This window comes from Pseudomonas sp. TE3-3-F2023 (assembly GCF_036784815.1).
In the GTDB taxonomy this organism is placed as follows: Bacteria; Pseudomonadota; Gammaproteobacteria; order Pseudomonadales; family Pseudomonadaceae; genus Aquipseudomonas; species Aquipseudomonas pudica.
The window spans coordinates 4,602,521-4,717,863 of record NZ_CP145113.1; the positions used below are offsets into that span (position 1 = coordinate 4,602,521).

Consider the following 115,343-nt stretch of genomic DNA (forward strand, 5'->3'; position numbering starts at 1 on the left):
GCAAATGCCACCCGTTGGAGCACAGCGGTTCCGTGCGGGCGGAAGGGCATCACTTGGTTCGCCATGGGGACCTGTTCTGCATGAATGGGAGCTGATGCTATGAGCGAGCAGCCCATTCAACTGGACACACTTGTCGTTCGGGTTCGCGAAATACCACTGCGTAAGATTCGAGGCGGACCGGACAGGATGTTCGTGCAAACCGATGGCACCGGCAAAGTTCTGGTCGACTTTGCCGACGGTGTGGACGTTTGGGGCAAAGCCCTGGAGTTGAATGAAGCGCAGTACGAGGCCATTCGTCAGGAAGCGTTTCAGATGGAACTGGCTGGCCTGGAGGACATCCCCACCTACACTGAGCTTTATTCATCATCGAGAAACAGCGGCGCCACCACCACCCCGAATGGCAATACCTTGGGCCGGGTCAATGGGGAAACGCCCGCTTCCGGTAAAGCCGCCAATGACGCCAACGCGGAGGTCGAGAACGAAACACCGACAGAAGGCATTGCAGGCGATGAGATACTGGATGGTGTTCAGCTAGGGCTGGATATAGTTGGCCTGATACCGGTGGTGGGCGAGATCGCCGACATTGCCAACGCAGGTATCAGCCTTGCCCGAGGGGACTATGCGGGGGCAGCCCTGTCGTTGGTTTCGGCCATTCCCTTTGCGGGATATGTCGGCACCGCGGGCAAAATCGTACAACATGCGACGAAGACAACGGCGGAGGCCTCGGCCAAAGCCTCCAAAGAGGTGGCGAAGGCGCCTTCAAAGGCGACCAAAGCAACAGCAGAAGGGGGCGGAAAGGTCTTACAGAAAAAGTTGGAGCCAGGAACACTCGAGCACAAAGCAGACCGCTGGCAAAAATATCAAGGGCGGGGAGGCAAGAAAGACTATAATCGCTGGAGCAAGCAGTATGACACTAATATGCGGAACTACAAATATGGTGCCGCGCGCGAGGCTGCGTACCGCAATGCCATGGGCGCGACTGAGGGCACATTGAAAACGCCGCTAACAATGCGCCAAATTGACATTCTAAAAAAGGAAGAAATGTATGCCGGACAATTAAAAACCGGCCCAGTCAGCCTAACAAAAGACAATCTATTAGCAATTGCAAAAGATGCTGAATTAGTAAAGCGTACCTGGACGGTTGAACACATACTTGAAAAAGGCGCATCAAAACCTTATCTTGAAGCACTAGAAAAAGCCGGGATCAAATATAAACTCACCCCTCAAACCCCTAAACCGAAAGGCAAAAAATGACATTCAACAAAGAAAAAGCACTGGAAGATTTTGATGACTTTCTATTCATCATGGATGATCAACTCGAATGGCTTGAGTTAGAGGCAGCAAGGCGAGATATTACCTTGAACCTAAACACGACTTGCTTCCCCAAACTTGAAAACCTTTTTGACTTACTTTCAAAAGATGAAACCAAGGATATGACCTCTCGACTTATAGTCACCTTTGCACGCTACCTTGGTGAAGCTGTGAGGGTTAGATATGGCGGCAAATGGACTCTCCCACTAGACGACCCTCACAACGTCAACTTCAACACCCCTGTTATTACTGGGCATTCCCCTATAGAAGGCCTTGAATTTTCACCCATTTTCGTTATGCGTGGATATTCGCTTAAGCGCATCAAAGGAATGTTGAAACGAGCAGTCGATGCTGACATCACTCCAACCCCAATAGATCTCGATAATCTGATCGAGAAGGACCCTACCAGGAATGACTTGAATTAGCTCTCAATTTTCAGCTTCCAAGAGTGGCCTAGCTCCATTCAAGCCACGCGACGATGTCATTGTCGTCGGCCATTCCTATGCATGCCGGCTGGCCAACCTGCAACTTCGTGGGAAGCCGGTGTCCGTGTTACATCAACCCGTCCCAAGCAAGTACTCCCTGATCCGCCACCGCCGAAGCGGGCGCCAAATGTTTATCTCAACGCCGATGAATTGCAGGCGCATAAACCATTTGCCCACCTAGCAAAAAAGGAAAATGAGAAATGCGAGATGAAGATTTTTCGCAATTTATAGAGTGCTTTGGCGAGGCCACTCATCGAACTCCGGTCCCAGCTAGCACCCTCACAAAATGGGGAGATATTTTACCTCCCGTGCTAATTGACTACTGGAGGCATGAAGGATGGGCTGGCTATGGAAATGGACTACTTTGGACGGTAAACCCAGATGACTTTGAGCACCTTAAAGACAGCTGGCTAAAAGGCACCTCACTTGAGAATTTTGATAAATTCCATGTAATAGCTAGAAGTGCATTTGGCAATCTTTATCTGTGTGGAGAGAGAACCGGGCGCAGCGTATCAATAATTTGCAACCACAATGAAATACTCGCCTTAAAAAATCGGCTAAAGCCCAAAACCCTAACCGCTCAAAACATTACAATCCAATCATTATTTGGCGCTAGCGATCCAGATGACTTTGACAATTCAAACCCTAATGGAAAATTGCTTTTCAATCGGGCACTGAAAAGATGTGGACCTCTAAGCCCAGATGAAATGTACGGCTTCGAACCCGCACTTATTCTCGGCGGAAACCCCATCTTGGAAAATTTACGCCGTTTGAGGATGGACCCGCACTTACTTATCCTTCGCAACTTCGACACACCCAAATTCCCAATTCTCTAGCGTCGACCTCGAAAATCTAAGGATGATCTGAATTAGTCCCAACTTTCCGAGTCCGATATCCCAGTCACTTCAAAAAACGACCTGCCGAGCTAGCAATATCAAGAGCTCCGACCAAGCCAAGGTTAGCCGGACATTCGAGCTGCTTGGGAACTTTGTCACACGGATACGAAAACCACACAGCACGGAGTTCCAGATGATTGTTCTGGAACACGTTCCGGTCGAGCTCTTTCAGCACGTGGCGCCATCAAGGCCGAAGATGAAGACGAGGATTTCTACGATGACGGCGAGCCTGTAGACCCTAACAATGTGCTGTACCAAGCCAACAGCGGTGGCGATCAAGCCAGACCCTGCCTTGTACGCCTGCGCTACAGCGAGCAGGTGCGCACCGCTCGCCAGGTTCAGCGTGACTACACCTTTACCAACCCGGCCTACCGCCAGGAGCACAGAGCGGCTGGGCCCTTCCTGGAGCATCAGTCCAAAGAATACGAATACTTCGATTACCCAGGCCGCTACAAGCGCGATGCCGTGGGCAAGCCGTTCACCGAAAACCGCATCACCGCGCTGCGCCATGATGTCCGTATTGCGCAGGTTGAGGGTGACGATGTTCGCCTGCAACCGGGCCTGAGCTTCACCCTGACAGGTCACCCACGTGACGACCTCAATGCGCATTGGCGGGTGAACACGGTTATCCATAAAGGCAGCCAGTTCACCAGCCTGCAGGAGGAAGCCGCTGGCGTCGATCAGAGCACGCGCTACGAGCAGACCGCCGTGCTGGTCCCCGGTCGGACCGAATGGCGCCCTGCCCCACTGGCAAAACCGCGAATCGACGGCCCGCACATGGCTACCGTGGTCGGCCCGAAGGGAGAAGAGATCTATTGCGATGAGTGGGGCCGAGTAAAGGTCAGCTTTCCCTGGGACCGTGAAAGCCAGAACAACGAGTTCAGCTCCTGTTGGGGCGGGTATCCTAAGGCTAGGCCGGTAGCTGCTGGGGCTTGATGAAGAGCTCGGAGACCACACCCCACACCTCGTCCGAGTATTCGTAACGCCTAGCCATCACAGAATGCCTTTCCGTCGATGCGGGGGGACTCTGCAAAGTTTCAGCGTTCGAGGGGCGGTGATTGGGTTTCTTGGGATTTCGTACAAAGCCTGGAAAGGCCCGAATGCCATGGATCCTGATGGATCTGACTGAAACGAAAAAAGACGCCGAAGCGTCTTTTTTCAATGACTTACAGATTTCCATGGAACCCTGTAAATCTATATTTGGAGCGGGAAACGAGACTCGAACTCGCGACCCCGACCTTGGCAAGGTCGTGCTCTACCAACTGAGCTATTCCCGCGTCGTGATGGGTGCCATTCTAGCGATTTCTAAAACAGCGTCAACCCCTTGATTCAAAAAACTTTTATTTCTGCTCAGAGCCTTCGCGCAGGTGCGGCCAGGCGGCCAGCAGGTAGTGCACCATCGACCACAGGGTCAGCCCCGCCGCCACCAGCAGCAGCGCGTAGCCAAGAATTACCCAGAAGGTCACCGCCGGCGGGTTGGCCAGCAGGATCACCAGCGCCAGCATCTGCGCCGCGGTTTTCCACTTGCCAAGGTTGGACACCGCTACATGCGCCCGGGCGCCCAGCTCGGCCATCCACTCGCGCAGCGCCGACACCACGATCTCGCGGCCGATGATCACCGCGGCCGGCAGGGTCAGCCAGAAGTTGGCGTGGGTCTGCACCAGCAGCACCAGGGCCACCGCCACCATCAGCTTGTCGGCCACAGGGTCGAGGAAGGCACCGAACGGCGTGCTCTGCTGCAGTCGACGCGCCAGGTAGCCGTCCAGCCAGTCGGTGGCGGCGGCAACGGCGAACACACTGCTGGCGGCCATGTAGCTCCAGTGGTACGGCATATAGAACAGCAGTATGAAGATCGGGATGAGCAGGACGCGTAGAACGGTGAGCAGGTTTGGAATATTCATCGGTACGACTGGCCGCAAGTTGAGCCCGCATTCTACTCGCTATGCAGGCTGGCATAAATCGACTCGGCAAGCTTTTTACTGATGCCGGGTGCTTTGGCGATTTCATCGACACTGGCGCGGTTGAGCTCCTGCAGGCCGCCGAAATGTTTCAGCAGGTCGCGCCGGCGCTTGGGCCCTACCCCGGCCACATCCTCCAGGCTGGACACCCGGCGGGCCTTGCCACGGCGGGCGCGGTGGCCGGTGATGGCGAAACGATGGGCCTCGTCGCGGATCTGCTGGATCAGGTGCAAGGCCGGTGAGTCGCCCTTGAGGGTGAACTCGTGGTGCACGTCGTTCAGGTACAGGGTTTCGAAACCGGCCTTGCGCGTCACGCCCTTGGCCACGCCAAGCAGGGTCAGGTCGCTGAAGCCCAGCTCCTGCATCACGTCACGGGCCATGTTCAGCTGGCCTTTGCCGCCGTCCACCAGCAGCACGTCGGGCAGCTTGCCCTCGCCATCCTTGATGCGCCCGTAGCGGCGGGTCAGGGCCTGGTGCATGGCGGCGTAGTCGTCACCAGCGGTGATGCCTTCGATGTTGAAGCGGCGGTAGTCGGACTTGAGCGGGCCTTCGGGGCCGAACACCACGCAGCTGGCCACGGTGGCTTCGCCGCTGGAATGGCTGATGTCGTAACACTCCAGGCGCTGCGGCACCTCGTCCAGGCCCAGCACCTCGGCCAGGGCCTCGAAACGTGCGGCCATGTGCTGGCGGTTGGCCAGGCGGGCATTGAGCGCCTGCTCGGCGTTGGTCACCGCCAGTTGCTGCCAGCGGGCGCGGGTACCGCGTACCCGGTGGCTGATGGTCAGCTCGCGGCCGCGCAGGGTCTGCAGGGCCTCGCTGATGGCTGCGAAGTCTTCGTGCACCACGTTGACGATCAGTTCGCCCGGCAATTCGCGCTCGGCATTGCCCAGGTAGTACTGGGAGAGGAACGCGGCCATCACTTCGGCTACCTCCTCCTCGATGCCCACCTGCGGAAAGAAATTCTTGCTGCCCAGCACCCGCCCGCCACGCACGCTGATCAGGTGCACGCAGGCGCCACCGGGGTTGACGAAGGCGGCGATAACGTCGACGTCGCCGCTGCCGCCTTCGATGTACTGCTGGTCCTGGACGCGGCGCAGCAAGGCGATCTGGTCACGCAACTCGGCGGCCTTCTCGAAATTGAGGGCCATGGCGGCCTTCTCCATTTCGGCATTGAGCTCATTGCCCAGTTGCTGGCTACGCCCTTCGAGGAACATCACCGAGTGGCGCACGTCCTCGGCATATTCCTCGGCGGTCACCAGGCCCGTGCAGGGCCCTTTGCAGCGCTTGATCTGGTATTGCAGGCATGGCCGGGTGCGGTTGGCGTAGTAGCTGTCTTCACACTGGCGCACCGAAAAGGCCTTTTGCAGCAGGCTGAGGCTTTCACGAATGGCCCCGGCGCTGGGGTACGGGCCAAAGTAGCGGCCCTTGGCCTTCTTCGCCCCACGGTGAATACCCAGCCGCGGGAACTCGCCGTCGGAAAGGAACACGTAGGGGTAGGATTTGTCGTCGCGCAGCAGGATGTTGTACGGCGGCCGCCATTCCTTGATCAGGTTCTGCTCCAGCAGCAGCGCCTCGGTTTCATTGGCGGTGATGGTGGTTTCGACCTGGGCGATGCGCGCCACCAGCGCGGCGGTCTTGGGCGCCAGGCCGGTCTTGCGAAAATAGCTGGCCAGGCGTTTCTTGAGGTTCTTGGCCTTGCCCACGTAAAGCAACCGGGCTTCGCCATCGAACATCCGGTAGACGCCCGGGCGACCACTGCAGGTCGCCAGGAATGCGCTGGCATCGAAAACTTGAGACATGAGGTTTACAGGCTTGCGTCGACCATACCGTGGCGAACGGCCAGCAAGGTCAGTTCGACGTCGCTGGTGACCGAGAGTTTTTCAAAGATCCGATAACGGTAAGTATTGACGGTCTTGGGCGAGAGGCACAACTTGTCGGAAATGATCTGCACTTTCTGGCAGCCGACGATCATCAGGGCAATCTGGATTTCCCGCTCCGACAAGGCATCGAACGGCGAGCCCTGTGGCTGGAATGGCTTCAGCGCCATCTGCTGGGCAATCTGCGGGCTGATGTAGCGCTGGCCGGCGAAGGCCAGGCGGATGGCCTGGACCATTTCGTCAAGGCCGGCGCCCTTGGTAAGGTAGCCAGCAGCGCCGGCCTGCAGCAGGCGCGTGGGGAACGGGTCTTCCTCGCACACGGTCACGGCAACCACCTTGATGTCCGGGTGGCTGCGCAGCAGCTTGCGGGTGGCCTCCAGGCCGCCGATGCCGGGCATTTTCACGTCCATCAGCACCACATCCGGCTTCAGTTCACGGGCCAGCCTGAGTGCCGACTCGCCCGAATCGCCCTCACCCACCACCTGCAGGCCATCGATGTCGGCCAGCATGCGTGTAATACCGGTTCGTACCAGATCGTGATCGTCGACCACTAAGACCCTAATCAAGCACACACCTCGTCAGCAGGGCGATTGGATCCTGCCACCTTAACAAAATTTTTCACGGCGGACCTAACGCATTCCTTCCGTAAGAAACGCCTGACGTTAAACCGTAAGCGGCCTCACTGTTTGCCGGGATTTGTCGTTGTTGGTCAACCGCCGCAACAAATGCCACAGTGCCGCCCGATCGTCGCACGACAACTGCCGGAAAGCCCCCAGCAAACAGGACTCATCGGCGCTCAGCCCCTCGAGCGGTACCGGGGTGCGGATACCGCTGAGCACATATAGCGCATCTACACCTCGGGTTGCCAATGCCGCCAGGTAATCAACCCGTGGCGTGCGTTCACCACTCTCGTATTTGCCCTGGGCATTGGGTTCGACCCCGCCGATATCGCCAAACACGCGTTGGGTCATCCCCAGACGTTCTCGCTCTTCCCGCAGCCGCGGACCGATTCCATTCATGGGGGGTCTCCTTATCCCTGATCACAGTCATGTACGGCCTACCTACCTGCAGGCGGCCGTGAACGCCTGGGCACTATGCCGATGCTCACCAGTCGCGACAAGCCATCATTGAGCTATTAGTCGATCATGCGCTGCATGCGCACAAAGCATTCGTCCTCACCCATTTCGACGAAACCATGGCGCTGGTAGAGCACACGCGCCGGGTTGCTGCGAAACACCATCAGCCGCAGCAGCGGCAGGTGCCGCTGGCGGGCCCACAATGCCAGCTGCTCCAGCACCCAGCTGCCGACCCCACGTCGACGGTGCTCGGGTAGCAGGTGCAACTCGCGGATGAACAGCGCCTGGCGGTCCTGGCTGAGGCTGCAGAAACCGAGCACGGCGTCGCCTTCAGTCACCAGCCACTGCTCGCGCCAGCCCCAGGCTTCGTCGAAGGCTTCCTCTAGCCAAAGCAGGTCGTATTCGCGGTAGTACGGCAGCATGGCGCGGCGCGTGAGGTCACGGGCGAAGGTGCGGTGAGTGTCATTGGCGGGGGTCAGTTTCAGAGACATCACATTTCGGACTCTTCGGTTTGCCAGGCCCGGCCCTATCGCCGGCAAGCCAGCTCCCACAGGTACAGCGATAGCCTTGAAGGCAGCGCCGTACCTGTGGAGCAACTGTCTTGTATTGCCTGTTTTGGCCCTATCGCCGGCAAGCCAGCTCCCACAGGTACAGCGATAGTCTTGAAGGCAGCGCCGTACCTGTGGAGCAACTGTCTTGTGTTGCCTGTTTTGGCCCTATCGCCGGCAAGCCAGCTCCCAGAGTTACAACGATAGTCTTGAAGGCAGCGCCGTACCTGTGGGAGCTGGCTTGCCGGCGATAGGGCCAGCACAACGAATAACAATCATGGGGCATAGCACACGGGCGAACTGCCGGGCCCACGCCGGTCCAGTTCGTCCTCCAGCCATTCAGCCAACACCCGGGCATTGTTGTACTCGGTATCCTTGCCCGCATAAAGCAATGTCAGCGTGCCCTTTCCGGCCTGGTCCAGCAGCGGGTACCAATACTCGGGGTGGGCCGCCAGCTCTTGCTGGTAACGCTGAGTGAAGCCGGCGAAATCCACTTCACCCTGGTGAAACGCCTTGCGCAACTCATCCGAGGGTGCAACTTCGCGCAACCACTGCCCGTGCAGGTCTTCCTTGCGCTTGTTGCGCGGCCACAGGCGATCGACCAGTACGCGCAGGCCGTCGTCCTGCTCAACCGCATCGTAGACACGCTTGCAGCGAATCATGGGTCTCTCCTGCCATTACCGTCCGTCTTGAGCCTAGATAAATCATTGATCGAGGTCACGGCCGGGTTACGAATTGTTTCTATGCTCAAGGCCTTCGGCACCCTTGCCCACCCCGACCGGAGCCACCATGGCAACCCCCTCACTGGCCAGCTTGCCGCAACTGGCCCAACGCGATGCCCGCCCGCAACTTGCCCACAAGCCCGGGCGAGCCACCCTGGTGTTGTTCTTCGGCCTGCTGCTGGCCGGTATCGCCTACACCGCCTGGAGCCTGAAGCAGGATGTGACGGCCAGCGGCACGGTAATCACCACGGTCACGCCATTCCTGCTGCTGGGCCTGGCGTTGCTGATTGCCCTGGGCTTCGAGTTCGTCAATGGCTTCCACGACACCGCCAACGCGGTGGCCACCGTCATCTACACCCACTCGTTGCCGGCCCCCGTCGCCGTGGTCTGGTCCGGGCTGTGCAATTTCCTCGGCGTGCTGCTTTCCAGTGGCGCGGTGGCGTTCGGCATCATCGCCCTGCTGCCGGTGGAGCTGATTCTGCAGGTCGGCTCCTCGGCCGGTTTCGCCATGGTCTTCGCCCTGCTGTTGGCAGCGATCATCTGGAACCTCGGCACCTGGTGGCTGGGCCTGCCGGCATCATCCTCGCACACCCTGATCGGTTCGATCATCGGTGTGGGCGTGGCCAATGCCCTGATGCACGGGCGCGACGGTACCAGCGGCGTGGACTGGGCCCAGGCCAGCAAGGTCGGTTATGCCCTGCTGTTCTCGCCACTGATCGGCTTTGCCTGTGCCGCCCTGTTGCTGCTGGCCCTGCGCGCGCTGGTCAAGCGCAAGGCGCTGTACCAGGCGCCGGAAGGCCAGACACCACCACCGTGGTGGATTCGCGGTGTACTGATCCTGACCTGCACCGGGGTGTCCTTTGCCCACGGCTCCAACGACGGCCAGAAAGGCATGGGCCTGATCATGCTGATTCTGGTTGGCACCCTGCCGATGGCTTATGCATTGAACAAGACCATGCCCAATGAACAGGCCTTGCAGTTTTCCGCAGTCGCCGAGGTTACCCGCCAGGCACTGGTGCGCGACGCCCCGCAAGCAGCACCGGCCGACCCACGCCAGGTGCTGACCACGTTCATTGCCGAGCCCAGGGCCAACCCCCAACTGATACCGGCGCTGGCGGCACTGACCGGTATGATCGGCGAAGAGGTCAAAGGTTATGGCTCGATCAAGCGGGTACCGGCAGAAGCCATGGCCAACGTGCGCAACGACATGTACCTGACCAGCGAAGCCATCCGCCTGATCGAGAAGAATCAGCTGGTGATGTTCGATGCAGACACGCGCAGTAAGGTGCTGCTATTCAAGACCCAGCTGGACGATGCCACCCGCTACATCCCGCTGTGGGTGAAAGTGGCCGTGGCCATCGCACTGGGGCTGGGCACCATGGTCGGCTGGCGGCGCATCGTGGTGACGGTAGGCGAGAAGATCGGCAAGACCCACCTCAGCTATGCCCAAGGGGCTTCGGCCGAAGTGGTGGCAATGTGCACCATTGGTGCGGCGGACATGTTCGGGCTGCCGGTGTCGACAACCCACGTGCTGAGTTCCGGGGTGGCCGGGACCATGGTGGCCAACGGGTCGGGGATACAGAAGCGTACGCTGGTCAACCTGTTGATGGCCTGGGTGCTGACCCTGCCGGCAGCGATGCTGTTGGCAGGCAGCCTGTACTGGCTGCTGCACCACATCTTCTGAGCCTGAAAACAGTTTCGCCTTCACTGGCCCTATCGCCGGCAAGCCAGCTCCCACAGGAACACCACAGACCTTAAGCCCTGTGCATTACCTGTGGGAGCCGGCTTGCCGGCGATAGGGCCCTTACAGCCAACCTCAACCTGGAATTTTCAGCCCGCGTTGCACGGCCGGCCGCTCGAGGAACGCCGCCAGCACCCGCTGCACTTCCTTGAACTGATCGAAGCCGACCAGGTCTCGGGCGTTGTAACGCTCAACCAGGTTACGCACCCACGGGAAGATCGCGATATCGGCAATGCTGTACTCGTCGACCATCCATTCCCGGCCGTTCAGATGCCGGTCCAGAACACCGAGCAGGCGCTTGGACTCGTTGACATAACGGTCCCGCGGGCGCTTGTCCTCGTATTCCTTGCCAGCGAAGAAATGGAAGAACCCGACCTGGCCGAACATCGGCCCGATGCCACCCATCTGGAACATCAGCCACTGCAAGGTCTGGTAACGCTGGGCCGGGTCCTGGCTGAGCAACTGGCCGCTCTTCTCCGCCAGGTACTGCAGGATCGCCCCGGACTCGAACAACGGCAGCGGCTGGCCGCCAGGGCCATTGGGGTCGAGGATGGCCGGGATCTTGTTGTTGGCACTGAGCGAGATGAACTCAGGGCTCAGCTGGTCATCATTGTCGAAGCTAACCTTGTGCGGCTCATAGGCCAGGCCAATCTCTTCGAGCATGATCGACACCTTGACGCCGTTGGGCGTCGGCAGCGAGTAAAGCTGCAGGCGCTCGGGGTGTCTGGCGGGCCATTTGCGGGTAATGGGGAAAGCACTGAGATCGGTCATGATCAACCTTGCCTGGGGAATGAAGCTCTCACTCTAGAGACATCCCCGGCCGCTGACCATCACCGACCACTCATCAGCACTGGCACCTCACGCCTGGCCGTGGGCCTTGAGCTTGAGCTTTTCGGTATCGACGCGAACGAATACCGAGTCGGCAGTCACTGTCAGCACATCATCGGCCCAGACTTCGCAGATCACCCGGGTCTTGCGCCCGACTTCACCTTCCACACGCGCCTTGAGCAACAGTTCGACGCCCATGGGCGTGGGCTTGAGGTAGTTCAGGCCAAGGCTGCCAGTGACGCAGTCGATGCGCGGCAGGCTGCCCGCTTCGCGACCTTCGTTGCGGTAGTGGTAAGCCATTGCCGTCCAGTTGGAGTGGCAGTCGACCAGCATCGCCAGCAGCCCGCCGTAGACCAGGCCGGGCCAGCCGATGAAGGTGCTGTCGGGCGCGTGCCGGCACACCAGGTGGATGCCGTCGGCGTCCCAGTGGCTTTGCAGGTGCAGGCCGCTGGGGTGGGAGCAACCGCAGCCGTAGCAAGTGCCGTCAGGTGCGGCGAGGGCCTGGAGGGAAAGGGGGTGGTCGTTCATACGCTTCCTGTGCTTATTGATATGGGGGGCGCGCAACGCCCCCACATTAAAGCAGAAACATCAGGCCGCCTGGGCAACCACCCTGGCGCGCCGCTGGGTCAGCGAAACCAGCAGGATGAACGCGGTCACCCCGGCGGTCATCAGCGTCTCGTAGCGGTAGGCATCGCTGAACAGCATGTAGCCCAGCACCATGACGATGGTGCCGATCACCAGCCAGGTCAGCCATGGGAACAGCCACATCTTCAGCTCCAGCGGCCGCCCTTCACGCTCGGCACGGGCCCGCATGCGCAGCTGCGAGACGGCAATCACCAGGTACACCAGCAAGGCGATGGCGCCGGTGGTGGACAGCAGGAAGCCGAATACCTTGCCCGGGAACACATAGTTGACAAAGCATCCGGCAAAGCCGGCCAGGGTCGAGAAGATGACCGCCACGGTCGGTACGCCAGAGCCGGAGATACGCTTGGTAACGCTCAGTGCCTGGCCGCGGGCCCCCAACGAATAGAGCATGCGCGACGCAGTGTACAGGCCCGAGTTCATGCAACTGGTAACAGCCACCAGCACCACGATATCCACCAGCAGCTTGGCGCCCGGCACGTTCAGCACTTCCAGCACGCGCTGGAACGACCCCACGGCTTTCAAGCCCGGGTCGTTCCACGCCACCAGCGACACCACCAGGAAGATCGACGCCAGGTAGAAGATGGCGATGCGGTATACCACCAGGTTGGTGGCGCGGCGGATCTTGTCTTTCGGGTTGGCGGTTTCGTCAGCCGCAATGGTGACGATTTCGGCACCGAAGAACGAGAAGATGGTGATCAGCACACCACCGAGCACAGTGCCGAAACCGTTGGGCATGAAGCCGCCGTTGTCCCACAATCGGCTGACCCCCGACACCTCGGCCAGCGGCCAGACGCCGAACACCGCCAGGCTGCAGACCACGATGAAGGCGATGATCGCCACCACCTTGACCAGTGCGAACCAGTACTCGAAGGCACCGAAGTTCTTCACGCTGATCAGGTTGGTACCCGACAGCACCAGCATGATCAGGAAGGCGAACAGCCACGACGGCACGCCAGGGAAGTAGGCATGCAGGATGTCGGCACCGGCAATGGCCTCGACCGGAATGATCAGTACCCAGAACCACCAGTACAGCCAGCCGATGGTAAAGCCCGCCCAAGGGCCGATGGCTTCGGAGGCATAGGTGGAAAACGAGCCACTGTTGGGGTTGGCGATGGCCATTTCGCCCAGCATGCGCATCACCAGCAGGACCAGCAGCCCGGTCATGGCGTAGGAGATGAGGATGGCCGGGCCGGCGGTGGCGATGGCGTTGGAGGAACCGATGAACAGGCCGGCGCCGATGATGCCGGCGATGGAGATCATGGATACCTGACGGGACGTCAGGCCGTGCTGCAGGGAGCGCTGTTTGTTGTTGTGTAGCGAAGCCATGAAGAACCCTCGAATGGGTCGGCCGCAGCAAGGCGGCTGAAGACTGGAGCAGAATTCTTATAAATTTCTGATGTTCGTTGTTGTTGTTTTGCAGATGCCGGAAGCGGGTACTGACCTCCTCTTCGCACGACCGGTTGTAATCGTTGATCCAGGTCAGTATTAATCTATAGGGCGGGGTCAACAAACGACCTTTTCGAAACACATGATTCCGTTATGGAATGAACTCCTTCCTTTTTTGCTCGGTATTTGCCCGTCATGTCCAAACGCCTGATGCCTTCGACCACCGCCCTTCAGTGCTTCGAAGCGGCCGCCCGCCACCTGAGTTTCACCCGCGCGGCCCAGGAACTGCACCTGACCCAGAGCGCCGTCAGCAAGCAGGTAGCGCAGCTCGAAGACATGCTGTCGCACTCGCTGTTCCAGCGCATTCGCCGGCGCCTGCACCTGACCCCGGCAGGCGCGCTGTACCTCACCGAAGTGAACAAGATCCTCACCCAGATCGACATTTCCAGCCGCTACATCCTCAGCTACGGCGACGAGACCGAAGTGCTGCGCATCGCCACCCAGCCCACCTTCGGCGCGCGCTGGCTGGTGCCCCGGCTGAAGGGTTTTGGCGACCGCTACCCGCGCATTCACCTGGATATCCGCAACGAGCTGGAGCCGTTCGATCTGGTGCAGGCCAAGGCCGACATTGCGTTTTTCTTCGGCCAGGGCACCTGGCCCGGGGCAACCTGCATCGAGTTGTTCAGCGAGGAAGTGGTGCCGGTGTGCAGCCCGCAACTGCTGGCCAATTACCGTTTCGACAGTGCCCAGGCGCTGACCGAACACCGCCTGTTGCAGTGCGTGTCGCGCCCGGAGGCCTGGCACGAATGGTTCCTGGGGCTGGGGCTGCACAGCCAGAACAGCTACCACGGGCCCCGCTTCGACACGTTCTACCTGTGCATCCGCGCGGCCATTGCCGGCTGCGGCATCGCCCTGATTCCGCGCTACCTGGTGGCCGAAGAGCTGAGCGAGGGCAAGCTGGTGGTGGCCTGGGACCACCCGGTGGCGAGCAATGGCCGGCACTTCATCGCCCATGCCGAGCATGCGGCCGAAGTGCCCAAGGTCAGGGCCTTCGTGCAGTGGATTCGGGAGCGGGTGGCCGAGGGGGATTGATGCTGCCTGCACCGGCCTCTTCGCGGGCTTGCCCGCTCCCACAGGATCGCTGCAGGTTTGAACACTGTGCAGTACCTGTGGGAGCGGGCAAGCCCGCGAAGAGGCCGGCACAGGCAACAAAAAAAATGGCGAGATCACGAATCCATGGAATGATCGCAATCGAATAATTCGTTTGCGGAATAACCTGCCAACACGCTTGGATAATAAGAAATTCGAACAAAGGTCCGCGTGCCCATGAACCAGGAAAGTATCAGCCAGTCCATTGCCATCGTTCATCCGATCACACTTTCCCATGGCCGCAATGCCGAAGTCTGGGACACCGACGGCAAACGTTACATCGACTTCGTCGGCGGTATCGGTGTACTCAACCTGGGCCACTGCAACCCGGCCGTGGTCGAGGCTATCCAGACCCAGGCCGCTCGCCTGACCCACTACGCCTTCAACGCAGCCCCCCACGGCCCATACCTGGCGCTGATGGAACAACTGAGCCAATTCGTACCAGTCAGCTACCCATTGGCCGGCATGCTCACCAACAGTGGCGCGGAAGCTGCGGAAAACGCCCTGAAAGTGGCCCGTGGTGCCACCGGCAAACGCGCCATCATTGCCTTCGACGGCGGCTTCCACGGTCGCACCCTGGCCACCCTGAACCTCAACGGCAAGGTCGCCCCGTACAAGCAGCGGGTCGGTGAACTGCCGGGGCCGGTGTATCACCTGCCCTACCCCAGCGCCGACACTGGGGTTACCTGCGAACAGGCCCTCAAGGCCATGGACCGCCTGTTCAGCGTCGAGCTGGCAGTGGAGGACGTGGCGGCGTTCATCTTCGAGCCGGTGCAGGGCGAAGGCGGCTTCCTCGCCCTTGACCCAGCTTTCGCCCAGGCCCTGCGCCGCTTCTGCGACGAGCGCGGCATCCTGATCATCATCGACGAGATCCAGTCGGGCTTCGGCCGCACCGGCCAGCGCTTCGCCTTCCCGCGCTTAGGGCTCGAGCCCGACCTGCTGCTATTGGCCAAGAGCATTGCCGGCGGCATGCCGCTGGGTGCAGTGGTCGGGCGCAAGGAGTTGATGGCAGCGCTGCCCAAAGGCGGCCTGGGTGGCACCTACTCTGGCAACCCGATCGCCTGCGCAGCGGCCCTGGCCAGCCTGGCGCAGATGACCGACGAGAACATCGCTACCTGGGGTGAGCGCCAGGAGCAGGCAATCGTGCGCCGCTTCGAGCACTGGAAGGCCTCGGGCCTGAGCCCGTTCATCGGCCGCCTGACCGGCGTCGGCGCCATGCGCGGGATCGAATTCGTCAATGCCGACGGCAGCCCGGCACCGGCGCAACTGGCCAAGGTGATGGAAGCGGCGCGGGCCAAGGGCCTGTTGCTGATGCCGAGCGGCAAGGCGCGGCACATCATCCGCCTGCTGGCACCGCTGACCATCGAGGCCGAAGTGCTCGAGGAGGGCCTGGATATCCTCGAGCAGTGCCTGACCGAGCTGAACTGATACTTACAAGCCCAGTTCTGCCGGAGTGAGCATGTCGGACTCGAAGGCAATCCAGCCGCCTTCGAGTTCGGCGTGGCCGTTTACGATCGGGCCGTAGTAGGTCAGGCCGTTCTCCAGGGTCACGCAGATGTGCGTGGCGTTCTTTTCGGGGGCTGCGAGCGTACCGACGAAATGCACCTTCTTCAGCGTTTCGGTCACCGCTTCCAGGCCAACGCGCATGTTGGGGTTTTCCGAGGCCTCGGCGTCGCCGCCACGGTCTTCGGCGCTGACGGTGATGGTGGCGATGTACGGGTACTTGTTGCTCAAGCGGGTTACCTCTGTGGGTGTGTAGGCATATGGGCGCGTAGAGTACGGCAGGTGATCTCTATTGTCTCTACTGGCCTCTTCGCGGGTAAACCCGCTCCCACAGGGACCGCACATTGCCCAAGGCGTGCGCAGTACCTCTGGGAGCGGGTTTACCCGCGAAGAGGCCGGGCCTGCAAAAGGTGATCTGAAGGGCCCGATCTGTTAGGGTGCCCGCCGATGCATGCCACACCACACGAGGATACCGAGTGAGCGCCGAAGAACCCCTGATCGCCGACCTGTTCGAAGTCGACAAACGCCTGTCCCTCAAGCCCGTGGTGGACTTCAACAGCTACCTGCGCAACGCCTTCGGCGAAGGCGCGTGCCGTTGCCATCGCTGCACCGAAGGTGGCGACCAAGGCACCTACAGCCACGCCCACACCTTCACGTTCGACGGCAGCCAATGGCACCGCCGCTTTGCCAGCACCTCCGGCAGCGACGTCGCCCAGGCCCTGAAAAAGGCCTGGCTGTCATACACCAAGGCCGATCTCAACCTGGTCGGCGCACTGGACCTGGCCACCCTCAAGACCTTCACAGAGGCTGCCCTGCACGCGCGCCTGCTGGCCCTGCTGCCTGCCAGCGGCCTGGCCCGCGAAGTGGATGGCCAGTGGCTGCTGCAAGCCCAGGCCGACTGACGGCCCGGCGGTAAAGCAGGATTCTCCCGTTCTGCTACCGTGGGAGAATCCGTTCATCCGCAGGTAGTCCGCCATGGCCCGTACAACGCCCATCGAGCTGTACCGCAATATCGGTATCGTCGCCCACGTGGACGCCGGCAAGACCACGACCACCGAGCGGATCCTGTTCTACACCGGGGTCAATCACAAGATGGGCGAAGTGCACGATGGTGCCGCGACCATGGACTGGATGGCCCAGGAGCAGGAGCGCGGCATCACCATCACTTCGGCGGCGACCACTGCCTTCTGGCAGGGCTCGACCAAGCAGTTCGCCCACAAGTACCGCTTCAACATCATCGACACCCCGGGCCACGTCGACTTCACCATCGAGGTGGAACGCTCGCTGCGCGTGCTCGATGGCGCGGTGGTGGTGTTCAGCGGCGCGGACGGGGTCGAACCTCAGTCCGAGACCGTATGGCGCCAGGCCAACAAGTACCACGTGCCCCGCCTTGCCTACATCAACAAGATGGACCGCCAGGGCGCCGACTTCCTGCGCGTGGTCAGGCAGATCGGTCAGCGCCTGGGCCACCACCCGGTGCCGATCCAGCTGGCGATCGGCAGCGAAGAGAACTTCATTGGCCAGATCGACCTGGTGAAGATGAAGGCGATCTACTGGAACGATGCCGACCAGGGCACCAGCTACCGCGAAGAAGACATCCCCGCCGAACTGCAGGCACTGGCCGACGAGTGGCGCGCGCACATGGTCGAGGCAGCGGCCGAGGCCGATGACGAACTGCTCACCAAGTTTCTCGAAGGCGAAGCGTTAAGCATCGAAGAGATCAAGGCCGGCCTGCGCAAACGCACCCTGAACAACGAGATCGTGCCGACCATCCTCGGCTCGTCGTTCAAGAACAAGGGCGTGCCGCTGATGCTCGACGCGGTCATCGACTACCTGCCCGCCCCGTCGGAGATCCCGGCCATCAAGGGCACCGACCCGGATGATGAAGAAAAGCACCTGGAGCGACACGCCGACGACAGCGAGCCGTTCTCGGCCCTGGCATTCAAGATCGCCACCGACCCGTTCGTCGGCACCCTGACCTTCGCCCGGGTCTACTCCGGCGTGCTCAGCTCCGGCAACGCGGTGCTCAACTCGGTAAAGGGCAAGAAGGAACGCATCGGCCGCATGGTGCAGATGCATGCCAACCAGCGCGCCGAAATCAAGGATGTGTGCGCCGGCGACATCGCCGCGCTCATCGGCATGAAGGACGTGACCACCGGCGACACCCTGTGCGACATGGACAAGCCGATCATCCTCGAACGCATGGACTTCCCCGACCCGGTAATTTCCGTGGCGGTGGAGCCCAAGACCAAGGCCGACCAGGAAAAAATGGGCATCGCCCTGGGCAAGCTGGCCCAGGAAGACCCGTCATTCCGCGTGCGCACCGACGAGGAGACCGGCCAGACCATTATCTCGGGCATGGGCGAGTTGCACCTGGACATCATCGTCGACCGCATGCGCCGCGAGTTCAACGTCGAGGCCAACATCGGCAAGCCGCAGGTGGCCTACCGCGAGAAAATCCGCAACACCTGCGAGATCGAGGGCCGCTTTGTCCGCCAGTCCGGTGGCCGAGGGCAGTACGGTCACTGCTGGATCCGCTTCGCCCCCGGCGACGAGGGCAAGGAAGGCCTGGAGTTCATCAACGAGATCGTTGGCGGCGTGGTACCACGCGAGTACATCCCGGCGATCCAGAAAGGCATCGAGGAGCAGATGAAGAACGGCGTGCTGGCCGGCTACCCGCTGATCAACCTGAAGGCGGCGGTGTACGACGGCTCGTACCACGATGTCGACTCGAACGAAATGGCCTACAAGATCGCCGCCTCGATGGCCACCAAGCAGCTGTCGCAGAAAGGTGGTGCGGTGTTGCTGGAGCCGGTGATGAAGGTGGAAGTGGTGACCCCGGAGGAGTACCAGGGTGACATCCTTGGCGACCTGAGCCGGCGCCGCGGGATGATCCAGGATGGTGATGAAACGCCGGCCGGCAAGGTGATCCGTGCCGAGGTACCGCTGGGCGAGATGTTCGGCTACGCCACCTCGATGCGCTCCATGACCCAGGGCCGGGCCAGCTTCTCGATGGAGTTCACCCGTTATGCCGAGGCACCGGCGAGCATTGCCGATGCCATCGTCAAGAAGAACCGCGGGGAATAAATCCTTCTCCTGCACCGGCCTCTTCGCGGGCATGCCCGCTCCCACAAGGGTTATGCGATCCCTGTGGGAGCGGGCGCGCCCGCGAAGAGGCCAGCACAGGCAACAACCCTTCTCAGTGCTGCTCCCCAGCCCGCTTCAACAGCTTCTTGCATCGCTCGGACAGATGCACCACCCGCAACTGCTTGCCCGCCCTCGCATACCGCTCCCGCAAGGTCTTCAACGCCGCAATCGCCGAATAATCGACAAAGCTCAAATGCTGGCAGTCCAGGGTCACCTTGGCCGGGTCGTTAGCCGGGTCGAACTGGTTCAGGAACACCGTAGTCGAGGCAAAGAACAGTGTGCCGTGCACCTGGTAACGCTTGCCGCCCTCCCCATCCTCACGGCTGTCGGCATATAGCTCCCGCGCATGCTGCCAGGCAAAGTTCACCGCCGCGATGACGATGCCGAACAGCACCGCCACCGCCAGGTCGGTGAACACCGTGACCACGGTCACCGCGATGATCGCCAACACATCGCTGACCGGCACCTTGTGCAGCACCCGCAAAGACGCCCAGGCAAACGTCTGCTGCGCCACAACGAACATCACCCCGACCAGCGCCGCCAGCGGAATGCGCTCGATAAGCGGCGACAGGAACAACACGAACAGCAGGACCATCACCCCGGCCACCACGCCCGACAGCCGGCCGCGGCCATTGGAACTGAGGTTGATTACCGTCTGGCCGATCATCGCGCAGCCCCCCATGCCACCGCACAGGCCGGAAACCATGTTGGCCGCGCCCAGTGCCACGCACTCGCGGTCCGGGTAGCCACGGCTCTCGGTGATTTCATCGGTCAGGTTGAGCGTCAGCAGGGTTTCCAGCAGGCCGACCATGGCCATCAGCACCGCGTAGGGGGCGATGATCTTCAGGGTCTCGAGGTTCCACGGCACGTCTGGCAGGGCCAGCTGTGGCAGGCCACCGGCGATGCGCGCCATGTCGCCCAGGGTGCGGGTAGGCAGATCTAGCAGGTACACCAGCAAACCAACACCCAGGATCGCTACCAGCGCTGGCGGCACCGCACGGGTCAACTTCGGCAGCACATAGACCACCGTCATGGTCAGCGCCACCAGGCCGATCATCAGGTACAGCGGTACACCGCCTAGCCAGTGCCCGCCCTCCTTGAAGTGCTCCAGCTGGGCCATGGCGATGACGATAGCCAGGCCGTTGACGAAGCCGAGCATCACCGGGTATGGCACCAACCGCACCAGCTTGCCCAGGCGCAGCAAGCCGAACAGGATCATCACCACGCCGCCCAGCAAGACCGTGGCCAGCAGGTACTGCGCACCGTGCTGCACCACCAGCGCAACGATCACCACCGCCATCGAGCCGGCGGCACCGGAAATCATCCCCGGCCGACCACCGAACAGCGCCGTCAGGGTGCAGATGATGAAGGCGCCATACAGGCCCATCAGCGGGTTGAGGTGAGCCACCAGGGCAAAGGCGATGCACTCGGGCACCAGGGCGAACGAGGTGGTCAGGCCGGCGAGCACGTCGGCACGGAGTCGGGCGGGTTTCATGGATATCCTGTGGTGCAGTCCGGATGGACGGATCGAAAACAAGCGGGCGCGATGTTACGGAATTTGTCCAGCAGCGGCCACCGTTCAGCGCACCCGCTCCCGGCTTTGCACCGCCAGGTCCAGGGCGCGCTGCATGTCCAGGCGCGCCGAACGCCCCAGGTCGGGGTGGTTCAGTTGGCCGCCACGCTCAGACGGCAGGATCGGCGCCGTCAGGTCCTCGGCGTCCATCGCTTCGAAATCCTGCTCGGCGCCCAGGGTCAAGGCGCTGCGTCGCAACAGCATGCGCACCTGTTCGGGGGTCAGGGCCGGGTTGATCGACAGCATCGTCGCCACGGTTGCAGTCACCAGCGGTGTTGCGTACGACGTGCCACAATGCGCAGCGCCCGCACCCGGGCGAATGCAGGCCGCCGCACTGACATCCACGCGCATGTCGATGTTGGAGCTATGACGCTTGCGCACATGGCCAGGGTGTTCGACCGCCACTGACTTGTCACTGCGCTGGTGCCCGCCCACCACCAGCAATTGTTCGGTGATGAACGACGATGGCAGGCGATATTCATCCTTACCCGACCAGGACGCACCATTACCCGCCGAGTTGACCACCACCACATCAGGGTGCTCGGCGCGCAGCCACAGGAAGAACTCCTCGAGAAGTTCCTCATAGCCACTCATGGCCAGCCCGGAACGCACCAGCGAATCGACTTCGTCACCTTTGACGTCGCGCGCCCCTACCCGATGGATGCCCCAGCTCCAGTTCAACACCCGCACCCCATCCTCGACCAGGTTCACCGATGCAGCGATGTTGGCGGTGATACCGGCATCCGTGTTGCGCTCGACAATCACCTCGAAGCCAGGACTGTGCTTGCCCAGCCTTGGCAAAAAGCCTTCATCCTGGTTCGCCAGGATACCGGCCACATGGCTGCCGTGACTGCCTGGGCGGTCACCGTCGCGCGCATACAGGCACGTCTGCGCCTGCTCGCAGCGCCCTCGATAATGACTGAAGCCTGGCGCGTCGAAATCCACCTCTCGCTCGATCACCCCGACCCGCACCGGTTGCACCGGCAAGCTGGAAGCGGCAATTCGCCGCTGGTAGTAATACAGCGCGTCCATGAAGCGGTTGGCGGCCCATTCATCCGCCTGATCGATGGCCAGGGCATCGCGTCCGCTGCCTTCCTCGCCACGCTCCGGGGCAGACTCCTCGACAATCACTGCATCCACGCTGACTTCACTGCCCATGCGCAGGATCATCGCGTCGCGCTGCACCAGGTCGCCCACTGGCAAGCGCAACTGGTAGACATTCAGCGGCGGTATGGCACCCACGACCTGGGCGCCGTACTTCGCGGCGATCCGTCGGGCTTCGCCGTAGCCATCATGTTTTTCCTCGATCAAAAGGCTTACCAGGTCCACATAGGTGGTGAGGCCATCCATGTTCTTCGCCACTTCATCAGGCCCGGCGGCCACAACATGGCTGCGCTGGCGGGTGAGCCAAACCGGGTTGCTGGTGCGCTCGCCGTCTTCCAGCCACAGCGGAGCACTGCGCAGGGCTTGTTCCGCCAATTTGAGCGTAAGCCGGTCACCGTGCCGCTCGAAATCGGCTATCGGCAACCGCGCACCACCAAGCCAGACCGTCGGCAACTGCGCCCCGAGCCCCTCGGCGCGCAGGCACCATTGCTGCTGGCCATCGCCAAGCAGCTCGCCGCAACGCTGCAGCTGCTTGATGCGCAACGAATCAGCTGCAGCCTGGGCACCAAGGCTGCAAAGCCACAACAACAGGATCAGACCACGCTTCATGCCATCAGCCCCACTCACTCCCTGTGAATGCGACTGACGGGAAAGATCAAAGGTTCAGCTATGGCGGACAGCCGTCTCGCCCCAGGTGCTTTGGTAGCCACTTCCCCATCATCGACATGATCCAGACCCGGCAGGAAGTCAGTAAATTTGCCATCATGTCCATTCCACCTGCGGAGATCATGGACATGCCGCTACGCCCCCTATTCGCCGCCTTGCTGCTGGCCGCCAGCCTCACCGCCCAGGCCGCCACCGAGGTATTGCCGCTACAACACCGCAGCAGCGCCGAACTGCTGCCCGCCGCCCAGGCGTTCATTGGCAAGGATGGCACGGTCAGCGCCTTCGAGAACAAGCTGATCGTCAACGCCAGCCCCGAGCGCATCGACGACCTGCGCACCCTGCTGCAACAGCTGGACACCGCACCCAAGCGCCTGCTGATCAGCGTCGACAACAACGACAGCAACTTCCAGGACAACCGTGGCAATGCACGTGTCATCCACTACGGCACCAGCAACCGTGACGGCGGCCTGCAGCAGATTCAGGCCAGCGAAGGCCAGCCGGCGCTGATCCAGGTTGGCCAGAGCATCCCGATCACCAGCACCAGCACCGACGGCTACGGGCGCATCCAGAGCAACACCGAATACCGCAACGTGACCCAGGGTTTCTATGTCACCCCCAGCTTGAGTGGTGACACGGTTCGTCTGCAAATAAGCACCAATAATGATCGCATCAGCCAGGAACGTGCTGATGTAGTGAAAGTGCAAAGTACCGACACGACAATCACCGGCAAGCTCGGAGAATGGATCACCCTGGCGGGCTACAACCAGCAGAGTCAAGCCGACCGTAGCGCGTCAAGCCATAGTTACAGCACCCAACGGGGTGAAAACATGACTTTGCGTGTCAAAGTCGACCTTCTCGACTGATCCCAGGCAATTCAAGGCCTCGACCAAAGGCCTTGAAACTGACTGCCAAGTCGCATTAGACCAAAGATGTAGTAAGTGAAAAAAACCACTACAAAACATTTGACAGGGTCTTTTTCCCAAGGGCATGATGGCCTCGCTCCCGCTAATCAGGGGCCCTGGCAAGGGCCTTCGAGGCGCGCTCCTCCCACCCCTGGAGGCGTCTCGTGTCTATACGGCCCACAAGGCGGTTCGACGGGATTGCGACTGCAACGAAGAAGTTGTCCCGAGGGACGGAAGCGCATCACCGCAGTAACGGCAATCGCGTAGCACCGCAGCAAGGCAACCACGAGCCGACCTGCCGGAGCACTCTTTCGCCCGGCCTGCACACCCTTCCCCTTCGAGCCTTCGCGTTCGCCGCCGCACTCCTGCGAACAGGACAGCCGCCAGCTCCTGATCTGCTCCGAGCATCAGCACAATTACCCCAAGATCGATGCGACGAGGTTTATTTCCATGGCACTGACACGCGAACAGCAAATTGCAGCCCTCGAGAAAGACTGGGCCGAGAACCCGCGCTGGAAAGGCGTGACCCGTACCTACACCGCCGCTGATGTCGTTCGCCTGCGTGGCTCCCTGCAGCCGGAGCACACCCTGGCCCGCCTGGGTGCAGAAAAACTGTGGAAGCTGGTCACCGAAGGTGCCCACCCGTCCTTCCGCCCAGAAAAAGATTTCGTCAACTGCATGGGCGCCCTGACCGGCGGCCAGGCAGTGCAGCAGGTAAAGGCCGGCATCCAGGCCATCTACCTGTCCGGCTGGCAGGTTGCCGCCGACAACAACTCGGCCGAGTCCATGTACCCTGACCAGTCGCTGTACCCGGTCGACTCGGTACCGACCGTGGTCAAGCGCATCAACAACGCCTTCCGCCGCGCCGACCAGATCCAGTGGAAAGCCGGCAAGAACCCGGGCGACGATGGCTACATCGACTACTTCGCACCGATCGTGGCCGACGCCGAAGCCGGTTTCGGTGGCGTACTCAACGCCTATGAGCTGATGAAGAACATGATCGAAGCAGGCGCCGCCGGCGTGCACTTCGAAGACCAGCTGGCCTCGGTGAAAAAATGCGGCCACATGGGTGGCAAGGTGCTGGTACCGACCCAGGAAGCCGTGCAAAAGCTGGTGGCCGCGCGCCTGGCAGCTGACGTATCGGGCGTGCCGACCATCATTTTGGCCCGTACCGACGCCAACGCCGCCGACCTGCTGACCAGCGACTGCGACCCGTACGACCAGCCGTTCGTGATTGGCGAGCGCACCCGTGAAGGCTTCTACAAGGTACGCGCCGGCCTCGACCAGGCTATCGCTCGTGGCCTGGCCTACGCACCGTACGCCGACCTGATCTGGTGCGAAACCGCCAAGCCGGACCTGGACGAAGCCCGCCGCTTCGCCGAAGCGATCAAGAAGGAGTATCCGGACCAGATCCTGTCGTACAACTGCTCGCCTTCCTTCAACTGGAAGAAGAACCTGGACGACGCGACCATCGCCAAGTTCCAGCGCGAGCTGTCGGCAATGGGCTACAAGCACCAGTTCATCACCCTGGCCGGCATCCACAACATGTGGCACGGCATGTTCAACCTGGCGCACGACTACGCCCGCAACGACATGACCGCCTACGTGAAGCTGCAGGAGCAGGAATTCGCTGACGCCAACAAAGGCTACACCTTCGTGGCGCACCAGCAGGAAGTGGGCACTGGCTATTTCGACGACATGACCACCGTGATCCAGGGTGGCGCATCGTCGGTGACTGCACTGACCGGTTCGACCGAGGAAGAGCAGTTCCACTGATAGTGGGTTGCTGTTGAAGAAAGGCCCCGGGGCTTGCTGAAGCCCCGGGCCTTTCTTTTTGGTCTGTACCACACCTATCAGGAATACACCGAACCTGTAGGAGCGGCCTTGTGTCGCGAAAGGGCTGCAAAGCAGCCCCAGCATTTTTTGCCTCGATGCTTAAATCCCGGGGCCGCTCTGCGGCCCTTTCGCGACACAAGGCCGCTCCTACAAAGCAATTCAGTTCGCGAACGTAACCCTTCAATTCCACAGAGACTGTGCAAGTGTTGAAGACTGTGGTGATCCTGTGGGAGCGGGTTTACCCGCGAAGAGGCCCGCCCAGACAACACCTCATTCAAGCCTCAGTGCAATGTCCGAGGCTCAGCAGGCATCTGCACCTGAATCAATGCAGACTCAAGCAAAGCCCGCAGTACCTCAAGCTCATGCATCGAGATCATCATCAGGATCACAATCAGGTCTATGCTTGTGGCAGCCCAGCAGCAAGGACCGTCCATGCCCCGTCCAAGCCACCTGACCACAATCGCCCTGGTCGCCGCGGCCTTCTATATATATGCACTGGCCAGCGACAACCCCCTGCTCGCCCTGCTGGCCAAACCGATCCCGGTACTGGCCCTGATCGCCTGGCTGCGCAGTGCTCCCGACAAACCTTATCGCCGCTGGATCACCCTAGGCCTGGCATTCTCGGTACTCGGCGACATCCTGCTGGCCATCCCCGCTGACCTGTTCGTGTTTGGCCTGGCCGCCTTCCTCTGCGCCCACCTGGCTTACCTGCGCGCCTATTGCAGCCAGACCCTGCGCCCAGCCCTGCCCGCACTGCTGCTGAGCGCCATCACCGGCATCACTCTGCTCGGCGTGCTGGTCAGCCACGGCCTCGGCCCGCTACTGATCCCGGTCGTGCTCTATGCCTTGGCCATCAGCGCCATGCTCTGGCGCGCCCTGGCCTGTGGCGGGCTCGCCGCGCTCGGCGCCTGCCTGTTCGTGCTCTCCGACAGCCTGATCGGTATCGACCGCTTCGTCAGCCCGTTCGCCGCCGCGCCGTACCTGATCATCCTCACCTACTGGCTCGGCCAGTGGGCGATCGCTTCATCAGCCAGTCATCGCTCAATCGATAAAGAATTGACCCAGAGCGGTACGAGCGGTGTCGAACGGTGCTAGAACAGACGTTTTTCACATTTGCAAGTAGAGGGAATCGCCAGATGAACTTTACAAGGCGCAGAACAGAAGAAATATCAGGCCTCAGGCCAAATGATATTAATTATCATTACGAAACTTGCAATTCGTTACCCGCCGCAAGAAACATAATTAACAAAAACGCGCGCAATGCCCGAATATCAAGGCTTTCAGCCAGTTAGACGCAGGTTTTGTACTTAATCCTACGAATAATTTTGCGACAGAAATTTTACTTGCACGGGGTTTACCCATAAAATCAGCGCGATTGATTCAGCTGCGACATTTGGTCACTGCATGTGCGACACCAGGTCGCCGCTCTACACTTATTTCAGACTGCAGAGCTGGGTCTCTGTATAAGGATCTCTAGCATGTCCGATTCGGCAGGACTCATCGCCCACAACTGGGGCTTTGCCATCTTCCTCCTGGGTGTCGTCGGCCTGTGCGCCTTCATGCTCGGCCTGTCCAGCCTGCTCGGTAGCAAGGCCTGGGGGCGCGCCAAGAACGAACCCTTCGAATCCGGCATGCTGCCCGTCGGCAGCGCCCGCCTGCGCCTATCCGCCAAATTCTATCTGGTCGCGATGCTGTTCGTGATCTTCGATATCGAAGCCCTCTTTCTCTTTGCATGGTCTGTGTCCGTCCGCGAAAGCGGCTGGACCGGATTCGTCGAAGCACTCGTTTTCATAGCAATTCTGTTGGCTGGTCTTGTCTACCTATGGCGCGTCGGGGCACTTGATTGGGCTCCCGAAGGTCGCCGCAAGCGGCAAGCGAAGCTGAAACAATGAGGCTTTGGCATGCAATACAATCTCACCAGAATCGATCCGGATGCGCCCAACGAGCAGTACCCGGTCGGTGAACGGGAAACCGTCACCGACCAACTGCTGGAGGACCAGGTCCACAAGAACATCTTCATGGGCAAGCTTGAAGATGTGCTGCGTGGCGCGGTCAACTGGGGTCGCAAGAACTCCCTCTGGCCGTACAACTTCGGCCTGTCCTGCTGCTACGTGGAAATGACCACGGCCTTCACGGCACCCCACGACATCGCCCGCTTCGGCGCCGAAGTCATCCGGGCCTCGCCGCGTCAGGCCGACTTCATGGTCATCGCCGGTACCTGCTTCGTCAAAATGGCGCCGATCATCCAGCGCCTGTACGAGCAGATGCTCGAACCGAAATGGGTCATCTCCATGGGTTCGTGCGCCAACTCCGGCGGCATGTACGACATCTACTCGGTCGTTCAGGGGGTCGACAAGTTCCTCCCCGTGGACGTCTATGTGCCTGGCTGCCCGCCACGCCCTGAGGCTTTCCTGCAAGGCTTGATGCTGCTGCAGGAGTCGATCGGCCAAGAACGACGCCCGCTTTCCTGGGTTGTTGGTGATCAAGGTATTTACCGTGCCGAGATGCCAGCCCAGAAAGACCTGCGTCGTGAGCAGCGCATTGCAGTAACCAACCTGCGCAGCCCCGACGAAGTCTGATCCAGCGACCTGCCGCCCGCTCCCCTGGAGCCGGCGGCCTGGCTTCATTCTTAACGTTGACCCAAAGCGACCGAGACCATGACAGCGGACAACGCTATTTTCATTCCGCCCTACAAGGCTGACGACCAGGATGTGGTCGTCGAACTGCATAACCGTTTTGGCGCCGAAGCATTCGTCGCCCAGGAAACCCGCACCGGCATGCCCGTGCTGTGGGTCAAGCGCGAGCAGCTCAAGGAAGTGCTCAGCTTCCTGCGCGGCGTGGCCAAACCGTACAGCATGCTGTACGACCTGCACGGCGTCGACGAGCGCCTGCGCACCCAGCGTCGCGGCCTGCCAGCCGCCGACTTCAGCGTGTTCTACCACCTGCTGTCGATCGAGCGTAACAGCGATGTGATGATCAAGGTGTCGCTCAGCGAAGGCGATCTGAACCTGCCGACCGTGACCGGTATCTGGCCGAACGCCAACTGGTACGAGCGCGAAGTCTGGGACATGTTCGGCATCGACTTTGCCGGCCACCCGCACCTCAGCCGCATCATGATGCCGCCCACCTGGGAAGGCCACCCTCTGCGCAAGGACTACCCGGCCCGCGCCACCGAGTTCGATCCCTACAGCCTGACCCTGGCCAAGCAGCAGCTTGAAGAGGAATCGGCACGCTTCAACCCGGAAGCCTGGGGCATGAAGCGCCAGGGCGCGAACGAGGACTACATGTTCCTCAACCTCGGCCCCAACCACCCTTCCGCGCACGGTGCCTTCCGTATTGTCCTGCAGCTGGACGGCGAAGAGATCGTCGACTGCGTACCGGACATCGGCTACCACCACCGTGGCGCCGAGAAAATGGCCGAACGCCAATCCTGGCACAGCTTCATCCCCTACACCGACCGTATCGACTATCTCGGCGGGGTGATGAACAACCTGCCGTACGTGCTCGCGGTCGAGAAGCTGGCCGGCATCAAGGTGCCACAGAAGGTCGACACCATCCGCGTGATGCTGGCCGAGTTCTTCCGTATCACCAGCCACCTGCTGTTCCTGGGTACCTACATCCAGGACGTCGGCGCCATGACCCCGGTGTTCTTCACCTTCACCGACCGCCAGCGCGCCTACACCGTGATCGAAGCGATTACCGGTTTCCGCCTGCACCCGGCCTGGTACCGCATCGGTGGCGTCGCCCACGACCTGCCGCGCGGCTGGGACAAGCTGGTCAAGGACTTCGTCGAATGGCTGCCCAAGCGCCTCGACGAGTACGAAAAGGCCGCCCTGCAGAACAGCATCCTCAAGGGCCGTACCATCGGCGTTGCCGCGTACAACACCAAGGAAGCGCTGGCCTGGGGTACCACCGGTGCCGGCCTGCGTGCCACCGGTTGCGACTTCGACCTGCGCAAAGCCCGCCCCTACTCCGGCTACGAGAACTTCGAGTTCGAAGTACCGCTGGCCCACAACGGCGATGCCTACGATCGCTGCATGGTCCGTGTCGAGGAGATGCGCCAGAGTATCCGCATCATCGACCAGTGCCTGCGCAACATGCCGGAAGGCCCGTACAAGGCGGATCATCCGCTGACCACGCCGCCGCCGAAAGAGCGCACCCTGCAGCACATCGAAACCCTGATCACGCACTTCCTGCAAGTCTCGTGGGGCCCGGTCATGCCGGCCAACGAGTCGTTCCAGATGATCGAGGCGACCAAGGGCATCAACAGTTACTACCTGACGAGCGATGGCGGCACCATGAGCTACCGCACCCGGATCCGTACCCCGAGCTACCCGCACCTGCAGCAGATCCCTTCGGTGATCAAAGGCAGCATGGTCGCCGACCTCATTGCGTACCTGGGCAGTATCGACTTCGTTATGGCTGACGTGGACCGCTAAGCATGAACAGCACGCTTATCCAGACAGACCGTTTCGCCCTGAGCGAAACCGAGCGCTCGGCCATCGAGCACGAAATGCATCACTACGAGGACCCGCGCGCGGCGTCCATCGAAGCCCTGAAGATCGTCCAGAAGGAACGTGGCTGGGTGCCGGACGGCGCCATTCACGCCATCGGCGAAGTACTGGGTATCCCGGCCAGCGACGTCGAAGGTGTCGCCACCTTCTACAGCCAGATCTTCCGTCAGCCGGTCGGCCGCCACATCATCCGCGTGTGCGACAGCATGGTCTGCTACATCGGCGGCCATGAATCCGTGGTCAGCCAGATCCAGAGCGAACTGGGCATCGGCCTGGGCCAGACCACCGCCGACGGGCGCTTCACCCTGCTGCCGGTATGCTGCCTGGGCAACTGCGACAAGGCCCCGGCGCTGATGATCGACGACGACACTTTCGGTGACGTGCAGCCGGCTGGCGTTTCCAAACTGCTGGAGGGTTACGTATGACCATTACTTCCTTCGGCCCGGCCAACCGCATCGCGCGCACGGCCGAAACCCACCCGCTGACCTGGCGCCTGCGTGACGACGGCGAGCCGGTCTGGCTTGCCGAGTACGAATCGAAGAACGGCTACGCTGCCGCCCGCAAGGCGCTGGCGCAAATGTCGGCCGACGACATCGTGCAAAGCGTCAAGGACTCCGGCCTCAAGGGTCGCGGTGGTGCAGGCTTCCCCACTGGCGTGAAGTGGGGCCTGATGCCCAAAGACGAATCCATGAACATCCGCTACCTGCTGTGCAATGCGGACGAAATGGAGCCGAACACCTGGAAGGACCGCATGCTGATGGAGCAACAGCCCCATCTGCTGGTCGAGGGCATGCTGATCAGCGCCCGCGCCCTGAAGGCCTACCGTGGCTACATCTTCCTGCGTGGCGAATACACCACCGCAGCGAAGAACCTCAACCGCGCCATCGAGGAAGCCAAGGCCGCCGGCCTGCTGGGCAAGAACATCCTCGGCAGCGGTTTCGATTTCGAGCTGTTCGTGCACACCGGTGCCGGCCGCTACATCTGCGGTGAAGAAACCGCACTGATCAACTCGCTGGAAGGCCGTCGCGCCAACCCGCGCTCCAAGCCGCCCTTCCCTGCCGCCGTTGGCGTGTGGGGCAAGCCGACTTGCGTGAACAACGTCGAAACCCTGTGCAACGTCCCGGCCATCGTCGCCAACGGCAACGACTGGTACAAGTCGCTGGCCCGCGAAGGCAGCGAAGACCACGGCACCAAGCTTATGGGCTTCTCTGGCAAGGTGAAGAACCCGGGCCTGTGGGAATTGCCGTTCGGCGTGACCGCCCGCGAACTGTTCGAGGATTATGCCGGCGGCATGCGCGACGGCTTCAAGCTCAAGTGCTGGCAGCCAGGCGGCGCCGGTACCGGCTTCCTGCTGCCCGAGCACCTCGACGCGCAGATGTACGCCGGCGGCATCGCCAAGGTCGGCACCCGCATGGGTACCGGTCTGGCCATGGCGGTGGACGACAGCATCAACATGGTTTCGCTGCTGCGCAACATGGAAGAGTTCTTTGCCCGCGAGTCGTGCGGCTGGTGCACCCCATGCCGTGACGGCCTGCCGTGGAGCGTGAAGATGCTGCGCGCACTGGAAAAAGGTCAGGGCCGCGCCGAAGACATCGAGACGCTGCTGGGCCTGGTCAACTTCCTCGGCCCTGGCCGTACCTTCTGTGCTCATGCACCGGGTGCCGTCGAGCCGCTGGGCAGTGCCATCAAATACTTCCGGTCCGAGTTCGAGGCCGGTGTCGCTCCCGCTGCGGCTGGCGATGCCCTGCGCCCCAACCTGGCCAAGCCGATCGTGGTCGGCGCATAACAAGATGATTGAGGCGGGTGGTCCGTGCCACTCGCCAGCTTGCCGGCAGGCCCGAGAAATCGTGGCGTGTCGCAAGCTCACCGATTTCCATTAGCCACGCCCGCTCACGCGGGCCAACGAAGAACTTTGAACAATGGCCACTATCCACGTAGACGGCAAAGCGCTCGAAGTCAACGGTGCAGACAACCTGTTACAGGCCTGTCTGTCGCTCGGCCTCGACATCCCTTATTTCTGCTGGCACCCGGCGCTTGGTAGCGTTGGTGCCTGCCGGCAGTGCGCGGTCAAGCAGTACACCGACGAGAACGACACCCGCGGTCGTATCGTCATGTCCTGCATGACCCCTGCCTCCGACGGCACCTGGATCTCCATCGACGATGAAGAGTCCAAGGCGTTCCGCGCCAGCGTCGTCGAATGGCTGATGACCAACCACCCGCACGACTGCCCGGTGTGCGAGGAAGGCGGTCACTGCCACCTGCAGGACATGACGGTAATGACCGGCCACAACGAGCGCCGCTACCGTTTCACCAAGCGTACCCACCAGAACCAGGACCTCGGCCCGTTCATCGCCCATGAGATGAACCGCTGCATCGCCTGTTACCGCTGCGTGCGTTACTACAAGGACTATGCCGGTGGCACCGACCTGGGCGTTTACGGCGCCCACGACAACGTGTACTTCGGCCGCGTCGAAGACGGCGTGCTGGAAAGCGAATTCTCCGGCAACCTGACCGAGGTCTGCCCGACCGGCGTGTTCACCGACAAGACCCACTCCGAGCGCTACAACCGCAAGTGGGACATGCAGTTTGCCCCGAGCATCTGCCACGGCTGCTCCAGCGGCTGCAACATCAGCCCGGGCGAGCGCTACGGCGAACTGCGTCGGGTGGAAAACCGTTTCAACGGTTCGGTCAACCAGTACTTCCTGTGCGACCGCGGCCGCTTCGGCTATGGCTACGTCAACCGCAAGGATCGCCCACGCCAGCCACACCTGGCCGACGGCACCAAGCTGGGCCTGGACGCCGCCCTGGACAAGGCTGCCGACCTGCTGCGCGGCCGTACCATCGTCGGTATCGGCTCGCCACGCGCCAGCCTGGAAAGCAACTACGGCCTGCGTGAACTGGTCGGTGCCGAGTACTTCTACTCGGGCATGGAAGCCGGCGAACTGGCCCGCGTGCGCCTGGCCCTGAACGTGCTGAACAACAGCCCGCTGCCGGTCCCGACCCTGCGCGACATCGAAGATCACGACGCCGTGTTCGTGCTTGGTGAAGACCTGACCCAGACCGCTGCCCGCGTTGCCCTGGCCGTGCGCCAGGCCACCAAGGGCAAGGCCGAGGCCATGGCCGAAGCAATGAAGGTGCAACCGTGGCTCGACGCCGCCGTGAAGAACATCGGCCAGCACGCGCTGTACCCGCTGTTCATCGCTTCGCTGGCTGAAACCAAGCTGGACGACGTCGCCGAAGAATGCGTGCACGCCGCCCCGGCCGACCTGGCCCGTATCGGTTTCGCCGTGGCCCACGCCATCGACCCGAGCGCCCCTGCCGTCGAAGGCCTGGACGCCGAAGCGAAAGCCCTGGCCCAGCGCATCGCCGACGCCCTGGTCGCAGCCAAGCGCCCACTGGTCGTAGCCGGTACCTCGCTGGCCGACCCGGCGCTGATCGAAGCCGCCGCCAACATCGCCAAAGCGCTGAAACTGCGCGAGAAGAACGGCTCGCTGAGCCTGGTGGTGCCTGAAGCCAACAGCCTCGGCTTGGCCATGCTCGGTGGCGAGTCGGTCGATGCCGCGCTGGACGCGGTCATCAGCGGCAAGGCCGATGCCATCGTCGTACTGGAAAACGACCTGTACACCCGCGTACCAGCCGCCAAGGTCGATGCAGCCCTGGCCGCAGCCAAGGTAGTGATCGTTGCCGACCACTCGAAAACCCCGACTGTCGACCGCGCCCACCTGGTGCTGCCGGCTGCCTCGTTCGCGGAAGGCGACGGTACCCTGGTCAGTCAGGAAGGCCGTGCCCAGCGCTTCTTCCAGGTCTTCGACCCGCAGTACCTGGACAGCAGCATCCAGATCCACGAAGGCTGGCGCTGGATGCACGCCCTGCGTGCCACCCTGCTGAACAAGCCAGTCGACTGGACCCAGCTGGACCACGTCACCAGCGCCTGCGCCGAAGCCGTCCCGCAACTGGCCGGCATCGTCAACGCCGCACCAGGCGCCGCATTCCGCATCAAGGGCTTGAAACTGGCCCGTGAGCCGCTGCGCTACTCCGGCCGTACCGCCATGCGCGCCAACATCAGCGTGCACGAGCCACGCACCCCGCAAGACAAGGACACTGCGTTCGCCTTCTCCATGGAAGGCTACTCGGGTTCGGCCGAACCGCGCCAGCAGGTTCCGTTCGCCTGGTCGCCGGGCTGGAACTCGCCGCAGGCCTGGAACAAGTTCCAGGACGAGGTCGGCGGTCACCTGCGTGCCGGTGACCCGGGCGTGCGCCTGATCGAATCGCAAGGCGACCGTCTGCACTGGTTCAACGCCATTCCGGGCGCCTTCAACCCAGCCCGTGGCACCTGGACTGCCGTGCCGTTCTTCCACCTGTTCGGCAGCGAAGAGAGCTCCTCGCGCGCCGCCCCGGTGCAAGAACGCATCCCGGCAGCCTATGTGGCCTTGGCCAAGTCCGAAGCCGACCGTCTGGGCGTCAACGACGGTGCCCTGCTGAGCCTGAACGTGGGCGGTGTGGCCCTGCGCCTGCCGCTGCGCATCAATGAAGAGCTGGGCGCTGGCCTGGTCGCGTTGCCGAAAGGCCTGGCCGGCATTCCGCCTGCCATCTTCGGTGCATCCGTCGAAGGTCTGCAGGAGGCAGCACAATGAGCTGGTTCACCCCCGAAGTGATCGATGTGATCCTCTCCGTGCTGCGGGCCATCGTGGTCCTGCTGGCGGTGGTGGTCTGCGGCGCGCTGCTCAGCTTCGTCGAGCGCCGTCTGCTGGGCTGGTGGCAGGACCGTTACGGTCCGAACCGCGTCGGCCCGTTCGGCATGTTCCAGATCGCTGCCGACATGCTGAAGATGTTCTTCAAGGAAGACTGGAACCCGCCCTTCGTCGACCGCGTGATCTTTACCCTGGCACCGGTAGTGGCCATGAGCGCACTGCTGATCGCCTTCGTGGTCATCCCGATCACCCCGACCTGGGGCGTCGCCGACCTGAACATCGGCCTGCTGTTCTTCTTCGCCATGGCCGGCCTGTCGGTCTACGCGGTGCTGTTCGCCGGCTGGTCGTCGAACAACAAGTACGCCCTGCTGGGCAGCTTGCGTGCCTCGGCACAGACCGTGTCGTACGAAGTGTTCCTGGGCCTGGCGCTGATGGGCGTGGTGGTGCAGGTGGGTTCGTTCAACATGCGCGACATCGTTGAATACCAGGCCCAGAACCTGTGGTTCATCATTCCGCAGTTCTTCGGCTTCTGCACCTTCTTCATCGCTGGCGTCGCCGTGACTCACCGTCACCCGTTCGACCAGCCAGAAGCGGAGCAGGAACTGGCCGACGGCTACCACATCGAGTATGCCGGCATGAAATGGGGCATGTTCTTCGTCGGTGAATACATCGGCATCATCCTCATCTCGGCGCTGCTGGTAACCCTGTTCTTCGGTGGCTGGCACGGCCCGTTCGGCATCCTGCCGCAACTGTCGTTCCTGTGGTTCGCGCTGAAGACCGCGTTCTTCATCATGCTGTTCATCCTGCTGCGCGCCTCGATCCCGCGCCCACGCTATGACCAGGTGATGGACTTCAGCTGGAAGTTCTGCCTGCCGCTGACCCTGATCAATTTGCTGGTGACCGCTGCGATCGTGCTCTACAACACGCCAGCCGTCGCGGCCCAGTGAGGATTTGACCCATGTTCAAGTATATCGGCGACATCGTTAAGGGCACCGGCACCCAGCTGCGCAGCCTGGCAATGGTGTTCTCCCACGGGTTCCGCAAGCGCGACACCCTGCAGTATCCCGAAGAACCCGTGTACCTGCCGCCGCGCTACCGCGGCCGCATCGTCCTCACCCGCGACCCCGACGGCGAGGAGCGCTGCGTAGCGTGCAACCTCTGCGCGGTGGCCTGCCCGGTCGGCTGCATCTCGCTGCAGAAGGCCGAGACCGAGGACGGCCGCTGGTACCCGGAGTTCTTCCGCATCAACTTCTCGCGCTGCATCTTCTGCGGCCTGTGTGAAGAAGCGTGCCCGACCACCGCGATCCAGCTGACTCCGGATTTCGAAATGGCCGAGTTCAAGCGTCAGGACCTGGTGTACGAGAAAGAAGATCTGCTGATCTCCGGCCCCGGCAAGAACCCTGACTACAACTTCTACCGTGTTGCGGGTATGGCAATCGCTGGCAAGCCGAAGGGCGCTGCGCAGAACGAAGCCGAGCCGATCAACGTGAAGAGCTTGCTCCCATAAGGACAGAAAGATGGAATTCGCTTTCTACTTCGCATCCGGGATCGCCGTGGTCTCCACCCTTCGGGTGGTGACCGGCACCAACCCTGTGCACGCCTTGCTTTACCTGATCATTTCGCTGATTTCCGTGGCCATGATCTTCTTCGCCCTGGGTGCGCCGTTCGCCGGCGCCCTGGAAGTGATCGCCTACGCCGGCGCCATCATGGTGCTGTTCGTGTTCGTGGTGATGATGCTCAACCTCGGGCCGGCTTCGGTCGCCCAGGAACGGGGCTGGCTCAAGCCCGGCATCTGGGCCGGGCCGGTGATCCTCGCCGCCCTGCTGCTGCTGGAGCTGCTGTACGTGCTGTTCGTCACCCCGAGCGGCGCCGGCATCAGCGGTACCACCGTGGGCCCGAAAGAAGTCGGCATCAGCCTGTTCGGCCCTTACCTGCTGGTGGTCGAACTGGCTTCGATGCTGCTGCTGGCCGCGGCCGTCACCGCCTTCCACCTGGGCCGCAACGAGGCGAAGGAGTAAATCATGGGTGCTATCCCTCTCGAGCATGGTCTGGCGGTCGCCGGCATCCTGTTCTGCTTAGGTCTGGTTGGCCTGATGGTCCGCCGCAACATCCTCTTCGTGCTCATGAGCCTGGAAGTCATGATGAACGCCTCTGCCCTGGCGTTCGTCGTCGCCGGTGCCCGTTGGGTCCAGCCCGACGGCCAGGTGATGTTCATTCTGGTGATCAGCCTGGCAGCCGCCGAAGCCAGTATTGGCTTGGCCATCCTGCTGCAGCTGTATCGCCGCTTCCACACTCTCGACATCGATGCTGCCAGTGAGATGCGCGGATGAACCTTCTCTTCCTGACTTTCGTCTTCCCCCTCGTCGGCTTCCTGCTGCTGTCGTTCTCGCGCGGGCGGTTCTCGGAGAACCTTTCCGCCCTGATCGGCGTCGGCTCGGTAGGCCTTTCGGCCGCCGTTGCCGCCTACGTCATCTGGCAATTCAACGTCGCCCCGCCTGAAGGCGGCACGTACAGCCAGCTGCTGTGGCAGTGGATGTCGGTGGACGGCTTCGCGCCGAACTTCACCCTGTACCTGGACGGCCTGTCGGTCACCATGCTCGGCGTGGTCACCGGTGTCGGCTTCCTGATCCACCTGTTCGCCTCCTGGTACATGCGTGGCGAAGCCGGCTACTCGCGTTTCTTCGCGTACACCAACCTGTTCATCGCCAGCATGCTGTTCCTGGTGCTGGGCGACAACCTGCTGTTCATCTACTTTGGCTGGGAAGGCGTGGGCCTGTGCTCGTACCTGTTGATCGGTTTCTACTACAGCAACCGCAACAACGGTAACGCGGCACTCAAGGCATTCATCGTCACCCGTATCGGCGACGTGTTCATGGCCATCGGCCTGTTCATCCTGTTCGTCCAGCTGGGTACCCTGAACGTGCAGGAACTGCTGGTGCTGGCACCGCAGAAGTTCCAGGCTGGCGACACCTGGATGGTGCTGGCAACCCTGATGCTGCTGGGTGGTGCGGTCGGTAAATCGGCCCAGCTGCCACTGCAGACCTGGCTGGCCGACGCGATGGCCGGCCCAACTCCGGTCTCCGCACTGATCCACGCGGCAACCATGGTGACCGCGGGCGTGTACCTGATCGCTCGTACCAACGGCCTGTTCCTGCTGGCACCGGACATCCTGCACCTGGTAGGCGTGGTCGGTGGCGTGACCCTGGTACTGGCCGGCTTCGCCGCGCTGGTGCAGACCGACATCAAGCGTATCCTCGCCTACTCGACAATGAGCCAGATCGGCTACATGTTCCTGGCCCTGGGCGTTGGCGCCTGGGACGCGGCGATCTTCCACCTGATGACCCACGCCTTCTTCAAGGCCCTGCTGTTCCTTGCCTCCGGTGCGGTGATCGTTGCCTGCCACCACGAGCAAGACATCTTCAAGATGGGTGGCCTGTGGAAGAAATTGCCGCTGGCCTACGCCAGCTTCGTGGTCGGTGGCGCTGCCCTGGCTGCCCTGCCGATCGTGACCGTGGGCTTCTACTCCAAGGACGAGATCCTCTGGGAAGCCTTCGCCAGTGGCAACACCGGCCTGCTGTATGCCGGCCTGGTCGGTGCGTTCATGACCTCGCTGTACACCTTCCGCCTGATCTTCATCGCCTTCCACGGCGAAGCCAAGACCGAAGCCCACGCTGGCCACGGCATCAGCCACTGGCTGCCGCTGGGCGTGCTGATCGTGCTGTCGACTTTCGTCGGCGCCTGGATCACCCCGCCGCTGGCAGGTGTGTTGCCTGAAAGCGCCGGCCACGCTGGTGGCGAAGCCAAGCACGCGCTGGAGCTCACTTCGGGCGCCATCGCCATCGCCGGTATCCTGCTGTCGGCCCTGCTGTTCCTGGGCAAGCGCCGCTTCGTCAGCGCCATCGCCAACAGCGGTATCGGCCGTGTCCTGTCGGCCTGGTGGTTCGCCGCCTGGGGCTTCGACTGGATCTACGACAAGCTGTTCGTCAAACCTTACCTGCTGATCAGCCACATCCTGCGCAAGGACCCGGTTGACCGCAGCATCGGCCTGATCCCTCGCCTGGCTCGCGGCGGCCACGTCGCCATGAGCAAGACCGAGACCGGCCAGCTGCGCTGGTACACCGCTTCGATAGCCGTTGGCGCAGTGCTGGTACTCGGCGCTGTGGTAGTGGCCGCGGTATGACCATGAACCTTGCGAACCTTGCGACCCTGCAAAAGGAAACGAACCCGTCATGATTTTGCCTTGGCTGATCCTGATCCCCTTCATCGGCGGCTTCCTGTGCTGGCTGGGTGAGCGCTTCGGCGCCACCCTGCCGCGCTGGATCGCGCTGCTGACCATGTCCCTGCTGCTCGGCATCGGCCTGTGGCTGTGGGGTAACGGCGACTACACCCTGGCCCCCGCTCCGGGCGCCGAGCCTGCCTGGGCCCTGGAATACAAAGTCCAGTGGATCCAGCGCTTCGGCATCAGCATCCACCTGGCCCTCGACGGCCTGTCGCTGCTGATGATCCTGCTCACCGGCCTGCTCGGTGTGCTGTCAGTACTGTGCTCCTGGAAAGAGATCCAGCGTCACGTCGGCTTCTTCCACCTCAACCTGATGTGGATTCTCGGCGGCGTGGTCGGTGTGTTCCTTGCCCTGGACCTGTTCCTGTTCTTCTTCTTCTGGGAAATGATGCTGGTGCCGATGTACTTCCTCATCGCGCTCTGGGGTCACAGCTCCGCGGACGGCAAGAAGACCCGGATCTACGCGGCGACCAAGTTCTTCATCTTCACCCAGGCCAGCGGCCTGATCATGTTGGTGGCGATTCTCGGCCTGGTGCTGGTCAACTACACCAACACCGGCGTGATCACCTTCAACTACAGCGACCTGCTCAAGGCCGAGCTGCCAGCCGGTACCGAATACCTGCTGATGCTGGGCTTCTTCATCGCCTTCGCGGTGAAGCTGCCGGTGGTGCCGTTCCACTCCTGGCTGCCTGACGCTCACGCCCAGGCGCCGACCGCAGGCTCCGTGGACTTGGCCGGTATCTTGTTGAAGACTGCGGCCTACGGCCTACTGCGCTTCGCCCTGCCGCTGTTCCCGAACGCTTCGGCCGAGTTCGCGCCAATCGCCATGACCCTGGGCCTGATCGGTATCTTCTACGGTGCCTTCCTGGCCTTTGCGCAAACCGACATCAAGCGCCTGGTCGCCTTCTCCAGCGTCTCGCACATGGGCTTCGTACTGATCGGTATCTACTCCGGCAGCCAGCAGGCCCTGCAAGGCGCGGTGATCCAGATGCTGGCCCACGGCCTGTCCGCTGCCGCGCTGTTCATCCTGGCTGGCCAGCTGTACGAGCGCCTGCACACCCGTGACATGCGCCAGATGGGTGGCCTGTGGCACCGCATCGCCTACCTGCCGGCCATCAGCCTGTTCTTCGCAGCCGCCTCCCTGGGCCTGCCCGGTACCGGCAACTTCGTCGGCGAGTTCCTGATCCTGATCGGCAGCTTCGCCAGCGTGCCGTGGATCACCGTGATCGCCACCACTGGCCTGGTGTTCGGTTCGGTGTACTCGCTGATCATGATCCACCGCGCCTACTTCGGTCCGGCCAAGACCGATACCGTGCTGGCCGGCATGGACGGTCGCGAGCTGATCATGGTCCTGGGCCTGGCGGTACTGCTGATCCTGCTGGGCGTGTATCCGCAGCCGTTCCTCGACACCTCTGCCGCCACCATGAGTGGTGTGCAGCAGTGGCTCGGTTCCGCTTTCACTCAACTCGCTTCGGCCCGGTAAGAGCGCTATGGAATTCACCACTCAACACTTCATCGCATTGGCGCCGATGCTGATCACCACCATCACCACAGTGGTGGTGATGCTGGCGATCGCCTGGAAGCGCAACCACTCGCAGACCTTCCTGCTGTCCACCGTGGGCCTCAACCTGGCCCTGCTGTCGATCCTTCCGGCGCTGAAGGTTGCGCCGCTGGCGGTCACCCCGCTGATTACCATCGACAAGTTCGCCTGCCTGTACATGGCGATCATCCTGGTGGCGACGCTGGCCTGCGTCACCCTCGCCCACGCCTACCTCGGCGAAGGCTCCAAGGGCTTCCCGGGCAACCGTGAAGAACTGTACCTGCTGCTGCTGATGTCGGCTCTCGGTGGCCTGGTGCTGGTCAGCGCCAACCACCTGGCCGGCCTGTTCATCGGCCTGGAGCTGCTGTCGGTACCGGTCTACGGCCTGGTGGCGTATGCCTTCTTCAACAAGCGCTCGCTGGAAGCCGGCATCAAGTACATGGTGCTGTCGGCCGCAGGCTCGGCCTTCCTGCTGTTCGGCATGGCCCTGCTGTACGCCGACGCCGGCAGCCTGAGCTTCGACCAGATCGGCAAGGCCCTGGCCGCCACCAGCATGCCAAGCCTGGTGGCCCAGCTGGGCCTGGGCATGATGCTGGTCGGCCTGGCCTTCAAGCTGTCGCTGGTACCTTTCCACCTGTGGACCCCGGACGTATACGAAGGCGCCCCGGCACCGGTCGCCGCCTTCCTGGCCACCGCCAGCAAGGTTGCGGTGTTCGCCGTTGTCGTGCGCCTGTTCATGCTCTCCCCTGCTGCCAGCAGCGGCGTGCTGAGCACCGTTCTGGCGGTGATTGCCGTGGCCTCGATCCTGATCGGCAACCTGCTGGCACTGACCCAGAGCAACCTCAAGCGCCTGCTGGGTTATTCGTCCATCGCCCACTTCGGTTACCTGGTCATCGCCCTGGTCGCCAGCAAGGGCCTGGCCCTGGAAGCCATGGGTGTGTACCTGGTCACCTACGTGATCACCAGCCTGGGCGCCTTCGGCGTCATCACCCTGATGTCCTCGCCTTACGGCGGCCGTGACGCCGATGCACTGTACGAGTACCGCGGCCTGTTCTGGCGCCGTCCGTACCTGACTGCGGTGCTGACCGTGATGATGCTGTCGCTGGCGGGCATTCCGCTGACCGCCGGCTTCATCGGCAAGTTCTACATCATCGCCACCGGCGTCGAGTCGCACCTGTGGTGGCTGGTCGGTGCCCTGGTGATCGGTAGTGCCATCGGCGTCTACTACTACCTGCGCGTCATGGTCACCCTGTACCTGGTCGAGCCGAACCTGCGTCGTCACGACGCTCCGCTGAAGTGGGAACAGCGCACCGGTGGCGTCATGCTGCTGGCCATCGCCATTCTCGCGTTCGTGCTGGGTGTGTACCCGCAACCGCTGCTGGAAATGGTTCAGCAAGCCGGCCTGCAACTGATCGGCTGATCGCCCTGGCAAGACAAGACACCCCGCTCATGCGGGGTGTTTTTTTATCTGCGCGCTTTTCATCCGTGAGCTTGAAGGCTCATTCATCAGATTTGTCCTGGACGGCCCCCGGCAGCGCTGCCTTGCGTAAATCACCATTGGCAGAGGGCAGGTACACTTCCGGGTTGGGCATGCCGCTGGGCGAGAGTTCATGGGTCATTTCGAACTCGGCGCGCACCGACCAGCCACATGCCTCGTTGGTGCATTGCAAATAGGCGATCCGCAGGAAAATATGACGCCCTTCACTGGTGCGTATGCGCATCCGGCTGTGGCAATGCGGGCAAACCAGCTTGTATGTACTCACGGCAAGTACCTGCAAGCATTGTTCAGGCTTACCCTCTGTGAGAATAGTCTTCCGGTTTTGTCAGTATTGGCTGCATGTATAGGTGTATTCTTCAGTTTGATGCTTCTCATTGCAGGAATGCTCCTTAAAACGCAGGGCTGTATTCATAACGAGTAGTTTAAGCCCATGGAATATCATTAAACCAGTCATGGATATTTGTTATGAGTACCCAAGTACTTGCTTCGGTTCTGACCAGACTGAAGCTTCTGACCGCTACGGAATCTGACGCCGAGCTGTCCAGAGCGCTTTCGATCAGCCCGCAGACATTGAGCAGCTGGAAGGTGCGCGACAGCATTCCTTATTCACTTTGCATAGACATCGCCAGGCAGTATGCATGCTCACTGGACTGGCTTCTGCTGGGTGAGCCCGAACGAAATCGCGCAGGCCTGGACAACGAAGGCTGGGAACAGGACATGCTCGCGCGCCTGCGCACCCTGTCGCTTGCCGATCGCCAGGCCGTTCTCCTGCTGGTCCAGGACAAACAGCGCATCCAGCAGCTGGAACGGCAATTGAGCGCGCTGACCAGTCGTTCGCCCAATGCCGCCAGCGGCTAGCCCCGGCGGCGCCAGCGCTGAATGAGTTCGCGCGGGTCCAGCGTATCCAGCCAGACCATCACCTTGAGGCTGATGGGGATCACCACCACGGCAGCCACGAACCCCGCCATGCCGCGGCTCAGCAAGGGCATCAGTGACGAAACCAGCGGCTCGAACAGGTGGCCCACCCCCACGGTAACGAACACCAGCAAAAGTTTCTTGCCCAGTGTCAGGCGCCTGGCCTTGTTGGTGATCAACCGGTCGCGCGCCGCGCTCACCAGCAAAGCCCCCAGCAGCGCGGCGAACAATACGTTGCCATCCACGCCCAGCAACTCAACCAGCGCCCGGGCCAGGCTGTCGAAAACAGATTCTTCAGTCATGGGCAGCCCCTCGGTGTGCAGCGGCCAGGTAGCCCGCCGAGCCCAGGTTATGCATGACCGCTGCTTCGACAAAGCGGATGTAGCACACCCGCAATGCACGCCCATGGTCATGCCCGGCCACATCCTCGAGGCGCTTGTAGCCCCGTTCTCGCAACACCGCCCGCCAGCGCGCGAATTCGCGTGCCGCGTCGATGGCGGCGCAGCGTGCGGCCACTTCCAGCGCAGCCTCACTGACAGGCCGCTGCAGGTTCAGGCGCTCACGCAGCCTGCCGAGGTCCACCCGTGGCCAGAATGGGTCATGGCAATCGGCAAAACGGGGTAACCGAGGATCGTTGCCCATGCTTCACCCCCTCACTGCTCGGCCAGCATGCCGTAGCGAATGGCCTTGATCACCGCAGCCACCCGCGTGGGCACGTCGAACTTGCGCAGGATGTTCGACACATGGAAGTTCACTGTCGATTCCTTGCACTCAAGGATCTGGCCAATCTCCCACGAGCTCTTGCCGTAGGCACACCACAACAGTACTTGCCGTTCACGTGGCGTCAGGCGAACCGGGGCGTCCACCAGGGGTTGCTGCGAGTGTCGTGCGTTGTCAGTCATGTTTGAACTCCACGGGTGATTGAGCGAGGCATCGCTGCCGGTCTGCAATCACCTTACGAAGCGCAGGTCGCTCTGCTCCATCGCTACGGCTTGTAAAGAACTTTCGTACAAAACCGTCTGACGAAGGTTGCGCGATATTTGTCGACTTTCCTCGTGCTCCAAGCGGCATTTCGCTCGTCTCAACGCCGTTGTCCAATCGCCTTTCGCCTGGAGTCGTACAATGCGTTGCGTTTTGCCCCCGCCATCCTGCCTCGGCCTGCTGGCTGCTTTCGCTGCCTCCCAGCCCGCCCTGGCGGCACCTTCGGTCGAGTTGGGCCAGGTGCTGATCACCGATGAGGAGCAGAACGACCTGACCGCAGCCGGCGAACGCCTGCACGAAGTACCGGGCGCCAGCAACCTGGTGGACATGCAGCGTGTCGGGCAAGGCCGGGTTGCCAGCAACCAGGATGTACTTGCCTACCAGCCCGGAGTATTCGCCCAATCGGCAGGCAACGATGGCATCAAGCTTTCGATCCGCGGTTCGGGCATCAACCGCGCACCTGGGGCCCACGGTTCCGGGGTGTACACGATGTTCGACGGCCTGCCGCTGACCGGCCCGGGCGGTACGCCCTACGAGCTGTTCGAGCCGCTGTGGCTGAGCCGTGCCGAAGTGCTGCGCGGTGCCAACGGCTTCGACCAGGGTGCCCTCGCCCTTGGCGGTGCAATCAACTACGTCACCCACACCGGCTACGACGCCGCACCGCTGCAGGTGCGCTACGAAGTCGGCAGCCGCGGCTACCAGCATCGGCACATCAGCTCGGGACAGGTGCTGGGCAACCTCGACTACTACGTGGCCCTGACCGATTCGGAATATGACGGCTACCAGGCGCACAGCAGCGGCAGCGCCAAGGGCGTTGCCGCCAACATCGGCTACCGCTTCAACCCGAACCTGGAAACCCGCTTCTACCTGCGCTATCGGGAAACCGAGAACGAATTGGCCGGGCGCCTGACCAAGGATCAGATCAAGCACCACCCCCGCGCGGCCAACCCGGCCTACCTGGCCCGCGACGACAGCCGCCCGCAACCGGGCAGCACCTGGGCGGGCAACAAGACCACCTTCTACCTCGACGACGATGCGCGGCTGGAAGTCGGCCTGGTCTACCACGACTACCCGATGGACCTGCGCGAAGGCCCAATGCGCCTGAAGGTGGCCTATACCGATGTGAGCGGCACCTTGAACTACTTCCGCCGCGACACCCTGTTCGGCCACGAGAGCAAGACCACCATCGGCTGGCGCACCACCAAGCACCTGCCCAACAGCGGTGCTTCGCAGTTCACCCGCAATGGCGACGTGTTCGGTGAGCGAACCCGTGACTTCAGCTACCAGGGTTCGGACACCGTGCTACATGTGGGCAATGACCTGGAGCTGGTACCGAACCTGTGGCTGACCACTGGCCTGGCGATGATCTATACCCGCCGTGAAAGTGATGTCACTTACCACCCTGCCGGGGGCGGTAAAGTGAGCCAGCATGACTGGGACTATGCACCACGCCTGGGGCTGCGATATGACATCAGCCCGGACCTGCAGGTGTACGGCAACCTGAGCCGCTCGGTCGAACCACCCCATCCCTGGGCCCTGATCTGGAGTGCGCCCACAGCCAATCAACCGATCGAAATGCAAAACCAGACGGCCACCACACTGGAATTGGGCGCACGCGGCGAATCGGCATTGGGGCATTGGGACCTGGCGTGGTACTACTCGCAGGTTCGCCATGAATTGCTGGCGGTGGAGATCGTTCAAGGCGCTCCGGCCAAGGAATTCAACGCCAGCCCCACCGTGCACCAGGGCGTGGAGGCAGGCCTCGACAGTACCCTGTGGGAACGCGCCGGTACTGGCAAGCTCAGCCTGCGTCAGGCCTATACCTTCAGTGACTTCCACTACCGCGATGACGACAGGTTCGGCGACAACCGCCTGCCGGGCATCCCCATGCACTACTACCAGGCCGAGCTGCGCTATGACTGGCCGAGCGGCTTCTATGCAGGGGTAAACACGCAGATGGCGTCGAAGGTGCAGGTGGACTACGCCAACAGCTACCACGCCGATGAATATGCCCTGCTCGGCGCGCGCCTGGGCTGGGATTCACCGAAACAGGACTGGCAGACCTGGCTGGACCTGCGCAACCTCACCAACAAGCGTTATGCGGCGACGGTGACACCTGGCTACAACGATGCTGGAAAGGATGAGGCCCGTTCGACGCCGGGCGAGGGCTTTGGCGTATATGCCGGGGTTTCCTACAGCTTCCGCTAGTCCGCTGGGGGCCGCTGCGCGGCCATCGCCGGCAAGCCAGCTCCCACACCGACCGCATCGTTCTCAATCCATGTGAATTTCCTGAAGAAGCAAATCTCCAGAGCCAACCCGGTCGGTGTGGGAGCTGGCTTGCCGGCGATGGGCTGCGCAGCAGCCCCTTTTGAAAGCTGACACCGAACGAACAGGCCTCAAACCGCCCTGTTCAACTTCACCCAGGAAGCGAACTTGTCGATAAACGCCTGCAAGAACGGCCGAGTCTTGTCACTGAGCTTGCCCGCATCGTCGAACAGACTAGCCGCGCCACCGATGTAGGCCTCGGGCATCTGCATGCACGGCATGTCCAGAAACACCAGCGACTGGCGCACGGCATGGTTGGCGCCAAAGCCACCAATGGCCCCCGGCGACACACTGACCACCGCCGTCGGCTTGCCACTCCAGGCGCTTTGCCCGTAGGGCCGCGAGCCGACATCGATGGCATTCTTCAGGCCGCCGGGCACCGAGCGGTTGTACTCCGGGGTGACGAACAGCACCGCATCACTGCGGCGGATCTCTTCGCGAAAACGCTTCCACGCTTGCGGCGGCGCTTCGGCCTCGACATCCTCGTTGTACAACGGCAAATCGCCAATCTCGACGATCTTCAGGGCAAGGCTGGACGGCGCCAGCTCTGAGAGTGCGCGGGCGACCTTGCGGTTGTAGGACTCCTTGCGCAAGCTACCGACGACCACTGCTACCGAATACACCTGGCTCATGGCAATTTCCAACCTCTGCTGGGTAAAGGGACGTTGTAGTTATAGATGACCGTTCCTCGGCGCTTTGGTTTTTTTTCCGCGGGGCGAAAACTTCCGACGCTGTTGCACGGTCTATGCCTGCAGACATTTCTCACGTAATTCAGAGGTTTCCACCCAAATGGCAGCAGTAATGGTCGGCCAATTCCACGCCCGTGACGCCGAAGGCCGCATCTACCCCGTGCACGAGTTCCAGGAGTCGACCCTGCAAACCGACGGCAGCACGCTGGGCGCCCCCATCACCACCTATCGCCTGGCCATCGGCGACAAGGTCAACCACCTGGGTGAAAACCGCTTCGAACTGGCGCGCAGCGGCGTCGAGATCATTCGCATTCCTTGATGCAATCCACCGTGTAGCAGCCGCTTTCGTTCTGCAGGCCGTGCACGTCGGCGACGAAACCAGGGAAGCCTTGGTTGAACGCCCGGGCAAAGGCCAGGTAATCGATTATCGAGCGGGTCGCCTCGGTGAACCGCTCCCCTGGCATGATCAACGGAATACCAGGTGGGTACGGCACCAGCATAACCGCCGCCACCCGCCCCAGCAGCGCCTCGATCGGCACCGCCTCCACCTCACCGCGCACCATCTGGTCATAGGCCCGGGCCGGGCTCACCGCCACCTCCGGCAAGCGCGTGAACAGCCGCTTCAATTGCTTGGCCGTGGCATTGGCGCGGTAGCAGCCATGCAACTGGTCGCACAGGTCGCGCAGGCCCATGCCCAAGTAGCGTGAGGCATCGGCCGCCACCACGCTCGGCAGGCAGTCGCTCAGGGCGGTATTGCCCTCATAGTGGCGCTTGAACTCCAGCAATTCGGTAAGCAAGGTGCTCCATTTGCCCTTGGTGATGCCCATGGAGAACAGCACCAGAAAGCTGTACAGGCCGGTTTTCTCCACCACCAGCCCCCGCTCCCAGAGGAACTTGCTGACCACCGCCGCCGGGATGCCATGCTCCCCCAGCGCACCGCCCGCGCTCAGGCCCGGCATTACCAGGGTCACCTTCAAAGGGTCGAGCAGCACATAGTCGTCCGCCACTTCGCCAAAGCCATGCCACTCCGCCCCCGGCTGCAGCAGCCAGTCCTGCGCGGCCAGGCGGTGGATGCCTTCGGCGCTCGGCGGCTGCCAGATGCTGAACCACCAGTCGTCCGCAGCGATGTGCTCGCGCAGGTTGGCCAGGGCACGGCGAAAGCTCAGCGCCTCGTCGAACATTTCTTGCAGCAGCGAACGCCCGGCCGGCCCTTCCATCATGGTCGAGGCCACGTCCAGCGAAGCGAGGATGCTGTACTGCGGCGAGGTCGAGATGTGCATCATGAACGCTTCGTTGAAGCGGTCACGGTCCAACTGGCGCCTGGCCCCGTCCTGCACATGAATCATCGAGGCCTGGCTGAACGCGGCCAACAGCTTGTGGGTGGAATGGGTGCTGAACACCAGCGGGCTGTCTGCCGCGCAGGCCGTGCCCATGGCATGGCGCCCGGTGAAGAAGTCGTGGAAGGCTGCATAGGCGAACCAGGCCTCGTCGAAGTGCAGCACCTCGACACTGGCACCCAGGGTCTGCTTGATCAGCCCGGCGTGGTAGCACAGGCCGTCGTAGGTGGAGTTTGTCACCACCGCCAGCTTGATGCGCTGCCCGCGATCACGGGCGAGAGGGTTGGCCTGGATCTTCGCCTGGATCGCCTCGGCGCTGAACTCGCTGAGCGGGATCGGGCCGATGATGCCGAGCTCGTTGCGCTCCGGGCAAAGATAGAGGGGAATGGCACCGGTCATGATGATCGCGTGCACCACCGACTTGTGGCAGTTGCGGTCCACCAGCACCAGGTCGTCGCGGCCAACCATGGCGTGCCAGACGATCTTGTTGGCCGTGGAGGTGCCATTGATCACGAAGAAGGTGTGGTCGGCGCCAAAGTTGCGCGCGGCCCTGGCTTCGGCTTCGGCCAAGGGGCCGGTGTGATCGAGCAGCGAGCCCAGCTCCGGCACGGAAACGGACAAGTCCGAGCGCAGGGTGTTTTCCCCGAAGAACTGGTGAAAGGCTTGGCCCACCGGGCTTTTGCGATAGGCCACGCCGCCACCGTGGCCCGGGGTGTGCCAGGAATAGTTGGACTGCGCGGTGTGCTGCACCAGGGCCTTGAAGAACGGCGGCAGCAGGCCGTCGAGGTAGATATGTGCGGCACGCGCCACCTGGCGAGCGAGAAACGGTACGGTGTCTTCGAACAGGTAAAGAATGCCGCGCAGCTGGTTGAGCTCACTCATGGCTTCGGCAGGGGCGTTCTCCAGGGTTACCTGTTCGCCCAGGGCGAAAATCGGCAGGTTGGGGGCACGCAGGCGGGCCAGGCGGATCAGCTCGGCCATGTTCTGCAGCAGGTGGGTATTCTCGCCGACGCCCTCGGCGGCAATCAGCATGCAGGCCAGGCCATGGTGGGTGGCGGCGACCAGGCAGGCCTCGGCATGGTCGGCGGCGGCGAGGATGGCAAAGCCGTCCTGGCGCAGTTCCTCGGCGATGCCCCGCACACGCTCGCCAGCGACGCTGTCGGCCTTGATGGCGCGGTGCACGATGAGGATGGGGAACTTGAGGTCCTTGTACATCAGGTGGCTACCTCCGAAGGACATGGCGTCCATTTCAGGGTAGTAGAACCTGTGTGGGCAAGACCTGCCTCTTCGCGGGCTTGCCCGCTCCCACAGGATTCCCAACAGGCTCAAGGCCTGTGCAATACCTGTGGGAGCGGGCGAGCCCGCGAAGTGGCCGGAGCAGGCGAAAGATCAGCCAGCAGGTGTCTCGGTCAGAGCCTGCCACATGGACGGCCCACCCGCCGACTTGGCAATGGCCGCCAGGCGCTCGGCATGCGCCTCCAGCTCCTCGGCACTGGCCATGATCACCCTCCCGGGCACACGCCCGGTAATACGGCGAATCTCGCTGCCACCAGCACCCGCCCCTTCATCCCCGGCCTCTGCCCCATGCCCGGCCAGCGACAGGCTGGTCTGGCCACCGGTCATTGCCAGGTAGACGTCAGCCAACAGTTCCGAGTCGAGCAATGCGCCGTGCAGTTCACGGCCCGAGTTGTCGATGTCGTAGCGTTTGCACAGCGCATCCAGGCTGTTGCGCTGCCCCGGGTGGCGCGAGCGCGCCAGCAGCAGGGTGTCGAGGATGGTGCAGTGCTGCGAAATGTCCGCGCGGTCCTGCTGGCCCAGCAAGGCAAATTCGTTGTTGATGAAGCCAACGTCGAACGCCGCGTTATGGATGACCAGGGTGGCGCCCTGGATGAACTCGAAGAACTCTTCGGCGACATCGCCAAAGCGCGGCTTGCCGACCAGGAAGGCATCGGTGATGCCGTGGACGTTGATGGCGCCCTCGTCACTCTCGCGGTCCGGCTGCAGGTAGACGTGGAAGTGCCGCCCGGTCAGGCGCCGGCCGATGACCTCGACACAGCCGATCTCGATGATCCGGTGGCCTTCGCTGACCGGCATGCCCGTGGTTTCGGTATCGAGAATGACGAACCGTTTATCTTGCTGCTGCTCCACGCGGGGCGCTCCAACTTGCATCAGTTACAAAGGCCGGAATTGTACCCCAGCTCAACGCTTGGCGCGCACCTCATCGACCCCACGGTTGGCCAGCTGGTCGGCACGTTCGTTGCCGGGGTGGCCGATATGCCCGCGCACCCACTTCCAGGTCACCTTGTGGCGGTTGACCTGCTCATCCAGCTGCTGCCACAGGTCGGCATTCTTCACCGGCTCCTTGGCCGCGGTTTTCCAGCCGCGCTTCTTCCAGTTGGTCATCCATTCGTTGATGCCCTTCATCACGTACTGCGAGTCGGTGGTCAGCACCACTTCGCATTCGCGTTTCAGCGCCATCAAGCCCTGGATCGCGGCCATCAGCTCCATGCGGTTGTTGGTGGTTTCGCGTTCGCCGCCCCACAGTTCCTTCTCGACGCCCTTGTAGATCATAAGGACGCCCCAGCCGCCAGGGCCAGGGTTGCCCTTGCAGGCACCATCGGTAAACATCTCGACGCTTTCGCTCATGTACCACTCATGTTCAGTGCTTTTCAGTATCCGGGTTGGCCGCCGTGCGGTTGACCTTGGCCAGTGGCAGCGGCAGCAGCTTGCCCATCGGCTCGCGACGCTCCTGGCGCAACGGCCGCAGCCCCACCACCATCTTGCGCGCTACCAGCAGGTATACCCCGCCACCAGAGCTCTGCCAGCCGCCGGCCACCCGCTCCCAACCCGCCAGGCGCTGCTGCCAGGCCGGTGAGGCAAGCGGCGGACGATAGCACCCGAAGCGGCGTTTCTCCAGCGCGAAGCCCAGCAGGTTGAGCCAGTCGCCTACCCGCGACGGCGAGATGCAACGGGCCTTGCGCAAGGCGCCGTGGCTGAAGAAATGGCGCATGCCCCAACTGCTCCAGGGGTTGATCCCGACGATAAGCAGGTGCCCGCCAGGGCGCACCGCGCTGGCCGCCTCGCGCAGCAGGCCGTGGGGCGAAAGGCAGAAATCCAGGCCATGCTGCAGCACCACCACGTCGGCGGCGTGCTCGCTCAGCGGCCATGCCTGCTCTTCGCAGACGATCTCCACCCCCGGCAGCGGCGCGCCGAGGCGCACGTTGCGCTGCACCTGGGGCGCGCTGGGCGGCGGCTCGGCGCAGGGCCCGTAGTGCACAAGGTAACCCCCGAAGAAGCGCCCGAGCTCTTCTTCCAGCAGTTTTTCCTCCTCCTTGAGCATCAGTTGGCCGAGTGGGCCGTTGAACCACTCACGGGCCAGGCTGATCAGCTTGACCCAGTCCGGGTCGGCCTGGGCAAAGGCTTGGTCGGTCATTGCGCTCTCCCTCGAAGGTTCTCGCACCGCGCCATCGCGGATAAGATGCCCTCATGTGCCACGCTAGGCGAATCGGATCCGCACCATGATACAGATCGATGCTCTCCCCGCTTTCTCCGACAACTACATCTGGTTGTTACAGGATACTGCCAAACGCCGCTGCGCGGTGGTCGATCCGGGTGACGCCGGCCCAGTGGAACGCTGGCTGTCGGCCAACCCTGGCTGGGTACTGAGTGACATCCTGGTCACCCACCACCACAACGACCACGTCGGCGGCGTGGAACGGCTCAAGCAACTGACCGGCGCGCGGGTATGCGGCCCGGCCCACGAGCGCATTCCCTGCCGTGACCTGGCGCTGGACGAAGGCAACCAGGTAACCGTGCTGGGCGTGACCTTCCAGGTGCTGGCCGTGCCCGGCCATACCCTGGGGCATATCGCCTTGTTCAGCGACCAGCCGGCAACGCCGGTGCTGTTCAGTGGCGACACGCTGTTCGCCGCCGGCTGCGGGCGCATGTTCGAAGGCACCCCCGAACAGATGCAGCCTGCCCTCGCCCGCCTGGCAGCCCTTCCAGAGCAGACCGAGGTGTACTGCGCCCACGAATACACCCTGAGCAACCTGCGTTTCGCCAAGGCGGTGGAACCTGACAACATGCACGTTCAGCAGCGGTTCGAGGACGTTACCCGTTTGCGCGCCGACAATCGCATCACATTGCCATCAACGATCGGTCTGGAGCGCCTGACCAACCCCTTCCTGCGCACCTCTGAAACATTAGTTAAACAAAAAGCAGACGAATGGAAGGGACATTCAAACCCCTCGCATGTCGCTGTTTTTGCTGCCTTGAGGTCTTGGAAGGACACCTTCTGATAACCTCAAGATATATCGCAAGCGATGGTCAAAGGTTGACCAGGCCCGGAGCGGTTTCTAGAATCGCCGAAATTTTTCGCCCGGAAACCTGTGTCAGCCGATGTCTTCCCGTAGCCGCAGAACCTCTCATTCCGTCGCCCTGACGCGCCTGGCCCAAATCAGTGCGCTGGCCCTGGCCGCCACTTTGGTGGGCTGCCAGAGCACCCGTCAGCTCGACGAATCCGATAGCGTTCGCGCGCACAACTACCAGGCGCGGATCAAGCACAAGCCTTCACCGCTGCTGGTCAAGCCGGCCGAACAGGCACCACAGGATGTGTGGGAACGCATGCGCCAGGGCTTTGCGCTGCAGGACAACATCGACGTCAACCCGCGCATCGAGCAGCAGCGCCTGTGGTTCGCCAGCAACCCAAGCTTCATCGAAAGCGCCGGCGAGCGTGGCAGCCTCTACCTGCACTACATCGTCGAGCGCCTCGAAGAACGTGACATGCCGCTGGAGCTGGCCCTGCTGCCAGCCATCGAAAGCGCCTACAACCCGATGGCCTACTCGCGCGCCCATGCCGCGGGCATGTGGCAGTTCATCCCCTCCACCGGCCGTCACTTCAACCTGCGCCAGACCAACTTCTACGATGGCCGTCGCGACGTGACCGCCTCGACCAACGCCGCACTGGACTACCTCAGCCGCCTGCACGACATGTTCAACGGCGACTGGCTGCTGGCCCTGGCTGCCTACAACGCCGGCGAAGGCACGGTCAGCCGCGCCATCGAGCGCAACGAGCGGCTCGGCCTGCCCACCGACTACTGGAACCTGCCGCTGCCGCAGGAAACCCGTGACTACGTGCCCAAGCTGCTGGCCCTGTCGCAGGTGGTACTCACGCCGGAAGCCTATGGCGTGAACCTGAACCCGATCGCCAACGAACCCTACTTCGAGGCGGTGGCCATCAATGACCGCCTCGACCTGTCGCGGGTAGCGGCCTTCGCCAACATCGACGAAGACGAGCTGATCCAGCTCAACCCGGCATTCAAGAAGCGCATGACCGTGGATGGCCCGCAGCAGCTGCTGGTACCCACCGCCAAGGCACAGCTGCTAAGCGACAGCCTGTCCAACCTCAAGCCCGAGCAACTGGTCAGCCTGCAGCCGAACAAGGCCGTGTTCGCCCGCGCGGTGGCCGAAGCCAAGGCCCCGGTGGCGGCACGCAGCTACCGGGTCAAGCGCGGCGACAACCTGGGCGCCATCGCCAAGGCCAACCGAGTTTCGGTCAAAGACATCAAGCGCTGGAACCGCCTCTCCGGAAACAGCGTTCGCGCTGGCCAGGTCCTGGCCCTGCGCGGTGGCAGCGCGCCGAGCGCCGCTGGCAATCGGGTAGCCGCCTCCGGGCAGCGCTCCACGCAGTACAAGGTACGCAAGGGCGATTCGCTGTACCTGGTGGCCAAGCGCTTCAACGTGGAAATGAAGCACCTCAAACGCTGGAACCCGCGCAGCGGCCATGCCCTGAAGCCAGGCCAGACCCTCACCGTCTACCTCTCGCATTGATGTAGTGCGGGGCCGCTGCGCGCCCCATCGCCGGCAAGCCAGCTCCCACACCGGCCGCATCGACTTCAAGTCCTGTGCAGTACCTGCGGGAGCTGGCTTGCCGGCGATGGGCTGCAAGGCAGCCCCTTGCATCCTCAAGTTCGCACTCTTTTTCCAACCCCACCAAGCTGTTACTGTACCCCGATCAAAGCCCAACGCCTCTGGATCGGATGCCGACTTGATACGTCCCCTCCTGCTGTCACTCAGCCTGGCCTTGAGCTTTCCCGCAGCCGCGATGGTGAGCGAAAGCCACGGATACGCGCAGTTCGGCACGCTCAAGTACCCAGCCACATTCACCCATTTCGACTGGGTCAACCCGCAAGCGCCCAAGGGCGGTACCTTGCGGGCCATGGCTTTCGGTACCTTCGACACCCTCAACCCCTACACCTTCAAGGGGTCGAGCCCGATTACCACGCCCAATTTCCAGCAATACGGCATCAGCGAGCTGAACGAGCCGCTGATGGTCGGCACCGGCCAGTACGACCCGTCCGGCGACGAACCGACCTCCAGCTATGGCCTGATCGCCCGCTCGGTGGAGTACAGCGAGGACCGCAGCTGGGTGGTATTCAACCTGCGCCCGGAAGCCCACTGGCATGACGGCAAGCCGATCACCTCGGCAGACGTGGCCTTCTCCTATCGCACCCTGCTCAAGGATGGCCACCCGATCTACCGCACCAACCTGCAGGAAGTGCAGCGGGTGGACATCCTCGGCCCACTGCGCATCCGCTTCGTCTTCAAGCGCGCAGGCAACCCGCTGCTGATCCTGCGCCTTGGCGAAATGCCGGTGCTGCCCAAGCACTACTGGCAAAAGCGCGACTTCAAGGCCACCACCTTCGAGCCCCCGCTGGGCAGCGGCCCCTACCGCATCACCCAGGTCCAGCCTGGGCGCCGGCTGGTGTTCGAACGGGTGAAGAACTACTGGGGCAAGGACCTGGCGGTGAACCGTGGCAAGTACAACTTCAACCGCGTGGAGTACGAGTTCTACCGCGACGCCACGGTCGCTTTCGAAGCATTCAAGGCCGGCGAGTTCGACATCTATATCGAGCACCAGGCGAAGAACTGGGCCAACGGCTATAACTTCCCGGCCGTGCGCCGAGGCGAGGTGATCAAGGCGCAGATCCCGCACCGTATCCCCACGCAAACCCAGGGCCTGTTCATGAACAGCCGGCGGGCCACCTTCAGCGACTCACGGGTACGCCAGGCACTGGGGCTGATGCTCGACTTCGAGTGGACCAACCGCGCGCTGTTCAGTGGCGCCTACCGCCGCTCGACCAGCTACTACCCCAACAGCGAATTCGCCGCCACCGGCCTGCCCACCGGCAAGGAGTGGCTGCTGCTGGCACCGTTCCGTGACCAGTTGCCGGCCAGCCTGTTCAGCGAACCCTACAAGGTCAGCCGCACCGATGGCCGTGGCATCAGCCGCCAGACCCTGCGCCAGGCCCTCGGCCTGCTCGACCAGGCCGGCTGGAAGCTGAACGGCCAGCGCCTGGTCGACAGCAAGGGCCGGCAGTTGCGCATGGAGCTGCTGCTGGTAAACCCCAACCTTGAACGCATCCTGCAACCTTATGTCGAAAATCTGGCCAGCATAGGCATCGATGCGCGCTTGCGCACCGTGGACCGCGCCCAGTACAAACAACGCCTTGACCAGTTCGATTTCGACATGATTCTGATGACACTGAACCAGACCCTGAGCCCCGGTCTCGAACAGTGGCTGTACTTCCACTCCAGCCAGGCCACGACCAAAGGCAGCAAGAACTATGCTGGGGTCAGGGACCCGGTGGTCGACCATCTGCTCGACACCCTGCTCGCCGCCCGCACCCGCGATGACCAGGTCGCCGCCGCCCGCGCCCTGGACCGCGTGCTCTCATGGCAGTACTACATGATCCCAAACTGGTACCTCGACAATCATCGCCTGGCCTACCGCAACCGGTTCGCCTTCGTCACCACGCCGCCCTACACCCTTGGGCTGAACAGCTGGTGGATCAAGACTTCGGAGAAAGCCCAATGACGCCAACCCACCGACTGCGCCGGCTGGCTGGCAGCCTGTTGCTTGCCTGCCTGGGCCTTCCCGCCCTGGCTGCACCGCAACACGCGCTCACCCTGTACGACGAGCCCCCCAAGTACCCCGCCGACTTCAAGCACTTCGCCTACGTCAACCCTGACGCCCCCAAGGGTGGTACCTTCCGCCAGTCCAGCTTCGGCGGCTTCGACAGCCTCAACCCGTTCATCAACAAGGGCGTGCCGGCCGAGAATATCGGCAGCATCTACGACACTCTGATGCGCCAGAGCCAGGACGAGCCGTTCACCGAGTACGGCCTGGTGGCCGGCAAGATCGAAAAGGCCCCGGACAACAGCTGGGTGCGCTTCTACCTGCGCCCCGAGGCACGCTTTCACGACGGCCACCCTATGCGCGCCGAAGACGTGGTGTTCACCTTCAATGCTCTGATCAAGGACGGCGCGCCGCTGTACCGCCAGTACTATGCCGACGTCGCCGAAGTGGTCGCCGAAGACCCACTGACAGTGCTGTTCACCTTCAAGCACAAGAACAACCGCGAGCTGCCGCTGATTCTCGGCCAGTTGCCGGTACTGCCCAAGCACTGGTACGAAAGCCGCGAATTCAACCGCGGCAACCTCGAAATCCCGCTGGGTAGCGGCCCGTACAAGGTCGCCGAGGTCAAGGCCGGGCGCTCGGTGCGCTACGAGCGGGTCAAGGACTACTGGGCCAAGGATCTGCCGATCAACCGTGGCTTCTACAACTTCGACGTCATGACCTTCGACTCCTACCGCGACACCACCGTCGCCCTGGAAGCACTCAAGGCCGGTGCGTTCGACTATGCGCTGGAAGTCAGCGCGAAGAACTGGGCCACCGCCTACAACGTACCCGCCGTACGCGATGGCCGCCTGATCAAGGAAGAGTTGCCCAACGGCAACCCCACCGGCATGCAGGGCTTCATCTTCAACATCCGCCGCCCGGTGTTCCAGGACGTGCGCGTGCGCAAGGCGCTGAGCCTGCTGCTGGACTACGAGTGGACCAACAAGCAGTTGTTCAACGGCGCCTACACCCGCACCGGCAGCTACTTCGAAAACTCGGAAATGGCCGCCCGCGGCCTGCCCGGCCCCAACGAGCTGAAAATCCTCGAACCATTGCGTGGCAAGGTACCCGAGCAGGTATTCAGCGAAGCCTTCCGCAACCCGGTCAGCGACGGCAGCGGCATGATCCGCGAACAGCAGCGCCAGGCCTACAAGCTGCTGCAGGAAGCGGGCTGGAAAATCGTCGACGACAAGATGGTCGACGCCCAGGGCAAGCCGGTGAGCATCGAGTTCCTGCTGGCACAAACCGAGTTCGAACGCATTCTGCTGCCGTTCAAACGCAATCTCGCCGATCTCGGCATCGACCTGAACATCCGCCGGGTCGACGTTTCCCAGTACATCACCCGCCTGCGCTCGCGCGACTACGACATGATCGTCGGTGGCTACCCGCAGTCCAACTCGCCGGGCAATGAGCAGCGCGAGTTCTGGTCCAGTGCCGCCGCCGACAACCCCGGCAGCCGCAACTTCATCGGCCTGCGCGACCCTGCCATCGACCAACTGGTGGAACAGCTGATCAACGCCGATTCACGGCAGAGCCTGATCGACCACTGCCGGGCTCTCGACCGCGTACTGCTGTGGGGCTACTACGTGATCCCCAACTGGCACATCAAGACCTGGCGCGTGGCCTACTGGAACCACATCGGCCACCCGGACGTCTCGCCCAAGTACGACATCGGCATCGACACCTGGTGGATCAAACCCGGCGCAACCCCGGCCGTCAGCGAAACCACTGCGGACGAGGCCGAATAACATGCTGGCCTACATCCTGCGCCGCCTGTTGCTGATCATCCCGACCCTGTTCGGCATCCTGATCATCAACTTCATCATCGTCCAGGCCGCACCCGGCGGCCCGGTCGAGCAGATGATCGCCAAGCTCGAAGGTTTCGAAGGCGCCACCAGCCGCATTGCCGGTGGCGGTGCCGAAGTGTCCGTGGCCGGCTCCAACTACCGTGGCGCCCAGGGCCTGGACCCGGCACTGATCGCCGAGATCGAACGCATGTACGGCTTCGACAAGTCGCCGCCCGAGCGCCTGTGGATCATGATCAAGAACTACGCCCGGCTGGACTTCGGCGACAGCTTCTTCCGCGATGCCAAGGTCATCGACCTGATCATCGAGAAGATGCCTGTGTCGATTTCGCTTGGGCTGTGGAGCACGCTGATCATGTACCTGGTGTCGATCCCGCTGGGCATTGCCAAGGCCGTACGCCACGGCAGCCATTTCGACGTGTGGACCAGTTCGGCGATCATCGTCGGCTACGCCATCCCGGCGTTCCTGTTCGCCATCCTGCTGATCGTGCTGTTCGCCGGCGGCAGCTACTTCGACTGGTTCCCGCTGCGTGGCCTCACCTCCAACAACTTCGACGAGCTGAGCACCACCGGCAAGGTGCTGGACTACTTCTGGCACCTGGTGCTGCCGATCACCGCGCTGGTCATCGGCAACTTCGCCACCATGACCTTGCTGACCAAGAACAGCTTCCTCGACGAGATAAACAAGCAATACGTGGTCACCGCCAAGGCCAAGGGCCTGAGCCGGCCACGGGTGCTGTACGGCCATGTGTTCCGCAACGCGATGCTGCTGGTGATTGCCGGTTTCCCTTCGGCGTTCATTGGCATCTTCTTCACCGGTTCCTTGCTGATCGAAGTGATCTTCAGCCTCGACGGCCTCGGCCTGATGAGTTTCGAGGCAGCCATCAACCGTGACTACCCGGTGGTCTTCGGCACCCTGTTCATCTTCACCCTGCTGGGGCTGGTGGTGAAACTGATCGGCGACCTGACCTACACCCTGGTCGATCCACGCATCGACTTCGCCAGCCGGGAGCACTGACATGGCCTTGTCCCCCCTCAACCGCCGGCGCTTCGAGCGCTTCAAGGCCAACCGCCGTGGCTGGTGGTCGCTGTGGCTGTTCCTGATCCTGTTCGGCCTGAGCCTCGGCGCCGAGCTGATCGCCAACGACAAGCCGATTGCCGTGCGCTACGACGGCGAATGGTACTTCCCGGCGTTCAAGCGCTACCCGGAAACCACCTTTGGCGGCGAATTCCCGCTGGAAGCCAACTACAAGAGCCCGTACATCCGCGACCTGCTGGAGAAGAAAGACAGCTTCGTGCTGTGGGCACCGATCCCGTTCAGCTACCAGAGCATCAACTACGACCTGCGCGTACCCGCCCCGGCCCCACCGTCGGCGGACAACTGGCTGGGTACCGACGACCAGGGCCGAGACGTGCTGGCGCGGGTGATCTACGGCTTCCGCATTTCGGTGCTGTTCGCCCTGACCCTGACCGTGCTCAGCTCCATCGTCGGCGTGATCGCCGGTGCCTTGCAGGGCTTCTATGGCGGCTGGGTCGACCTGGCCGGGCAACGTTTCCTGGAAGTCTGGTCGGGCCTGCCGGTACTGTACCTGCTGATCATCCTCGCCAGCTTCGTGCAGCCCAACTTCTGGTGGTTGCTGGGCATCATGCTGCTGTTCTCGTGGATGAGCCTGGTGGACGTGGTGCGCGCCGAGTTCCTGCGTGGGCGCAACCTGGAATACGTGCGCGCAGCCCGAGCGTTGGGGATGCGCAACGGCGCGATCATGTACCGGCACATCCTGCCGAACGCCATGATCTCGACCATGACCTTCATGCCGTTCATTCTCACCGGCGCCATCGGCACCCTCACCGCCCTGGATTTCCTCGGCTTCGGCCTGCCGCCGGGCGCACCATCACTGGGCGAACTGGTGGCCCAGGGCAAGTCCAACCTGCAGGCCCCATGGCTGGGCATCAGCGCCTTCGCCGTGCTGGCGCTGATGCTGAGCCTGCTGGTGTTCATCGGCGAATCCGCCCGCGATGCCTTCGACCCGAGGAAGTGACATGAGTGAACAGAACCTGATCGAAGTGCGCGACCTGGCGGTGGAGTTCGTCACCGGTGACCAGGCTCACCGCGTGGTGAACGGCATCAGCTTCGACATCCGCAAGGGTGAGACGCTGGCACTGGTGGGCGAGAGTGGCTCGGGCAAATCGGTCACCGCGCACTCGCTGCTGCGCCTGCTGCCCTATCCCCTGGCGCGCCACCCCAGCGGCAGCATCCGCTATGAGGACAAGGACCTTCTGCAGCAGAACGAGAAGACCATGCAGCGCATTCGCGGCAACCGCATTGCGATGATCTTCCAGGAGCCGATGACCTCGCTGAACCCGTTGCACTGCATCGAGAAGCAGATCAACGAAATTCTCCTGCTGCACAAAGGCCTGACCGGCAAGGAGGCCACGGCGCGCACCCTGGAACTGCTGGAGATGGTCGGCATTCCCGAGCCACGCAAGCGCCTGAAGGCCCTGCCGCACGAACTGTCCGGCGGGCAGCGCCAGCGGGTGATGATCGCCATGGCCCTGGCCAACGAGCCGGAACTGCTGATTGCGGATGAGCCGACCACGGCACTGGACGTGACCGTGCAGTTGAAGATTCTCGACCTGCTCAAGGAACTGCAGGCACGTCTGGGCATGGCCCTGCTACTGATCAGCCATGACCTGAACCTGGTACGACGCATCGCCCACCGCGTGTGCGTGATGCAGCACGGGCAGATTGTCGAGCAGGCCGAATGCGCCAGGCTGTTCAGCGCCCCGCAGCACCACTACACGCAGATGCTGATCAATGCCGAGCCCAGCGGGCTGCCGGCGCACAACCCGGTAGGCGCGCCGTTGCTGGAGGTGGCTGACCTCAAGGTCTGGTTCCCGATCAAGAAGGGCCTGCTGCGGCGCACGGTCGACCATGTGAAGGCAGTGGACGGGATCAACTTCAGCTTGCCGCAAGGGCAGACGCTGGGGATTGTCGGCGAGTCCGGGTCGGGCAAGTCGACCTTGGGTTTGGCGATCTTGCGGCTGATCTCCAGCCAGGGCGGCATTCGCTTTCATGGGCAGAATCTGGAAGGTCTCAACCAGAAGGCCGTGCGCCCGTTGCGCCGGGAAATGCAGGTAGTGTTCCAGGACCCGTTCGGCAGCCTGAGCCCGCGCATGTGCGTGGAGGACATTGTCGGCGAAGGGTTGCGCATCCACCGCATCGGTACCGCGCAGGAACAGGAAGCTGCAATTATTGCGGCCCTGGAGGAAGTGGGGCTGGACCCGCGCACGCGGCATCGCTATCCACATGAGTTTTCCGGCGGGCAGCGCCAGCGCATTGCCATTGCCCGGGCGTTGGTATTGAAGCCGGCGCTGATCCTGCTGGATGAACCTACGTCGGCGCTGGACCGCACGGTGCAGCGGCAGGTGGTGGAGTTGCTGCGCAATCTGCAGCAGAAATACAACCTGACCTACCTGTTCATCAGCCATGACCTGGCGGTGGTCAAGGCGTTGAGCCACCAGTTGATGGTGATCAAGCATGGGCACGTGGTGGAACAAGGGGATGCGCAGGCGATCTTCCATGCGCCGCAGCATCCGTATACCCGGCAGTTGCTGGAGGCGGCGTTCTTGGAAGTGGATGCGGCTAGTTAGCTTTTGACCGCGCCGGCTTCAAGCCGTGCGCTATCCCTGTGGGAGCTGGCTTGCCGGCGATGGGCCGCAAAGCGGCCCGCTTTCGGCGAGCTAAAAAACAGACTTATCCCCTTCCTTGCAGGCCATTTCCCAAACATACTCCTGCCGCGTGTTTTCCGTTGCGGCTGCTCTGGCTGGGCTCTAGTCTCGGTTGGTCGCTGAAGATCAGCGATACAGCTTTGACAGGCTGTGACGGTTAATAGAGCCCGGCATCCCCTGCCGCGATGCCCGCGAGCAATCCTCAGAGCTGATGGGCTATGTACGCGAACTGACCATCACCGGCCTGATGGACGAGAAACCGATGATGATCTGGGCTGCCTACTACCTGAGTGCGATGGCCAAGGCGCTGATGGATGATGCCGAGCTGGGCATGATGCGCTGATTGGCATCACAGGCCATAACGCACATATGGGAGCGGTCTCGTGTCGCCAAAGGGCTGCAAAGCAGCCCCGGCGATTTATGCTTTCATGCAGAAATCTGGGGGCCGCCCTGCGGCCGTTTCGCGACACAAGGCCCTCCCCACGAGAGATTGCACACCCCGGGAGGCCCGCGCCAGCTGGCCTACGTAGATGCAGCTCAGAGCCGGCCCAACAACTCCTGCCGCTCGCGCCAGATCTCCTGTACAAAGGGGTCGGTCACCCCATACAGCCCATGCCCCCGACGCATGATCAGGTTAGCGGCCAGCAGTTCGTTGGCAACCGGCTGTATCTCTTCGACACGCACTTCACGCCCCACAGACTTCGAATACTCGGCCGCCGCTTCGTTGGAGAATACCCCACGCGCATCGCCTTCGACCGATGCGATCCGGGCAAAAATCGCCTCAGCCAGGACGCCCAGCTCCTCTACTTTCATCAGCTCCAGGTCAGCAGCCGCCGACCGCAGCGTTGATGCGATTACCGGCAGCACCTCATCCGGCCCCATCCCGGACGCAGGTGAGTGAACCAACTGCCGAAGTGCACGAATGAACTCCTCGGGCCTGCTGCCCAGCGTTTTGAATGCCTGTGCCGCGACATCCAGCGACGGCAAGTTGCCCAGGCCATCTTTTGCGAGCCGCTTGAGCCAGAATTCGACATAGTCCCTGTCCAGCACCGGATACGGCACGTTTGTGGCACCGGCAAAAGCCTGGTTACGCCGCGTGGTCAACTCGTTGACCATCGCCCGGTGAGAGCCGGTACCGATGAACAGGAAGTGCCCTGGCGTGTTCGGGCGCGGATTGATGGCATCGCGCGCAGCCTTGAGCGCCAGCATCATCTGCTGGCCGTCCTCGGTTGTGATTGCCTGCTGCACCTCGTCGACGACCAGCACAACGTCAGTCCTGACCTGGTCCACAACCTCGGTCAGCGCTTCCGCAAGTGTGACACCGCCCTCTGTGCCCAAGGTTTCCAGGTTAAAGCCAAACTTCAGCCCAGCCACTTCGACCTCCGCGCCACGCAGGGCCTTGAGTTTCTGCAAGAAAGCCGAGGTAGGTTTCTGAAGATCAGCAAGGGCTTTACGCACTGCGGCGAGGACCAGCACGACCGGGCTGGTCTGGGTATCACTCCAGAGGTCGACATAGATCACCAATGCACCCATTTCCTCCAGGGCAGGGATCAAGTCGTTCTTTAAAAAGGTGGTTTTGCCAGTCCTGCGCAGCCCGGAGAAAAACAGCCCTGATCTCAAGCCGATATCCAGGGCGGACGGTTTCAACAGCTGCCTGGCCAAGTCGGCAGCCAGTTCACGGCGCGGGAAGATGTCGATCATGGCTTTATCCGAAATTATTGAATACCAATAATTATTGGCAGAGAATAATTTAATGTAAAGGCGTACAGGCAGGTCGGTTCGAAAGCCATCATCAAATTTTCTGACAACAATCGTCTTCCATCATCAGCCAGATCGGGCATAAATTCTCCACCGTCAACCCCAGCAGCAACGGTAGAGCCCCATGTCCAGCCCACAACACCAGCCCGCCTCCCCTGCCCTGACCACGCTGATCCAGCGCTCCGGCCTGCCCAGCCCGTCGCTCACCGAAGCCCAGGCACATGCCGTGCTGCAGACGCACTACGGCATTGCCGGCAACCTGACGGCACTGGGCAGCCAACAGGACCTGAACTTCCGTGTAGACGCACCACAAGGCCGTTTCGTGCTCAAGGCCTGCCACGGCAGCTACGCCCAGCTGGAGCTCGAGGCCCAGCACGCGGCCCTGGCCTACCTGCGCGAACAGGGCTTGCCAGTGCCCGCCGTGCGCCCGGCCAGCGATGGCCAGATGCTGCTGGCGTTGGAAATAGACGGGAAACCACTGCGCATGCGCCTGCTCGACTACATCGAAGGCCAGCCTTTGACCCGCCTCAAGCACATGGAACCACGCCTGATGGCCGAACTCGGCGGGCTCTGCGCGCGGCTGGACAAAGCCCTGGCCACTTTCGAGCACCCGGGCCTTACACGCACCCTGCAATGGGACCCGCAGCACGCCCAGGCACTGATCCAGCACCTGCTGCCCGTGCTGCGCAACGCCGAGCAACGCGCCCGCATCGAGCGGGCCACCCAGCTGGCCGCCGAGCACCTGGCGCCGCTGATCGACCAGCTGCCAAGCCAGGCCGTGCACCTGGACATCACCGACGACAACGCCGTCTGGGCCCGCGATGGCGAGCGCCAATGGCAGCTGCAAGGGGTGATCGATTTCGGCGACTTGTTGCGCACCTGGCGCATCGCCGACCTGTCGGTGACCTGCGCTGCATTGTTGCACCACGCCGAGGGCGACCCGCTGCGCATCCTGCCGGCCGTGCGTGCCTACCAGGCGCTCAACCCTCTGAGCGAAGCCGAACTGCGGGCGCTGTGGCCACTGGTGCTCAATCGCGCTGCCGTGCTGGTGCTGAGCAGCGAACAGCAACTTGCCGTCGACCCCGGCAACCAGTACACCCGCGACAACATCGCCCATGAATGGGAGATCTTCGACACTGCCACCGCCGTGCCTTACGCGTTGATGGAAGCGGCCATCCTGCAAGCTGCTGGCCTGCAGCCAGCCACGCCGGACCTGAGCGGCTGCGCCCTCCTGCTGCCGGACCTGGATGGTCAGGCAGTGACGCGCGTCGACCTGGGTGTACTCAGCGTGCATTGCGAGGCGGGCAACTGGGAGCAACCGGGCTTCGACCAGCACCTGCTGACCACGCAACCGGCCCCTGCCTGCAGCCTGCACGGGCAGTATCGCCTGTCGCAAACCCATATCGACCGCCCCGAAGAGCCTGCCACCTGTGCTCTGGGCGTCGAGCTTCATGTACCCAACGGCAGCCTGGTGCAAGCGCCAGATGCCGGTACCTGGCAACGCCATGGCGACGGCCGTGGCTGCCTGCGCAGCGCGCACTGGGCGTTGTGGCTGCAAGGCCTGGAAGATGCGCCTGCAGATGGCCAGGCCGTGGAAAAAGGCCAGTCGCTGGGCAGCAGTTGTGGCTTCCTCAGCGTGCAGCTGTGCCTGGATAGCGGCCTCCAGCCGCCGTTCTTCGCCACCCCATCCCAGGCGGCCGCCTGGCTGGCCCTGTGCCCGTCACCAGCTGCGTTGCTGGGCTTCGACTGCAATGCCGAGCCGCTGCCGGACCCACAGGCCCTGCTGGCCCGCCGCGATGCCAGCTTTGCCCGCTCGCAGAAGCACTACTACGCGCAACCGCCTCACATCGAACGCGGCTGGCGCAACTACCTGATCGACATGCAGGGCCGCTCGTACCTGGACATGCTCAACAACGTTGCTGTATTGGGCCACGGCCACCCGCGCATGGTCGCCGAGTCGGCACGGCAGTGGTCGCTGCTGAACACCAACTCGCGCTTCCACTACGCGGCCATCACCGAGTTCTCGGAACGCCTGCTGGAGTTGGCACCCAAAGGCTTCGACCGGGTGTTCATGGTAAACAGCGGCACCGAAGCCAACGACCTGGCGATTCGCCTGGCCTGGGCCTACAGCGGCGGGCGCGACCTGCTCAGCGTGCTGGAGGCCTACCACGGCTGGTCGGTGGCCACCGATGCCATTTCCACTTCCATCGCCGACAACCCGCAGGCCCTGGAAACCCGCCCGGACTGGGTGCACCCGGTCGAGGCGCCGAACACCTTCCGCGGCCGCTTCCGTGGTGCCGACAGCGCCACCGACTACCTGCGCGACGTCGACGCCAAGCTGGCCGACCTCGACGCCCGTGGCCGCCAGCTGGCAGGCATCATCTGCGAGCCGGTGTACGGCAATGCCGGTGGTATTTCGTTGCCGGCCGGTTACCTGCGCGAGGCCTATGCCAAGGTTCGCGCCCGTGGCGGCGTGTGCATCGCCGACGAGGTGCAGGTCGGCTATGGCCGCCTGGGCGAGTACTTCTGGGGCTTCGAGGAACAGGGCGTGGTGCCCGACATCATCACCATGGCCAAGGGTATGGGTAACGGCCAGCCACTGGGCGTAGTCATCACCCGCCGCGAGATCGCCGAAGCGCTGGAGGCCGAGGGCTACTTCTTCTCCTCGGCCGGCGGCAGCCCGGTCAGTTGCCGCATCGGCATGGCGGTGCTGGATGTGATGCAGGAGGAAGGCCTGTGGGATAACGCCAGAGACACCGGGCGCTATTTCAAGGCGCGCCTGCAGGCACTGGTGGACAAGCACCCGCTGGCCGGCGCGGCACATGGTTCGGGCTTCTACCTGGGGCTGGAACTGGTGCGCGACCGCGCAACGCTGGAACCGGCAACCGAGGAAACCATGGCCCTGTGCAACCGCCTGCGTGACCTGGGCATTTTCATGCAGCCGACCGGCGATTACCTGAACATCCTCAAGATCAAGCCGCCGATGTGCACCACCCGGGCGAGCGTGGACTACTTTGTCGACAGCATTGATCGGGTGCTCTCCGAAGACCTGTAAAGAATTGCGAAGCTGGCCGAGGAATGTTCATACTTTTCGGCCACAACGCCTCCTCGTCATCAGGTTTACTGACAATGGCCTTTACCAGCGACTCCCTGGCAATCTTCCTCGCGGTGCTGGAGGCAGGCTCGTTCTCTGCCGCCGCGCGCAAGCTGGGGCGTGTGCCTTCGGCCGTGAGCATGGCCATCGCCCAACTGGAGGCGGAGCTGGACCTGGTGCTGTTCGACCGGGCCACGCGCAAAGCCTTGCCCACCAGCGCCGCCCTGGCCCTGGAGCCCCAGGCCAGGCAGGTGATCTGCCAGCTCAACCTGCTCGACGCCCAGGCCCTGCAACTGCACAAGGGCCTGGAGAAGCGCCTGACCATCGCCATGGCGCCAGAGCTGCAGACTGGCCGCTGGAGCCAGCCGCTGGAAACGCTCGCCCAGGAATTTCCCAGCCTGGAAATCGAGGTGCGCTCGGCCACCCAGGCCGAAGCCATCCGCCTGCTGCATGACGGCAGCGTGCAATTGGCATTGGTCTTCGAACGGCCTGGCATCGACGAGCGCGAGTCATTCCTGGAGGCTGGCAGCCAATTGCTGGTGGCCGTCGCCTCACCCCGCCATCCAGCCGGGCAGAACAACGGCATGCCGTTGCCGGAAGAGGCGTTCGCCGAACAGCGGCAAATAATCGTGGCTTCGGGCAAGGCCACCGGGTCGGACCCGCGCATGGTGTTGTCGCGGCGCATCTGGCTGACCGACAGCTACCTGGCCACGCTGGACCTGGTGCAATCGGGCCTTGGTTGGGCCTACCTGCCGCAGCCGTTGGTCGAGCCGTTGATTGCTTCGGGCGCGCTGGCCGAAGTGCGCTTCGACAACATGGCAAGCCGGTTGCGCTTGTGGGTGGACATCATCTGGGTCAAGTCGCGCCCGTTGGGCCTGGGCGCGCGGCGTTACCTTGACGTGATGCGCCAATGCTTTGAAACGGAATCCCCTAGGTCCTGAGCGATACGACCATCTCGTCCGAAAGCGAAAAATCCTACAACTGGTTAGGAAGCCAATAACTACCTGCAGTATTGATTCCCCGTTAGGTTTCTGCTCGCCATCAAGAAGAAAAGGAACTTCTCATGTCGAGCCAGTCCGCACAGGGCTACGTGCAGTCGGTCGATCACTTCGCCACTCGGCAGCGCAAGCCACAAGAGGCCCTCTACCTTTTACTCGACCCATTCGCTGGTTGCCCCCCTGAGCACCCGCTAGGCATCGCTGCCCTCAGCGAAGCGCTGGGTAGTGATGCCGTAACGCGCGTCGACTGCAGCGGGCTGGTGCAGGATCCCGAGTGCTGGCCAGCTCTGGTGCGGCTTGCCAAACCCGGGGATGCACCCACAGCCCTTGCCCCATTAAGCGCGACCTGCGCCGCTCGTGAATCAGCGGCTACCTGGCACTACGTGTGTGGCTGGCTGATCAGCGATCAACCCGCCGCCCTCATCGCCCAGCACATCAGCCAGCAGTGTCAGGTGCTGCACGAACCAAAACCACACGGCATCACCGCCTGGTTCGAACCCGTGCGGATGGCGCTGTTGCGCGCGACTCTGAAAAACGCGGGCGAAGTCCTCGGGCCGGTTCGCAGCTGGTTACATCCCGATGGTTGTGGCAGTTGCGAGGTATTCGAGCGGAAACCCATGGCTGGCGAACTGGCCGTCCCCGAGGCCGTGAGGGCGACCCAGCATGTTGCACCACAGATCATTCAACTGCTCTGTGCCTGGCATCGCCTGAGTGCCGTGCAGCATCCCCATGCACTCTGGCACTTCGCAGGCACCTCAGGCTTGCCGGAAAACGCACCCACCCATGCCATGAACCTGATCCTCAAAGCCTTCAGGCAGGGCCTGCGCGACCGCGCCGATATCCAGTGCATGTGCCTGCACATGCTCATGATCCACCCACTGCTCCTTCAGCACCCGACCATCCAGCACGACGTGGAGAAGGCAGCTGCCGGCGAGCAACGCCTGGCGGACCGCTTCGCCAGCTACGACGACTGTACCTGGTCGCACATCGTCGCCGGCCTGCCGCAGGCAAGGAGTTACTCATGAGCATCAGCAAAGCCATCCACATCGCCATGCAGGAAGAGATCCCCAACACCTACGGCACCTGTAATGCCTGCGAACGCTCCGGCCTGCCGATTCTGCTGCTGCGCGAGGCCTACGCCCCGCGCCCGGATACAGGGCACCCCTATCGCCTGGCAGACGATAGCGAAATCATCTTTCACCCGATGCACACCGACCAGTTGCGCCTCCTGCGCCAGGGTTATGTCTACGTACTGCTCGACCAGGAAATCTGGCAGGCCTACGAGGTAGCGGCGGAAGGTACCTTGCAGCGCTTTCCGGTATCACAGATGCCCTTGGGGCCACCCAGGTCGTTACCCAAGGTATGCGCCACCGAAGGCCACGATGTGATCGCCTCGTTCATCAACATCGATACCCTGCTCTACCGCAAGGCCTGGATCGCCTTCGCCAACGACCCCTGGCCCCGTGCCGTACTCGACCGCTATCGGCAAGGCATCGTCGACAGTGACCCGGGCACCCTCGCCCGCTTCGTCGAGGTGGACCTGAACACCGCACGCAACGACCCTGCCAGCCTCGGCATCGCCATGACCGACAGCTTCCGCTTCGGCCTGGAACAGGTGCTGGAGTTCTCTACCTTTTCCTCTGCCAGGTTTACCAGCGCTCATGGCTTTTACAGCCGCCTGGGCCGCTGGCATGAAACCCGCACGCATGTACGCAATGTCATTCAGCAGGAACAACTGCCCAATGGGCTGCTGGCGCTGACGCTGCCCGACCCGGTCGGCATGGTCATGGAGCTCAACGCGCAACGCACTGGCTGGGTGCAGGCCCTGCAGGAATGGCGGGCGCAACCGCAGCGGCACTTCGAGTACTTCACCTCGCAAGCACTACTGGGCATCCGCGAACTGCACGCTGCCATGGCTGCCGCGCAGGGTACCGAGGACGCGCAGCGGCAAGCCCGGCAGGTCGAGCAGTGGAACGACAGCCCGATCGCGGCCAAGGCGTATCTGCCGCCAGTGGACATCGACGCGCAGACCGAACGCAACATCGCGCGCAAACAGCAGGACGCCCGCGAGCGGCTGGAAGAGCGTTACGACGAAAGCGCCCGCGCGGCGTTCCAGGCCGATTACGACCGCGAACTGAAAAACTGGCAGTCGATGATCGACCAGGTTGGCGATCTGTATGCGCGGCACTATGCCAAGCGGGCGTTTCAGCAGATCGGCTACTACGACTATGACGCGACCTCCCCTGTTTCGGTGGAGTACTTCATCCAGATGATGGCCGCCTGCCTGGCCGGCGGGCCCACTGAAACCTTGCCGCAGGAGGGTCAGCCGCTCGGGATTACCCAGCATATCTGGCAGCAGCTGCTGGAAGACGACCGCAGCCTGCTTTACCAGGCACTGCTGGCCAAGAACCAGAAGCTGATGCAGCAGGTGGCCAGCGCGCTGGCCGGGGATGACTTCGGCAAGGTGTACGACATCATCAAGGGCATCGCCGGCACCGCCGACGGGCAGCTGTTGATGATCAAGCCGATACAGGATGCCGTTGGCCAGTTGCTGGCCGCGACCAACAGCGCCGGGAATGCGCTCAGCCAGCACCTGAGTGAACGGACCAAGACCCTGATCGGCCATGTGCATCGCTCGGCGTTTGCCCTGTTTGCCGGGCAGCAGGTAACGCCGCTGCGGGTGTCGCTGACAGTGGACGAATACATGAGCCTGCTCAATGAAGCCCTGGAGGCGCGGACCGATGCGTTTCTGCAGCAGGTAGACAAGCAGTTCCGTGACCCACTGGGCCGCAAGGTGCGGGCCATGGTGCTGAGTGGCGCGATCAATATTGCGGCAGCGGGTAACCGTAGCCAGATGATCGAGGTGATGCTCTGGACGCTCGAAAGCGCCGAGAGTTTGCAGGCGCGGTTGGTGCAGTTGCACGAAGGTGCAGCCGGTGGCGTCGGGGCGCTGGTACGCAATGTTGCGATTGGTGCGGGTACGCTGCGTGCGCAGGTTACGAGTGGTTTGAAGATCAGTTCTACGGCCGCGCAAAGCCTGGCAAGCGATGCGATGCGCAGCCTGCGGGATGCTGCAGCGAGTAGCGGAAGCGTCGGGCTGCTATTTGCCTTGGGCAGCATGTGGTTCCATCAGGACAGCCTGGGAAAGAACTATCGAGCGTTGCAAGAGACACATCAGGACAACCCGGAGGCGCTTGCGGCGATCTGGTCTTCTTCCCTGGGTTTGTTGGGGGCGAGTGTGGAGGCGGCAGGACTGGCTGTTGCACTCATACGCCCGAAGATACCGTGGCCCGGAACAGTGACGACAACGTCTTTGGGAACCGGTATTGCTCGATACGGCGCCGGCATTGCGGGAATAGCTGGAATGATGGATGGGGCACAGTACCTGTTCGCCAGCCTGCGTACTCATAAGCGCGGAGATTTAACGTCCGCAGATGGATACAGGACTGCGGGCATAATGGCTGGCGCTTCCGCCATTGCAGGTGTACTTGGAGCTTTCGGACCCGCCACATTATTTGGCCCAATCGGTATAGCTATCATTCTAGGACTGGCCGCCTATGCAATAGCTTCCGAGGCAAAGCAAAACGAATCCTCTTCAACAGAGCTTTGGGCTCGTCAAAGCAGATGGGGATTATCTGAAGACAACCGTCTCTGGACCGAAGCGAAGCATCTTGACACTGCAATTGGTGCTTTGAATGCGGCAGCAATTGGCGTTCAAGCCGAGATTTCCATAAGGACTCAACTCACCAATCATACGAACATGCAGACTTCCGAACCAAAAGGGATGATAATCGGCAACGAGCCTGCAATACCCGCAGAATACACACTCAATTATTACTTCCTCTTGCCTAAATACGCCGAGGGTACATCTCGCCATGAGTGGCATTTAAGCATTCATCGTACTGGCGCTCAAAGAGAAATCATCACCGTATCGGGTGATAGTACTCCGACTAACCAATTGCAGATCAGCCTACCAAAGGGGAAGGGAGTCTTTGGCCATATTGACAACCCACAACCTTTGGTGCGTTTCAACAACAAGAACAATACGTTGACCATACAGGGAGCTCTGCCTTTACTGATAGATCATCACATCAACGCAATTGAACTTAGCCTGCGTTACTGGCCAGACAAGCAGGACGAACTTGGGCATGCCCATGTAACAATAACAGAAAACTACATGCACAGCTTGGAGCCCCTGACAAAATGGCCCGACCCTTATTAAATCCTGCCTGCCCGGGCTGGAAGGAAGACCTCCCCGACCCTTACACAGTCAACTCAATAGAAAAATATATGGGCAATCAAATACCTAACCATCAGTGCATGACTTACTTAGAGATTCCGCGACAAAGCGTATCCTCACGAGGGGTGATTTCAGCCTTTGCCTTCCTCTTGTGCATATTTTTTGCCTTTAGCCTTTACATGATGACACTTACGCTCGATCCCCGAAATTTTAAATCGCTGCTGCTCTCAATACCTGAAGTCTTCCTGGTTAGCTGGCTGGTTACTATAGGCCTTCGCATGGATATTTCTCCACCTCGCGACGAACCCATCAGGTTCAACCGTGCGCGCCAGAAAATCTACGCCTACAACTTCAAACGCCAATGGTGGAACCCCTTCGACAAAGGCAAGGTCGTGCCGGTCAGTTACGAATGGTCTCAAGTCCGCGCCGAGCGCTGGTCACAAACCGGCGCCCTGCCAAACGGTGGGGTCATTTTCAAATGGGGTGTCATGCTGTCCGTCGTCGCGCCGGGCACGAACAACGTCATCGACCGTTTTCACCTGAGTACGATGGGTGCCGACCAGCATGCCTGGGCCTACATCTGCACCTACATGCAGGAAGGCCCCTCAGCTCTGCCACCACCCGGGGAACCCAAGGATCACAACGATGTGCTCTGGTGTGAGTTCGCCCTGCGCCTTGCACCCCGAGTAGAGTGGCCAGCGGAAATGGATCTGGAGTCGAGAACCGCCCCCTGAGATACTGTCTTACACTGCTTGCTCTGGCACCATCGCCGGCATGCCAGCTCTCATAGAACTGCACATGACTCATTGAATTAGCAGGGACTCTGTGGGAGCGGCTTCAGCCGCGAACACCGGCGCAGCCGGTGCCATGCACGGCGTTGGATTCTTCGCGGCTAAAGCCGCTCCCACAGGGTACGCGGGCCGCTTGCGAATTCAGTTTTCTACGCGACAGCGCAGCCCAAAGGGCTGGGCAATTTCTCTTAGACTGCGCATGACTCATTGAATTAGCAGGGACCCTGTGGGAGCGGGCATGCCCGCGAACAACGGCGCAGCCGGTGCCATGCATCGCTCTGGATTCTTCGCGGGGCAAGCCAGCACCCACCGGGGTTACATGGTCGGCGCCACCAACCTGTACCCCACCCCTGGCTCGGTGATGATGAACCGCGGCGCCGTGGGGTCATCGCCCAGTTTCTGCCGTAGATGCCCGACCACGATCCGCAGGTAATGGGTGTCATCCACATGGGTAGGCCCCCAGATATCCTTGAGCAGCTGCTGCTGGGTAATCACTCGCCCCGGATGCCCGGCCAGTTGCGCCAGCAGCGCATACTCCTTGCGGGTCAGCGCCACTTCCACGCCATCCAGGGTCACCCGGCGGAAGGCGAAGTCCACCATCAGCGGCCCAAAGCTGGCCGCCACTTCCGAGCCACCCGTCTGGGGCACCTGGCGCAGCAAGGCGCGCACCCGCGCCAGAAACTCCTGGATGCCGAACGGCTTGGTCACATAGTCGTTGGCACCGCCATCCAGCGCATCGACCTTCTGCACTTCACTGGCACGCACCGACAACACCAGCACCGGCACCGCGCTCCATTCGCGCAGGTCACGCAGTACCTGCTGGCCGTCCATGTCCGGCAGGCCCAGGTCGAGCACCACCAAGTCCGGCTTGCCCAGGGCCGCCTGGGCCAGCCCTTCCGCGCCGGTGGCAGCCTCGAGCACCTTGTAGCCTTGCGAGGCCAGGCTGATGCGCAGGAACTTGCGGATCTGCGGTTCATCGTCGATGACCAGGAGGGTGGCGGACTGACTCATGGGGTTTCGCTTTCGGTTTCAGGTTGAGGAGGCAGCGGCAAGCATAAAGTGATGCTGGTGCCCTGGCCATCGATGCCTTCGCCCACCAGGATCTGTCCGCCATGGGCGCCGATCATGCCCTGGCAGATCGCCAAGCCCAGGCCGGTGCCCTGCCCGCCGCGGTCGCCGCGAGCGGCGGTATAGAACATGTCGAAGATCTTCTCGCGGTCTTCCACGGGAATGCCGGGGCCCTGGTCGCTGACGGCGAAGCACAACCGGGCGTCCTGCACCGACACCTGCAGCTCCAGCCGGCCATTGGCTGGCGAGAAGCGCGCGGCATTTTCCAGCACGTTGACCAGGGCTTGCTCGATCAACGCCGCATGCACGAACAGCAACGGCAGCTCGGCTGGCACGTCGGTGTGCAACCGCAGTGGCGCCAGCACCGCGCGCAAGCGGTTGAGCGCGCTGCCAACAATGTCGGCCGGGGCGACCCAGTCGCGGGCCAGTTTGAGGCCACCGTGACCAAGGCGCGTCATGTCGAGCAGGTTCTGGATGTAGCGGTCGAGGCGTTCGGCCTCGTTGCGGGTGCCCTCCAGCAGTTCGCGGCGGTCGGCGGTGGGGATCGCCTCGCCCAGCGCCAGCAGGCTGTCGATGCTGCCGCGCATGGCGGTCAGCGGGGTGCGCAAGTCATGGGAAACGGACGCAAGCAAGGCGCTGCGCAACTGCTCGGTTTCGCCATGCAGGCGCGCGGCCTCCAGCTGTTCGGCCAGCCGGGCGCGGGCCAGGGCCTGGGCCAGCGGCTGACCAAGGGCGGTGAGCAGGCGCCGGCGCGGGTCGCTGAGCGGCTGGCCGGAACGTGGGCGCACACCGAGCAATGCCAGGGGCTGTTCATCCACCGCCAGCGGCCACCACCACCAGCGGCCATTGGGCAGGGTGTCGCTGCCCTGACCGGCGGCCTGGCCATGCTGCCAGGCCCACTCTGCGGCGGCGCGCTCGTTATCGTTGAAGGCATGGGCTTCGCCGGTGGCCACTTGCAACTGACCTTCGACATTGCGCTCCAGCAGGCATACCTGCATGTCCTGCCAGCCGTTCAGGTGCTGGCCGGCGGCGTTGAACACCGCCTGGCGGTCGGTGGCCACGGTCAGCCGGCGCGACAGGTCGAGCAACTGGCTGGTCTGCGCCTGGGTTTCGCGCAGCGCCTGCAACTGCCGGCGCTGGCGCGCAGCCAGGTTGCCGGTGAGTGCAGCCATCAACAGAAAGAACACCAAGGTCAGCACGTCTTCTTCGCGCTGGATCCTGAACGACAGGTTGGGCGGGATGAACAGGAAGTCGTAGGTCAGGAACGACAGCACCGCGCAGGCCAGCGCAGGCCCCAGGCTGCTGCGCACCGCCACCAGCAACACCGCGGCCAGGAACACCAGCGAGATGTTGGGCAGGGCCAGCACACTCGACACCGCCCAGGCCAGGCCCGCGGCCATGAGCGTGGCCAGCAGCGCCAGCAGGTAATGGCGCCAGACCCACACCCGCCGCACCGCCGAACGTGGCGCTTGCGGCTGTGCGTCCCGGTCCAGCACGTTGATTTCCAGGCCGTGGCTTTCGCGCAGCAGCCGCGCGGCCACACCGGCACCGAACAGGCGTCGGCGCAGGCGGTCGCGGGACTGCCCGACCAGCACCAGGCTGGCCCGCCGTTCGGCGGCATGCTGGATCAGCGTGCGCACCACTTCACCGGCACGCAGCAGTACCACCTCCCCGCCCAGGCGTTCGGCCAGTTGCTGGGCAGCTTGCAGGCGCTGGCGTGCGGTTTCGTCGCGCAGGCGGCCGTTGTCCACATGCACCAGGCTCCAAGGCAGGTGGCGGCGTTGCGCCACGCGACTGGCATGGCGCACCAGCCGTTCGGCCTGGTCGTCGCCATCCACGCCCACCAGCAAGCGCCCACGCAGGGCCGGGGCCTCCTGGCCGCGTTGGCGATAGCCGTGGGCCAGGTCGGCATCCACCTGGGCAGCGGCGGTCTGCATGGCCAGTTCGCGCAGGGCGGTAAGGTTGGTTTGCGAGAAGAACGCATCGATGGCGGCCCGCGCCTGCTCGGGCACGTACACCTTGCCTTCGCGCAGGCGTTCGAGCAGCTCACGGGGTGGCAGGTCGATCAGCACCAGCTCGAAGGCTTCCTGCAGTACCCAGTCCGGCAGGGTTTCGCGCACTTGCACGCCGGTAATGTCGCGGACCTTGTCGTTGAGGCTTTCCAGGTGCTGGACGTTGACCGTGGTGTACACATCGATGCCGGCGGCCAGCAGTTCCTGCACGTCCTGCCAGCGTTTGGCGTGGCGGCTGCCGGGCGCATTGGTGTGGGCCAGTTCATCGACCAGCACCAGGGCCGGCGCGGCCTTGAGCAGGCCGTCGAGGTCCATTTCCTCGAGGGTGACGCCGCGGTACTGGCTGCGCAGCAGGGGTTGCTGCTGAAGGCCAGCGAGCAATACCTCGGTTTCGGCGCGGCCATGGGTTTCGACCACCCCGGCCAGCACCTGCACGCCTTGGCGTTGCTGGGCGTGGGCGGCCTGGAGCATGGCGAAGGTCTTGCCGACGCCGGGGGCGGCGCCAAGGAACACCTTCAGCCGGCCCCGGCCGGATCGCGGGAGGGTAGCCAACAGCGCGTCTGCGCGGGCGGAGTCACTCATCTTTCATCCTTTGCTATTTCCAGCAAGCAGCAAATTCAGGGACAAACACCGTACCTGCGGGAGCGGGTTCACCCGCGAATACGATGGTGGCGCCACTATCGCATTCGCAGGTGAACCCGCTCCCACAGGGTCCCTGCTAGCCCCCCAAGTCATCTATCAATGGCTGAGGTTTTCCAAGGCCTGGTTCAAGGCCAGCACATTGACCACCGGCGGGCCGATCAATGGGTGGAGGGTGGCCTCTTCCAGCAAGCCTTGCAAGCGCTCCACCGGCAACTGCCGTGCCGCCGCCACCCGCGGGATCTGATAGGCCACTGCCTCCGGCGGCAGGTGCGGGTCGAGGCCGCTGCCCGAAGTGGTGAGCAGCGCCTGGGGCACCGGCCCCTGCTGCGCCTGGTACAACGCAGCCGCATCGCCCTTGACCCGCTCGGCCAGTGCCGGATTGCTCGGCGACAGGTTGCTGGCGCTGCTGGCCACGGTGGCATAGGCGCCCGCCGATGGCCGCGCGTGGAACCAGCCATCGCCCTGGAAATCCTGGGCGATCAGAGCGGAGCCACGTACCTGGCCCTGGCCATCGCGCACCAGGCTGCCATTGGCCTGGCTGGGGAAAGCCACCTGGGCAATACCGGTCACCGCCAGCGGATACAGCGCACCGGTCACCAGGGTCATCAACAGGGCCAGGCTCAATGCCGGGCGTACATAAGCATTCATGGTGGCCTCCTCAGACCAGGTGCAGAGCATTGAGCAGCAGGTCGATCAGCTTGATCCCGGCAAACGGCACGACAATGCCGCCCAGCCCGTAGATCAGCAGGTTGCGCCGCAGCAGGTGCGCCGCACTGGCCGCCTGCACCCGCACGCCGCGCAGCGCCAGCGGGATCAAAACGATGATGATCAGCGCGTTGAACACAATGGCCGACAGAATCGCACTCTGCGGGCTGGCCAGGTGCATCAGGTTGAGCACGCCCAGCTGCGGGTAGATGGCGGCGAACAGCGCCGGCAGGATGGCGAAGTACTTGGCCACATCGTTGGCGATGGAGAAGGTGGTCAACGCGCCACGGGTCACCAGCAGCTCCTTGCCGACCTGCACCACATCCAGCAACTTGGTTGGGTCGCTGTCCAGGTCGACCATGTTGGCCGCCTCGCGCGCGGCCTGGGTGCCGTCGTTCATGGCCATGCCCACATCTGCCTGGGCCAGGGCCGGGGCGTCGTTGGCGCCGTCGCCGCACATGGCCACCAGGCGGCCGTCGTTCTGCTCCTGGCGGATGCGCGCCAGCTTCTTCTCTGGCGTGGCCTCGGCCAGCACGTCATCCACGCCGGCCTCGGCAGCGATGGCGGCGGCGGTCAGCGGGTTGTCGCCGGTCACCATCACCGTGCGGATGCCCAGCTTGCGCAGCTCGGCAAAGCGCTCGCGGATGCCGGGCTTGACCACATCCTTGAGGTGGATCACGCCGAGCAGGCGCTTGTCGATGCACACCAGCAATGGTGTGCCGCCGCTCTGAGCGATGCGCTCCACTTCGCGGGCCAGCGCCGGGGGCATTTCCAGGCGTTGCATGCCGACGAATGCCAGCACTGCGTCGACGGCGCCCTTGCGATAGCGGTGCTGCTGCAGGTCGATGCCCGACAGCCGCGTCTCGGCGCTGAACGCCACCGCATCGAATTGCCCGGCGGCCGGTTCGACGAAGTCATGCAACTGGCGCAGGTACTCGACGATCGACTTGCCCTCGGCGGTGTCGTCCGCCAGCGAGGCCAGCAAGGCGCCCTCCCCCAGCTCGCGGGCGGTGATGCCCGGCGCGGCGTGCAGGGCGCTGCAGCGGCGGTTGCCGAAGGTGATGGTGCCGGTCTTGTCGAGCATCAGCGTGTGCACGTCACCGGCCGCCTCCACCGCGCGGCCGGAGCGGGCGATGACATTCAGCCGCACCAGCCGGTCCATGCCGGCAATGCCGATGGCCGACAGCAGGCCACCGATGGTGGTGGGGATCAGCGTCACCAGCAATGCGGCGAGGAAGATCAGCGGCAGGCTGCCACCAACGAAGTGGGCGAACGGCTGCAGGGTCACCACCACGATCAGGAAGATCAGGGTCAGGCCGATCAGCAGTATGTCGAGGGCGATCTCGTTCGGGGTCTTCTGCCGCTTGGCGCCTTCGACCAGGGCAATCATGCGGTCGAGGGTGGATTCACCCGGGTTGCTGGTGATGCGGATCAACAACCAGTCGGAGACCAGCCGGGTATTACCGGTCACCGCCGATCGGTCGCCGCCGGACTCGCGGATCACCGGCGCGGACTCGCCAGTAATGGCGGCCTCGTTGACCGCAGCGATACCTTCAAGCACCTCGCCGTCACCGGGGATCATTTCACCGGCCACCACGCGCACCACATCGTCCTTGCGCAGCGCGCTGGCCGCGACGGTCTCGTAGCTGCCATCACGCTTGCGAAGCTGGGCGGTCAGGCCTTGGCTGCCGGCCCTGAGGCTGTCGGCGCGGGCCTTGCCACGGCCCTCGGCAAGGGCCTCTGCGAAGTTGGCGAACAGCACGGTGAACCACAGCCACAGGGCGATCTGCACGGCAACGCCGGTGCTCACGCCGCTACCGGGTGCGAAACACAGGACGGTGGTCAGTAGCGCAGTCAAGGCGACTACCAGCATCACCGGCGAGCGCTTGAGCTGGCGCGGGTCGAGCTTGACGAATGCCTGCACCAACGCCGGGCGCCACAACGCGGCGAAGCGGGTCTGGTCCTTGGCACTGTGCCGGGCTTGTACTTCAGGAATGGGCATGTTCATGGTCGGTCCTCAAAAACCCAGGCTCAAGTGTTCGGCGATCGGCCCAAGGGCCAGGGTCGGCAGGAAGGTCAGGCCACCTACCAGCAGGATGGTGACCAGCAGCAGGCCGGTGAACAGCGGGCCATGGGTGGGGAAGCTGTTCAGCCCCTGAGGCGCGCTTTTCTTCGCCGCCAGACAGCCAGCCAGCGCCAGCACCGGGAGGATGTAGCCGAAGCGGCCGACAAGCATGGCCAGGCCGATCATCAGGTTGTGGAACACCGTGTTGGCACCGAAGCCGGCAAAGGCCGAGCCGTTGTTGGCCGTGCCCGAGGTGTAGGCGTACAGCAGCTGGCTGAAACCATGCGCCCCCGGATTGCTCACTGCACCTGCCGGGCCTGGCAGGCTGGCCGCGATGGCGCCGAGCACCAGCACGCCGACCGGCATCACCAGCAGGGTCGCCACCAGCAACTGCACCTCGCGGGCCTGCAGTTTCTTGCCCAGGTATTCCGGGGTGCGGCCGATCATCAGCCCGGCCAGGAACACTGCGATAAGCACGAACAGTAACATCCCGTACAGCCCTGCCCCGACGCCGCCGAAGATCACTTCACCGACCATCATGTTGACCATCGCCACCATGCCGGTCAGTGGGTTGAGACTGTCGTGCATGGCATTGACCGAACCGTTGGAAGCAGAGGTGGTAGTCACTGTCCACAGCACCGAGCCGGTGGTGCCGAAGCGGCTTTCCTTGCCCTCCATGGGGGCGCTTTGCTGTACCTGCGCGCTCTCGAGGGCCGGGTTGGGCTGGTACTCGGACCACAACGCCGTGCTGCCGCCGATCAGGAACAGGGCAAGCATGCAGGCGAGGATGGCGCGGCTCTGCCGCAGGTCCTTCACGTAGTGACCAAAGGTGAACACCAGCGCCACCGGAATGAGAATGATCGAAGCCACCTCGAACAGGTTGCTCCAGGCCGTGGGGTTTTCGAACGGGTGCGCGGAGTTGACCCCGAAGAAGCCACCGCCGTTGGTACCCAGCTGCTTGATGGCGATCTGGCTGGCGGCCGGGCCCAGCGGGATGGTCTGCTCGGTGCCTTGCAGGGTGACCGCGTGGGCGTAGTCGGCCAAAGTTTGCGGTACGCCCTGCCATACCAGCAGCAACGCCAGCAGCAGGCACAGCGGCAGCAGGCCGTAGAGGGTGGCGCGGGTCATGTCGACCCAGAAGTTGCCCAGCGTCGTGGCGCTGCGCCGGGCGATGCCACGGCACAGGGCGACCAGCACCGCCAGGCCGGTGGCGGCGCTGACGAAATTCTGTACGGTCAGGCCTAGCATCTGGCTCAGGTAGCTGACCGACGCCTCACCGCTGTAGGCCTGCCAGTTGGTGTTGGTGACGAAGCTGACTGCGGTGTTGAACGCCAGCGACCATTCCTGGCCGGGCAGATGCTGCGGGTTGAACGGCAGGTAGCCCTGCAACAGCAGCACGGCGAACAGCAGCAGGAACCCGGCCAGGTTGAAGGCCAGCAGGGCCAGGGTGTACTGCTGCCAGTTCTGCTCCTGGCCGGCGCGCACGCCCGCCACCCGGTAGCAGGCTTGCTCGACCGGGCCCAGGATGGGAGACAGCCAGGTGCGTTGGCCTTCCATGACCTTGAAGTAGAACCGCCCAAGCCAGGGTGCCGGTAGCAGCACGATGGCGAAAAATGCCAACAGCAAGGCGAAATCGTAACTGTGCATGGCCGCTCCCTAGCTGCGATCGGCGCGCAACAGCGCCACCAGCAGATAAAACGCCAATGCCACTGCCAGCAGCAGTGACAGCCCGTCGAGCATGTTCATGTGTGGTTCTCCCCGTGGTGCGGCTTGGGCCGCTTTGGGGAAATTGTCCGAGCGAACGGCGTAAAGGGGCGAGATTGTGGGGTGGGGATGGGAATAAAGAAGGCGTAAAAATCGGGTATTGAGGCTGCCTGAACCGGCCTCTTAGCGGGTGAACCCGCTCCCACAGGGACCGCACCACTCTCCCGGGCTGCGGAGATCCTTGTGGGAGCGGGTTCACCCGCGAAGAGGCCAGTACAGATTTACTGCCGAGGCGGCTGCGGGACGGCGTTGCGGCTCCAGTCCAGCAGCAGGCTGTAACCGACCGCCAGCAAGGTCGGCCCGATGAACAGGCCAATGAAGCCAAAGGCAATCAAACCGCCGAACACACCCAGCAGCACGATAACTAACGGCAGGTTGCCGCCACGGCTGATCAGGTACGGCTTGAGCACGTTGTCCACGCCGCTGATGACGAACGTGCCCCAGACCCCCAGGAACACCGCCATGCCGTATTCGCCCTTCCATACCAGCCAGCCGGTGGCAGGGATCCAGGCCAGTGGCGGGCCCATGGGGATCAGGCTGAGCATGAAGGTCACCAGCCCCAGCACGATGGCCCCGGGCACGCCGGCGATCAGGAAGCCGATCAACGCCAGCACGCCCTGCGCGGCGGCCGTACCGATTACCCCGTTGACCACCCGCTGCACCGTACCGGCCACCAACTCCAGGTAATACTCGGCGCGGTCGCCCATCAGGCGGTGCAGCAAGCGCAGGACGAACGCCGACAAGCGCGGGCCGTCGCGGTAGAAGAAGAACACGAACACCAGGCTCAGGGTCAGCTCCAGCACGCCGCTGCCGATCTGCGCGCTGCGCGCCAGCAACCAGTTGCCCACCTGCCCCAGGTGCGGCTTGACCGAGGCCAGCAAGGCCGCGCCCTGCTGGTCCAGCGACTGCCACCAGCTGACCAGACGCTCGCCAACCAGCGGGACGCCACCCAGCCACGCCGGAGCATCGGGCAGGCCGTCCACCTGCACGTCACGCACGAACGCCGTCGCATCGCGAATGTGATCGGCCAGGTTGAACCCCAGCCACACCAGCGGCAGCGCCACGATCAGTATCCAGGCAGTGGTCAGAAGGCTGGCCGCCAGGGTTTCGCGCCCGCCCAGTGCACGCGTCAACAAACGCATCAACGGCCAGCTCGCAAAGGCCAGGATGGCCCCCCACAACAGCGCTGAAATGAAAGGTGCCATTACCCACAGACCGGCCCCCAGCAGCGCCAGCAGCAGAATCTGTACCAGCAAGCGGTCATTGTTAGCCATGGTGGTGCTCGTTCAACGGATCAGTTCAAGGTGCAGGCCATCGGTAGGCGCGCTACCGACTTCGAGGCGGCCACCGCGCACCCCTGCCTTGACCAAGGCCTCGCGCCAGGCTTCAGCCTGGGCGCCGCTCAGGCTGGCACGCAGGGTGCTGTCGAGGTTCAGGCTGCGGGCCAGCAGGTTCGCCCAGGCGTCTTGCGGCGCGGCCAGGTCAGGGTAGTCGAGCTTGCCCGTGTCGCGCATTTCGCGCAGCACCGTGGCGGCGGTCGGCAGCAGTTCGCCCAGCGGGCTGCCGGCGACGAACTCTTCCACGTGCAGGTAGGCGCGGCGGTTGCCGCGGGTGACGCTGTACAGCGCGACCAGGGTGTCGGCCTGCTCCGCCGAGCGGCGCAGCAGGATGAACGCCTGCTGCTCGTCGCCGCCGTTGAGGCGGGCATTGCCGAACACATCATTGGCCCACAGGCTGGCCTCGCCGCAATCGCGGCCCTGGCACCAGAACAGCGGGTAGCCCCCGTCGCGCTGTAGTGCTTCGCGAGCGCTGGTGAAGGCTTCGCGGGCGGTACGCTCGACCGGCAGTTCGTAGGTTACCGAGCTGACCTGGCCACGACTTTCGACCTTGTCCTCGACCCGCAGGCGGCCGCTGATCTTGCGCAGCGGGCCCATGGGGTAGACACGCTCCTGCTCCACGGCCGGGCGCTGGTCGACCACCTTGGCGTCCACCGGTACCGGCAGGCTGCCGGCCCACAAAACGGGGCTGGCGAGCATCAGGCAGGCAGCGAAGGCATTACGGATGGCAACAGGCGCGCTCATTGGCGAACCAGGCGGCGCTCAGCGCCGAGGTGAAGCTCCAGGATGTCTGGCAGTTGCATGGTTGTCTCCCTGTTCAACCCGCCAAGCCTCGACACTTGTCCGGTGCAAGTCAAGCAAAGCCAAAGAAGCGATTGAAACAGTCTGCGACAAGGGCCGCGCCCTGCTCATCGTTCAGGTGCAGGTGATGGCCACCGGGCAGTGTCACCTGCTCAAAGGGTAGCTGCTCCAGCAACCCGGTGTGGCGCGCCAGCATGCCGTCGGCGGCCACCACCAGGCGCGCCGGGCAATTCACCCGGCGCACATAGGCCATGGCCTGGGCCTCGCTCAGGCGCACTGGCGAAGGCAGGGTCAGGCGGCTATCGCTGCGCCAGCTGTAACCGCCGGGCACCGGCATCAGGCCGCGCTGGGCCAGCAGCTCGGCCGCCTCGCGGCTGACCGCGACCATGCCTTTCATGCGTGCCTGCACGCCCTGCTCCAGGGTCGTGTACACCGACTTGCGCTTGCCATCCAGGCGTAACTGGGCCTGCAGTGCCATGCCCAGCCGCTCACCGGCATCCTGCTCGGCGCCGGTCGGCGGGATGACCCCGTCGATCAGGGCCAGATGGCTGACCCGCTCCGGCAACGCGCCAGCCAGTTGCACCGAAATGATTGCCCCCAGCGAATGGCCCAGCAGGGCGAAACGTTGCCAACCCAGCTGCTCGGCCACCCGCAGCACATCATGGGCGTAGTCGGCCAGGGCATAGCCGGCGCCAAGCGGCCGGTGCTCGGAGTAACCATGCCCGGCCAGGTCCAGGGCGACGATGCGCAAGCCTTTCAGCTGCGGCGCCAGGCGGGCGAAGCTGTTGGCGTTGTCCAGCCAGCCATGCAGGGCGATTACCGGCAGTCCGTCATCAGGGCCGAACAGGTGCGCCGCCAGTTCGATATGGCCCAGACTCAGGCGGACTTCCTCGACCTGCGCGCTCATGCCTGGCTCCAGCGGTCGAACAGGCCCTTGATCAGGCTGGCGGTGTCGGTTGGCCGCTCCAGCGGGAACATGTGCCCACCCGGCACGCTGTGAAACTCGCCCCTGGGCATGCCGCGCACGGCCAGGGTGTGGTGGCGGCGAATGACGTTGCTGCGCTCGCCGCGGACCATGGCCAGCGGCACCTGCAATTGCCGCGCGGGCGCTGGGCTGGTATGCGGGATGCTGCGGTAGATGCTGATTTCCGTGGCTGGGTCGAAGCGCAACTGCAGCCCCTGCTCCATCGCCTGCAGGCCGTGCTCTATGTAGGCATCGAGGCAATCGGGGTCGAAATGGCGGAACAGTGACTTGCCGGCGAAATAGTCCCGGGCACTGTCGCGGTCATTGAAGGTTTCGCGGCGCCCCAGGGTGCGGCCAGCCGGGGTGATACGGTCGATGAAGCCGAAGCGCTTGGCGGTACGCAGCAGCCATTGGTCTGCGCGGGTGAGCACCGGCGAATCGAGCATCACCACGCCGCGGTAGTACTCAGGGCGGCGCAAGGCTGCGTGCAGGTGCAACACCCCGCCCAGCGAATGGCCGACGCCCCACACCGGCTGGTCTTGCCGAGCCAGGTGGTGCAGCAGTTCATCGACCAGGCTCTGCCAGTTGTCGTCCACCGGAAAGCGCGGATCGTGCCCGTGCTGGGCCAGGTGCTGCACCTGGTAGTCCGGTGCCAGAGCGGCGAACAGCTTGCCGTAGGTGGCCGAGGGGAAACCGTTGGCATGGGCGAAGAAGATCTGCTGCGACATGGCGCCGGGTCCGGGTGGGGGATGATGGCCCATTGTCGGTATCGCGGGGCAGTTCGGCAACGTCCGGATAGGTCATCGGCGAGGGCTATCAGGTCAGGCTGAGAGCTCAGGCCGGCGATTTGATCGCCCGGAGGTTCATCAGCCCAGCCAGCGGCCAGTCCCCTTCCAGCTCCGCCAGGCTTGCAGTGCTCATGCCTGCCGGCTGCTGCTGGTGGCCATGCTGCAACACCCCCACCAGGGTACCCACCAAAGGCTGGTGGCTGACCAGCAGCACATGCTCCAGGCCTAGGCGCTCGATTTCGCCGATGACCTGCTGCACATCACTGTCGGGCGTCAGCCAGGGCACGGTGCGCACCGGCTCGGCGAAACCCAGGGTGTCGTGCACCAGGGCGGCCGTTTGCTGGGCGCGTACGTAAGGGCTGGCGATGATCGCCTGCAGCGGCTGACCCAGCAGGCGGGCGGCGCTGTGCAGCACCTGCTCGCGACCATGGGCGGTCAGCCGGCGCTCGGCATCGCTGTTGGCCCGCGGCTCCGCTTCACCGTGGCGCAGTACCCACAGCTTCACAGCTTGGGCTCCTCGTCACGCACCGGGTGCGGGGCCGGGGTCACGGCGTGCGGTGCCTCGCCTTCCGGGGCTCGCGGTGCCGGCCAGTCGGCGAACGGCCAGGGCTTCTGGTCGCTGTGGAAGCTGCCGAAGCGGCCGATCTGCGCCAGATACTGGCTCAGGCTGTCACCGAAGTTCATCAGGCTGGCGCTGGGGGCGCCGTACACCAGGCGGTAGATCAGTTGTACCAGCACCAGGCCACCGAGCAGCAGCTCGGCCAGCTGCCAGACCACCAGGAACACCACCATCCACAGGACCCGCAGGATGATCGACTCGCGCTGGGCGCGTTCGGGCGTATCGTTCATGTGTTGCTCCTTGCTGTTGTCAGAGCCGCTGAAGGCTCAGTTGAAACCGCTGATGGAAATGAAATCGACATCGGTCTTGGGCTCGGCACGCATCAGGTGCTCGATCACCTGGTTCAGCGTGCGGCCTTCGAACAGGATGGCATGCAGGCCTGCCACCAGCGGCATGTAGACCTGCACTTCCTGCGCCTTGGCCTTGAGCACCTTGAGGGTGTTGACGCCTTCGGCCACTTCACCCAGGCGGTTGACCGCCTGCTCCAGGCTCAGGCCCTGGCCAAGCGCGTGACCGACCTGGTAGTTGCGACTCTTGGGCGAGGAGCAAGTGACGATCAGGTCACCGACACCGGCCAGGCCGAGGAAAGTCATGGGATTGGCACCCTGGCTGACGGCGAAGCGGGTCATCTCGGCCAGGGCGCGGGTAATCAGCATGCTCTTGGTGTTTTCGCCCATGCCCAATGCCACCGCCATGCCGGCGATGATGGCGTAGACGTTCTTCAGCGCCCCGCCCAGCTCGACGCCAAAGCGGTCGGCACTGGCGTAGACGCGGAAGGTGCGCCCATGCAGCACGGCCTGCACCTGCTGGCAGAGTTTTTCGTCCTCGCTGGCAACCACCGTTGCGGTCAGCGCATGTTCGGCGATTTCACGAGCCAGGTTGGGGCCGGACAGCACGCCGATGCGCGCCTCGGGGGCGATTTCCTCGAGGATCTGGCTCATCAGCTTGAAGCTTTGCGCTTCGATGCCCTTGGTCAGGCTGACCAGGCCTTTGCCGCGCAGCAGCTCGGCATGCGGGGCCAGCACGCTGCGCAAGGCGCTCGATGGCAAAGCGACGAAAATCAGCTCGCTGGCTTGCAGGGTGGCCAGCAGGTCGCTGACCGGCTCGACGCCGTCGTGCAGGCGGATGCCCTTGAGGTAGCGCGGATTCTCGCGATTGACGCGCATGGCCTCGGCCTGTTCCGGGTCGCGCATCCATTGGCGGACCGGCACACCGTTTTCTGCCAGCAGGTTCGCCACGGCGGTGCCGAAGCTGCCGCCTCCCAGAACTGCAACAGGTTGCTGTTCAGTCATATCCAATCCGTTAAAGCCAAAAATTAAGTGGCGACCCGGCCATTATACGGCTCGCCTGCGACAGAACCAGTGTCAGTACTGGCCTCTTCGCGGGTAAACCCGCTCCCACAGGTACAACGAAGCCTTCAGCAGCGGTGCGCTCTGTGTGGGAGCGGGTTTACCCGCGAAAGGGCCATCACAGGCAATGCAGATCACTGGCAAATACGCCAAGGTCAGTTACCATGCCTGTTTCAATCCTGATACAAGGCCGCTTTGTGTTCCCTGGCACGCCCCCGTACCCGCGCCTGCTCATACTGACTGCCCTGCTCGGTGGCCCGGCCGTGGCCGATGACCTGTTCATCGACAACACGGACCTGCCGCAGGTTCTGACCGCCACGCGCCTGAAACAATCCCCTGCCGCGGTCCCGGGCAGCATGACCGTGCTCGACAGCGAGCTGATCCGCGCCAGCGGTGCCCGCGACATCCCCGAGCTGCTGCGCCTGGTGCCGGGCATGATGGTGGGCTACAACGCCGGCAACCAACCCACGGTCAACTACCACGGCAGCAACGTCAACGATGCCCGACGCATGCAGGTGCTGATCGATGGCCGTTCGGTGTACCGCGCCGGCCTGGCCACGGTGGACTGGAGCGACATTCCGCTGGCAATGGAGGATATCGAGCGCATCGAGGTGTTCCGCGGCCCCAACACGGTCAGCTACGGCGCCAACGCGCTGATGGCAGTGGTCAACATTCTTACCCGCAACCCCGCCGACAGCCATGGCACGCGGCTGAAGATGACCCGCGGCCAGGACGGCATCAACGATTTCTACGCCAGCCATGGCTTCGGCTGGGAGGGTGGCGACATGCGCCTGTCGCTGTCTGGCCAGCAGGACGATGGCTTCGACGAGAACCAGTTCGGCCAGGACTACCGCGACAGCCGTCGGCTGACCCGCTTCAATATCAACGCCAGCCATAGCCTGGCGCACGACCAGACCCTGGAATGGCAACTGGCGGCGAAGGAAGGCAGCAACCAGCGGCCTTATACCTACCAGCCGGTGTTCGCCAAATACGAAGCCGGTAACAACGCTGACGTCAATGCCAAGGACTACGCCGGCTCATTGCGCTGGACCAAGGACTTCAGTTCCGAGCACAGCCTGTATATCCAGGGTTCTGCCCAGCATTTCGACCGCCAGCAGGTGTGGCGCGCCTGTGACGCCTTGCAGTCGTTCAGCCCGGAATTGACCCAGCTCTGGCAGATGAACCCTGACTTCGCCGAAAAGGTGGCGCGTGGCATTGCTACCGGCGCGCCACTTTCGACCAACGATCCCGTCATGAAAGGGCTTCTGGAGAAGGTCCAGCAGCAATGGGCGAACGGTGGCAAGCAGCAGGTCTGCGGCGACGTCGACCAGAGCACCCGCGAAACCCGCTACGACCTGGAAATCCAGGATACCCTGAGCCTGACAGACAGCCTGCGCCTGCTCAGCGGCATGAACTACCGCTATGATCGTGCCGACTCGCAAACCTACTTCAATGGCAGCATCGACGACCAGACCTGGCGCCTGTTCGGCCAACTGGAATGGCGCGCCGACGAGCACTGGATCCTGCAGGGCGGTGCCATGTTCGAGGACTCGCGCCTGTCCGGCAACTCGCTGACCCCGCGCGTGGCAGTCAACTACCTGATCACCCCGCGCCATGGCCTGCGTGCGGTGTACTCCGAGGCGGTGCGCTCGCCAGACATGTTCGAGAACAACGTCAACTGGAGCTACACGGTCAAGAACCTGACCCCCAACGCTTTCGGCCTGCAGAACGGCGAATACTTCGTCAAGACCCGCGGCCCGGGCGACCTCGACCAGGAACGCATGCGCTCGCGCGAGCTGGGCTACAACGGCTACTTCAGCGACATCGACCTGAACATGGATGTGAAGCTGTTCTACGACGAGATCACTGGAATGATCAGCGAGCCCCTGAAGAACAACCAGTACATCGCCAGCAACGCCAACAAGGCCCGTTTCAGCGGCAGCGAGGCGCAACTGGACTGGCGCCCGACCCTGCGCGACCGCCTGCGCCTTACCTACGCCTACGTGGATGCCTGGGCCAGCAACCCCGCCGACCGACGCCTCAGCGCGCGCAACAGCGGCTCGGCCGGATGGATGCGCGAATGGGGTGACGGTTGGTCCAGCGCGCTGTTCTATTACGGTGACGATGCGCTCAACCAGTACCGTTACGAGCGCCTGGACCTGCGCCTGGCCAAGCGTTTCCGGGTGCATGGCAGCAACCTGGAACTGGCCGCGCTGTGGCAACAGCGCCTGGACGACGAGCCGACCACGGCAATCCAGAATCGCTACGACAGCCGCCACCGCCTGAGCGTCAGCGCGGAGCTGGAGTTCTGATGGCCCTGCTGCTGCGCCTGTTGCTGTTGTGCCTGTGGCCAATGGGGCCGCTGTCCGCCAGCGAAATCGTGTTGGTAGGCGCGGAAGACCAGCCCGGCATTCGCAGTTTCGTCGCTGCGCTGGAAAACCGCAGGCCGCACGATCACGTGCATTTCCAGACTACCGCCGACCTGCCACGCCCGGGCAAGCTCAAGGCTGACCAGCGCCTGATCTTGCTGGACAACGCCGCACTGGAATGGCGCCTTGGGGAAAATGCCGGCCCGCCGGCCCTGGCCATGAGGGTCAGCCGGGTACAGGCTGAACAGCGCCTGGGAAAGTCGCGGCCCGCGTTCCTCACGCTGCTGTGGAGCGACCCGCCGCTGGGCCGGCAGTTGCGCCTGGCGCGCTACCTGCTGCCGCAGGCCCGGCGCATTGGTGTGCTGTACGGTGAGCACAGCAGCTTTCTGCTCGAAGAGCTGCGCCATGCCGCCCGCCCGCTGGGCCTGGAGATTATCGCCCAGGACTGGCCCGACCCTCGCGACAGCCGCCCTCTGCAACATTTATTGGCCAACAGTGACGTTCTGCTGGGCCTGGACGACGCCGACCTGTTCAACTCCAAGACTGCGAAGAACCTGCTGTTGAGCAGCTACGGCCGTCAGATGGCGCTTATCGGCCCGAACGCCGGGTTCGTCCGCGCCGGCGCCCTGGCCAGCACCTTCAGTGACCAGGACGACTGGCTGGCGGTGCTCGACCAGTTGCTCGACCAGCCACCGGCGCGCTGGCCACGCAGCCTGTACCCGGTGCGCTTCGGCGTCAGCGGCAACCAGCAGGTGGCGCGCGCCCTGGGCCTTGAACCGATCGATCCGAACGCCGCCGCCAAGGCCCTGGCCGAAGGAGAACCCACCCCATGAGCAAACGCCTGAGCTGGGACATCCACACCCGCACCCAGATCATCAGCCTCGGCCCTGCCCTGCTGCTGACGTTGCTGCTGATCAGCTTTTTCACCTTCGTGCGTATCCAGGACCTGCGCCAGGAACTGAACCACACCGGGCAACTGATCGCCAACCAGCTGGCGCCAGCCTCGGAATACGGGGTGATCTCGGGCAACAACGAAGTGCTCGAGGGCCTGATGCGCGCCACGCTCAGCATTCCCCACGTGCGCTTCCTCGAGGTGCAGGACAGCCGCAACCACATCCTTGTCTATGTGGAGCAGTCCGACGAAAGCGCCAACCGCGCGCAGCGCGTCGAAGTGTTTCAGGCGCCCATCCGCCTGCAGCAGATCCGCCTGGACAGCGACTTCCTGCAACAGGGCAAAGCCACCACCCCGGCCATCGGCGACGATTACCTGGGCCGGGTCATCGTCGGCATGTCCGATGACGCCTTCAGCCAGCGCCAGCAGGAAATCGTGATCAAGGCCGGCATCCTCGCACTGTTCGCCCTGCTGTTCACCTTCCTGCTGGCGCGCCGCCTGGCCCTGAGCCTGGCCAAGCCGATCAGCGACATGGGCCATGCGGTCAAGGCCATCCAGCAGGGCGAGTACCACACCCTGTTGCCGGTGGTCGATGACAGCGAACTGGGCCACCTGGCGCGCCACATCAATAACCTGGCCCACGCCCTGGAGCAGGCCAGCAATGAACAGAAGCAGGCCATTGCCGAGCTGATCCAGGCCCGCGAGGAGGCCGAACAGGCCAACCGCGCCAAATCGGACTTCCTGGCGATGATGAGCCACGAGCTGCGCACGCCGATGAATGGCGTGCTGGGCATGCTGCAGTTGCTGGAAACCACCCAGCTGAACAGCGAACAGGCCGAGTACACCGCAGTGGCCAGCGAGTCCACAGGGCACCTGCTCAAGGTCATCAACGACATCCTCGACTTCTCGCGCATCGAACGCGCCGCGCTGCAGCTGGAACACATCGACTTCAACCTGGGCGAGCTGATCACCAGCAGCGTCCAGTCATTCCAGCACAGTGCCCAGCAGCGCGGCCTTGCCCTGCACCTGCAACTGCCAGCGGGTATCGAGCAGTTGCAGGTGAACGGCGACCCCACGCGCATCCGCCAGATCCTGCTCAACCTGATTGGCAACGCGCTGAAATTCACCGAACGCGGCCAGGTACAGGTCGAGGCGCGCTGGCAAGTGCTCGACCGGCAACTGATCTGGCTGACCTGCAGTGTGCGTGACACCGGTATCGGCATCGACAACGAGCGCCTGGAAATGATGTTCGTCGCCTTCCAGCAGGCCGACAGCTCGATTTCCCGCCGCTATGGCGGCACCGGGCTGGGGCTGTCGATTGCTCGCACCCTGGCCGAACGCATGGGCGGCAAGCTGCGCGGCGAAAGCCGTGAAGGCCTGGGCTCCACCTTTACCCTGGAGATGCCTCTGGCTCTGGCCAGCCCTGCCCCGGTCTCGCTGACGCTGCCGAGCGCTGCGCCGCCGGCGGTGGCCGACAATGATCAGGTACTGCTGGTAGAGGACAACCCGGTCAACCAAAGTGTCATCGAGGCCATGCTGCGTAGCCTGGGGCTGGCGGTATGCACGGCCGAGGACGGCCTGGAGGCGGTCGAACGGGTCAGCCGGCAGCGTTTTGCCGCCGTGCTGATGGACTGCCGCCTGCCGCTCCTGGACGGCTATGAAGCCACTCGGCGTATCCGCCAGCTGCCCAACGGCGCCAGGCTACCGATCATCGCGCTGACCGCCAACGCCTTGCAGGGCGACCGCGAGCGTTGCATGGCGGCCGGCATGGACGACTACCTGAGCAAACCCTTGCGCCGCACCGAACTGCAGCGGGTGCTGCAGCGCTGGCTACCCGGTCAGACAACCGCGACTGGCGATAAATGCTAAAGTGCGGCAGTCTTAAACACTGGACAGGACCTTCATCGGACCTGAAAATAGACGTTTCAGTGCACACCTGTACTTCTTTCGCCGGGTGCACTGTGACTTTCACCACAACGCAATAGTCTACCTGTAGGCTGCCGCCTCGGACGCGATGCGTATCGGGCCGGCCGGGAAGATTCATCCCCTGCCGCAGGGGGTTATTGAGGAGCTCGCATGACCAAACAACACGCCTTTACTCGGGAAGACCTGCTGCGCTGCAGTCGCGGTGAGCTGTTCGGCCCAGGTAATGCGCAACTGCCCGCGCCGAACATGCTGATGGTCGATCGCATCACCCATATCAGCGAAGAAGGCGGCAAGTACGGCAAAGGTGAATTGGTCGCCGAGCTGGATATCAATCCGGACCTGTGGTTCTTCGCCTGCCACTTCGAAGGCGACCCGGTAATGCCGGGCTGCCTGGGCCTCGACGCCATGTGGCAGCTGGTAGGTTTCTTCCTCGGCTGGCAGGGCCTGCCAGGCCGCGGCCGCGCCCTGGGTTCGGGCGAGGTGAAGTTCTTTGGCCAGGTACTGCCGGAAGCCAAGAAAGTCACTTACAACATTCATATCAAGCGCGTCCTGAAGGGCAAGCTGAACATGGCCATCGCCGATGGCTCGGTCAGCGTCGACGGCCGCGAGATCTACACTGCCGAAGGCCTGCGGGTCGGCGTGTTCACCTCCACTGACAATTTCTAAGGGTTATTCGCATGCGCCGCGTCGTTATCACTGGTCTGGGCATCGTATCGTGCCTGGGCAATGACAAAGCTACCGTCACCGAAAACCTGCGCAACAGCCGTCCGGGTATCCGTTACAACCCGGAATACAAGGAAATGGGGCTGCGTAGCCAGGTTTCCGGGTCCATCGACCTCAACCTCGAAGAACTGATCGACCGCAAGGTCTACCGCTTCGTCGGCCACGCTGCTGCCTACGCCTACCTGGCGATGCAGGATGCGATCAAGGACGCCGGCCTGACCGAAGAGCAGGTTTCCAACCCGCGTACCGGCCTGGTGGCTGGCTCTGGCGGCGCCTCGACCCTGAACCAGATGGAAGCGCTGGACACCCTGCGCGAGAAAGGCGTCAAGCGCGTCGGCCCGTACCGCGTTACCCGCACCATGGGCAGCACCGTTTCGGCATGCCTGGCCACCCCGTTCAAGATCAAGGGCATCAACTACTCGATCTCGTCGGCCTGTGCCACTTCGGCACACTGCATCGGCACCGCCCTGGAGCAGATCCAGTGGGGCAAGCAGGACATCGTCTTCGCCGGTGGCGGTGAAGAAGAGCACTGGAGCCAGTCGTTCCTGTTCGATGCCATGGGCGCCCTGTCGACCAAGCGCAACGAAACCCCGGAACTGGCCTCGCGCGCCTACGATGCCGACCGTGATGGCTTCGTCATCGCTGGCGGCGGCGGCATGGTGGTGGTCGAGGAGCTGGAACACGCCCTGGCCCGTGGCGCCAAGATCTACGCGGAAATCGTCGGCTACGGCGCCACTTCCGACGGCTACGACATGGTTGCGCCAAGCGGCGAAGGTGCCATCCGCTGCATGCAGCAGGCGCTGTCGACCGTCGACACCCCGATCGACTACCTGAACACCCACGGCACCTCGACCCCGGTCGGTGATGTTGCCGAGATCAAGGGCGTTCGCGCCGTGTTCGGCGACAAGGCACCGAAGATCAGCTCGACCAAGAGCCTGTCGGGCCACTCGCTGGGCGCTGCCGGCGTACACGAGGCGATCTACTGCCTGCTGATGATGGAAAACAACTTCATCGCCGGCTCCGCCAACATCGATGAGCTGGACCCGGAGGTCGCCGACCTGCCGATCCTGCGCAAGACCGAAGAAAACGCCAAGATCGACACGGTCATGAGCAACAGCTTCGGCTTCGGCGGCACCAACGCCACCCTGGTGCTCAAGCGCTGGGAAGGCAAGTAAGACGCTGCTGCGGTAAACGAAAACGCCCCGACTGGTTCGGGGCGTTTTCATTTGTATCGCCTGTACCGGCCCTATCGCCGGCACAGGAAAACCCTTATTTCTGCCTGGGCAGTACAGCCAGAAAATTCTCCCTGGCCACCTTGTTGGCAACTTGTTCCGGCAATGCATCCAGAAACGGCCTGAACCCATGCATCTGCTCGCCAAGGCTACCAAACCGCCCCACCACATCCGAACCCAGCATGAACCTATCAGGGAACTTTTCGACCAGTGCCAGCCACTCCTTTCGTGGCACACCCCGGTCATCCAGCAGGTAGGGTTCCAGCACGCTCCACGACAAATCGACATACAGGTTCGGGTAATCCTCCAGCAACCGCGTCAGCACCGGCAGCAGAAAGTCCATCTGCGTCTGGTGCCGGTGAATCTCCATGCTGCTGCCCGCGTGCGCCCAGATGAACCGCGTGTGTGGGTGATTGCGCAGCGGCTCTTCGATCTCCGCCAGGTACAAAGGGTTGCGCTCGCGCTTGGAGGTGATGTTGGAATGCAGCAGCACCGGCAGGTCGCGCTCGGCCGCTAGGTGGTAGATACGCGTCATGGCTTCGTTGTTGGCGCGCGGCGTGTCACCGCTGGTCAGTGCCGTCAGGTCATCGTGGCGGGTGAACACCTCGCCAATGCCTTGCCACAGCCCCGGATGCAGATCGAGCATGCGCTCGATATGGCTGGCGGCATTCTTGTCCACCGGATTGAAGCCGGCCAGGAACGGATGAAAGCGCTTGCGCTGCTCGTCGGGCAGTTGCTGCAACGCCGCGGCGACGTAGGTGTCGGTGGCGCTGTACCAATAGGCTTCGGCGTCGTCCCCAGCGTAATAGCGCGGGCGCTTGGGCTCGTCTTCGTGCCACTTCTTGGCCACCGGGATGCCGGAAATCATCGACTGCTCGATACCGGCGGCGTCCATGGCCTGGATCAGCGCGGGCATGCCTTCGCTTTCCTGGAAGAAGTCGACGTAGTGCAGGTGGGCATCACTGTAGCGGTAGTCGCGCGCCTGCGCCGCTTGGCACAGCCAGGTGGATAACAGCACGCAGGCCAGCGCTCTGAAGATCATGATGAAGCTTCCTTTTCCGTGTACCAGATCTCTAGACCGGCCAGCCAACCAGACGGTTCAGCCGCGGCGGGCAAACCGCTATGCTTGAGGCATTTCCACCTTGCCTGGAGCCTTCCAATGAGCAGCCCCCTGGTCATCCGCCCACGCGCCGAATCGGTCGAGGGCCAGCCGATCCTGCGCCCGCTGCCGTCGGCCCAGTGCCGCAGCGTCGGCCCGTTCGTGTTTTTCGACCATATGCTCGAAACCGACTATGCCCCGGGGCATGGCATGGACATCCGCCAGCACCCGCATATCGGCCTGTCGACCCTTACCTACCTGTTCGAGGGGGCAATCCTGCACAAGGACAGCCTCGGCTCGGTGCAACGGGTGCTGCCGGGCGATGTCAGCTGGATGACTGCAGGCAGCGGCGTGGCCCATGTCGAGCGCACGCCAGAAGATGCCCTGGCCCATGGTTCACGCCTGCACGGGTTGCAGGTATGGCTGGCATCCCCACGCGAGCATGAACAAGGCGCGGCAAGTTACAGCCACCACCCGGCAGCGAGCCTACCGGTCAGCGACAGCCTGGGGGTGCGCATCTGCATGATTGCCGGCAGCGGGTTCTGCCTGGAATCGCCGGTGCCGGTGCTCTCCCCTACCCTTTACGCGCATGTACAGATGCAACCGGCAACCACGCTAGTGGTGCCGAACGAGCATGTGCAGCGGGCGCTGTACCTGCTCGATGGTGAGCTGCTGATGAACGATGAGGACGTGGAACCGTGCAGCCTGGTGGTTCTGCCGGAAGGCGAAGAGGTGACGCTGTATGCGGAGGGTGAGTGCCAGCTGGTACTGATTGGTGGCGCGCCACTGGATGGGCCGCGGCGGATGAACTGGAATTTCGTCGCCAGTGATGCGGAGCTGATCGAACAGGCCCGGGCCAAGTGGGCTGCGGGGGATTGGCCGGTGGTGCCAGGGGAAACCTCGCGAATCGAGTTGCCTAGGTGAAAGGGGGGCGTTTTTGCGACCCATTCGCGGGTAAACCCGCTCCCACAGACAGCGCAGTACCTGTGGGAGCGGGTTTACCCGCGAATGGGCTGCAAAGCAGCCCCGTGCAATCTCAGCGCTGGAACACTTCAGTCAGCAGGTTATGCATCGAGCGGAACGCCCGCTCCGAGGTGCGCCGGTCATACTGCATCTTGCCCGGCACATTGGCATTCGGGTCGGTAAACGAGTGCACCGCGCCGCCATAGCTCAGCAATTGCCAGTCAACCTTGGCCGCGTTCATCTCCTCCTCGAACGCCGGCAACTGCTCCTTCGGCACCAGTGGGTCAGAAGCGCCGTGCAGCACCAGCACCGAGCCCTTGATGCGCTTGGCATCTTCCGGGTTCGGCGTGTCCAGCGTGCCATGGAACGATACCGCCGCACGCAGATCGGCACCGGTACGGGCCAGCTCCAGTGCACAGCAGCCACCAAAGCAGAAACCAAACGTGCCGACCTTGCCCGGCTCCAGCAACGCCTTCGACTGCCCCAGCAACTGCGCCAGGGCTTCCTGCATGCGCTTGCGCAGCTCGCCACGGTCATTCTTCAACGGCATCATCGCCGCGCCGGCCTCGTCAGCGTTGGAGGGGCGCACCGATTGCCCGTACAGATCGGCAATCAGCACAACATAGCCCTTCTCGGCCACTTCCTTGGCGATGCGCTCGGCACCTTCGCCGATGCCCATCCAGTTCGGCGCCATCACCAAGCCTGGGCGGCCCAGTGCCCCTGGCTCATAGACCAGACGGCTTTCGTAGGTTTTGCCGGAAAGGTGGTAAACCAGCGATTCGACGATTACTTTGCTCATCAAGCACTCCTTTGGCACTCATCATCAATATGCTCGCCATGAAAAAAGCCCGCCGAAGCGGGCTTTCCTGTGCATCAACTCAAGCAGACAGCTCGACCAACAGCTTGTTCAGGCGACGAACGTAAGCCGCCGGGTCCTTCAAACTGTCACCGGCCGCCAGGGCAGCCTGATCGAACAGGATGTGCGACAGCTCGGCGAAGCGGTCTTCGCTCTGCTCGTTGTCCAGCTTCTCGATCAACGGGTGGGTCGGGTTGAACTCGAAGATCGGCTTGGATTCCGGCACCTTCTGCCCGCTGGCTTCGAGGATCTGGCGCATCTGCAGGCCCAGGTCCTGTTCACCGATGGCCAGGATCGCTGGCGAGTCGGTCAGGCGGTGCGACACGCGCACTTCAGCCACGCTGTCACCCAGCGCGCCCTTCAGGCGCTCTACCAGGCCTTCCTTGTTCTTGGCGACTTCTTCCTGGGCTTTCTTGTCTTCTTCCGAATCCAGCTTGCCCAGGTCCAGGTCGCCACGGGCGACGTCGACGAAGGCCTTGCCGTCGAACTCGTTGAGGTAGCTCATCAGCCACTCGTCGATACGATCGGTCAGCAGCAGCACTTCGATGCCTTTCTTGCGGAAGACTTCCAGGTGCGGGCTGTTCTTGACCTGCGCGTACGACTCGCCGGTGAGGTAGTAGATCTTGTCCTGGCCTTCCTTGGCGCGGGCCAGGTAGTCGGCCAGGGCGACGCTCTGCTCGCCGCTGTCGTCCTGGGTGGAAGCGAAGCGCAGCAGGCCGGCGATCTTTTCCTTGTTGGCGAAGTCTTCGGCCGGGCCTTCCTTCAGCACCTGGCCGAAGTTCTTCCAGAAGCCCTTGTACTGCTCGGGCTCGTTCTTCGCCAGCTTTTCCAGCATGTCCAGCACGCGCTTGGTCAGCGCGGTCTTCATCGAGTCGATGATCGGGTCTTTCTGCAGGATTTCACGCGACACGTTCAGCGACAGGTCGTTGGAATCGACCACACCCTTGATGAAGCGCAGGTACAGCGGCAGGAACGACTCAGCCTGGTCCATGATGAACACGCGCTGCACGTACAGCTTCAGGCCGCGTGGCGCTTCGCGCTGGTAGAGGTCGAACGGCGCGCGGGCCGGCACGTACAGCAGCGAGTTGTATTCGAGCTTGCCTTCGACCTTGTTGTGGCTCCAGGCCAGCGGGTTTTCGAAGTCGTGGCCGATGTGCTTGTAGAATTCCTGGTACTCCTCGTCCTTGATCTCGGTACGCGGACGGGTCCACAGGGCGCTGGCACGGTTGACGGTTTCCCACTCTTCGGCCGGCTGTTCTTCGCCTTCAACAGCAGCGTGCTCTTTCGGCAACTGGATCGGCAGGGCGATGTGGTCGGAGTACTTCTTGACCACGTTGCGCAGGCGCCAGCCATCGGCGAACTCCTGCTCGCCCTTCTTCAGGTGCAGGACGATGCGGGTGCCGCGCTGTGGCTTGTCGATGGTGGCAACTTCGAACTCGCCCTCGCCTTTCGACGACCAGTGCACGCCTTCAGCGGCCGGCTGGCCGGCACGGCGGCTGTACACATCGACCTTGTCAGCAACGATGAACGCGGAGTAGAAGCCCACACCGAACTGACCGATCAGGTGCGAGTCCTTCTTCTGGTCACCGGTGAGGTTCTTCATGAAGTCGGCGGTGCCGGACTTGGCGATAGTACCCAGGTGGGTGATGACGTCTTCGCGGCTCATGCCGATGCCGTTGTCCTCGAGGGTCACGGTACCGGCGTCCTTGTCGAAGCTCAGGCGAATCTTCAGGTCGGCGTCGCCTTCGAACAGCTCTGGCTTGGCCAGGGCCTCGAAACGCAGCTTGTCGGCAGCGTCGGAGGCGTTGGAGATCAACTCACGCAGGAAGATCTCCTTGTTCGAATACAGGGAATGGATCATGAGGTGCAGCAGCTGCTTCACCTCGGTCTGGAAGCCCAGCGTTTCTTTTTGAGTCTCCACACTCATGGTCTTCAAAACTCCGATCTGATGGCAGTTGACGCCTGCGGCCAGGTTGGCCTGCTTTAGCGGCGGATGTCATGCAGATGGGGGCTGAGCGGATGATTTCAAGGGCTTTTCCGGTTCGATCTTGAAATGCGCGCGAGCCGTGGCGATCGGCGCCTGCCTGTCACCCTGCCAGGCGGTGATGGCCACATTGGTTACCCGCCGGCCCTGGCGCCACAGCTGGCACTGGGCGTAGGTATCGCGAAAGTGCCCGGCACGCAGGTAATCGATGGAAAAGTCGATAATCTTCGGAATGCTCGCGCTCTCGCTGAAGATCAGCAGGTAAAGCGCTGCCGAAAGCTCCATGAAGCCCGCGATCACACCGCCGTGGATGGCCGGCAGCAGCGGGTTGCCAATGTTGTCCTGGCTGGCCGGCAGGCGGAACAACAGGTCATCGCCCTCGCGCTCGCATTCGATGCCGATCAGGCCGGCATAGGGGATCAGCGCCAGCAAGGGCCGATAGTCTCCCTCTGCGTGAGCGGCGTTGAGCTGTTGGCGAACCTCGTGCGGAATCATGCCTCGCCCTCCTTCAGGCTGTTGCCGAAGCGGATGCCCCCCTTGATCTCCTGCCCCAGGCGCATGAACGTGCCCACCACCTGGCAAATCGGCTGGGCGGGGTCGTCCTGGTACGCCGTGCCACGGGTGAAGATCACATCGCGGGTAACCCGGTAGCACTGGGCATGGCCGTAGATGTCCTTGCCGGCCTCGACCGGGTGCATGTAGTCGATGCGCAGGTCCAGTGTCGGGCACACCTCGAAGCGCGGCAGCACGCACAGCGTGGCCATGCCGCAGGTGGTGTCCATCAGCGTGGTCAGCGCGCCGCCATGCACGGCGCCGGTCTGCGGGTTGCCGACGATGGCCGGTGACCAGGGCAGCACCAGGGTCATGCCATCGGTATCGGCTTGCGCCACACGCATTTGCAACAACTGACAATGTTTCAGGGCCGAGAGAAAACGCTCGGCCATGGCCATCAAGGTTGAATCGCTCATCGGCTGTTTCCCTGCGCATTGCCGCAGCGGCATAAAATCGTTAAAAAGTCTATATAGAACGGGTTGTTATATATGTGTAATCTTCGCGGAACTTATTCCGTGTAGTTGCACTCGAAGGAACAAGTCACTTATTCCACCAAGGAGAAACACCCCCATGCGTAAACCTTTTGCTTTTGCTCTGATGCTGGCCGCTGCCATGGGCCTGGCCGCTTGCGATAAAGCGAGCGAAGACAAAGCCCAGGACGCACAGCAACACGCCGAGCAAGCCCAGGAAAAAGCGGGCGAAGCTCAGGATAAAATGAACGAGGCTGCCAAGGAAAACGCCGAAGCCGCCAAAGATCAGGCCGAAGCCGAGCAGAAGGCCGCCGAAGAAGCCGCTCCGGCTACTCCGGCTCCGGAAGCCGCTCCAGCTGCTCCAGCCGAACCTGCCAAGCAGTAATCGGCTAAAACAAGAAAACCCGACATCGTCGGGTTTTTTTGTGCCTGAAACTTATGGGTTAAACGTTTCAGGTACCAGAAACAGTGTTTTCCTTGGCGGTTTCACTCGAAACACTTTCGGTAGGTGTGAACACCATCACATCCAACACATCCGAATGGAACTCGCGGCGATACAGAATCAGCACTACCCCGACACTCATGACCATGAACAACCATGGGCTGATGAACCAGCTCAACATGGCCATGCCGAAGTAATAGGAACGCAGGCCCAGGTTGAACTGGTTGGCGGCAAGCGACAGCACCCGCGCCGCCCGCGACGCGAATGCCTTGCGCTCAAGTTCATTAACCAGCCGCTCACCGATCATCGGTGCCGACCCCACCAGTACTGCAGCGAAGTTGTATTGGCGCATGCACCAGCTGAAGGTGAAAAAGGCGTAGACGAAGACCATGGCCAGGCACAGCAACTTGATCTCCGACATGCCCTGGGAGGTCTGCTGCACCAGCGGCAGGTCGGCCAGCAGCGACAGCGCCCGGTCAGAGGCCCCGAGCACAGTCAGGATACCGGCGAGGATGATCAGGGTGCTGGAGGCGAAGAACGAGGCATTGCGCTCGAGGTTGCCGATCACGCTGGCATCGGCAATGCGGTTATCGCGCAGCAGCATGCGGCGCATCCAGTCTTCGCGGTACAGGTGCAGCACGCTGGCCAGGCACGCGGTATCGCGGCCCTTCCAGATGGCATAACGGGTGTAACCGCCCCAGCACAGGGCGAACCAGGCGATGGCCAACAGATTGTTGAAGTTGCTTTGGATGAAGTTCATGCAGGGTTCCCGGGAGGGCCAGATACCTGAAGGATAGGGACCGGATTTCGACGCTGGCAAGCGGCAAAAGGCACACATCCATCCTGATATTTGCACTGCTCATCCCGGCCTCTTCGCGGGCACGCCCGCTCCCACAGATACAGCGCCAATTCTGAGGTTTGCGCTTGACCTGTGGGAGCGGGCGTGCCCGCGAAGAGGCCGGTACAGGCAAACAAAAAGCCCCGCATCCTCTCGGATACGGGGCTCTTGAGTTTCCACCCTTGGCGAGCACCCTTCGGCTTGTGGCCAGTGCCGCCCTCAGGCTTCGACTATCAGGCCAGCGCTTCGCGCGGCTTGCCAAGCATGCGGTCGCAGGCCACGGCGCCAACCAGGGTCACTATCGAAGGCACCAGCCAGGCCAGGCCCTGGTCGCCAAGCGGCAGGTGGGCCATGAAGTCCGGCAGCACATGGGCAATGCTGCTGCCCTTGATCGCATCGACCATGCCGAACAGCAGCGACACCAGCATCACTGGCGCCAGGATGCGGGTTGGCGAGTTCCACAGGTCCTTCACGAAGCTGAGCCCTACCACCACGATGCACGGCGGGTAGATCGCCGTGAGTACCGGGATCGAGAACATGATCAGCTTGGTCAGGCCGAGGTTGGAGATCAGCAGCGAGAAGCCCGCCAGGATAACCACCAGTGCGCGGTAGGACAGCGGCAGGATCTGGCTGAAGTATTCGGCGCAGGCGCAGGTCAGGCCAACCGCGGTCACCAGGCAGGCCAGCGCGATCAGCACGGCAAGGAAGCCGCTGCCCAGAGAGCCGAAGGTATGCTGCACATAGGCATGCAGTACCGCCGCGCCGTTGGTGGCGTCAGCCGCGATGTCGTGGCTGGTTGCACCCAGGCGGAACAGGCTGATGTACACCAGGGCCAGGCCGACACCGGCGATCAGGCCAGCGATGATGGCGTAGCGGGTGATCAGCTTCGGCGACTCGACACCGCGCGAGCGGATGGCGTTGACGATGACGATACCGAACACCAGGGCACCCAGGGTGTCCATGGTCAGGTAACCATCGGAGAAGCCCTTGGAGAACGCTGCGGCGGCATAGGCGGGCTGCGCTTCGCCAATGGTGCCGGCAGGCAGCGCGAAGGCGGCGATGCCCAGCACCGCCAGGGCGATGATCTTCAACGGCGCCAGGAAGCGGCCCACAGTATCGAGCAGCTTGCCCGGGTACATGGACACAGCCAGTACCACGAGGAAGTACACCAGGCTGTAGATGAAAAGCGCCAACGGGCTTTCACCGGTCAGCGGCGCAACGCCCACTTCGAACGATACGGTCGCGGTGCGCGGGGTAGCGAACAGCGGGCCGACCGACAGGTAGCACACAGCTGCCAGCAGGCCACCGAAGAACTTGCCGATGGGGCTGCTCAGGGCATCCATGCCGCCGCCGACCTTGGCCAGGGCAACCACGGTGATGACCGGCAGGCCCACAGCGGTAACCAGGAAACCCAGGGCCGCCATCCATACATGCGGGCCAGACTGCAGGCCGACGATAGGCGGGAAGATGATGTTGCCAGCGCCCACGAAAAGCGCAAACGTCATAAAGCCAAGCGCCAGGATATCCTGGCCTTTGAGAACTTTCATTTAAGGTAGTACCACACTGCTGAAATCGGGATTCGAGAGGGGATTTCCCTTTGGATGAGGGGAAATGCTGCCCGGCTTGATAGGCCAGACCCGTTTAGCGTGTCGTTCCCTTTTGGGGTACGGGCACAGAGTGAACGCGTAATGTAACTGTTTTGTCAGTCAAACGCACTGGCACAGTGCTGCTTGTCCGATGTGCGTACATGTTTGTCGTCTGTGCGACCGAGGACAGCAAGAATTATCCTCGGATTTAAACATTCGTCTGCGTGAAAATTCCTATCAAACCCATCGAAAAATCCATGTTGCCTGTACCCGCGAAGAGGCCGGCACAGGAATACCCAAACCCCGGAAACGACAAAGGCCACCCGAAGGTGGCCTCTGTGCGCGTGGGGGGTGTAGCAGTATTACTTCTTGACTTCCCAGCCAGTCAGCTCGGCCAGAGCCTTGCCGATGTCAGCCAGGGAACGCACGGTTTTCACGCCAGCGTCCTGCAGGGCGGCGAACTTCTCGTCCGCAGTGCCCTTGCCGCCGGAAATGATGGCGCCAGCGTGGCCCATGCGCTTGCCCGCAGGTGCGGTAACACCAGCGATGTAGGAAACGACAGGCTTGGTGACGTTGGCCTTGATGTAGGCCGCAGCTTCTTCTTCAGCCGAACCGCCGATCTCGCCGATCATGACGATCGCTTCGGTCTTCGGGTCTTCCTGGAACAGCTTCAGGATGTCGATGAAGTTGGAGCCCGGGATCGGGTCACCGCCGATGCCGACGCAGGTCGACTGGCCGAAGCCGGCGTCGGTGGTCTGCTTCACAGCTTCGTAGGTCAGGGTGCCGGAACGCGAAACGATACCAACCTTGCCTGGCAGGTGGATGTGACCTGGCATGATGCCGATCTTGCACTCGCCCGGGGTGATGACACCTGGGCAGTTCGGGCCGATCAGGGTCACGCCCAGTTCGTCGCACTTGACCTTGGCATCCAGCATGTCCAGGGTAGGAATGCCTTCGGTGATGCACACGATCAGCTTGATACCGCCGAAGGCTGCTTCCAGGATCGAGTCCTTGCAGAAAGGAGCCGGAACGTAGATGACCGAAGCGTCAGCGCCGGTAGCTTCCACAGCTTCTTTCACAGTGTTGAACACTGGCAGGCCCAGGTGGGTGGTGCCACCCTTGCCTGGGGTTACGCCGCCGACCATCTTGGTGCCGTAGGCGATGGCCTGTTCGGAGTGGAAAGTGCCCTGCGAGCCGGTGAAGCCCTGGCAGATGACTTTGGTGTCTTTATTGATCAGGACGCTCATTACTTGCCCTCCGCAGCTTTGACAACTTGTTGAGCAGCGTCGGTCAGGCTGGTTGCCGCAATGATGTTCAAACCGCTTTCTGCCAGTACTTTAGCGCCCAGTTCGGCGTTGTTGCCTTCAAGGCGAACGACGACCGGAACTTTCACGCCGACTTCTTTCACTGCACCGATGATGCCTTCGGCAATCATGTCGCAGCGAACGATGCCGCCGAAGATGTTGACCAGAACGGCCGCGACATTGCTGTCGGACAGAATGATCTTGAACGCTTCGGTAACGCGTTCTTTGGTAGCACCACCGCCAACGTCGAGGAAGTTGGCCGGCTTGCCGCCGTGCAGGTTGACGATGTCCATGGTACCCATGGCCAGGCCGGCACCGTTGACCATGCAGCCGATGTTGCCTTCGAGGGCAACGTAGTTCAGTTCGAACTTGGCAGCGTGGGCTTCACGGGCGTCGTCCTGCGACGGGTCGTGGAAGGTTTTCAGCTTAGGCTGACGGTACATGGCGTTGGCGTCGATGTTGATCTTGGCATCGAGGCAGTGCAGGTCGCCGTCGGCCTTGATCACCAGCGGGTTCACTTCCAGCAGGGCCAGGTCGTGATCCTTGAACAGCTTGGCCAGACCAACGAAGATCTTGGCGAACTGTTGAACTTGCTTGCCTTCCAGGCCCAGCTGGAATGCCAGCTCGCGACCCTGGAACGGCTGAGCGCCGACCAGCGGGTCGATGGTGGCCTTGAGGATCTTCTCAGGCGTTTCGTGAGCGACTTTCTCGATGTCCACGCCACCTTCGGTGGAAGCCATGAACACGATACGGCGGCTCGAACGATCGACTACAGCGCCCAGGTACAGCTCTTTGGCGATGTCAGTGCAGGATTCGACCAGAATCTTGGAGACGGGTTGACCGTTGGCATCGGTCTGGTAGGTAACCAGATTCTTGCCCAACCACTGTGCAGCGAACGCCTTGGCGTCTTCTTTGCTGCGAACCAGCTTGACGCCGCCCGCCTTACCGCGACCACCCGCGTGAACCTGGGCTTTTACCACCCACTCGTTCCCGCCGATCTTGTCGCAGGCTTCTGCAGCTTGCTCAGGGGTATCGACAGCGAAACCCTTGGAAACTGGCAGGCCGTATTCAGCGAACAGCTGCTTACCCTGATACTCGTGAAGATTCATGCTTTTTACCGTCTTCGTTAGGTACTGCGCTTCGGCGCTGCGCCATCACTGGCGCCGCACCACCTGTGACCGTTGACCCCGGGTTTTCCCGTGTGATCCGGTCCGGCGGACTTTCCGCGGTGAGTCATGCACGCAAGACTCACGACGGGCAGCCCGCCGTGGTTTCTTATAATTAACGCTTCTTACGGTTGGCCACGTGAATGGCGCCGCCATTCACTGCCAGCGCTGCTTCATGCAACGCTTCGGACAGGGTCGGATGGCTGAAGACCATCATGCCCAGATCCTCGGCACTGGTGCCGAATTCCATAGCGATTGCGCCCTGCTGCACCAGTTCGGCAGCCGATGGGCCAATCACGTGTACACCCAGGACGCGGTCGGTCTTGGCATCGGCGATGACCTTGACGAAACCACCGGTGTCGTTGGCGGCCATCGCACGGCCGCTGGCCGCGAACGGGAAGGTGCCCACGTTAACCTCAACGCCTTCGGCCTTCAAGGCCTGTTCGGTCTTGCCGACCCACGCGATTTCCGGGTGGGTGTAGATGACCGATGGGATCAGGTCGTAGTTCATCTGGGCCTTGTGGCCCTTGATGCGCTCGACCACCATGATGCCCTCTTCCGAGGCCTTGTGGGCCAGCATCATGCCGCGTACCACGTCACCGATGGCGTACACGCCTGGCACGCTGGTAGCGCAGTAGTCGTCGACGAAGATGTAGCCACGCTCGTCGATGGTCACGCCGCTATCGGCAGCCAGCAGGTCGGTGGTCACCGGGCGACGGCCGACCGCGACGATCAGCTTGTCGAAGGTGATCTTCTGCTCGCCGTTGGCGTCGGTGTAGGTCACTTCGACTTCGTTGCCATTGACTTTCGAGCCGGTAACGCGCGCGCCCAGCTTGATGTCCAGGCCTTGCTTGGTCAGGGTCTTCTGGGCTTCTTTCGACACGGCGGTGTCGGCAGCCATCAGGAAGGTGTCCAGGGCTTCCAGGACGGTGACTTCAGCACCCAGGCGAGCCCATACCGAACCCAGCTCCAGGCCGATCACGCCAGCACCGATAACGCCCAGGCGCTTCGGCACGGCCTGGAATTCCAGTGCGCCGGTGGAGTCGACGATGACGTTCTGGTCGACCGGAGCCGGCGGAATGTCGATCGGGCGCGAGCCGGAAGCCAGGATCACGTTCTCGGCTTCGATGACTTCGGTGGTGCCGTCAGCCTTGGTGACTTCGACTTTCTTGCCGGCCAGCAGCTTGCCATGGCCCTGGATCGAAGTGACGCCATTGGCCTTGAACAAGGTGGCAACGCCACCGGTCAGGTTCTTGACGATGCCAGCCTTGCGGCCAACCATCGCGGCGACGTCCATCTTCACTTCGCCAGTGGAGATACCGTGGACGTTGAAGCTCTCTTTGGCTTCCTTGTACTTCCAGGAGCTGTCCAGCAGCGCCTTGGAAGGGATGCAACCTACGTTCAGGCAGGTGCCGCCCAGAGCCAGTTTGCCCTCGGCGTCGGTGTACTTCTCGATACAGGCAGTCTTCAGACCAAGTTGTGCGGCCTTGATGGCAGCCACATAGCCGCCAGGACCTGCACCAATCACCACTACGTCGAATTTCTGGGTCATAAAAGATTCCTTATCAGCTACAAGCTACAAGCCGCGGACCGCGCGGCATGGCTTCCTGCGAAGCCAGGGCCGGCACGGTACGCAGCCAGAGGGTTAGATGTCCAGCAGCAGGCGAGACGGATCTTCCAGCAGGTTCTTGATGGTGACCAGGAAGGTTACCGCTTCCTTGCCGTCGATCAGGCGGTGATCGTACGACAGCGCCAGGTACATCATCGGGCGAATCACTACCTGGCCATTGATGGCCATCGGGCGCTGGATGATGTTGTGCATGCCGAGAATGGCGGCCTGCGGCGGGTTGACGATCGGGGTCGACATCATCGAACCGAAGGTACCACCGTTGGTGATGGTGAAAGTGCCGCCGGTCATCTCTTCGATGGCCAGCTTGCCGTCACGGGCTTTTTTGCCGAAGGTGGCGATGCCGTTCTCGATTTCCGCCAGGCTCATCGACTCGGCGTTACGCAGTACCGGCACCACCAGGCCACGGTCGCTGGACACGGCAACGCCGACGTCGGCGTAGCCGTGGTAGACGATGTCGTTGCCATCGATCGAGGCGTTGACAGCCGGGAAGCGCTTCAGGGCTTCGGTGGCGGCCTTGACGAAGAACGACATGAAGCCCAGGCGTACGCCGTTGTGGGTCTTCTCGAACAGGTCCTTGTACTTCGAACGCAGGGCCATGACCTCGGTCATGTCGACTTCGTTGAAGGTGGTCAGCATGGCCATGCTCGACTGGGCTTCGACCAGACGCTCAGCGATCTTGGCGCGCAGGCGGGTCATCGGCACACGCTTCTCGGTGCGGTCGCCAGCGGCAACGACAACCGGAGCGGCAGCGGTAGCGGCAGCAGGCTTGGCAGCTGCAGCTGGCGCCGACTTCTTGTTGGCGACGGCAGCGACGACGTCTTCCTTGGTGATGCGACCACCTTTGCCGGTGCCGGCAACGGTAGCCAGGTCGATGCCGTTCTCTTCAGCCAGCTTGCGCGCGGCCGGGGCGGCAACCGGGTCTTCTTCGCCAGCGTCCGCAGCAGCGGCAGCCGGGGCAGCAGCGGCCGGAGCGGCAGCTGGCGCAGCGGCGGCAGCACCGCCTTCAACGATCGAACCCAGCACTTCGTCGGACAGGACGGTGTCGCCCTCGCCCTTGACGATGGCGCCCAGCACGCCGTCGGCGGTGGCCAGCACTTCCAGGACGACCTTGTCGGTCTCGATGTCGACGATCAGCTCGTCACGCTTGACGGCATCGCCCGGCTGCTTGTGCCAGGTGGCAACGGTGCCATCGGCAACCGATTCCGGGAAGGTTGGGGCTTTGATCTCGATAGCCATTATCTGTGTTTCCTTAAATTCGGTTTCAGGTGCGCGAAGGCGTTAGACAGTGAACGCGTCTTGCAGCAGTTTTTCCTGCTGTTCGGCGTGCATCGAGGCGTAACCACAAGCAGGCGCGGCAGACGCGTCGCGACCGGCGTATTCCAGGACCAGTGCCTTGTTGTGGCGGCCCAGGATACGGCGCATGTGGTGCTGGCTGCTGTACCAGGCGCCCTGGTTCATCGGCTCTTCCTGACACCAGACCGCATGCTTGAGGTTGGTGTACGGCGCCAGGATTTCCACCAGGTCGTCCTCAGGGAACGGATACAGCTGCTCGATACGCACGATGGCGATGTCTTCGCGGCCTTCGGCACGGCGTTTTTCCAGCAGGTCGTAGTAAACCTTGCCGCCGCACAGGACCAGGCGTTCGACCTTGGCCGGATCGAGGCTGTCGATTTCCGGGATCACGGTCTGGAACGAACCTTCTGCCAGGTCTTCCAGGGTCGAGATTGCCAGCTTGTGGCGCAGCAGCGACTTCGGCGTCAGCACGATCAGCGGCTTGCGCAGCGGACGGATGACCTGGCGACGCAGCAGGTGGTAGATCTGGGCCGGGGTGGTCGGTACGCAAACCTGGATGTTGTGCTCTGCGCACAACTGCAGGTAACGCTCCAGGCGCGCGGAGGAGTGCTCCGGGCCCTGCCCTTCATAACCGTGTGGCAGCAGCATGGTCAGACCGCACAGGCGGCCCCACTTGTGCTCGCCGCTGGTGATGAACTGGTCGATCACCACTTGCGCACCGTTGGCGAAGTCACCGAACTGGGCTTCCCAGATCACCAGCGCGTTTGGCGTGGTGGTCGAGTAGCCGTATTCGAATGCCAGTACCGCTTCTTCCGACAGGAAGGAGTCGTACAGCTCGAACCTAGGCTGGCCCGGGAACAGGTTCTTCAGTGGTACGTAGGTGCTGGCGTCCTTCTGGTTGTGCAGCACCGCGTGACGGTGCGAGAAGGTGCCACGGCCGATGTCCTGGCCGGTCATGCGGATCGGGTGACCTTCGAACTGCAGAGTGGCGTAAGCCATGGTCTCTGCGTAACCCCAGTTGATCGGCAAGCCACCGGCCTGCATCTTCTGGCGGTCTTCGTAGATCTTGGCGACCTGGCGCTGAACGACGAAGCCTTCCGGCAGTTCCAGCAGCTTGGCCGACAGTTCCTGCAGGGTCTTGAGGTCGAAGCGGGTGTCGTGACGCGCGGTCCAGGCATGGCCCAGATACGGACGCCAGTCGACGAACAGCTCGCGGTTCGGCTCCTTGACCAGGCTCTTCACCACGTGCAGGCCATTGTCCAGCGCGTTGCGGTACTCGTCGATCTTGGCCTGGGCGCGCTCGGCATCGATGCGACCGGCCTGGATCAGTGCCTCGGCGTACAGTTCACGCGTGGTGCGCTGCTTGCTGATCTGCTGGTACATCAAAGGCTGAGTGCCGTTCGGCTCGTCGGCCTCGTTGTGGCCGCGACGGCGGTAGCAGACCAGGTCGATGACCACGTCACGCTTGAACTGCATGCGGTAGTCGATGGCCAGCTGGGTCACGAACAGCACGGCTTCCGGGTCGTCGCCGTTCACGTGCAGGATCGGCGCCTGGATCATCTTGGCAACGTCGGTGGCGTACTCGGTGGAGCGCGCGTCCAGCGGGTTGCTGATGGTGAAACCAACCTGGTTGTTGATCACGATGTGCACGGTACCGCCGGTCTTGAAACCGCGGGTCTGCGACATCTGGAAGGTTTCCATGACCACGCCCTGGCCGGCGAATGCTGCGTCGCCGTGGATCGAGATCGGCAGTACCTTGTCGCCAACGGTGTCGTTGCGGCGGTCCTGACGGGCGCGCACCGAACCCTCGACCACTGGCGAGACGATTTCCAGGTGGGACGGGTTGAACGCCATGGCCAGGTGCACTTCGCCACCCGGGGTCATCACGTTCGAGGAGAAGCCCTGGTGATACTTCACGTCACCGGAGCCCAGCTCGTTCATCTTCTTGCCTTCGAACTCGTCGAACAGCTCGCGCGGGTTCTTGCCGAAGGTGTTGACCAGAACGTTCAGGCGGCCACGGTGGGCCATGCCGATCACGACTTCCTTGGTGCCGTAGGAACCGGAACGCTGGATCATCTCGTCCAGCATCGGGATCAGGCTCTCGCCGCCCTCGAGACCGAAACGCTTGGTGCCTGGGTACTTGGTGCCCAGGTACTTCTCAAGGCCTTCACCAGCGGTCACGCGCTCAAGCAGGTGGGCCTGCACGTCAGCGGAAAACTCCGGACGGCCGCGCACGCTTTCCAGGCGTTGCTGGAACCAGCTGCGCTGCTCGGAATCGACGATGTGGGTGAACTCGGCGCCGATGGTGCGACAATATGTCTTCTGGAGCGCCTCGAAGATCTCGCGTAGGCTCGCCTCCTCTTTGCCGATGAACAGGTCGCCGGCACGGAAGGTCGTATCAAGATCGGCATTGGTCAAGCCGTAGTGATTGATCGACAGGTCTACAGGCGCAGGACGCTGCCACAACCCCAACGGGTCGAGCTTGGCAGCCTGATGGCCGCGCATACGATAGGCCTGGATCAGTCGCAGAACTTCAACCTGCTTCTTCTCGTGTTCACTGCTCACGCTCCCGGCGGAAACCGGTTGGGCGCGGCGCTGGTTCTTTGCCAGCAGTACGAAATGGTCGCGGATTGTCGAGTGCGATACATCGGTAGCGGTGCTGCCGTCGGCGGGCAACTTCTGGAAGTAGGTGCGCCACTCTTCTGGCACAGCGTTAGGGTCGTGCAGGTAGAGCTCATAAAGCTCTTCCACATATGCAGCGTTACCACCTGAAAGGTGGGCGCTTTCCCACATGCGCTGCATCACGCTTTCTTGCATGCTTGGTCACCCTCGGTTAGGGGACTGATCGGCGAGAGCCACAGCAAACCTGGAAAAGTCCGAATACAGCGACTGAACCACGCCACTTGGATCCTGCTGATTTTCCGGGTACCAGCCCGGAAAGCCCCTGCTGGTCTCATATCTTCATAGGTAATGAACGCGGGCTTTGTGGGCCCTTGTTCGGGTTTTACCTCAGTGCGGGCTCACCACCCGCACCTCGGCTTACTGCAGGTACAACACTTTGTATCAGGTGCCGCTTTGCAGCAGCATGTTACGTACGTGACCGATTGCCTTGGTCGGGTTCAGACCTTTCGGGCAAACGTTGACGCAGTTCATGATCCCGCGGCAGCGGAATACGCTGAACGGGTCATCCAGGGACGCCAGGCGCTCCTGGGTCTTGGTGTCACGGCTGTCGGCCAGGAAGCGATAGGCCTGCAGCAGTGCGGCCGGGCCCAGGAACTTGTCCGGGTTCCACCAGAACGACGGGCAGGAAGTCGAGCAGCAAGCGCACAGGATGCACTCGTACAGGCCGTCCAGCTTGTCGCGATCTTCCGGCGACTGCAGGCGCTCGATGGCCGGTGCCGGAGTGTCGTTCTGCAGGAACGGCTTCACCTTCTCGTACTGCTTGTAGAAGATGCTCATGTCGACGACCAGGTCACGAATGACCGGCAGGCCCGGCAGCGGGCGCAGAATCAGCTTGTTGCCCTTCACCACCGCCGACAGCGGGGTGATACAGGCCAGGCCGTTCTTGCCGTTGATGTTCATGCCATCGGAACCGCAAACGCCTTCACGGCACGAGCGACGATAGGAGAAACCTTCGTCCTGCTCCTTGATCAGTGCCAGCACGTCCAGCACCATCAGGTCCTTGCCGCCGGTATCGACCTGGAAGGTCTGCATTTTCGGCGCCGAATCGGTGTCCGGGTTGTAACGATAAACTTCGACTTGCAACATAGCGGCCACCCTTAGTAAGTCCGGACTTTTGGTTCGAAGGCTGGAACAGTCTTCGGCGCAAAGTTGACGCCACGCTTGGCGACGCGCTTCTCACCCGGGTAGTACAGGGTGTGGCACAGCCAGTTTTCGTCGTCACGGTCTTCGTAGTCTTCACGGGCGTGAGCGCCGCGGGACTCTTTACGGGCCTCTGCCGCGATGGCGGTAGCTTCGGCGACTTCCAGCAGGTTCTGCAGCTCCAGCGCCTCGATACGCGCGGTGTTGAAGGCCTGGGACTTGTCGTTGATCTTGACGTTGGCGATACGGTCACGCAGACCGGCCAGTTGCTCGATACCCTTCTGCATGTATTCGCCAGTGCGGAATACACCGAAGTAGTTCTGCATGCAGCTCTGCAGCTCGCGCTTCAGGCTGGCAACGTCTTCACCAGTGGTGCGCTCGTTCAGCTTGTTCAGGCGGTTCAGGGCAACATCGACGTCGGTGTCGCTGGCGTCGCGGTATTCCACGCCTTCGGTCAGCGCCTTCTCCAGGTGCAGACCGGCAGCACGGCCGAACACCACCAGGTCCAGCAGCGAGTTGCCACCCAGGCGGTTGGCACCGTGTACCGATACGCATGCCACTTCACCTACGGCGAACAGGCCAGGGATGATCTGGTCGTTGCCTTCGGCGTCCATGGTGATGGCCTGGCCATGAATGTTGGTGGCAACGCCGCCCATCATGTAGTGGCAGGTCGGGATGACCGGTACCGGTGCGACCACAGGGTCGACGTGGGCGAAGGTCTTGGACAGTTCACAGATACCTGGCAGGCGGCTGTGCAGCACTTCCTCGCCCAGGTGGTCCAGCTTCAGCAGTACGTGGTCCTTGTTCGGGCCCACGCCGTTGCCGGCGATGATTTCCTTGACCATGGAACGGGCGACCACGTCGCGGCCGGCCAGGTCTTTCGCGTTCGGCGCGTAACGCTCCATGAAGCGCTCGCCGTGGGCGTTGATCAGGTAGCCACCCTCACCGCGGCAACCTTCGGTGACCAGTACACCGGCGCCGGCGATGCCGGTCGGGTGGAACTGCCACATTTCGATGTCCTGCACCGGCACGCCGGCACGCAGGGCCATGCCCACGCCGTCACCGGTGTTGATCAGGGCGTTGGTGGTGGAGGCGTAGATACGGCCGGCACCGCCAGTGGCCAGCACGGTGGCCTTGGACTTGATGTACAGGGTTTCGCCGGTTTCGATGCAGATCGCGATCACGCCAACGAATGCGCCGTCCTGGTTCTTCACCAGGTCAACTGCGTAGTACTCGTTGAGGAAGGTGGTGCCGGCTTTCAGGTTGCCCTGATACAGGGTGTGCAGCAGCGCGTGACCGGTACGGTCGGAAGCGGCGCAGGTACGGGCAGCCTGGCCACCCTTGCCGAAGTCCTTGGACTGACCACCGAACGGACGCTGGTAGATACGACCGGTTTCGGTACGCGAGAACGGCAGGCCCATGTGGTCCAGTTCGAAGACCGCAGCCGGGCCTTCCTGACACATGTATTCGATAGCGTCCTGGTCACCGATGTAGTCGGAGCCCTTGACGGTATCGTACATGTGCCAGCGCCAGTCGTCGTTCGGGTCGGCCGAAGCGATGGCGCAGGTGATGCCGCCCTGGGCGGATACAGTGTGCGAGCGGGTCGGGAAGACCTTGGTGACCACGGCAGTCTTGTGGCCGCCTTGAGCCAGCTGCAGCGCTGCGCGCATGCCGGCACCGCCGCCACCGATGATGATGGCGTCGAAGGAAATGGTTGGAATGCTAGCCATGGATCAGATACCCCAGAGAATCTGCACACCCCAGACGAAGTAAGCGAACATCGCAACGCCGCATACCGCCTGGAACAGGAAACGAATCGCAGTTGCCGACTTGCCGAACGACATTGGCGTCAGGTAGTCGGTCGCAATGGTCCACATGCCGACCCAGGCGTGAGCGCCCAGGGCAACGAGGGCCAGCAGACTGAAGATCCGCATCGCGTTGTTGGAGAACAGACCATGCCACTGGGTGTAGTCGATGCCTGGGTGGGCGACCACGTAGCCGATCAGGAAGAGGAAGTAAGCCGCGAGAACGACCGCAGAAACGCGCTGCGCCATCCAGTCATAGAGGCCCGAACGCGACAGGTTCGTGACATTGGTTACCATACCCAAACTCCCACCAGAACGATCAGCACCACGGAGATGACGATCACGATTTTCGAGCCCAGCTTGCCGCCTTCCAGCGTCTCACCGATGCCCATGTCCATGATCAGGTGACGTACACCTGCCACGAGGTGATAAAGCAGGGCGGATAGCAGGCCCCAGGTCACGAATTTGGCCAGCGGGCTGGTCAGACACGCCTTCACCTCACCAAAGCCTTCCTCGGAACCCAGCGACTTGCCCAGTGCATAAAGCATGATGGCAAGGCCGAGGAACAGGATGACGCCGGAGATACGATGCAGGATGGACGTGTACGCAGTGACGGGGAGCTTGATGGTCCTTAGGTCTAGGTTTACAGGTCGTTGGCTTTTCACGGCTTTTTTCACACTGAAGAGCCCCTAGCGAATCAGGGCAAAGTTGTTGGTAAGTGTACTGGTCAGGTACCCACCACCCAGGGAACGGCGACCCCCAGCAGTTCGGGCTTGCAAGCCCCTGGCGGTCGGGTTGCGAGTATAGACAGTTAGGCTGCTTATGACAACGTGACGGGGTAGCCCAAATAGCGCATTGCCTTTAACGCACAAAAGGCGTAAATGGGCGAGAATTTCGCGAAAAATCAGGCCTCAATGCCTGTTTCAACAAGCCTTTAGGCAAATTGACATCTGAATTTATCCCTCTATAGTGGTGCGGGCCCTGCGTGGGGGGTCTGTCTGATGATTTCAAGCATTAATAGGAGGCCACATGGCTGACAAAAAAGCGCAGTTGGTCATCGAGGGCGCTGCCCCCGTCGAGCTGCCCATTTTAACCGGCACCGTTGGTCCTGATGTAATCGACGTCCGCGGGTTGGGGGCCACTGGTCACTTCACCTTCGACCCTGGTTTCATGGCGACTGCCTCGTGCGAGTCGAAGATCACCTACATTGACGGCGACAAAGGTATCCTGCTGCACCGCGGCTACCCGATCGAGCAGCTCGCCGAACAGTCCGACTACCTCGAAACATGCTACCTGCTGCTCAACGGCGAACTGCCGAACGCCGAGCAGAAGGCCCAGTTCGTCAGCACCGTTAAGAACCACACCATGGTTCACGAGCAGCTGAAGTCCTTCTTCAACGGCTTCCGCCGCGATGCCCACCCGATGGCGGTGATGTGCGGCGTGGTCGGCGCCCTGTCGGCGTTCTATCACGACTCCCTGGACATCAATAACCCGCAACACCGCGAAATTTCCGCGGTGCGCCTGGTCGCCAAGATGCCGACCCTGGCCGCGATGGTTTACAAGTACTCCATGGGCCAGCCGATGATGTACCCGCGCAACGACCTGTCGTACGCGGAAAACTTCCTGCACATGATGTTCAACACCCCGTGCGAGATCAAACCGATCAGCCCGGTGCTGGCCAAGGCGATGGACCGGATCTTCATCCTCCACGCCGACCACGAGCAGAACGCCTCCACTTCCACCGTTCGCCTGGCCGGCTCGTCGGGTGCCAACCCGTTCG

101 protein-coding genes, 1 tRNA gene and 1 pseudogene (2 of these 103 running past the window's edge) are annotated in these 115,343 nt (G+C 62.6%); 51 read left to right on the forward strand and 52 right to left on the reverse strand.

The genetic code is table 11. The annotated features are described in order from the left end of the window. The 6 genes and pseudogenes from V3314_RS21235 to tssI all read left to right on the forward strand — a co-directional run. Positions 1 to 95, forward strand: partial view of a DUF4150 domain-containing protein gene (locus V3314_RS21235; protein ID WP_338459607.1) — the 3' portion only. It extends 262 nt beyond the left edge of the window; only the last 95 of its 357 coding nucleotides appear in the window; its start codon lies beyond the left edge, outside the window; the stop codon is at positions 93 to 95. A 4-nt stretch (positions 96 to 99) separates the two neighbouring features. Beyond that, positions 100 to 1,254 carry a hypothetical protein gene (locus V3314_RS21240; RefSeq protein ID WP_338459608.1) on the forward strand — a complete coding sequence of 385 codons (1,155 nt, stop codon included), beginning with the start codon at positions 100 to 102 and terminating at the stop codon, positions 1,252 to 1,254. Then, complete coding sequence (locus V3314_RS21245; RefSeq protein ID WP_338459609.1) at positions 1,251 to 1,736, forward strand: hypothetical protein; 486 nt, start codon at positions 1,251 to 1,253, stop codon at positions 1,734 to 1,736. The genes V3314_RS21240 and V3314_RS21245 overlap by 4 nt, the downstream gene beginning before the upstream one ends. Before the next feature lie 260 nt (positions 1,737 to 1,996). Further along, positions 1,997 to 2,632 carry a GAD-like domain-containing protein gene (locus V3314_RS21250; protein WP_338459610.1) on the forward strand — a complete coding sequence of 212 codons (636 nt, stop codon included), beginning with the start codon at positions 1,997 to 1,999 and terminating at the stop codon, positions 2,630 to 2,632. 97 nt (positions 2,633 to 2,729) lie between these two features. Beyond that, the gene (locus V3314_RS21255) at positions 2,730 to 2,927 is read left to right on the forward strand and encodes a DUF3732 domain-containing protein (RefSeq protein WP_338460329.1); all 198 of its coding nucleotides are present in this window, start codon (positions 2,730 to 2,732) and stop codon (positions 2,925 to 2,927) included. Next, positions 2,858 to 3,597, forward strand: a pseudogene (gene tssI, locus V3314_RS21260) (type VI secretion system tip protein TssI/VgrG); the annotation flags it as partial. The gene V3314_RS21255 and the pseudogene tssI, both read left to right, overlap by 70 nt. A gap of 296 nt (positions 3,598 to 3,893) precedes the next feature. On the opposite strand, the gene V3314_RS21265 reads toward tssI, so the two are convergent. From V3314_RS21265 to V3314_RS21295, 7 genes are all read right to left on the reverse strand, one after another. Then, positions 3,894 to 3,969 (reverse strand) — tRNA-Gly (locus V3314_RS21265). A 63-nt stretch (positions 3,970 to 4,032) separates the two neighbouring features. Next, a complete protein-coding gene (pgsA, locus tag V3314_RS21270; protein WP_015271035.1) occupies positions 4,033 to 4,593 on the reverse strand; it encodes a CDP-diacylglycerol--glycerol-3-phosphate 3-phosphatidyltransferase in 561 nt (186 codons plus the stop codon). 32 nt (positions 4,594 to 4,625) lie between these two features. Then, on the reverse strand, positions 4,626 to 6,449 hold the full coding sequence (gene uvrC, locus V3314_RS21275; protein ID WP_338459611.1) for an excinuclease ABC subunit UvrC: 1,824 nt from the start codon (positions 6,447 to 6,449) through the stop codon (positions 4,626 to 4,628). Positions 6,450 to 6,454: 5 nt separating this feature from the next. After that, positions 6,455 to 7,093, reverse strand: coding sequence for a UvrY/SirA/GacA family response regulator transcription factor (gene uvrY / locus V3314_RS21280; RefSeq protein WP_015271036.1), 639 nt, complete (start codon positions 7,091 to 7,093; stop codon positions 6,455 to 6,457). Positions 7,094 to 7,189: 96 nt separating this feature from the next. Next, entirely contained in the window at positions 7,190 to 7,546 is a 357-nt protein-coding gene (locus tag V3314_RS21285) for a helix-turn-helix domain-containing protein (RefSeq protein WP_085599521.1), read from the reverse strand. 116 nt (positions 7,547 to 7,662) lie between these two features. Beyond that, positions 7,663 to 8,094 (reverse strand): GNAT family N-acetyltransferase, encoded by a 432-nt coding sequence (locus V3314_RS21290; RefSeq protein ID WP_046615606.1) that lies wholly within the window; start codon positions 8,092 to 8,094, stop codon positions 7,663 to 7,665. Positions 8,095 to 8,426: 332 nt separating this feature from the next. Continuing rightward, entirely contained in the window at positions 8,427 to 8,813 is a 387-nt protein-coding gene (locus V3314_RS21295) for a DUF488 family protein (RefSeq protein WP_085599525.1), read from the reverse strand. 127 nt (positions 8,814 to 8,940) lie between these two features. Here V3314_RS21295 and V3314_RS21300 point away from each other — a divergent pair, with 127 nt between their 5' ends. Next, positions 8,941 to 10,557 (forward strand): inorganic phosphate transporter, encoded by a 1,617-nt coding sequence (locus V3314_RS21300; RefSeq protein WP_338459612.1) that lies wholly within the window; start codon positions 8,941 to 8,943, stop codon positions 10,555 to 10,557. 132 nt (positions 10,558 to 10,689) lie between these two features. Here V3314_RS21300 and V3314_RS21305 read toward each other — a convergent pair whose 3' ends face one another. The 3 genes from V3314_RS21305 to V3314_RS21315 form a co-directional block, all read right to left on the reverse strand. Then, entirely contained in the window at positions 10,690 to 11,385 is a 696-nt protein-coding gene (locus V3314_RS21305) for a glutathione S-transferase N-terminal domain-containing protein (RefSeq protein ID WP_046615603.1), read from the reverse strand. An 87-nt stretch (positions 11,386 to 11,472) separates the two neighbouring features. Continuing rightward, positions 11,473 to 11,970 carry a PaaI family thioesterase gene (locus V3314_RS21310; protein WP_046615602.1) on the reverse strand — a complete coding sequence of 166 codons (498 nt, stop codon included), beginning with the start codon at positions 11,968 to 11,970 and terminating at the stop codon, positions 11,473 to 11,475. A gap of 60 nt (positions 11,971 to 12,030) precedes the next feature. Next, the gene (locus tag V3314_RS21315; protein ID WP_046615601.1) at positions 12,031 to 13,413 is read right to left on the reverse strand and encodes an amino acid permease; all 1,383 of its coding nucleotides are present in this window, start codon (positions 13,411 to 13,413) and stop codon (positions 12,031 to 12,033) included. A gap of 255 nt (positions 13,414 to 13,668) precedes the next feature. On the opposite strand from V3314_RS21315, the gene gcvA reads away from it, so the two are divergent. Both gcvA and V3314_RS21325 read left to right on the forward strand, forming a co-directional pair. Then, a complete protein-coding gene (gcvA, locus tag V3314_RS21320; RefSeq protein WP_046615600.1) occupies positions 13,669 to 14,565 on the forward strand; it encodes a transcriptional regulator GcvA in 897 nt (298 codons plus the stop codon). A 234-nt stretch (positions 14,566 to 14,799) separates the two neighbouring features. Further along, entirely contained in the window at positions 14,800 to 16,050 is a 1,251-nt protein-coding gene (locus tag V3314_RS21325) for an aspartate aminotransferase family protein (protein WP_338459613.1), read from the forward strand. A gap of 3 nt (positions 16,051 to 16,053) precedes the next feature. Here the strand turns inward: V3314_RS21325 and V3314_RS21330 are convergent, their stop codons facing one another. Next, entirely contained in the window at positions 16,054 to 16,356 is a 303-nt protein-coding gene (locus tag V3314_RS21330; protein WP_046615598.1) for a hypothetical protein, read from the reverse strand. A gap of 245 nt (positions 16,357 to 16,601) precedes the next feature. Between V3314_RS21330 and V3314_RS21335 the strand changes: the two genes are divergently transcribed. Next, positions 16,602 to 17,027: a hypothetical protein gene (locus tag V3314_RS21335; RefSeq protein ID WP_108480801.1), complete on the forward strand. Its 426-nt coding sequence runs from the start codon at positions 16,602 to 16,604 to the stop codon at positions 17,025 to 17,027. A gap of 73 nt (positions 17,028 to 17,100) precedes the next feature. Next, positions 17,101 to 19,212, forward strand: a complete 2,112-nt coding sequence (fusA, locus tag V3314_RS21340; RefSeq protein WP_338459614.1) for an elongation factor G — start codon at positions 17,101 to 17,103, stop codon at positions 19,210 to 19,212. Between the two features lie 112 nt (positions 19,213 to 19,324). On the opposite strand, the gene V3314_RS21345 is transcribed toward fusA, so the two are convergent. Further along, entirely contained in the window at positions 19,325 to 20,767 is a 1,443-nt protein-coding gene (locus V3314_RS21345; RefSeq protein ID WP_108480800.1) for a SulP family inorganic anion transporter, read from the reverse strand. Positions 20,768 to 20,851: 84 nt separating this feature from the next. Further along, positions 20,852 to 22,558, reverse strand: a complete 1,707-nt coding sequence (locus V3314_RS21350) for a S8/S53 family peptidase (protein WP_338459615.1) — start codon at positions 22,556 to 22,558, stop codon at positions 20,852 to 20,854. A gap of 155 nt (positions 22,559 to 22,713) precedes the next feature. On the opposite strand from V3314_RS21350, the gene V3314_RS21355 reads away from it, so the two are divergent. From V3314_RS21355 to nuoN, 16 genes are all read left to right on the forward strand, one after another. After that, a complete protein-coding gene (locus tag V3314_RS21355; protein ID WP_181381633.1) occupies positions 22,714 to 23,478 on the forward strand; it encodes a secretin N-terminal domain-containing protein in 765 nt (254 codons plus the stop codon). A gap of 489 nt (positions 23,479 to 23,967) precedes the next feature. Continuing rightward, positions 23,968 to 25,293 carry an isocitrate lyase gene (aceA, locus tag V3314_RS21360; protein WP_013973380.1) on the forward strand — a complete coding sequence of 442 codons (1,326 nt, stop codon included), beginning with the start codon at positions 23,968 to 23,970 and terminating at the stop codon, positions 25,291 to 25,293. A gap of 492 nt (positions 25,294 to 25,785) precedes the next feature. Further along, positions 25,786 to 26,448 carry a lysoplasmalogenase gene (locus V3314_RS21365; RefSeq protein WP_338459616.1) on the forward strand — a complete coding sequence of 221 codons (663 nt, stop codon included), beginning with the start codon at positions 25,786 to 25,788 and terminating at the stop codon, positions 26,446 to 26,448. A 383-nt stretch (positions 26,449 to 26,831) separates the two neighbouring features. Further along, positions 26,832 to 27,245, forward strand: coding sequence for an NADH-quinone oxidoreductase subunit A (locus V3314_RS21370; protein WP_003251427.1), 414 nt, complete (start codon positions 26,832 to 26,834; stop codon positions 27,243 to 27,245). Between the two features lie 9 nt (positions 27,246 to 27,254). Next, the gene (locus V3314_RS21375) at positions 27,255 to 27,932 is read left to right on the forward strand and encodes an NADH-quinone oxidoreductase subunit B (RefSeq protein ID WP_003251429.1); all 678 of its coding nucleotides are present in this window, start codon (positions 27,255 to 27,257) and stop codon (positions 27,930 to 27,932) included. A gap of 78 nt (positions 27,933 to 28,010) precedes the next feature. Continuing rightward, positions 28,011 to 29,792, forward strand: coding sequence for an NADH-quinone oxidoreductase subunit C/D (gene nuoC / locus V3314_RS21380; RefSeq protein ID WP_013973384.1), 1,782 nt, complete (start codon positions 28,011 to 28,013; stop codon positions 29,790 to 29,792). Between the two features lie 2 nt (positions 29,793 to 29,794). Continuing rightward, entirely contained in the window at positions 29,795 to 30,292 is a 498-nt protein-coding gene (gene nuoE, locus V3314_RS21385; protein WP_003251433.1) for an NADH-quinone oxidoreductase subunit NuoE, read from the forward strand. Then, a complete protein-coding gene (gene nuoF / locus V3314_RS21390) occupies positions 30,289 to 31,653 on the forward strand; it encodes an NADH-quinone oxidoreductase subunit NuoF (RefSeq protein WP_085602199.1) in 1,365 nt (454 codons plus the stop codon). Before nuoE ends, nuoF begins: the two co-directional genes overlap by 4 nt. A 133-nt stretch (positions 31,654 to 31,786) precedes the next feature. Continuing rightward, entirely contained in the window at positions 31,787 to 34,501 is a 2,715-nt protein-coding gene (nuoG, locus tag V3314_RS21395; protein ID WP_085602200.1) for an NADH-quinone oxidoreductase subunit NuoG, read from the forward strand. Continuing rightward, the gene (gene nuoH / locus V3314_RS21400) at positions 34,498 to 35,505 is read left to right on the forward strand and encodes an NADH-quinone oxidoreductase subunit NuoH (RefSeq protein ID WP_028632275.1); all 1,008 of its coding nucleotides are present in this window, start codon (positions 34,498 to 34,500) and stop codon (positions 35,503 to 35,505) included. The genes nuoG and nuoH overlap by 4 nt, the downstream gene beginning before the upstream one ends. A gap of 11 nt (positions 35,506 to 35,516) precedes the next feature. After that, positions 35,517 to 36,065 (forward strand): NADH-quinone oxidoreductase subunit NuoI, encoded by a 549-nt coding sequence (gene nuoI, locus V3314_RS21405; protein ID WP_016488223.1) that lies wholly within the window; start codon positions 35,517 to 35,519, stop codon positions 36,063 to 36,065. A 10-nt stretch (positions 36,066 to 36,075) separates the two neighbouring features. Further along, positions 36,076 to 36,576, forward strand: coding sequence for an NADH-quinone oxidoreductase subunit J (gene nuoJ, locus V3314_RS21410; protein ID WP_003261007.1), 501 nt, complete (start codon positions 36,076 to 36,078; stop codon positions 36,574 to 36,576). Between the two features lie 3 nt (positions 36,577 to 36,579). Continuing rightward, entirely contained in the window at positions 36,580 to 36,888 is a 309-nt protein-coding gene (gene nuoK / locus V3314_RS21415; RefSeq protein WP_003251446.1) for an NADH-quinone oxidoreductase subunit NuoK, read from the forward strand. After that, a complete protein-coding gene (gene nuoL / locus V3314_RS21420) occupies positions 36,885 to 38,738 on the forward strand; it encodes an NADH-quinone oxidoreductase subunit L (protein WP_338459617.1) in 1,854 nt (617 codons plus the stop codon). The genes nuoK and nuoL overlap by 4 nt, the downstream gene beginning before the upstream one ends. Positions 38,739 to 38,787: 49 nt before the next feature. Continuing rightward, positions 38,788 to 40,320, forward strand: coding sequence for an NADH-quinone oxidoreductase subunit M (nuoM, locus tag V3314_RS21425; RefSeq protein WP_046615589.1), 1,533 nt, complete (start codon positions 38,788 to 38,790; stop codon positions 40,318 to 40,320). Between the two features lie 7 nt (positions 40,321 to 40,327). After that, positions 40,328 to 41,797, forward strand: a complete 1,470-nt coding sequence (gene nuoN / locus V3314_RS21430) for an NADH-quinone oxidoreductase subunit NuoN (RefSeq protein WP_025339926.1) — start codon at positions 40,328 to 40,330, stop codon at positions 41,795 to 41,797. 79 nt (positions 41,798 to 41,876) lie between these two features. Here nuoN and V3314_RS21435 read toward each other — a convergent pair whose 3' ends face one another. Beyond that, positions 41,877 to 42,140 carry an ogr/Delta-like zinc finger family protein gene (locus tag V3314_RS21435; protein WP_046615588.1) on the reverse strand — a complete coding sequence of 88 codons (264 nt, stop codon included), beginning with the start codon at positions 42,138 to 42,140 and terminating at the stop codon, positions 41,877 to 41,879. A 200-nt stretch (positions 42,141 to 42,340) separates the two neighbouring features. On the opposite strand from V3314_RS21435, the gene V3314_RS21440 reads away from it, so the two are divergent. Continuing rightward, a complete protein-coding gene (locus tag V3314_RS21440; protein ID WP_196173985.1) occupies positions 42,341 to 42,733 on the forward strand; it encodes a helix-turn-helix domain-containing protein in 393 nt (130 codons plus the stop codon). On the opposite strand, the gene V3314_RS21445 is transcribed toward V3314_RS21440, so the two are convergent. From V3314_RS21445 to V3314_RS21455, 3 genes are read right to left on the reverse strand one after another with little or no spacing between them, the layout of a single operon-like run. Further along, positions 42,730 to 43,092, reverse strand: a complete 363-nt coding sequence (locus V3314_RS21445) for a hypothetical protein (protein WP_338459618.1) — start codon at positions 43,090 to 43,092, stop codon at positions 42,730 to 42,732. The two genes, V3314_RS21440 and V3314_RS21445, sit on opposite strands and share 4 nt — an antisense overlap. Beyond that, positions 43,085 to 43,432, reverse strand: coding sequence for a head completion/stabilization protein (locus tag V3314_RS21450; protein ID WP_046615585.1), 348 nt, complete (start codon positions 43,430 to 43,432; stop codon positions 43,085 to 43,087). The genes V3314_RS21445 and V3314_RS21450 overlap by 8 nt, the downstream gene beginning before the upstream one ends. A gap of 11 nt (positions 43,433 to 43,443) precedes the next feature. Beyond that, positions 43,444 to 43,692: a helix-turn-helix domain-containing protein gene (locus V3314_RS21455; RefSeq protein WP_046615584.1), complete on the reverse strand. Its 249-nt coding sequence runs from the start codon at positions 43,690 to 43,692 to the stop codon at positions 43,444 to 43,446. 220 nt (positions 43,693 to 43,912) lie between these two features. On the opposite strand from V3314_RS21455, the gene V3314_RS21460 reads away from it, so the two are divergent. Next, positions 43,913 to 45,979: a TonB-dependent receptor gene (locus tag V3314_RS21460; protein WP_338459619.1), complete on the forward strand. Its 2,067-nt coding sequence runs from the start codon at positions 43,913 to 43,915 to the stop codon at positions 45,977 to 45,979. 188 nt (positions 45,980 to 46,167) lie between these two features. On the opposite strand, the gene chrR is transcribed toward V3314_RS21460, so the two are convergent. Further along, positions 46,168 to 46,728, reverse strand: coding sequence for a class I chromate reductase ChrR (chrR, locus tag V3314_RS21465; protein ID WP_135002405.1), 561 nt, complete (start codon positions 46,726 to 46,728; stop codon positions 46,168 to 46,170). 157 nt (positions 46,729 to 46,885) lie between these two features. Between chrR and V3314_RS21470 the strand changes: the two genes are divergently transcribed. Further along, a complete protein-coding gene (locus V3314_RS21470) occupies positions 46,886 to 47,104 on the forward strand; it encodes a hypothetical protein (RefSeq protein WP_003261019.1) in 219 nt (72 codons plus the stop codon). Here the strand turns inward: V3314_RS21470 and V3314_RS21475 are convergent. The 4 genes from V3314_RS21475 to V3314_RS21490 form a co-directional block, all read right to left on the reverse strand. Then, positions 47,088 to 49,337 (reverse strand): Orn/Lys/Arg decarboxylase N-terminal domain-containing protein, encoded by a 2,250-nt coding sequence (locus V3314_RS21475; RefSeq protein WP_338460330.1) that lies wholly within the window; start codon positions 49,335 to 49,337, stop codon positions 47,088 to 47,090. The two genes, V3314_RS21470 and V3314_RS21475, sit on opposite strands and share 17 nt — an antisense overlap. Positions 49,338 to 49,511: 174 nt before the next feature. After that, positions 49,512 to 50,270 carry a DNA polymerase III subunit epsilon gene (dnaQ, locus tag V3314_RS21480; RefSeq protein WP_326431940.1) on the reverse strand — a complete coding sequence of 253 codons (759 nt, stop codon included), beginning with the start codon at positions 50,268 to 50,270 and terminating at the stop codon, positions 49,512 to 49,514. 51 nt (positions 50,271 to 50,321) lie between these two features. Further along, the gene (gene rnhA / locus V3314_RS21485) at positions 50,322 to 50,768 is read right to left on the reverse strand and encodes a ribonuclease HI (RefSeq protein ID WP_003261021.1); all 447 of its coding nucleotides are present in this window, start codon (positions 50,766 to 50,768) and stop codon (positions 50,322 to 50,324) included. A 13-nt stretch (positions 50,769 to 50,781) separates the two neighbouring features. After that, positions 50,782 to 51,555 (reverse strand): methyltransferase domain-containing protein, encoded by a 774-nt coding sequence (locus tag V3314_RS21490; protein ID WP_025339935.1) that lies wholly within the window; start codon positions 51,553 to 51,555, stop codon positions 50,782 to 50,784. Between the two features lie 85 nt (positions 51,556 to 51,640). Between V3314_RS21490 and gloB the strand changes: the two genes are divergently transcribed. The 8 genes from gloB (at position 51,641) to V3314_RS21530 (ending at position 61,959) form a co-directional block, all read left to right on the forward strand. Continuing rightward, positions 51,641 to 52,420 (forward strand): hydroxyacylglutathione hydrolase, encoded by a 780-nt coding sequence (gene gloB / locus V3314_RS21495; protein WP_338459620.1) that lies wholly within the window; start codon positions 51,641 to 51,643, stop codon positions 52,418 to 52,420. A gap of 100 nt (positions 52,421 to 52,520) precedes the next feature. After that, positions 52,521 to 53,951, forward strand: a complete 1,431-nt coding sequence (locus tag V3314_RS21500) for a lytic transglycosylase domain-containing protein (RefSeq protein WP_046615577.1) — start codon at positions 52,521 to 52,523, stop codon at positions 53,949 to 53,951. 217 nt (positions 53,952 to 54,168) lie between these two features. Continuing rightward, entirely contained in the window at positions 54,169 to 55,998 is a 1,830-nt protein-coding gene (locus tag V3314_RS21505; RefSeq protein WP_219928561.1) for an extracellular solute-binding protein, read from the forward strand. Further along, positions 55,995 to 57,830 carry an extracellular solute-binding protein gene (locus V3314_RS21510; RefSeq protein WP_046615575.1) on the forward strand — a complete coding sequence of 612 codons (1,836 nt, stop codon included), beginning with the start codon at positions 55,995 to 55,997 and terminating at the stop codon, positions 57,828 to 57,830. Before V3314_RS21505 ends, V3314_RS21510 begins: the two co-directional genes overlap by 4 nt. Before the next feature lies 1 nt (position 57,831). Beyond that, positions 57,832 to 58,905, forward strand: a complete 1,074-nt coding sequence (locus V3314_RS21515) for a microcin C ABC transporter permease YejB (RefSeq protein WP_009686399.1) — start codon at positions 57,832 to 57,834, stop codon at positions 58,903 to 58,905. A 1-nt stretch (position 58,906) separates the two neighbouring features. Next, complete coding sequence (locus V3314_RS21520; protein WP_046615574.1) at positions 58,907 to 59,926, forward strand: ABC transporter permease; 1,020 nt, start codon at positions 58,907 to 58,909, stop codon at positions 59,924 to 59,926. A gap of 1 nt (position 59,927) precedes the next feature. Further along, complete coding sequence (locus V3314_RS21525; RefSeq protein WP_046615573.1) at positions 59,928 to 61,538, forward strand: ABC transporter ATP-binding protein; 1,611 nt, start codon at positions 59,928 to 59,930, stop codon at positions 61,536 to 61,538. Between the two features lie 238 nt (positions 61,539 to 61,776). Beyond that, a complete protein-coding gene (locus V3314_RS21530) occupies positions 61,777 to 61,959 on the forward strand; it encodes a DUF3077 domain-containing protein (protein ID WP_080958485.1) in 183 nt (60 codons plus the stop codon). Between the two features lie 194 nt (positions 61,960 to 62,153). Here the strand turns inward: V3314_RS21530 and V3314_RS21535 are convergent, their stop codons facing one another. After that, positions 62,154 to 63,317 carry an ATP-binding protein gene (locus V3314_RS21535; RefSeq protein ID WP_338459621.1) on the reverse strand — a complete coding sequence of 388 codons (1,164 nt, stop codon included), beginning with the start codon at positions 63,315 to 63,317 and terminating at the stop codon, positions 62,154 to 62,156. A 181-nt stretch (positions 63,318 to 63,498) separates the two neighbouring features. On the opposite strand from V3314_RS21535, the gene V3314_RS21540 reads away from it, so the two are divergent. From V3314_RS21540 to V3314_RS21560, 5 genes are all read left to right on the forward strand, one after another. Then, the gene (locus V3314_RS21540) at positions 63,499 to 66,429 is read left to right on the forward strand and encodes an aminotransferase (protein ID WP_338459622.1); all 2,931 of its coding nucleotides are present in this window, start codon (positions 63,499 to 63,501) and stop codon (positions 66,427 to 66,429) included. 74 nt (positions 66,430 to 66,503) lie between these two features. Continuing rightward, positions 66,504 to 67,409, forward strand: coding sequence for a LysR family transcriptional regulator (locus V3314_RS21545; RefSeq protein WP_025339945.1), 906 nt, complete (start codon positions 66,504 to 66,506; stop codon positions 67,407 to 67,409). Positions 67,410 to 67,531: 122 nt separating this feature from the next. Beyond that, the gene (locus tag V3314_RS21550) at positions 67,532 to 68,491 is read left to right on the forward strand and encodes a hypothetical protein (RefSeq protein WP_338459623.1); all 960 of its coding nucleotides are present in this window, start codon (positions 67,532 to 67,534) and stop codon (positions 68,489 to 68,491) included. Continuing rightward, positions 68,488 to 71,688 carry a T6SS effector BTH_I2691 family protein gene (locus tag V3314_RS21555; RefSeq protein ID WP_338459624.1) on the forward strand — a complete coding sequence of 1,067 codons (3,201 nt, stop codon included), beginning with the start codon at positions 68,488 to 68,490 and terminating at the stop codon, positions 71,686 to 71,688. The genes V3314_RS21550 and V3314_RS21555 overlap by 4 nt, the downstream gene beginning before the upstream one ends. Further along, entirely contained in the window at positions 71,670 to 72,440 is a 771-nt protein-coding gene (locus V3314_RS21560) for a DUF6708 domain-containing protein (protein ID WP_338459625.1), read from the forward strand. The genes V3314_RS21555 and V3314_RS21560 overlap by 19 nt, the downstream gene beginning before the upstream one ends. 372 nt (positions 72,441 to 72,812) lie before the next feature. On the opposite strand, the gene V3314_RS21565 is transcribed toward V3314_RS21560, so the two are convergent. The 13 genes from V3314_RS21565 to V3314_RS21625 form a co-directional block, all read right to left on the reverse strand. Next, positions 72,813 to 73,508 (reverse strand): response regulator, encoded by a 696-nt coding sequence (locus tag V3314_RS21565; RefSeq protein ID WP_046615122.1) that lies wholly within the window; start codon positions 73,506 to 73,508, stop codon positions 72,813 to 72,815. Next, positions 73,505 to 76,159, reverse strand: coding sequence for a sensor histidine kinase KdpD (locus tag V3314_RS21570; protein WP_085601288.1), 2,655 nt, complete (start codon positions 76,157 to 76,159; stop codon positions 73,505 to 73,507). Before V3314_RS21570 ends, V3314_RS21565 begins: the two co-directional genes overlap by 4 nt. A 156-nt stretch (positions 76,160 to 76,315) precedes the next feature. Then, entirely contained in the window at positions 76,316 to 76,867 is a 552-nt protein-coding gene (gene kdpC / locus V3314_RS21575) for a potassium-transporting ATPase subunit KdpC (RefSeq protein WP_046615120.1), read from the reverse strand. A gap of 10 nt (positions 76,868 to 76,877) precedes the next feature. Next, positions 76,878 to 78,932 carry a potassium-transporting ATPase subunit KdpB gene (kdpB, locus tag V3314_RS21580; RefSeq protein ID WP_046615119.1) on the reverse strand — a complete coding sequence of 685 codons (2,055 nt, stop codon included), beginning with the start codon at positions 78,930 to 78,932 and terminating at the stop codon, positions 76,878 to 76,880. Between the two features lie 9 nt (positions 78,933 to 78,941). Further along, positions 78,942 to 80,636, reverse strand: a complete 1,695-nt coding sequence (gene kdpA, locus V3314_RS21585; RefSeq protein WP_046615118.1) for a potassium-transporting ATPase subunit KdpA — start codon at positions 80,634 to 80,636, stop codon at positions 78,942 to 78,944. A gap of 9 nt (positions 80,637 to 80,645) precedes the next feature. After that, the gene (kdpF, locus tag V3314_RS21590; protein WP_003251485.1) at positions 80,646 to 80,735 is read right to left on the reverse strand and encodes a K(+)-transporting ATPase subunit F; all 90 of its coding nucleotides are present in this window, start codon (positions 80,733 to 80,735) and stop codon (positions 80,646 to 80,648) included. 239 nt (positions 80,736 to 80,974) lie between these two features. Further along, the gene (locus V3314_RS21595) at positions 80,975 to 82,027 is read right to left on the reverse strand and encodes an AI-2E family transporter (protein ID WP_046615117.1); all 1,053 of its coding nucleotides are present in this window, start codon (positions 82,025 to 82,027) and stop codon (positions 80,975 to 80,977) included. A gap of 12 nt (positions 82,028 to 82,039) precedes the next feature. Continuing rightward, a complete protein-coding gene (locus V3314_RS21600) occupies positions 82,040 to 82,834 on the reverse strand; it encodes a DUF4892 domain-containing protein (protein ID WP_046615116.1) in 795 nt (264 codons plus the stop codon). Positions 82,835 to 82,943: 109 nt separating this feature from the next. Beyond that, a complete protein-coding gene (locus V3314_RS21605; RefSeq protein WP_046615115.1) occupies positions 82,944 to 83,798 on the reverse strand; it encodes an alpha/beta hydrolase in 855 nt (284 codons plus the stop codon). Then, a complete protein-coding gene (locus V3314_RS21610; protein WP_046615114.1) occupies positions 83,795 to 84,583 on the reverse strand; it encodes an alpha/beta hydrolase in 789 nt (262 codons plus the stop codon). The genes V3314_RS21605 and V3314_RS21610 overlap by 4 nt, the downstream gene beginning before the upstream one ends. 106 nt (positions 84,584 to 84,689) lie before the next feature. Further along, positions 84,690 to 85,148, reverse strand: a complete 459-nt coding sequence (gene sixA, locus V3314_RS21615) for a phosphohistidine phosphatase SixA (RefSeq protein WP_046615113.1) — start codon at positions 85,146 to 85,148, stop codon at positions 84,690 to 84,692. Continuing rightward, positions 85,145 to 85,492, reverse strand: coding sequence for a DUF4389 domain-containing protein (locus V3314_RS21620; protein WP_046615112.1), 348 nt, complete (start codon positions 85,490 to 85,492; stop codon positions 85,145 to 85,147). Before V3314_RS21620 ends, sixA begins: the two co-directional genes overlap by 4 nt. 36 nt (positions 85,493 to 85,528) lie before the next feature. Further along, entirely contained in the window at positions 85,529 to 86,554 is a 1,026-nt protein-coding gene (locus tag V3314_RS21625; protein ID WP_025339958.1) for an NAD(P)H-dependent glycerol-3-phosphate dehydrogenase, read from the reverse strand. Positions 86,555 to 86,775: 221 nt separating this feature from the next. Here V3314_RS21625 and V3314_RS21630 point away from each other — a divergent pair, with 221 nt between their 5' ends. The 5 genes from V3314_RS21630 to fabB all read left to right on the forward strand — a co-directional run bounded on the left by V3314_RS21630 (position 86,776) and on the right by fabB (position 93,696). Continuing rightward, on the forward strand, positions 86,776 to 88,923 hold the full coding sequence (locus V3314_RS21630; RefSeq protein WP_200900007.1) for a TonB-dependent receptor: 2,148 nt from the start codon (positions 86,776 to 86,778) through the stop codon (positions 88,921 to 88,923). Continuing rightward, entirely contained in the window at positions 88,923 to 89,813 is an 891-nt protein-coding gene (locus V3314_RS21635; RefSeq protein ID WP_046615111.1) for an ABC transporter substrate-binding protein, read from the forward strand. The genes V3314_RS21630 and V3314_RS21635 overlap by 1 nt, the downstream gene beginning before the upstream one ends. Next, the gene (locus tag V3314_RS21640) at positions 89,810 to 91,741 is read left to right on the forward strand and encodes an ATP-binding protein (RefSeq protein WP_046615110.1); all 1,932 of its coding nucleotides are present in this window, start codon (positions 89,810 to 89,812) and stop codon (positions 91,739 to 91,741) included. The genes V3314_RS21635 and V3314_RS21640 overlap by 4 nt, the downstream gene beginning before the upstream one ends. Positions 91,742 to 91,948: 207 nt before the next feature. Then, positions 91,949 to 92,464: a 3-hydroxyacyl-[acyl-carrier-protein] dehydratase FabA gene (gene fabA, locus V3314_RS21645; RefSeq protein ID WP_003251509.1), complete on the forward strand. Its 516-nt coding sequence runs from the start codon at positions 91,949 to 91,951 to the stop codon at positions 92,462 to 92,464. Positions 92,465 to 92,475: 11 nt separating this feature from the next. Beyond that, the gene (gene fabB, locus V3314_RS21650) at positions 92,476 to 93,696 is read left to right on the forward strand and encodes a beta-ketoacyl-ACP synthase I (RefSeq protein WP_016711636.1); all 1,221 of its coding nucleotides are present in this window, start codon (positions 92,476 to 92,478) and stop codon (positions 93,694 to 93,696) included. A 94-nt stretch (positions 93,697 to 93,790) separates the two neighbouring features. On the opposite strand, the gene V3314_RS21655 is transcribed toward fabB, so the two are convergent. After that, positions 93,791 to 94,795, reverse strand: a complete 1,005-nt coding sequence (locus V3314_RS21655; protein WP_046615109.1) for an amidohydrolase family protein — start codon at positions 94,793 to 94,795, stop codon at positions 93,791 to 93,793. 117 nt (positions 94,796 to 94,912) lie between these two features. On the opposite strand from V3314_RS21655, the gene V3314_RS21660 reads away from it, so the two are divergent. Further along, positions 94,913 to 95,776: a pirin family protein gene (locus tag V3314_RS21660; protein WP_046615108.1), complete on the forward strand. Its 864-nt coding sequence runs from the start codon at positions 94,913 to 94,915 to the stop codon at positions 95,774 to 95,776. 112 nt (positions 95,777 to 95,888) lie between these two features. Here the strand turns inward: V3314_RS21660 and V3314_RS21665 are convergent, their stop codons facing one another. From V3314_RS21665 to V3314_RS21680, 4 genes are all read right to left on the reverse strand, one after another. Next, on the reverse strand, positions 95,889 to 96,614 hold the full coding sequence (locus V3314_RS21665; RefSeq protein ID WP_338459626.1) for a dienelactone hydrolase family protein: 726 nt from the start codon (positions 96,612 to 96,614) through the stop codon (positions 95,889 to 95,891). A 79-nt stretch (positions 96,615 to 96,693) separates the two neighbouring features. Next, entirely contained in the window at positions 96,694 to 98,598 is a 1,905-nt protein-coding gene (gene htpG / locus V3314_RS21670; protein WP_196182883.1) for a molecular chaperone HtpG, read from the reverse strand. Between the two features lie 69 nt (positions 98,599 to 98,667). Continuing rightward, entirely contained in the window at positions 98,668 to 99,150 is a 483-nt protein-coding gene (locus tag V3314_RS21675) for a PaaI family thioesterase (protein ID WP_196182884.1), read from the reverse strand. Further along, complete coding sequence (locus tag V3314_RS21680; RefSeq protein WP_338459627.1) at positions 99,147 to 99,623, reverse strand: PaaI family thioesterase; 477 nt, start codon at positions 99,621 to 99,623, stop codon at positions 99,147 to 99,149. The genes V3314_RS21675 and V3314_RS21680 overlap by 4 nt, the downstream gene beginning before the upstream one ends. Before the next feature lie 154 nt (positions 99,624 to 99,777). Between V3314_RS21680 and V3314_RS21685 the strand changes: the two genes are divergently transcribed. Beyond that, positions 99,778 to 100,062, forward strand: a complete 285-nt coding sequence (locus V3314_RS21685) for a hypothetical protein (protein ID WP_023661534.1) — start codon at positions 99,778 to 99,780, stop codon at positions 100,060 to 100,062. Positions 100,063 to 100,129: 67 nt separating this feature from the next. Here the strand turns inward: V3314_RS21685 and V3314_RS21690 are convergent, their stop codons facing one another. From V3314_RS21690 to sdhC, 11 genes are all read right to left on the reverse strand, one after another. Next, the gene (locus V3314_RS21690) at positions 100,130 to 100,879 is read right to left on the reverse strand and encodes a DUF599 family protein (RefSeq protein WP_135002885.1); all 750 of its coding nucleotides are present in this window, start codon (positions 100,877 to 100,879) and stop codon (positions 100,130 to 100,132) included. A gap of 311 nt (positions 100,880 to 101,190) precedes the next feature. Next, on the reverse strand, positions 101,191 to 102,504 hold the full coding sequence (gene brnQ / locus V3314_RS21695) for a branched-chain amino acid transport system II carrier protein (RefSeq protein ID WP_085601277.1): 1,314 nt from the start codon (positions 102,502 to 102,504) through the stop codon (positions 101,191 to 101,193). A 401-nt stretch (positions 102,505 to 102,905) separates the two neighbouring features. Then, positions 102,906 to 103,790 carry a succinate--CoA ligase subunit alpha gene (gene sucD, locus V3314_RS21700; RefSeq protein ID WP_004376004.1) on the reverse strand — a complete coding sequence of 295 codons (885 nt, stop codon included), beginning with the start codon at positions 103,788 to 103,790 and terminating at the stop codon, positions 102,906 to 102,908. Beyond that, the gene (gene sucC / locus V3314_RS21705; RefSeq protein WP_003254205.1) at positions 103,790 to 104,956 is read right to left on the reverse strand and encodes an ADP-forming succinate--CoA ligase subunit beta; all 1,167 of its coding nucleotides are present in this window, start codon (positions 104,954 to 104,956) and stop codon (positions 103,790 to 103,792) included. Before sucC ends, sucD begins: the two co-directional genes overlap by 1 nt. Positions 104,957 to 105,128: 172 nt before the next feature. Next, complete coding sequence (gene lpdA / locus V3314_RS21710) at positions 105,129 to 106,565, reverse strand: dihydrolipoyl dehydrogenase (protein ID WP_013973439.1); 1,437 nt, start codon at positions 106,563 to 106,565, stop codon at positions 105,129 to 105,131. 93 nt (positions 106,566 to 106,658) lie between these two features. Beyond that, positions 106,659 to 107,879 (reverse strand): 2-oxoglutarate dehydrogenase complex dihydrolipoyllysine-residue succinyltransferase, encoded by a 1,221-nt coding sequence (gene odhB / locus V3314_RS21715; RefSeq protein WP_196182885.1) that lies wholly within the window; start codon positions 107,877 to 107,879, stop codon positions 106,659 to 106,661. A 42-nt stretch (positions 107,880 to 107,921) separates the two neighbouring features. Next, a complete protein-coding gene (locus V3314_RS21720) occupies positions 107,922 to 110,753 on the reverse strand; it encodes a 2-oxoglutarate dehydrogenase E1 component (protein ID WP_046615100.1) in 2,832 nt (943 codons plus the stop codon). A gap of 246 nt (positions 110,754 to 110,999) precedes the next feature. Then, the gene (locus tag V3314_RS21725) at positions 111,000 to 111,704 is read right to left on the reverse strand and encodes a succinate dehydrogenase iron-sulfur subunit (protein WP_011534752.1); all 705 of its coding nucleotides are present in this window, start codon (positions 111,702 to 111,704) and stop codon (positions 111,000 to 111,002) included. A gap of 11 nt (positions 111,705 to 111,715) precedes the next feature. Beyond that, positions 111,716 to 113,488 (reverse strand): succinate dehydrogenase flavoprotein subunit, encoded by a 1,773-nt coding sequence (sdhA, locus tag V3314_RS21730; protein WP_046615099.1) that lies wholly within the window; start codon positions 113,486 to 113,488, stop codon positions 111,716 to 111,718. A 3-nt stretch (positions 113,489 to 113,491) separates the two neighbouring features. Continuing rightward, a complete protein-coding gene (sdhD, locus tag V3314_RS21735) occupies positions 113,492 to 113,860 on the reverse strand; it encodes a succinate dehydrogenase, hydrophobic membrane anchor protein (protein ID WP_003254214.1) in 369 nt (122 codons plus the stop codon). Then, on the reverse strand, positions 113,854 to 114,240 hold the full coding sequence (gene sdhC, locus V3314_RS21740) for a succinate dehydrogenase, cytochrome b556 subunit (protein ID WP_012315350.1): 387 nt from the start codon (positions 114,238 to 114,240) through the stop codon (positions 113,854 to 113,856). The genes sdhD and sdhC overlap by 7 nt, the downstream gene beginning before the upstream one ends. Before the next feature lie 352 nt (positions 114,241 to 114,592). Between sdhC and gltA the strand changes: the two genes are divergently transcribed. Next, on the forward strand, positions 114,593 to 115,343 hold the 5' portion of the coding sequence (gene gltA / locus V3314_RS21745) for a citrate synthase (RefSeq protein WP_016711651.1). 539 nt of this gene lie beyond the right edge of the window; 751 of the gene's 1,290 nt are visible here — the first part of the coding sequence; it begins with the start codon at positions 114,593 to 114,595; its stop codon lies off the right edge, out of view.

Bases quoted from the DNA above. Each gene is read 5' to 3' on its own strand.
- V3314_RS21240 (WP_338459608.1), top strand. From the start codon at position 100: ATGAGCGAGCAGCCCATTCAACTGGACACACTTGTCGTTCGGGTTCGC.
- V3314_RS21245 (WP_338459609.1), top strand. From the start codon at position 1,251: ATGACATTCAACAAAGAAAAAGCACTGGAAGATTTTGATGACTTTCTA.
- V3314_RS21250 (WP_338459610.1), top strand. From the start codon at position 1,997: ATGCGAGATGAAGATTTTTCGCAATTTATAGAGTGCTTTGGCGAGGCC.
- pgsA (WP_015271035.1), bottom strand. From the start codon at position 4,593: ATGAATATTCCAAACCTGCTCACCGTTCTACGCGTCCTGCTCATCCCG.
- uvrC (WP_338459611.1), bottom strand. From the start codon at position 6,449: ATGTCTCAAGTTTTCGATGCCAGCGCATTCCTGGCGACCTGCAGTGGT.
- V3314_RS21285 (WP_085599521.1), bottom strand. From the start codon at position 7,546: ATGAATGGAATCGGTCCGCGGCTGCGGGAAGAGCGAGAACGTCTGGGG.
- V3314_RS21290 (WP_046615606.1), bottom strand. From the start codon at position 8,094: ATGTCTCTGAAACTGACCCCCGCCAATGACACTCACCGCACCTTCGCC.
- V3314_RS21295 (WP_085599525.1), bottom strand. From the start codon at position 8,813: ATGATTCGCTGCAAGCGTGTCTACGATGCGGTTGAGCAGGACGACGGC.
- V3314_RS21300 (WP_338459612.1), top strand. From the start codon at position 8,941: ATGGCAACCCCCTCACTGGCCAGCTTGCCGCAACTGGCCCAACGCGAT.
- V3314_RS21305 (WP_046615603.1), bottom strand. From the start codon at position 11,385: ATGACCGATCTCAGTGCTTTCCCCATTACCCGCAAATGGCCCGCCAGA.
- V3314_RS21310 (WP_046615602.1), bottom strand. From the start codon at position 11,970: ATGAACGACCACCCCCTTTCCCTCCAGGCCCTCGCCGCACCTGACGGC.
- V3314_RS21315 (WP_046615601.1), bottom strand. From the start codon at position 13,413: ATGGCTTCGCTACACAACAACAAACAGCGCTCCCTGCAGCACGGCCTG.
- gcvA (WP_046615600.1), top strand. From the start codon at position 13,669: ATGTCCAAACGCCTGATGCCTTCGACCACCGCCCTTCAGTGCTTCGAA.
- V3314_RS21325 (WP_338459613.1), top strand. From the start codon at position 14,800: ATGAACCAGGAAAGTATCAGCCAGTCCATTGCCATCGTTCATCCGATC.
- fusA (WP_338459614.1), top strand. From the start codon at position 17,101: ATGGCCCGTACAACGCCCATCGAGCTGTACCGCAATATCGGTATCGTC.
- V3314_RS21345 (WP_108480800.1), bottom strand. From the start codon at position 20,767: ATGAAACCCGCCCGACTCCGTGCCGACGTGCTCGCCGGCCTGACCACC.
- V3314_RS21350 (WP_338459615.1), bottom strand. From the start codon at position 22,558: ATGAAGCGTGGTCTGATCCTGTTGTTGTGGCTTTGCAGCCTTGGTGCC.
- V3314_RS21355 (WP_181381633.1), top strand. From the start codon at position 22,714: ATGTCCATTCCACCTGCGGAGATCATGGACATGCCGCTACGCCCCCTA.
- aceA (WP_013973380.1), top strand. From the start codon at position 23,968: ATGGCACTGACACGCGAACAGCAAATTGCAGCCCTCGAGAAAGACTGG.
- V3314_RS21365 (WP_338459616.1), top strand. From the start codon at position 25,786: ATGCCCCGTCCAAGCCACCTGACCACAATCGCCCTGGTCGCCGCGGCC.
- V3314_RS21370 (WP_003251427.1), top strand. From the start codon at position 26,832: ATGTCCGATTCGGCAGGACTCATCGCCCACAACTGGGGCTTTGCCATC.
- V3314_RS21375 (WP_003251429.1), top strand. From the start codon at position 27,255: ATGCAATACAATCTCACCAGAATCGATCCGGATGCGCCCAACGAGCAG.
- nuoC (WP_013973384.1), top strand. From the start codon at position 28,011: ATGACAGCGGACAACGCTATTTTCATTCCGCCCTACAAGGCTGACGAC.
- nuoE (WP_003251433.1), top strand. From the start codon at position 29,795: ATGAACAGCACGCTTATCCAGACAGACCGTTTCGCCCTGAGCGAAACC.
- nuoF (WP_085602199.1), top strand. From the start codon at position 30,289: ATGACCATTACTTCCTTCGGCCCGGCCAACCGCATCGCGCGCACGGCC.
- nuoG (WP_085602200.1), top strand. From the start codon at position 31,787: ATGGCCACTATCCACGTAGACGGCAAAGCGCTCGAAGTCAACGGTGCA.
- nuoH (WP_028632275.1), top strand. From the start codon at position 34,498: ATGAGCTGGTTCACCCCCGAAGTGATCGATGTGATCCTCTCCGTGCTG.
- nuoI (WP_016488223.1), top strand. From the start codon at position 35,517: ATGTTCAAGTATATCGGCGACATCGTTAAGGGCACCGGCACCCAGCTG.
- nuoJ (WP_003261007.1), top strand. From the start codon at position 36,076: ATGGAATTCGCTTTCTACTTCGCATCCGGGATCGCCGTGGTCTCCACC.
- nuoK (WP_003251446.1), top strand. From the start codon at position 36,580: ATGGGTGCTATCCCTCTCGAGCATGGTCTGGCGGTCGCCGGCATCCTG.
- nuoL (WP_338459617.1), top strand. From the start codon at position 36,885: ATGAACCTTCTCTTCCTGACTTTCGTCTTCCCCCTCGTCGGCTTCCTG.
- nuoM (WP_046615589.1), top strand. From the start codon at position 38,788: ATGATTTTGCCTTGGCTGATCCTGATCCCCTTCATCGGCGGCTTCCTG.
- nuoN (WP_025339926.1), top strand. From the start codon at position 40,328: ATGGAATTCACCACTCAACACTTCATCGCATTGGCGCCGATGCTGATC.
- V3314_RS21440 (WP_196173985.1), top strand. From the start codon at position 42,341: ATGAGTACCCAAGTACTTGCTTCGGTTCTGACCAGACTGAAGCTTCTG.
- V3314_RS21445 (WP_338459618.1), bottom strand. From the start codon at position 43,092: ATGACTGAAGAATCTGTTTTCGACAGCCTGGCCCGGGCGCTGGTTGAG.
- V3314_RS21450 (WP_046615585.1), bottom strand. From the start codon at position 43,432: ATGGGCAACGATCCTCGGTTACCCCGTTTTGCCGATTGCCATGACCCA.
- V3314_RS21455 (WP_046615584.1), bottom strand. From the start codon at position 43,692: ATGACTGACAACGCACGACACTCGCAGCAACCCCTGGTGGACGCCCCG.
- V3314_RS21460 (WP_338459619.1), top strand. From the start codon at position 43,913: ATGCGTTGCGTTTTGCCCCCGCCATCCTGCCTCGGCCTGCTGGCTGCT.
- chrR (WP_135002405.1), bottom strand. From the start codon at position 46,728: ATGAGCCAGGTGTATTCGGTAGCAGTGGTCGTCGGTAGCTTGCGCAAG.
- V3314_RS21470 (WP_003261019.1), top strand. From the start codon at position 46,886: ATGGCAGCAGTAATGGTCGGCCAATTCCACGCCCGTGACGCCGAAGGC.
- V3314_RS21475 (WP_338460330.1), bottom strand. From the start codon at position 49,337: ATGTACAAGGACCTCAAGTTCCCCATCCTCATCGTGCACCGCGCCATC.
- rnhA (WP_003261021.1), bottom strand. From the start codon at position 50,768: ATGAGCGAAAGCGTCGAGATGTTTACCGATGGTGCCTGCAAGGGCAAC.
- V3314_RS21490 (WP_025339935.1), bottom strand. From the start codon at position 51,555: ATGACCGACCAAGCCTTTGCCCAGGCCGACCCGGACTGGGTCAAGCTG.
- gloB (WP_338459620.1), top strand. From the start codon at position 51,641: ATGATACAGATCGATGCTCTCCCCGCTTTCTCCGACAACTACATCTGG.
- V3314_RS21500 (WP_046615577.1), top strand. From the start codon at position 52,521: ATGTCTTCCCGTAGCCGCAGAACCTCTCATTCCGTCGCCCTGACGCGC.
- V3314_RS21510 (WP_046615575.1), top strand. From the start codon at position 55,995: ATGACGCCAACCCACCGACTGCGCCGGCTGGCTGGCAGCCTGTTGCTT.
- V3314_RS21515 (WP_009686399.1), top strand. From the start codon at position 57,832: ATGCTGGCCTACATCCTGCGCCGCCTGTTGCTGATCATCCCGACCCTG.
- V3314_RS21520 (WP_046615574.1), top strand. From the start codon at position 58,907: ATGGCCTTGTCCCCCCTCAACCGCCGGCGCTTCGAGCGCTTCAAGGCC.
- V3314_RS21525 (WP_046615573.1), top strand. From the start codon at position 59,928: ATGAGTGAACAGAACCTGATCGAAGTGCGCGACCTGGCGGTGGAGTTC.
- V3314_RS21535 (WP_338459621.1), bottom strand. From the start codon at position 63,317: ATGATCGACATCTTCCCGCGCCGTGAACTGGCTGCCGACTTGGCCAGG.
- V3314_RS21540 (WP_338459622.1), top strand. From the start codon at position 63,499: ATGTCCAGCCCACAACACCAGCCCGCCTCCCCTGCCCTGACCACGCTG.
- V3314_RS21545 (WP_025339945.1), top strand. From the start codon at position 66,504: ATGGCCTTTACCAGCGACTCCCTGGCAATCTTCCTCGCGGTGCTGGAG.
- V3314_RS21550 (WP_338459623.1), top strand. From the start codon at position 67,532: ATGTCGAGCCAGTCCGCACAGGGCTACGTGCAGTCGGTCGATCACTTC.
- V3314_RS21555 (WP_338459624.1), top strand. From the start codon at position 68,488: ATGAGCATCAGCAAAGCCATCCACATCGCCATGCAGGAAGAGATCCCC.
- V3314_RS21560 (WP_338459625.1), top strand. From the start codon at position 71,670: ATGGCCCGACCCTTATTAAATCCTGCCTGCCCGGGCTGGAAGGAAGAC.
- V3314_RS21565 (WP_046615122.1), bottom strand. From the start codon at position 73,508: ATGAGTCAGTCCGCCACCCTCCTGGTCATCGACGATGAACCGCAGATC.
- V3314_RS21570 (WP_085601288.1), bottom strand. From the start codon at position 76,159: ATGAGTGACTCCGCCCGCGCAGACGCGCTGTTGGCTACCCTCCCGCGA.
- kdpC (WP_046615120.1), bottom strand. From the start codon at position 76,867: ATGAATGCTTATGTACGCCCGGCATTGAGCCTGGCCCTGTTGATGACC.
- kdpB (WP_046615119.1), bottom strand. From the start codon at position 78,932: ATGAACATGCCCATTCCTGAAGTACAAGCCCGGCACAGTGCCAAGGAC.
- kdpA (WP_046615118.1), bottom strand. From the start codon at position 80,636: ATGCACAGTTACGATTTCGCCTTGCTGTTGGCATTTTTCGCCATCGTG.
- kdpF (WP_003251485.1), bottom strand. From the start codon at position 80,735: ATGAACATGCTCGACGGGCTGTCACTGCTGCTGGCAGTGGCATTGGCG.
- V3314_RS21595 (WP_046615117.1), bottom strand. From the start codon at position 82,027: ATGGCTAACAATGACCGCTTGCTGGTACAGATTCTGCTGCTGGCGCTG.
- V3314_RS21600 (WP_046615116.1), bottom strand. From the start codon at position 82,834: ATGAGCGCGCCTGTTGCCATCCGTAATGCCTTCGCTGCCTGCCTGATG.
- V3314_RS21605 (WP_046615115.1), bottom strand. From the start codon at position 83,798: ATGAGCGCGCAGGTCGAGGAAGTCCGCCTGAGTCTGGGCCATATCGAA.
- V3314_RS21610 (WP_046615114.1), bottom strand. From the start codon at position 84,583: ATGTCGCAGCAGATCTTCTTCGCCCATGCCAACGGTTTCCCCTCGGCC.
- V3314_RS21620 (WP_046615112.1), bottom strand. From the start codon at position 85,492: ATGAACGATACGCCCGAACGCGCCCAGCGCGAGTCGATCATCCTGCGG.
- V3314_RS21625 (WP_025339958.1), bottom strand. From the start codon at position 86,554: ATGACTGAACAGCAACCTGTTGCAGTTCTGGGAGGCGGCAGCTTCGGC.
- V3314_RS21630 (WP_200900007.1), top strand. From the start codon at position 86,776: ATGCCTGTTTCAATCCTGATACAAGGCCGCTTTGTGTTCCCTGGCACG.
- V3314_RS21635 (WP_046615111.1), top strand. From the start codon at position 88,923: ATGGCCCTGCTGCTGCGCCTGTTGCTGTTGTGCCTGTGGCCAATGGGG.
- V3314_RS21640 (WP_046615110.1), top strand. From the start codon at position 89,810: ATGAGCAAACGCCTGAGCTGGGACATCCACACCCGCACCCAGATCATC.
- fabA (WP_003251509.1), top strand. From the start codon at position 91,949: ATGACCAAACAACACGCCTTTACTCGGGAAGACCTGCTGCGCTGCAGT.
- fabB (WP_016711636.1), top strand. From the start codon at position 92,476: ATGCGCCGCGTCGTTATCACTGGTCTGGGCATCGTATCGTGCCTGGGC.
- V3314_RS21655 (WP_046615109.1), bottom strand. From the start codon at position 94,795: ATGATCTTCAGAGCGCTGGCCTGCGTGCTGTTATCCACCTGGCTGTGC.
- V3314_RS21660 (WP_046615108.1), top strand. From the start codon at position 94,913: ATGAGCAGCCCCCTGGTCATCCGCCCACGCGCCGAATCGGTCGAGGGC.
- V3314_RS21665 (WP_338459626.1), bottom strand. From the start codon at position 96,614: ATGAGCAAAGTAATCGTCGAATCGCTGGTTTACCACCTTTCCGGCAAA.
- htpG (WP_196182883.1), bottom strand. From the start codon at position 98,598: ATGAGTGTGGAGACTCAAAAAGAAACGCTGGGCTTCCAGACCGAGGTG.
- V3314_RS21675 (WP_196182884.1), bottom strand. From the start codon at position 99,150: ATGATTCCGCACGAGGTTCGCCAACAGCTCAACGCCGCTCACGCAGAG.
- V3314_RS21680 (WP_338459627.1), bottom strand. From the start codon at position 99,623: ATGAGCGATTCAACCTTGATGGCCATGGCCGAGCGTTTTCTCTCGGCC.
- V3314_RS21685 (WP_023661534.1), top strand. From the start codon at position 99,778: ATGCGTAAACCTTTTGCTTTTGCTCTGATGCTGGCCGCTGCCATGGGC.
- V3314_RS21690 (WP_135002885.1), bottom strand. From the start codon at position 100,879: ATGAACTTCATCCAAAGCAACTTCAACAATCTGTTGGCCATCGCCTGG.
- brnQ (WP_085601277.1), bottom strand. From the start codon at position 102,504: ATGAAAGTTCTCAAAGGCCAGGATATCCTGGCGCTTGGCTTTATGACG.
- sucD (WP_004376004.1), bottom strand. From the start codon at position 103,790: ATGAGCGTCCTGATCAATAAAGACACCAAAGTCATCTGCCAGGGCTTC.
- sucC (WP_003254205.1), bottom strand. From the start codon at position 104,956: ATGAATCTTCACGAGTATCAGGGTAAGCAGCTGTTCGCTGAATACGGC.
- lpdA (WP_013973439.1), bottom strand. From the start codon at position 106,565: ATGACCCAGAAATTCGACGTAGTGGTGATTGGTGCAGGTCCTGGCGGC.
- odhB (WP_196182885.1), bottom strand. From the start codon at position 107,879: ATGGCTATCGAGATCAAAGCCCCAACCTTCCCGGAATCGGTTGCCGAT.
- V3314_RS21720 (WP_046615100.1), bottom strand. From the start codon at position 110,753: ATGCAAGAAAGCGTGATGCAGCGCATGTGGGAAAGCGCCCACCTTTCA.
- V3314_RS21725 (WP_011534752.1), bottom strand. From the start codon at position 111,704: ATGTTGCAAGTCGAAGTTTATCGTTACAACCCGGACACCGATTCGGCG.
- sdhA (WP_046615099.1), bottom strand. From the start codon at position 113,488: ATGGCTAGCATTCCAACCATTTCCTTCGACGCCATCATCATCGGTGGC.
- sdhD (WP_003254214.1), bottom strand. From the start codon at position 113,860: ATGGTAACCAATGTCACGAACCTGTCGCGTTCGGGCCTCTATGACTGG.